General features: G+C 71.9%; 103 protein-coding genes, 1 tRNA gene and 1 pseudogene (1 of these 105 running past the window's edge). 50 read left to right on the top strand and 55 right to left on the bottom strand.

The annotated features are described in order from the left end of the window. On the bottom strand, positions 1 to 291 hold the 5' portion of the coding sequence (locus ACFY5B_RS15455) for a cell division protein SepF (protein WP_030850887.1). 150 nt of this gene lie to the left of the window's left edge; the window shows 291 of its 441 coding nt (coding positions 1-291); its start codon is at positions 289 to 291; its stop codon lies off the left edge, out of view. A gap of 290 nt (positions 292 to 581) precedes the next feature. Here ACFY5B_RS15455 and ACFY5B_RS15450 point away from each other — a divergent pair, with 290 nt between their 5' ends. The 5 genes from ACFY5B_RS15450 to ACFY5B_RS15430 all read left to right on the top strand — a co-directional run bounded on the left by ACFY5B_RS15450 (position 582) and on the right by ACFY5B_RS15430 (position 9,426). Then, entirely contained in the window at positions 582 to 1,826 is a 1,245-nt protein-coding gene (locus ACFY5B_RS15450) for a DUF5685 family protein (RefSeq protein WP_389969120.1), read from the top strand. A gap of 425 nt (positions 1,827 to 2,251) precedes the next feature. Further along, the gene (locus tag ACFY5B_RS15445; RefSeq protein ID WP_389969118.1) at positions 2,252 to 3,157 is read left to right on the top strand and encodes a S1 family peptidase; all 906 of its coding nucleotides are present in this window, start codon (positions 2,252 to 2,254) and stop codon (positions 3,155 to 3,157) included. A gap of 388 nt (positions 3,158 to 3,545) precedes the next feature. After that, the gene (locus ACFY5B_RS15440; protein WP_389969117.1) at positions 3,546 to 4,628 is read left to right on the top strand and encodes a S1 family peptidase; all 1,083 of its coding nucleotides are present in this window, start codon (positions 3,546 to 3,548) and stop codon (positions 4,626 to 4,628) included. 284 nt (positions 4,629 to 4,912) lie between these two features. After that, positions 4,913 to 8,431, top strand: a complete 3,519-nt coding sequence (locus ACFY5B_RS15435) for a DNA polymerase III subunit alpha (RefSeq protein ID WP_389969116.1) — start codon at positions 4,913 to 4,915, stop codon at positions 8,429 to 8,431. Further along, positions 8,428 to 9,426, top strand: coding sequence for a hypothetical protein (locus ACFY5B_RS15430; protein WP_389969114.1), 999 nt, complete (start codon positions 8,428 to 8,430; stop codon positions 9,424 to 9,426). The genes ACFY5B_RS15435 and ACFY5B_RS15430 overlap by 4 nt, the downstream gene beginning before the upstream one ends. 103 nt (positions 9,427 to 9,529) lie before the next feature. Here ACFY5B_RS15430 and ACFY5B_RS15425 read toward each other — a convergent pair whose 3' ends face one another. Further along, positions 9,530 to 9,904: a cupin domain-containing protein gene (locus tag ACFY5B_RS15425; protein ID WP_389969112.1), complete on the bottom strand. Its 375-nt coding sequence runs from the start codon at positions 9,902 to 9,904 to the stop codon at positions 9,530 to 9,532. A gap of 79 nt (positions 9,905 to 9,983) precedes the next feature. On the opposite strand from ACFY5B_RS15425, the gene ACFY5B_RS15420 reads away from it, so the two are divergent. Then, complete coding sequence (locus ACFY5B_RS15420; RefSeq protein ID WP_389969110.1) at positions 9,984 to 10,430, top strand: MarR family winged helix-turn-helix transcriptional regulator; 447 nt, start codon at positions 9,984 to 9,986, stop codon at positions 10,428 to 10,430. A gap of 172 nt (positions 10,431 to 10,602) precedes the next feature. Next, entirely contained in the window at positions 10,603 to 11,463 is an 861-nt protein-coding gene (locus ACFY5B_RS15415; RefSeq protein ID WP_389969108.1) for an esterase/lipase family protein, read from the top strand. 190 nt (positions 11,464 to 11,653) lie between these two features. Here the strand turns inward: ACFY5B_RS15415 and ACFY5B_RS15410 are convergent, their stop codons facing one another. Next, positions 11,654 to 12,658, bottom strand: a complete 1,005-nt coding sequence (locus tag ACFY5B_RS15410; RefSeq protein WP_389969106.1) for a lytic polysaccharide monooxygenase — start codon at positions 12,656 to 12,658, stop codon at positions 11,654 to 11,656. Between the two features lie 183 nt (positions 12,659 to 12,841). Between ACFY5B_RS15410 and ACFY5B_RS15405 the strand changes: the two genes are divergently transcribed. Next, on the top strand, positions 12,842 to 13,291 hold the full coding sequence (locus tag ACFY5B_RS15405; protein ID WP_389969104.1) for a GNAT family N-acetyltransferase: 450 nt from the start codon (positions 12,842 to 12,844) through the stop codon (positions 13,289 to 13,291). Positions 13,292 to 13,321: 30 nt separating this feature from the next. Here ACFY5B_RS15405 and ACFY5B_RS15400 read toward each other — a convergent pair whose 3' ends face one another. Then, positions 13,322 to 13,456, bottom strand: coding sequence for a hypothetical protein (locus tag ACFY5B_RS15400; protein ID WP_389969102.1), 135 nt, complete (start codon positions 13,454 to 13,456; stop codon positions 13,322 to 13,324). Between the two features lie 139 nt (positions 13,457 to 13,595). On the opposite strand from ACFY5B_RS15400, the gene ACFY5B_RS15395 reads away from it, so the two are divergent. Continuing rightward, complete coding sequence (locus tag ACFY5B_RS15395) at positions 13,596 to 14,228, top strand: class I SAM-dependent methyltransferase (protein ID WP_389969100.1); 633 nt, start codon at positions 13,596 to 13,598, stop codon at positions 14,226 to 14,228. Here the strand turns inward: ACFY5B_RS15395 and ACFY5B_RS15390 are convergent. Continuing rightward, positions 14,187 to 14,708 (bottom strand): DUF402 domain-containing protein, encoded by a 522-nt coding sequence (locus ACFY5B_RS15390; RefSeq protein WP_389969098.1) that lies wholly within the window; start codon positions 14,706 to 14,708, stop codon positions 14,187 to 14,189. The genes ACFY5B_RS15395 and ACFY5B_RS15390 overlap by 42 nt on opposite strands. Next, the gene (locus tag ACFY5B_RS15385) at positions 14,689 to 15,618 is read right to left on the bottom strand and encodes a GNAT family N-acetyltransferase (protein ID WP_389969096.1); all 930 of its coding nucleotides are present in this window, start codon (positions 15,616 to 15,618) and stop codon (positions 14,689 to 14,691) included. The genes ACFY5B_RS15390 and ACFY5B_RS15385 overlap by 20 nt, the downstream gene beginning before the upstream one ends. A 71-nt stretch (positions 15,619 to 15,689) precedes the next feature. On the opposite strand from ACFY5B_RS15385, the gene ACFY5B_RS15380 reads away from it, so the two are divergent. Beyond that, positions 15,690 to 16,058, top strand: a complete 369-nt coding sequence (locus ACFY5B_RS15380; protein ID WP_389969094.1) for a GntR family transcriptional regulator — start codon at positions 15,690 to 15,692, stop codon at positions 16,056 to 16,058. Positions 16,059 to 16,064: 6 nt separating this feature from the next. On the opposite strand, the gene ACFY5B_RS15375 is transcribed toward ACFY5B_RS15380, so the two are convergent. The 7 genes from ACFY5B_RS15375 to ACFY5B_RS15345 form a co-directional block, all read right to left on the bottom strand. Continuing rightward, positions 16,065 to 16,841: a DUF72 domain-containing protein gene (locus tag ACFY5B_RS15375; RefSeq protein ID WP_389969092.1), complete on the bottom strand. Its 777-nt coding sequence runs from the start codon at positions 16,839 to 16,841 to the stop codon at positions 16,065 to 16,067. 63 nt (positions 16,842 to 16,904) lie between these two features. Further along, a complete protein-coding gene (locus tag ACFY5B_RS15370; protein ID WP_389969090.1) occupies positions 16,905 to 17,300 on the bottom strand; it encodes a hypothetical protein in 396 nt (131 codons plus the stop codon). Between the two features lie 307 nt (positions 17,301 to 17,607). Further along, positions 17,608 to 18,702, bottom strand: a complete 1,095-nt coding sequence (locus tag ACFY5B_RS15365; RefSeq protein ID WP_389969088.1) for a DUF5925 domain-containing protein — start codon at positions 18,700 to 18,702, stop codon at positions 17,608 to 17,610. 75 nt (positions 18,703 to 18,777) lie between these two features. Then, positions 18,778 to 19,578, bottom strand: coding sequence for a polysaccharide deacetylase family protein (locus ACFY5B_RS15360; RefSeq protein WP_389969086.1), 801 nt, complete (start codon positions 19,576 to 19,578; stop codon positions 18,778 to 18,780). Next, entirely contained in the window at positions 19,571 to 20,587 is a 1,017-nt protein-coding gene (locus ACFY5B_RS15355) for a glycosyltransferase family 2 protein (protein ID WP_389969084.1), read from the bottom strand. Before ACFY5B_RS15355 ends, ACFY5B_RS15360 begins: the two co-directional genes overlap by 8 nt. After that, a complete protein-coding gene (locus ACFY5B_RS15350; protein WP_344462021.1) occupies positions 20,584 to 21,405 on the bottom strand; it encodes a glycosyltransferase family 2 protein in 822 nt (273 codons plus the stop codon). Before ACFY5B_RS15350 ends, ACFY5B_RS15355 begins: the two co-directional genes overlap by 4 nt. A 495-nt stretch (positions 21,406 to 21,900) precedes the next feature. Beyond that, the gene (locus ACFY5B_RS15345; RefSeq protein WP_389969082.1) at positions 21,901 to 23,106 is read right to left on the bottom strand and encodes a S8 family peptidase; all 1,206 of its coding nucleotides are present in this window, start codon (positions 23,104 to 23,106) and stop codon (positions 21,901 to 21,903) included. 340 nt (positions 23,107 to 23,446) lie between these two features. Here ACFY5B_RS15345 and ACFY5B_RS15340 point away from each other — a divergent pair, with 340 nt between their 5' ends. Then, positions 23,447 to 24,253 (top strand): SGNH/GDSL hydrolase family protein, encoded by an 807-nt coding sequence (locus tag ACFY5B_RS15340; RefSeq protein ID WP_389969080.1) that lies wholly within the window; start codon positions 23,447 to 23,449, stop codon positions 24,251 to 24,253. A gap of 4 nt (positions 24,254 to 24,257) precedes the next feature. On the opposite strand, the gene ACFY5B_RS15335 is transcribed toward ACFY5B_RS15340, so the two are convergent. The 4 genes from ACFY5B_RS15335 to ACFY5B_RS15320 form a co-directional block, all read right to left on the bottom strand. Then, positions 24,258 to 25,925, bottom strand: a complete 1,668-nt coding sequence (locus ACFY5B_RS15335; protein ID WP_389969078.1) for a serine/threonine-protein kinase — start codon at positions 25,923 to 25,925, stop codon at positions 24,258 to 24,260. A gap of 114 nt (positions 25,926 to 26,039) precedes the next feature. Next, the gene (locus ACFY5B_RS15330; protein WP_389969076.1) at positions 26,040 to 27,674 is read right to left on the bottom strand and encodes a nickel transporter; all 1,635 of its coding nucleotides are present in this window, start codon (positions 27,672 to 27,674) and stop codon (positions 26,040 to 26,042) included. Beyond that, positions 27,671 to 29,254 carry a tetratricopeptide repeat protein gene (locus tag ACFY5B_RS15325; protein WP_389969074.1) on the bottom strand — a complete coding sequence of 528 codons (1,584 nt, stop codon included), beginning with the start codon at positions 29,252 to 29,254 and terminating at the stop codon, positions 27,671 to 27,673. Before ACFY5B_RS15325 ends, ACFY5B_RS15330 begins: the two co-directional genes overlap by 4 nt. 103 nt (positions 29,255 to 29,357) lie before the next feature. Then, positions 29,358 to 30,890 carry a DUF4331 domain-containing protein gene (locus ACFY5B_RS15320; RefSeq protein WP_389969072.1) on the bottom strand — a complete coding sequence of 511 codons (1,533 nt, stop codon included), beginning with the start codon at positions 30,888 to 30,890 and terminating at the stop codon, positions 29,358 to 29,360. 226 nt (positions 30,891 to 31,116) lie between these two features. On the opposite strand from ACFY5B_RS15320, the gene ACFY5B_RS15315 reads away from it, so the two are divergent. From ACFY5B_RS15315 to ACFY5B_RS15305, 3 genes are all read left to right on the top strand, one after another. Further along, positions 31,117 to 31,659, top strand: a complete 543-nt coding sequence (locus ACFY5B_RS15315) for a sigma-70 family RNA polymerase sigma factor (RefSeq protein WP_389969070.1) — start codon at positions 31,117 to 31,119, stop codon at positions 31,657 to 31,659. Continuing rightward, positions 31,656 to 32,477, top strand: a complete 822-nt coding sequence (locus tag ACFY5B_RS15310; protein WP_389969068.1) for an anti-sigma factor domain-containing protein — start codon at positions 31,656 to 31,658, stop codon at positions 32,475 to 32,477. Before ACFY5B_RS15315 ends, ACFY5B_RS15310 begins: the two co-directional genes overlap by 4 nt. A gap of 126 nt (positions 32,478 to 32,603) precedes the next feature. After that, positions 32,604 to 32,870, top strand: a complete 267-nt coding sequence (locus tag ACFY5B_RS15305; protein ID WP_033312817.1) for a hypothetical protein — start codon at positions 32,604 to 32,606, stop codon at positions 32,868 to 32,870. 177 nt (positions 32,871 to 33,047) lie between these two features. Here the strand turns inward: ACFY5B_RS15305 and ACFY5B_RS15300 are convergent, their stop codons facing one another. Further along, positions 33,048 to 33,869: an ABC transporter permease gene (locus tag ACFY5B_RS15300; protein WP_389969066.1), complete on the bottom strand. Its 822-nt coding sequence runs from the start codon at positions 33,867 to 33,869 to the stop codon at positions 33,048 to 33,050. Then, positions 33,866 to 34,897, bottom strand: coding sequence for an ATP-binding cassette domain-containing protein (locus ACFY5B_RS15295; RefSeq protein ID WP_389969064.1), 1,032 nt, complete (start codon positions 34,895 to 34,897; stop codon positions 33,866 to 33,868). Before ACFY5B_RS15295 ends, ACFY5B_RS15300 begins: the two co-directional genes overlap by 4 nt. Before the next feature lie 63 nt (positions 34,898 to 34,960). Here ACFY5B_RS15295 and ACFY5B_RS15290 point away from each other — a divergent pair, with 63 nt between their 5' ends. After that, positions 34,961 to 35,677: a TetR/AcrR family transcriptional regulator gene (locus tag ACFY5B_RS15290; RefSeq protein ID WP_389969062.1), complete on the top strand. Its 717-nt coding sequence runs from the start codon at positions 34,961 to 34,963 to the stop codon at positions 35,675 to 35,677. A gap of 37 nt (positions 35,678 to 35,714) precedes the next feature. Here the strand turns inward: ACFY5B_RS15290 and ACFY5B_RS15285 are convergent, their stop codons facing one another. From ACFY5B_RS15285 to hmgA, 3 genes are all read right to left on the bottom strand, one after another. After that, positions 35,715 to 36,869 (bottom strand): type ISP restriction/modification enzyme, encoded by a 1,155-nt coding sequence (locus ACFY5B_RS15285; protein WP_389969060.1) that lies wholly within the window; start codon positions 36,867 to 36,869, stop codon positions 35,715 to 35,717. Between the two features lie 96 nt (positions 36,870 to 36,965). Beyond that, on the bottom strand, positions 36,966 to 37,715 hold the full coding sequence (locus ACFY5B_RS15280) for a GntR family transcriptional regulator (protein WP_389969058.1): 750 nt from the start codon (positions 37,713 to 37,715) through the stop codon (positions 36,966 to 36,968). 65 nt (positions 37,716 to 37,780) lie between these two features. Next, entirely contained in the window at positions 37,781 to 39,151 is a 1,371-nt protein-coding gene (gene hmgA / locus ACFY5B_RS15275; RefSeq protein WP_389969056.1) for a homogentisate 1,2-dioxygenase, read from the bottom strand. Positions 39,152 to 39,306: 155 nt separating this feature from the next. Between hmgA and ACFY5B_RS15270 the strand changes: the two genes are divergently transcribed. From ACFY5B_RS15270 to ACFY5B_RS15220, 11 genes are all read left to right on the top strand, one after another. Further along, positions 39,307 to 40,020: a hypothetical protein gene (locus ACFY5B_RS15270; RefSeq protein ID WP_389969054.1), complete on the top strand. Its 714-nt coding sequence runs from the start codon at positions 39,307 to 39,309 to the stop codon at positions 40,018 to 40,020. Further along, positions 40,017 to 40,637 carry a TetR family transcriptional regulator gene (locus ACFY5B_RS15265; RefSeq protein WP_389969052.1) on the top strand — a complete coding sequence of 207 codons (621 nt, stop codon included), beginning with the start codon at positions 40,017 to 40,019 and terminating at the stop codon, positions 40,635 to 40,637. Before ACFY5B_RS15270 ends, ACFY5B_RS15265 begins: the two co-directional genes overlap by 4 nt. A gap of 94 nt (positions 40,638 to 40,731) precedes the next feature. Continuing rightward, positions 40,732 to 42,999: a molybdopterin oxidoreductase family protein gene (locus ACFY5B_RS15260; protein ID WP_389969051.1), complete on the top strand. Its 2,268-nt coding sequence runs from the start codon at positions 40,732 to 40,734 to the stop codon at positions 42,997 to 42,999. A 135-nt stretch (positions 43,000 to 43,134) separates the two neighbouring features. Beyond that, positions 43,135 to 44,577 carry a CitMHS family transporter gene (locus ACFY5B_RS15255; RefSeq protein WP_389969049.1) on the top strand — a complete coding sequence of 481 codons (1,443 nt, stop codon included), beginning with the start codon at positions 43,135 to 43,137 and terminating at the stop codon, positions 44,575 to 44,577. Between the two features lie 23 nt (positions 44,578 to 44,600). Further along, on the top strand, positions 44,601 to 45,941 hold the full coding sequence (locus ACFY5B_RS15250) for an MFS transporter (RefSeq protein ID WP_389969047.1): 1,341 nt from the start codon (positions 44,601 to 44,603) through the stop codon (positions 45,939 to 45,941). 100 nt (positions 45,942 to 46,041) lie between these two features. Then, positions 46,042 to 46,629 carry a hypothetical protein gene (locus ACFY5B_RS15245; RefSeq protein ID WP_389969045.1) on the top strand — a complete coding sequence of 196 codons (588 nt, stop codon included), beginning with the start codon at positions 46,042 to 46,044 and terminating at the stop codon, positions 46,627 to 46,629. 802 nt (positions 46,630 to 47,431) lie between these two features. After that, positions 47,432 to 48,637, top strand: a complete 1,206-nt coding sequence (locus ACFY5B_RS15240; protein WP_389969043.1) for a class F sortase — start codon at positions 47,432 to 47,434, stop codon at positions 48,635 to 48,637. Positions 48,638 to 48,953: 316 nt separating this feature from the next. Further along, entirely contained in the window at positions 48,954 to 50,297 is a 1,344-nt protein-coding gene (locus ACFY5B_RS15235; RefSeq protein WP_389969041.1) for an ABC transporter ATP-binding protein, read from the top strand. 146 nt (positions 50,298 to 50,443) lie between these two features. Then, on the top strand, positions 50,444 to 51,832 hold the full coding sequence (locus tag ACFY5B_RS15230) for an aldehyde dehydrogenase family protein (RefSeq protein ID WP_389969039.1): 1,389 nt from the start codon (positions 50,444 to 50,446) through the stop codon (positions 51,830 to 51,832). Between the two features lie 21 nt (positions 51,833 to 51,853). Continuing rightward, positions 51,854 to 52,936 (top strand): Zn-dependent alcohol dehydrogenase, encoded by a 1,083-nt coding sequence (locus tag ACFY5B_RS15225; protein WP_389969037.1) that lies wholly within the window; start codon positions 51,854 to 51,856, stop codon positions 52,934 to 52,936. A 190-nt stretch (positions 52,937 to 53,126) separates the two neighbouring features. Beyond that, positions 53,127 to 54,506 carry an MFS transporter gene (locus ACFY5B_RS15220; protein ID WP_389969035.1) on the top strand — a complete coding sequence of 460 codons (1,380 nt, stop codon included), beginning with the start codon at positions 53,127 to 53,129 and terminating at the stop codon, positions 54,504 to 54,506. On the opposite strand, the gene ACFY5B_RS15215 is transcribed toward ACFY5B_RS15220, so the two are convergent. From ACFY5B_RS15215 to ACFY5B_RS15205, 3 genes are all read right to left on the bottom strand, one after another. Continuing rightward, positions 54,495 to 55,463, bottom strand: coding sequence for a DMT family transporter (locus tag ACFY5B_RS15215; RefSeq protein ID WP_389969208.1), 969 nt, complete (start codon positions 55,461 to 55,463; stop codon positions 54,495 to 54,497). The two genes, ACFY5B_RS15220 and ACFY5B_RS15215, sit on opposite strands and share 12 nt — an antisense overlap. Before the next feature lie 208 nt (positions 55,464 to 55,671). Further along, the gene (locus ACFY5B_RS15210; RefSeq protein WP_389969033.1) at positions 55,672 to 56,394 is read right to left on the bottom strand and encodes an ArsR/SmtB family transcription factor; all 723 of its coding nucleotides are present in this window, start codon (positions 56,392 to 56,394) and stop codon (positions 55,672 to 55,674) included. A 35-nt stretch (positions 56,395 to 56,429) separates the two neighbouring features. Continuing rightward, positions 56,430 to 57,080 carry a TetR/AcrR family transcriptional regulator gene (locus ACFY5B_RS15205; protein ID WP_189589540.1) on the bottom strand — a complete coding sequence of 217 codons (651 nt, stop codon included), beginning with the start codon at positions 57,078 to 57,080 and terminating at the stop codon, positions 56,430 to 56,432. A 73-nt stretch (positions 57,081 to 57,153) separates the two neighbouring features. Between ACFY5B_RS15205 and ACFY5B_RS15200 the strand changes: the two genes are divergently transcribed. The 3 genes from ACFY5B_RS15200 (at position 57,154) to ACFY5B_RS15190 (ending at position 59,317) form a co-directional block, all read left to right on the top strand. Next, entirely contained in the window at positions 57,154 to 58,305 is a 1,152-nt protein-coding gene (locus tag ACFY5B_RS15200; protein ID WP_389969031.1) for an acyl-CoA dehydrogenase family protein, read from the top strand. A 60-nt stretch (positions 58,306 to 58,365) separates the two neighbouring features. Continuing rightward, positions 58,366 to 58,611 carry a YiaA/YiaB family inner membrane protein gene (locus tag ACFY5B_RS15195; RefSeq protein ID WP_104778598.1) on the top strand — a complete coding sequence of 82 codons (246 nt, stop codon included), beginning with the start codon at positions 58,366 to 58,368 and terminating at the stop codon, positions 58,609 to 58,611. A 70-nt stretch (positions 58,612 to 58,681) separates the two neighbouring features. Beyond that, complete coding sequence (locus ACFY5B_RS15190; RefSeq protein WP_389969029.1) at positions 58,682 to 59,317, top strand: TetR/AcrR family transcriptional regulator; 636 nt, start codon at positions 58,682 to 58,684, stop codon at positions 59,315 to 59,317. A 19-nt stretch (positions 59,318 to 59,336) separates the two neighbouring features. On the opposite strand, the gene ACFY5B_RS15185 is transcribed toward ACFY5B_RS15190, so the two are convergent. After that, the gene (locus ACFY5B_RS15185; RefSeq protein ID WP_104778600.1) at positions 59,337 to 59,798 is read right to left on the bottom strand and encodes a MaoC family dehydratase; all 462 of its coding nucleotides are present in this window, start codon (positions 59,796 to 59,798) and stop codon (positions 59,337 to 59,339) included. Positions 59,799 to 59,908: 110 nt separating this feature from the next. Here ACFY5B_RS15185 and soxR point away from each other — a divergent pair, with 110 nt between their 5' ends. Further along, positions 59,909 to 60,382, top strand: a complete 474-nt coding sequence (gene soxR / locus ACFY5B_RS15180; protein ID WP_389969027.1) for a redox-sensitive transcriptional activator SoxR — start codon at positions 59,909 to 59,911, stop codon at positions 60,380 to 60,382. 123 nt (positions 60,383 to 60,505) lie between these two features. Here the strand turns inward: soxR and ACFY5B_RS15175 are convergent, their stop codons facing one another. Both ACFY5B_RS15175 and ACFY5B_RS15170 read right to left on the bottom strand, forming a co-directional pair. Beyond that, positions 60,506 to 61,222 (bottom strand): 3-keto-5-aminohexanoate cleavage protein, encoded by a 717-nt coding sequence (locus ACFY5B_RS15175; protein WP_389969206.1) that lies wholly within the window; start codon positions 61,220 to 61,222, stop codon positions 60,506 to 60,508. A 75-nt stretch (positions 61,223 to 61,297) separates the two neighbouring features. After that, the gene (locus ACFY5B_RS15170) at positions 61,298 to 61,900 is read right to left on the bottom strand and encodes a hypothetical protein (RefSeq protein ID WP_344462085.1); all 603 of its coding nucleotides are present in this window, start codon (positions 61,898 to 61,900) and stop codon (positions 61,298 to 61,300) included. Positions 61,901 to 62,164: 264 nt separating this feature from the next. On the opposite strand from ACFY5B_RS15170, the gene ACFY5B_RS15165 reads away from it, so the two are divergent. Continuing rightward, entirely contained in the window at positions 62,165 to 64,963 is a 2,799-nt protein-coding gene (locus ACFY5B_RS15165) for a penicillin acylase family protein (RefSeq protein WP_389969025.1), read from the top strand. Positions 64,964 to 64,983: 20 nt separating this feature from the next. On the opposite strand, the gene ACFY5B_RS15160 is transcribed toward ACFY5B_RS15165, so the two are convergent. Next, complete coding sequence (locus ACFY5B_RS15160; RefSeq protein ID WP_389969023.1) at positions 64,984 to 66,300, bottom strand: serine-threonine protein kinase; 1,317 nt, start codon at positions 66,298 to 66,300, stop codon at positions 64,984 to 64,986. Positions 66,301 to 66,434: 134 nt separating this feature from the next. Then, a complete protein-coding gene (locus tag ACFY5B_RS15155) occupies positions 66,435 to 67,670 on the bottom strand; it encodes an exo-beta-N-acetylmuramidase NamZ domain-containing protein (protein ID WP_389969021.1) in 1,236 nt (411 codons plus the stop codon). A gap of 196 nt (positions 67,671 to 67,866) precedes the next feature. Here ACFY5B_RS15155 and ACFY5B_RS15150 point away from each other — a divergent pair, with 196 nt between their 5' ends. Genes ACFY5B_RS15150 through ACFY5B_RS15140 form a run of 3 tightly spaced genes read left to right on the top strand, consistent with a single transcriptional unit; the run spans position 67,867 to position 70,923 of the window. Next, positions 67,867 to 68,640, top strand: coding sequence for an SDR family oxidoreductase (locus ACFY5B_RS15150; protein WP_389969019.1), 774 nt, complete (start codon positions 67,867 to 67,869; stop codon positions 68,638 to 68,640). Further along, entirely contained in the window at positions 68,637 to 70,301 is a 1,665-nt protein-coding gene (locus ACFY5B_RS15145; protein ID WP_389969017.1) for a class I adenylate-forming enzyme family protein, read from the top strand. Before ACFY5B_RS15150 ends, ACFY5B_RS15145 begins: the two co-directional genes overlap by 4 nt. 28 nt (positions 70,302 to 70,329) lie before the next feature. Then, a complete protein-coding gene (locus tag ACFY5B_RS15140) occupies positions 70,330 to 70,923 on the top strand; it encodes a TetR/AcrR family transcriptional regulator (RefSeq protein WP_389969015.1) in 594 nt (197 codons plus the stop codon). Between the two features lie 21 nt (positions 70,924 to 70,944). Here the strand turns inward: ACFY5B_RS15140 and ACFY5B_RS15135 are convergent, their stop codons facing one another. The 4 genes from ACFY5B_RS15135 to ACFY5B_RS15120 form a co-directional block, all read right to left on the bottom strand. Next, positions 70,945 to 72,048, bottom strand: a complete 1,104-nt coding sequence (locus ACFY5B_RS15135; RefSeq protein ID WP_389969013.1) for a B12-binding domain-containing protein — start codon at positions 72,046 to 72,048, stop codon at positions 70,945 to 70,947. Then, entirely contained in the window at positions 72,045 to 73,661 is a 1,617-nt protein-coding gene (locus ACFY5B_RS15130) for a PP2C family protein-serine/threonine phosphatase (RefSeq protein ID WP_389969011.1), read from the bottom strand. The genes ACFY5B_RS15135 and ACFY5B_RS15130 overlap by 4 nt, the downstream gene beginning before the upstream one ends. A gap of 282 nt (positions 73,662 to 73,943) precedes the next feature. After that, entirely contained in the window at positions 73,944 to 75,158 is a 1,215-nt protein-coding gene (locus tag ACFY5B_RS15125; RefSeq protein ID WP_389969009.1) for an acyl-CoA dehydrogenase, read from the bottom strand. A 5-nt stretch (positions 75,159 to 75,163) separates the two neighbouring features. Then, complete coding sequence (locus ACFY5B_RS15120; protein WP_389969007.1) at positions 75,164 to 76,198, bottom strand: phosphotransferase family protein; 1,035 nt, start codon at positions 76,196 to 76,198, stop codon at positions 75,164 to 75,166. Positions 76,199 to 76,397: 199 nt separating this feature from the next. On the opposite strand from ACFY5B_RS15120, the gene ACFY5B_RS15115 reads away from it, so the two are divergent. Continuing rightward, complete coding sequence (locus tag ACFY5B_RS15115) at positions 76,398 to 77,342, top strand: NADP-dependent oxidoreductase (RefSeq protein WP_389969005.1); 945 nt, start codon at positions 76,398 to 76,400, stop codon at positions 77,340 to 77,342. A gap of 21 nt (positions 77,343 to 77,363) precedes the next feature. Here ACFY5B_RS15115 and ACFY5B_RS15110 read toward each other — a convergent pair whose 3' ends face one another. The 4 genes from ACFY5B_RS15110 to ACFY5B_RS15095 form a co-directional block, all read right to left on the bottom strand. Then, positions 77,364 to 77,699 (bottom strand): DUF202 domain-containing protein, encoded by a 336-nt coding sequence (locus ACFY5B_RS15110; protein ID WP_389969003.1) that lies wholly within the window; start codon positions 77,697 to 77,699, stop codon positions 77,364 to 77,366. Further along, a complete protein-coding gene (locus ACFY5B_RS15105; RefSeq protein WP_389969001.1) occupies positions 77,696 to 78,088 on the bottom strand; it encodes a YidH family protein in 393 nt (130 codons plus the stop codon). The genes ACFY5B_RS15110 and ACFY5B_RS15105 overlap by 4 nt, the downstream gene beginning before the upstream one ends. A 37-nt stretch (positions 78,089 to 78,125) precedes the next feature. Further along, positions 78,126 to 78,641, bottom strand: a complete 516-nt coding sequence (locus ACFY5B_RS15100) for an NUDIX hydrolase (RefSeq protein ID WP_389968999.1) — start codon at positions 78,639 to 78,641, stop codon at positions 78,126 to 78,128. 71 nt (positions 78,642 to 78,712) lie between these two features. After that, the gene (locus ACFY5B_RS15095) at positions 78,713 to 79,618 is read right to left on the bottom strand and encodes a DMT family transporter (protein WP_389968997.1); all 906 of its coding nucleotides are present in this window, start codon (positions 79,616 to 79,618) and stop codon (positions 78,713 to 78,715) included. A 365-nt stretch (positions 79,619 to 79,983) separates the two neighbouring features. On the opposite strand from ACFY5B_RS15095, the gene ACFY5B_RS15090 reads away from it, so the two are divergent. The 4 genes from ACFY5B_RS15090 to ACFY5B_RS15075 all read left to right on the top strand — a co-directional run bounded on the left by ACFY5B_RS15090 (position 79,984) and on the right by ACFY5B_RS15075 (position 83,952). Then, positions 79,984 to 80,934, top strand: coding sequence for a hypothetical protein (locus ACFY5B_RS15090; protein ID WP_389968995.1), 951 nt, complete (start codon positions 79,984 to 79,986; stop codon positions 80,932 to 80,934). 34 nt (positions 80,935 to 80,968) lie between these two features. Beyond that, positions 80,969 to 82,507 carry an APC family permease gene (locus tag ACFY5B_RS15085; protein ID WP_389968993.1) on the top strand — a complete coding sequence of 513 codons (1,539 nt, stop codon included), beginning with the start codon at positions 80,969 to 80,971 and terminating at the stop codon, positions 82,505 to 82,507. A gap of 112 nt (positions 82,508 to 82,619) precedes the next feature. Further along, a complete protein-coding gene (locus ACFY5B_RS15080; protein ID WP_389969204.1) occupies positions 82,620 to 83,345 on the top strand; it encodes a molybdopterin-dependent oxidoreductase in 726 nt (241 codons plus the stop codon). Further along, a complete protein-coding gene (locus ACFY5B_RS15075; protein WP_389968991.1) occupies positions 83,329 to 83,952 on the top strand; it encodes a cytochrome b/b6 domain-containing protein in 624 nt (207 codons plus the stop codon). Before ACFY5B_RS15080 ends, ACFY5B_RS15075 begins: the two co-directional genes overlap by 17 nt. 74 nt (positions 83,953 to 84,026) lie before the next feature. Here ACFY5B_RS15075 and ACFY5B_RS15070 read toward each other — a convergent pair whose 3' ends face one another. The 4 genes from ACFY5B_RS15070 to ACFY5B_RS15055 are packed head-to-tail and all read right to left on the bottom strand — an operon-like array spanning position 84,027 to position 87,821. Next, on the bottom strand, positions 84,027 to 85,058 hold the full coding sequence (locus ACFY5B_RS15070; protein ID WP_389968989.1) for an L-idonate 5-dehydrogenase: 1,032 nt from the start codon (positions 85,056 to 85,058) through the stop codon (positions 84,027 to 84,029). 18 nt (positions 85,059 to 85,076) lie between these two features. Further along, complete coding sequence (locus tag ACFY5B_RS15065; RefSeq protein WP_389968987.1) at positions 85,077 to 85,841, bottom strand: SDR family oxidoreductase; 765 nt, start codon at positions 85,839 to 85,841, stop codon at positions 85,077 to 85,079. Between the two features lie 10 nt (positions 85,842 to 85,851). Next, positions 85,852 to 87,249: a GntP family permease gene (locus ACFY5B_RS15060; protein WP_389968985.1), complete on the bottom strand. Its 1,398-nt coding sequence runs from the start codon at positions 87,247 to 87,249 to the stop codon at positions 85,852 to 85,854. Between the two features lie 53 nt (positions 87,250 to 87,302). Then, a complete protein-coding gene (locus ACFY5B_RS15055) occupies positions 87,303 to 87,821 on the bottom strand; it encodes a gluconokinase (RefSeq protein ID WP_389968983.1) in 519 nt (172 codons plus the stop codon). A 138-nt stretch (positions 87,822 to 87,959) separates the two neighbouring features. Here ACFY5B_RS15055 and ACFY5B_RS15050 point away from each other — a divergent pair, with 138 nt between their 5' ends. Next, positions 87,960 to 88,661 (top strand): FadR/GntR family transcriptional regulator, encoded by a 702-nt coding sequence (locus ACFY5B_RS15050; RefSeq protein ID WP_344454280.1) that lies wholly within the window; start codon positions 87,960 to 87,962, stop codon positions 88,659 to 88,661. A 45-nt stretch (positions 88,662 to 88,706) separates the two neighbouring features. On the opposite strand, the gene ACFY5B_RS15045 is transcribed toward ACFY5B_RS15050, so the two are convergent. Next, positions 88,707 to 89,081: a YchJ family protein gene (locus tag ACFY5B_RS15045; protein ID WP_389968981.1), complete on the bottom strand. Its 375-nt coding sequence runs from the start codon at positions 89,079 to 89,081 to the stop codon at positions 88,707 to 88,709. A gap of 63 nt (positions 89,082 to 89,144) precedes the next feature. Further along, positions 89,145 to 89,229: transfer RNA gene (locus ACFY5B_RS15040), tRNA-Leu, on the bottom strand. 195 nt (positions 89,230 to 89,424) lie between these two features. On the opposite strand from ACFY5B_RS15040, the gene ACFY5B_RS15035 reads away from it, so the two are divergent. The 3 genes from ACFY5B_RS15035 to ACFY5B_RS15025 all read left to right on the top strand — a co-directional run bounded on the left by ACFY5B_RS15035 (position 89,425) and on the right by ACFY5B_RS15025 (position 92,224). Continuing rightward, on the top strand, positions 89,425 to 90,750 hold the full coding sequence (locus tag ACFY5B_RS15035) for a M20/M25/M40 family metallo-hydrolase (protein WP_389968978.1): 1,326 nt from the start codon (positions 89,425 to 89,427) through the stop codon (positions 90,748 to 90,750). Between the two features lie 149 nt (positions 90,751 to 90,899). Next, positions 90,900 to 91,133, top strand: a complete 234-nt coding sequence (chpH, locus tag ACFY5B_RS15030) for a chaplin ChpH (protein ID WP_030608446.1) — start codon at positions 90,900 to 90,902, stop codon at positions 91,131 to 91,133. Positions 91,134 to 91,264: 131 nt separating this feature from the next. After that, complete coding sequence (locus ACFY5B_RS15025; protein ID WP_389968975.1) at positions 91,265 to 92,224, top strand: chaplin; 960 nt, start codon at positions 91,265 to 91,267, stop codon at positions 92,222 to 92,224. Between the two features lie 74 nt (positions 92,225 to 92,298). Here the strand turns inward: ACFY5B_RS15025 and ACFY5B_RS15020 are convergent, their stop codons facing one another. Further along, the gene (locus tag ACFY5B_RS15020) at positions 92,299 to 92,487 is read right to left on the bottom strand and encodes a DUF5703 family protein (RefSeq protein WP_094055315.1); all 189 of its coding nucleotides are present in this window, start codon (positions 92,485 to 92,487) and stop codon (positions 92,299 to 92,301) included. Positions 92,488 to 92,534: 47 nt separating this feature from the next. Here ACFY5B_RS15020 and ACFY5B_RS15015 point away from each other — a divergent pair, with 47 nt between their 5' ends. Beyond that, complete coding sequence (locus ACFY5B_RS15015) at positions 92,535 to 93,248, top strand: hypothetical protein (RefSeq protein WP_344454288.1); 714 nt, start codon at positions 92,535 to 92,537, stop codon at positions 93,246 to 93,248. Between the two features lie 63 nt (positions 93,249 to 93,311). Here ACFY5B_RS15015 and ACFY5B_RS15010 read toward each other — a convergent pair whose 3' ends face one another. The 3 genes and pseudogenes from ACFY5B_RS15010 to ACFY5B_RS15000 all read right to left on the bottom strand — a co-directional run. Continuing rightward, complete coding sequence (locus ACFY5B_RS15010) at positions 93,312 to 95,759, bottom strand: helix-hairpin-helix domain-containing protein (protein WP_389968973.1); 2,448 nt, start codon at positions 95,757 to 95,759, stop codon at positions 93,312 to 93,314. Next, positions 95,756 to 96,742, bottom strand: a complete 987-nt coding sequence (locus ACFY5B_RS15005; protein ID WP_389968971.1) for an aldo/keto reductase — start codon at positions 96,740 to 96,742, stop codon at positions 95,756 to 95,758. Before ACFY5B_RS15005 ends, ACFY5B_RS15010 begins: the two co-directional genes overlap by 4 nt. A gap of 112 nt (positions 96,743 to 96,854) precedes the next feature. After that, positions 96,855 to 97,955, bottom strand: a pseudogene (locus ACFY5B_RS15000) (polysaccharide lyase family 1 protein); the annotation flags it as partial. A 207-nt stretch (positions 97,956 to 98,162) separates the two neighbouring features. Here ACFY5B_RS15000 and ACFY5B_RS14995 point away from each other — a divergent pair. Together ACFY5B_RS14995 and ACFY5B_RS14990 are read left to right on the top strand one after the other, a co-directional pair. Then, a complete protein-coding gene (locus ACFY5B_RS14995) occupies positions 98,163 to 99,218 on the top strand; it encodes an LLM class F420-dependent oxidoreductase (protein WP_389968969.1) in 1,056 nt (351 codons plus the stop codon). A gap of 266 nt (positions 99,219 to 99,484) precedes the next feature. Then, positions 99,485 to 100,273, top strand: a complete 789-nt coding sequence (locus ACFY5B_RS14990) for a ferritin-like domain-containing protein (RefSeq protein WP_389968967.1) — start codon at positions 99,485 to 99,487, stop codon at positions 100,271 to 100,273. A gap of 10 nt (positions 100,274 to 100,283) precedes the next feature. Here the strand turns inward: ACFY5B_RS14990 and corA are convergent, their stop codons facing one another. Further along, on the bottom strand, positions 100,284 to 101,279 hold the full coding sequence (gene corA, locus ACFY5B_RS14985; RefSeq protein ID WP_389968965.1) for a magnesium/cobalt transporter CorA: 996 nt from the start codon (positions 101,277 to 101,279) through the stop codon (positions 100,284 to 100,286). Positions 101,280 to 101,340: 61 nt separating this feature from the next. Between corA and ACFY5B_RS14980 the strand changes: the two genes are divergently transcribed. From ACFY5B_RS14980 to mshC, 4 genes are all read left to right on the top strand, one after another. Beyond that, entirely contained in the window at positions 101,341 to 102,027 is a 687-nt protein-coding gene (locus ACFY5B_RS14980) for a histidine phosphatase family protein (RefSeq protein ID WP_389968963.1), read from the top strand. A gap of 78 nt (positions 102,028 to 102,105) precedes the next feature. Beyond that, positions 102,106 to 102,693 (top strand): DUF3090 domain-containing protein, encoded by a 588-nt coding sequence (locus ACFY5B_RS14975; protein ID WP_248507471.1) that lies wholly within the window; start codon positions 102,106 to 102,108, stop codon positions 102,691 to 102,693. Next, complete coding sequence (locus ACFY5B_RS14970) at positions 102,657 to 103,487, top strand: SCO1664 family protein (RefSeq protein ID WP_389968961.1); 831 nt, start codon at positions 102,657 to 102,659, stop codon at positions 103,485 to 103,487. The genes ACFY5B_RS14975 and ACFY5B_RS14970 overlap by 37 nt, the downstream gene beginning before the upstream one ends. 94 nt (positions 103,488 to 103,581) lie before the next feature. Then, the gene (gene mshC / locus ACFY5B_RS14965) at positions 103,582 to 104,811 is read left to right on the top strand and encodes a cysteine--1-D-myo-inosityl 2-amino-2-deoxy-alpha-D-glucopyranoside ligase (RefSeq protein WP_389968959.1); all 1,230 of its coding nucleotides are present in this window, start codon (positions 103,582 to 103,584) and stop codon (positions 104,809 to 104,811) included. A 61-nt stretch (positions 104,812 to 104,872) separates the two neighbouring features. On the opposite strand, the gene ACFY5B_RS14960 is transcribed toward mshC, so the two are convergent. From ACFY5B_RS14960 to ACFY5B_RS14935, 6 genes are all read right to left on the bottom strand, one after another. Continuing rightward, positions 104,873 to 105,856 (bottom strand): PAC2 family protein, encoded by a 984-nt coding sequence (locus tag ACFY5B_RS14960; protein WP_352098228.1) that lies wholly within the window; start codon positions 105,854 to 105,856, stop codon positions 104,873 to 104,875. A gap of 161 nt (positions 105,857 to 106,017) precedes the next feature. Further along, positions 106,018 to 106,689, bottom strand: coding sequence for a FadR/GntR family transcriptional regulator (locus ACFY5B_RS14955; RefSeq protein ID WP_389968957.1), 672 nt, complete (start codon positions 106,687 to 106,689; stop codon positions 106,018 to 106,020). Positions 106,690 to 106,815: 126 nt separating this feature from the next. Then, positions 106,816 to 108,432 (bottom strand): FAD-dependent oxidoreductase, encoded by a 1,617-nt coding sequence (locus ACFY5B_RS14950; protein WP_389968955.1) that lies wholly within the window; start codon positions 108,430 to 108,432, stop codon positions 106,816 to 106,818. A gap of 8 nt (positions 108,433 to 108,440) precedes the next feature. Next, complete coding sequence (gene glpK / locus ACFY5B_RS14945) at positions 108,441 to 109,979, bottom strand: glycerol kinase GlpK (protein ID WP_389968953.1); 1,539 nt, start codon at positions 109,977 to 109,979, stop codon at positions 108,441 to 108,443. An 83-nt stretch (positions 109,980 to 110,062) separates the two neighbouring features. Then, a complete protein-coding gene (locus ACFY5B_RS14940; protein ID WP_389968951.1) occupies positions 110,063 to 110,857 on the bottom strand; it encodes an MIP/aquaporin family protein in 795 nt (264 codons plus the stop codon). 262 nt (positions 110,858 to 111,119) lie between these two features. Continuing rightward, positions 111,120 to 111,893, bottom strand: coding sequence for an IclR family transcriptional regulator (locus tag ACFY5B_RS14935; protein ID WP_362240650.1), 774 nt, complete (start codon positions 111,891 to 111,893; stop codon positions 111,120 to 111,122). Between the last annotated feature and the right edge of the window lie 280 nt (positions 111,894 to 112,173).

Raw genomic sequence — 112,173 nt, 5'->3', positions numbered from 1 at the left:
CACGCGCTTGGCGTCGGAGGCCTCCATGGCCGTGAGGTTCATGATGACCGGCACGCCCTCGCGGAACAGCTCGCCGATGGCGCGTGCGTCCCGGAAGCTGTCCGGGGTCACCGTGCCGATGCGGCGGCCCTTCTCCTCGGCGACGTCCGAGGCCACCTTGACGCGCGGGTCGGTGACCCAGGCTTCCCCGGGCTCGTTTCCGTCGGAGTAGTCGTCGTCGTCGTAGTAACGCTCGTCTTCGTTGTCGTCGACGAGGCCAAGCCAGGCACTTGCCTTGCGTACCGATCCCATGGACGCCTCCTCTCACAGCGGTCTTTCTGCTTTCCGCATCCCTATGGTCGTCCATGATGCGGATGGCGCGCCAAGTGGATAGACGCCGCACGGGGGGTTTGTGACGGTACTGGTGCACAGCGATTCCGTCGAGAGTCCGTGTGTCCCAAGGGCCGTTTCCCAAACGGCTGCTGACTGTGAGTGAAATATGATTCTTCCCGGCGTACGGGTGATGGCTGGGGCGTACGGGTGAATGCCGGGGCCGGTACGATGCCGCAGCTCAGCGACGTCATGAAGTTCGGGGGAGCGTTGTGTTCGGAATCGTCAGGCCTTGCAGACACCGGCTCGGAGACAGGCTCGCCGATCAGTGGATGGCGCATTTGTGCGGGCTCTGCCTCGCTCTGCGCGGTGATCACGGGCAGTTCGCCCGGATAGTCACGAATTATGACGGGCTGCTCCTCTCCGTTCTGACGGAGGCTCAGGCGGAAAGTGGCGGCGGGTCGGGCCGGCGTACGGCCGGACCGTGCCCGCTGCGCGGAATGCGCACCGCCTCCGTCGCGGACGGCGAGGGAGCCCGGCTCGCGGCAGCCGTTTCCCTGGTGCTGGCCTCGGCGAAGGTGCGCGATCACGTCACCGACGGTGACGGGCTGTTGGCCCGCAGGCCGGTGGCGCGTGCCGCGCGCCGGGTTGCCGCGAGCTGGGACACGGCCGGTGCCCGGAGCGGCACCGCTGTGGGATTCGACACCTCGCTCCTGGTCGACGCCGTGGACCGGCAGGCCGGGATCGAGGTACTGGCCGGGCCCGGGACGCCGATCCTGACGGTCACCGAGCCGACCGAGACCGCCACCGCCGCCGCCTTCGCGCACACGGCGGTCCTCGCCGGCCGGCCGTACAACGCCGGACCGCTCTCCGAGGCCGGGCGGCTCTTCGGGCGTCTCGCGCACCTGCTGGACGCCGTGGAGGACCTGCACGCTGACACCGCGTCAGGCACCTGGAACCCGATCACCGCGACCGGCACCTCCCTGGCGGAGGTCAGGCGGCTCGCCGACGACGCGGTGCAGGGGGTGCGGCTCGCGCTGCGCGACGCCGAGTTCACCGACGCGCAGCTCGTGCATCTGCTGCTGGTGCACGAACTGCGGCGCTCGGTGGACCGGGCGTTCGGCACCGTGCCGGTGTGCGCCTCCCACCAGGGCGGTGGGCCCTACGGACCGCCGGGACCCCACGGACAGCAGCCGCCGGGGCCTTACGGCTCCCCGCAGCACCCGTACGCGGGCGGCGGCGGGAATCCGTACGCCGGTGGCGGCGGCGCGTACGGCGGGGACGGCTTCGGCGGCGGTTTCGGTGGCGGCGGTTTCGGTGGGGGCGCTCCGGTGCCGCAGCCGCCCCGCCGGCGTGGATTCTGGGCCGGCTGCGGGATGTTCTGGCTCCGGTGCTGCACCTGCAAGCTGTGCTGTGCCAAGGAGTACGAGGGGCCGTGGTCCCGTAAGAAGCGCGAGGGGGTCTGCCGGGACTGCGACTGCGACGGGTGCGACTGCTGCTGCCCCTGCGACGGCTGACCTGATCCTGGCGGCCCGACGGTGACACGGTCGCGCTGGTGCGTGAGGGGGCGTGGGGCGTGCCTGACATCGACCCGAAATCCTCCGCGCGCCGGGCGTTCGGTCGTTTGTGCGTCACGACCACTCGTCCGCCCTTCCCTCCACCGGGGAACACGCTGGACGTCGAGGTCGCGGCGGGGGAGCGCACGCTGGTGTGAGGTGCGGCCGGGGGGTGAAAGGCGGCCGCGGCGCCACGTCGTAAAGATCCATCAAAGGCGGGAGTCCGAAAGGCACTCTTGCGCCGACCGGCCGTTCGGCCGAATACTCCCCCTCAGCGCTTGTCAGGGGCACGGCGTGTTCGGAATCCGGACGGCCGGTCCCAGGCTGCGCCTCACGGGCCCGAAACCCCACGAGGGCCCCCGACTTCCTTTGTGGAGGAACGAAAAGTGAGGATCAAGCGCACCACCCCTCGCAGTGGCATTTCGAGACGGACCCGGCTGATCGCCGTTTCCACCGGCCTCGTTGCCGCCGCAGCGATCGCGATCCCCAGCGCGAACGCCTCCGACGCCCCCACCACCTTCAGTGCCGCTGAGCTCAAGAGCGCCAGCGGCTCGTTGCTGAAGGCCGACATCCCGGGCACCGCCTGGGCCGTCGACAGCAAGACCGACCGGGTGCTCGTGACCGTCGACAGCACGGTCACCCAGGCCGAGATAGCGAAGATCAAGCAGCAGGCCGGCGGCAACGCCGACGCGCTCACGATCAAGCGCACCCCGGGCAAGTTCAGCAAGCTCATCCAGGGCGGCGACGCCATCTATGCGAGTAGCTGGCGCTGCTCCCTCGGCTTCAACGTCCGTGCCAGCAACGGCACCGAGTACTTCCTGACCGCCGGTCACTGCACCGACGGCGCGGGCACCTGGTACTCCAACTCCGGCCGCACCACGGTCATCGGCTCGACGGCCGGCTCCAGCTTCCCGGGCAACGACTACGGCCTCGTGCGCTACAGCGGGTCCGTCAGCCGCCCCGGTACCGCGAACGGCGTGGACATCACGCGTGCGGCCACCCCGAGCGTGGGCACCACCGTCATCCGCGACGGCTCCACGACCGGTACGCACAGCGGCCGTGTCACGGCCCTCAACGCCACCGTCAACTACGGCGGCGGTGACATCGTGTCCGGCCTGATCCAGACGACCGTCTGCGCCGAGCCCGGTGACTCCGGCGGTTCGCTCTACGGCAGCAACGGCACCGCGTACGGTCTGACCTCGGGCGGCAGCGGCAACTGCTCCTCCGGTGGCACGACGTTCTTCCAGCCCGTCACGGAGGCCCTGAGCGCCTACGGTGTCAGCGTCTACTAGGCCCCGGCGGTAGTTGGCGGCATCTCTTCGCACCACTTCTCGTGGCCCCCGCGCGCATCGCGTGCGGGGGCTTCGTGCTGTGTGCGGGCCCCGGGCTTCCCTCCGAACCGACCGCGGGAGGGGCGAATTTCAGCCACGTGTAGACGTCACAGAGTGGGCACACATTACTCACGCGTAGTGTTTGCACTGTGAACGTGCGGGAGTTGAGTCCGATTTGATCGTGGACGGTCAAAATGGCGGGGCGTGCGAAGCGCTGTCTACGCGCGTCTCGAACTCACCCTTGTGTGCTCCCTGTCGTCCTCGGAATAGTGGGCGCTCGTCAACGAAGCCTTCCGGCTCGTGAGGTCCCCACAACCTCTCGTGCCGACCCCCCACAGGAGGACGAAAGTTGAAGCACCGACGCATACCCAAGCGGCGTGCAGCCGTGGCAGGTGCGGGCATCGCCGCGCTGGTCGCCGCGGGAGTGACGTTCCAGACCGCGAACGCCAGTGAGACCCCTGAGGCGTCCGCGCCCCGGACCCTGTCGGTCACCGCGGCCGGAAAGCTCGCCTCGTCGCTGGCCGAGGACCTGGGCGGCGACGCGGCCGGGACGTACTACGACACCAAGAGCAAGAGCCTCGTGGTGAACGTGCTCGACGAGAGTGCCGCGCGGGCCGTGGAGAAGGCCGGGGCCAAGGCGAGAGTCGTGGCGAACTCCCTCGCCGAACTCAAGAGCGCCCGCAGCACGCTGAAGCAGGACGCGACGATCCCCGGAACCGCCTGGGTGACCGACCCGACGACGAACAAGGTCGTCGTGACCGCGGACCGCACGGTCTCCAAGGCCGAGTGGGCGACGCTGACGAAGGTCGTGGACGGGCTCGGGGCGAAGGCCGAACTCAAGCGGTCCAAGGGCGAGTACAAGCCCTTCGTCGCCGGTGGCGACGCGATCACCGGTGGCAGCGGGCGCTGCTCGCTGGGCTTCAACGTGGTCAAGGGCGGTGAGCCGTTCTTCCTGACCGCGGGTCACTGCACCGAGGGCATCTCCACCTGGTCGGACTCCAGCGGCAAGGAGATCGGCACCAACGCGGACTCCAGCTTCCCGGACAACGACTACGGGCTGGTCAAGTACACCGCGGAGGTCGACCACCCGAGTGAGGTGAACCTGTACAACGGGTCCGCCCAGAAGATCTCGGGCGCCGCGGACGCGACCGTCGGCATGGCGGTCACCCGGAGCGGGTCGACCACGCAGGTGCACGACGGCAAGGTCACGGGGCTGGACGCCACCGTGAACTACGGCAACGGCGACATCGTGAACGGGCTGATCCAGACCGACGTGTGCGCGGAGCCGGGTGACAGCGGTGGGTCGCTGTTCTCCGGGGACAAGGCGGTCGGCCTGACGTCCGGCGGCAGCGGTGACTGCACCTCGGGCGGGGAGACGTTCTTCCAGCCGGTGACCGAGGCGCTGTCGGCGACCGGGACGCAGATCGGCTGATACGTGCGTGTGTGAGGTCCCGCCCCTTGTGCGAGGGGCGGGACTTTTGCGTTCGGTTTCGCCATATGCGGCTTTCGTTCGGCTTCGCGGCAGCGTCTGCCGCCTCGGCGAGGAACGAGCTGTGCGGCATGCCTCCACGGTCGGAGGGTTCGGGGTGTTTCCGCAGGTGGGGCGGGGCCGAACGGACATCGCACATACATTCGAGGATGGGGGTATGGTGGGGGTGAGGTAGCTGGGAACAGATGTTCGAGAGCTGGTGTGGCTCACGAGTGCGGGAGGTGCGTGTGCCGGGGTTCACGCATCTGCACACCGTCTCCGGATTCTCGTTGCGTCACGGAGCCTCGCACCCGGAGCGGCTGGCCGAGCGTGCCTCCGAGCGGGGCATGGACGCCCTTGCGCTGACCGATCGCGACACGCTTGCCGGCGCGGTCCGGTTCTCGAAGGCCTGCGGGAAGGCGGGGGTCCGGCCGCTGTTCGGGGTGGACCTGGCGGTGGGGGGTGCGGAGCCCGGGGTCGAGCGGCGGGGGCGGCGCCGGACCCCGGTGCGGGGCGGCGCCTTTGTCGATGAGTCGGCCCCTCGAGCGACCTTTCTCGCCCGGGACGGCGCACGGGGGTGGGGGGAGCTGTGCCGGCTCGTCTCGGCTGCCCATGAGGGGGAGGGGACGCCCCTGCTGTCCTGGGAGCGCAATCATGCCCAGGGTGTGACCGTGCTGCTCGGGCCCGCGTCGGACGTCGGGCGCGCCCTGGCCGCCGGGCGGCCCGACCGGGCTGCGCGGCTGCTCGCGCCCTGGCGGGACGCCTACGGCGACGACCTGCGGCTGGAGGCCGTCTGGCACGGCCGGACAGGTACGGGCCCGGGCTCGCTGCGGCTGGCCGCCCGTACCCTCGGGTTCGCCGCCGAGCAGCGGATCCGGCCCGTGCTCACCAACGCCGTACGGTATGCCGACCCTGGTCTAGGGCCGGTCGCCGACGTGCTGGACGCCGCTCGGCGGCTGGTGCCCATCGACCCGGCCAAGGGGCTGGACTCCGGCGAGGCCTGGCTCAAGGGCGCCGGGGACATGACCGGGGTGGCGGAGCGGATCGTGGAGGCCGCGGGATTCCGGCGGGAGACCGCTCACCGGCTGGTGGAGCAGACGCAGGCCACGGCCGCCGAGTGCCTGGTCGATCCCGAGGGCGACCTCGGGATCGGTACCGTCCACTTCCCCGAACCGCATCTGGTCGGCGCCGGGCGCCGCACCGCCCAGCGGACGCTGGCCTCGCGGGCGGCGGCCGGGATGGTGCTGCACGGGTACGACCGGCGGCGGGAGTACTGGGAGCGGATGCACCACGAGCTGGACATCATCGCCCACCACGGTTTCGCCTCCTACTTCCTGACCGTCGCCCAGGTCGTGGACGACGTGCGGAAGATGGGCATCCGGGTCGCCGCCCGGGGGTCCGGGGCCGGGTCGCTCGTCAATCACCTGCTCGGTATCGCGCACGCCGATCCGATCGAGCACCGGCTGCTGATGGAGCGGTTCCTGTCGAAGGAGCGGGTCGTGCTGCCCGACATCGACATCGACGTGGAGTCCGCGCGCCGGCTGGAGGTCTACCGCGCGATCATCGGCCGGTTCGGCACCGAGCGGGTCGCGACGGTCGCGATGCCGGAGACGTATCGGGTGCGGCACGCCATCCGTGATGTGGGGGCCGCCCTGTCCATGGACCCGGCCGAGATCGACCGGGTCGCCAAGTCCTTTCCCCATGTCCGGGCGCGGGACGCCCGCGCGGCACTGGAGGAGCTGCCCGAACTGCGCGCGCTGGCGGGGGAGAAGGAGAAGTACGGGAGGCTGTGGGAGCTGGTCGAGGCGCTGGACGCCCTGCCGCGCGGGGTGGCCATGCACCCGTGCGGGGTGCTGCTGTCGGATGCCTCGCTGCTCGCGCGTACGCCGGTCATGCCGACCAGCGGCGAGGGCTTTCCGATGTCGCAGTTCGACAAGGACGACGTCGAGGATCTCGGGCTGCTGAAGCTGGACGTGCTGGGTGTGCGGATGCAGTCGGCCATGGCGCACGCGGTGGAGGAAGTGCGGCGGGTCTCGGGCGTCCGGGTGGATCTGGACGGGCTGGCGCCGGGGGATCCGGAGACGTACCGGCTGATCCAGTCCACCGAGACCCTCGGGTGCTTCCAGATCGAGTCGCCCGGGCAGCGGGATCTGGTCGGGCGGCTCCAGCCGGCCGGCTTCCACGATCTCGTCGTCGACATCTCGCTGTTCCGGCCCGGGCCGGTCGCCGCCGACATGGTGCGGCCGTTCATCGAGGCGCGGCACGGGCGGGCGCCGATCCGGTATCCGCACCCGGATCTGGAGGAACCGCTGCGGGACACGTACGGGGTCGTCGTCTTCCACGAGCAGATCATCGACATCGTCGCCATCATGACGGGCTGCGGGCGCGGCGAGGCCGACCGGGTGCGGCGCGGGCTGTCGGACGCGGAGTCGCAGGCTCGGATCAAGGTGTGGTTCGCGCGGCACGCGGCGGCCCGGGGGTATGACGCGGAAACGGTTCAGCGGACCTGGGAGATCGTCGAGGCCTTCGGGTCGTACGGCTTCTGCAAGGCGCACGCGGTCGCCTTCGCCGTGCCGACCTACCAGTCGGCGTGGCTGAAAACGCATCATCCGGCCGCCTTCTACGCCGGGCTGCTCACGCACGATCCCGGGATGTATCCGAAGCGGCTGCTGCTGGCGGACGCGCGGCGCCGTGGGGTTCCCGTGCTGCCGTTGGATGTGAACACCTCGGGGGTCGCACACCGTATCGAACTGGTGTCCGGTAAGTGGGGGCTGCGGCTGGCCCTCTCCGATGTGCACGGCATCAGCGAGGCCGAGGCGGCGCGGATCGCCGAGGGTCAGCCGTACGCCTCACTGGTCGACTTCTGGGAGCGGGGCCGGCCCAGCCGTCCGGTGGCCCAGCGGCTCGCGCAGGTGGGAGCGCTGGACGCCTTCGGCGCCAACCGCCGTGATCTGCAACTGCACCTGACCGAGCTGCACCGGGGCGCCCGGGGCTCGGGCGGAGGCCAGTTGCCCTTGGCCGGGGGGCGGAAGACCGCGCCGGCCGGGCTGCCCGACCTCACCTCCTCGGAGCGGCTCAGCGCCGAGCTGGGCGTGCTGTCCATGGACGCCTCACGCAATCTGATGGACGATCACCGGCAGTTCCTCGACGAGCTGGGCGTGGTGTCGGCGCGGCGGCTGCGGGAGGCCGGGCACGGGGAGACGGTGCTGGTCGCGGGCGCCAAGGCGGCCACCCAGACGCCGCCGATCAGGTCCGGCAGGCGCGTCATCTTCTCCACCCTGGACGACGGCACGGGCCTGGTCGACCTCGCCTTCTTCGACGACTCCCACGACACCTGCGCCCACACCGTCTTCCACTCCTGGCTGTTGCTGGTGCGCGGGGTGGTGCAGCGCCGCGGCCCGCGCAGCCTCAGCGTGGTGGGAGCCGCCGCCTGGAACCTCGCGGACCTGCTGGAAGTGCGCCGGGAGGAGGGGCTGGAAGGGGTCGCGGCCCGGTTGGCCGGCCCCGGCCCCCGTGATTCCGGCGAGGAGGGTTCCGGTGACGGCGGTTCCGGTGACGACGGCGAGGGAGCCGTGCGGCGGCGGCTCGCCGGGTCGGACGGTGCGCCCGCGCCGACGGGTTCCGCGGCCAAGGATCCGATGGAGCAGCGGAAGATCCGTATGTCCACGGGGTACGAGATGCACCCCTGGGCCGATCTGCGTCCGGCGGGCGAAGAGCCCGCGAACACGAGGAAGTTGTGGCACCAGAGTCCGGGGAGTGCGGGATGACCATCCTCTGCGTACGTTTCCAGCTGCCTTCGACGAGCGAGGCGGACCTGCCCCCTCTGCTCGGGATGCTCGAGGAGTTCACCCCCGTCGTCCAGGCCCTGCCACCGGACGGGGCGCTGGCCGACCTGCGCGGCGCCGAGCGGTACTTCGGGCGGGACGCCGTCGAACTGGCCTCGGTGATCCGGGTGCGGTCGCTCGCACTCCACGGCGTCGACTGCGTGATCGGAGCCGGACCCGGGCCGATGCTGGCCCGGATGGCACTGCGTGAGGCCGTGCCCGGGGTGACGCGCGCGGTGCCCGACGAGCCGGACGCCATCGCTGAGTTCCTCGCGGACAAGCCCGTCGCCGCCCTGCCCGGTGTGGGCACCGCGACCGCCCGCACGCTGGGCGACTACGGGCTCGACACCCTCGGCCGGGTCGCCGCCGCCCCGTTGTCCACGCTGCAGCGGCTGATCGGTGCGAAGGCCGGTCGCGAGCTGCGCGAGAAGGCGAACGGCCTCGACCGCGGCCGGGTCGTGCCGAACGCCGTCTCCCGGTCCCTGGCGGCGGAACGCCCCTTCGGGCGCGACGAACTGGACCCGGACCGGCACCGCAGGGCGCTGCTGTCGGCCGCCGAGGAGATCGGCGCCCGGCTGCGCGCCCTGGAGAAGGTCTGCCGCACGCTCACCCTCACCGTGCGCTACGCCGACCGGTCCGCCACCACTCGCAGCCGCACCCTGACCGAACCGACCGCGCACTCCCCGGCGCTGACCAGGGCCGCCTACGGGATGTACGAGGCGCTCGGGCTGCAGCGGGCCAGGGTGCGGGCGATCGCCCTGCGCGCCGAGGGGCTCGACCCCGCCGACCAGGCCTCCCACCAGCTGACCTTCGACCCGGTGGACGAGAAGGTCCGCCGTATCGAGGAGGTCGCGGACCGGGCGCGGGCGAAGTTCGGGCCGCGGGCGGTGATGCCCGGGGGACTAGGGGGTGTCCGCCGCGGGGGACGCGCGGCGTAGACCCTTCCGTATGAGGTCGCCTTCCGTATGGCGTCGGCTTCCGGATGACGTCGCCTTCCGTGTGGCGTCGGCTTTCCGTATGGCGTCGGCCTTCCGTGTGACGTCAGTTGGCCCACGGCGGCACTATGCGGGTGCCGTCGGCCAGCCGTGCCTCCAGGCCGATCGAGGTGGTGACCCAGGAGTACGCGGTCCGGTCGGTCGGGTTCTCGACGGTCAGGGTGGCGCCGGGGTTGATGATCACCGTGTCGCCCGCCGCGATCCGCTCGGTGTGGCCGTCGAGGGTGATCAGCAGCTCGCCTTCGAGCAGGTGGAAGATCTCCTCCCGGCTGACCGTGTGCGCGGGTGCCTTGAGACCGGCCGGGATCTCACCGCGCCAGGCGCACAGCTCCTTGCTGCCGCTGCCCGGGGTGGCGTACGAGACGAAACGGGCGCCGTGGATCTCGTGGGTGATGGCTTCGGACGATCGGACGACAGGCATGAGGCCTCCAAGTGGTCAAGTAGCTTGACCATATAGTCAAGCTACTTGACCGTCGCGTCAAGGGTGTTTCAATGCATGCGTGCAGAACTCCGAGGCCATGGCCCTGTCCGCCGCCCTGCTCGCCGTCGCCGGCGGGCTCACACAACGCATCAACGAGGGTGTGATCGCTCGCGGCTTCGAAGGGGTGCGACCCGCGCACGGGTTCGCCTTCGCCCGGCTCGCCCCGGACGGAGCGACGGTCACCGACCTCGCCGTCCACCTCGGGGTGACCAAGCAGGCCGCGAGCCAGCTCGTCGACGAGCTGGTGCGCAAGGGGTACGCCGAGCGGCGGCCGCATCCCGAGGACGCGCGGGCGCGACTGGTCGTGCTGACCGGACGGGGCCGGGACTGCACGCGGGCGGCCGAGGAGGCGGCCGCGGAAGCCGTGCGGGAATGGGGGGATCTGCTGGGGGAGCGTGCAGTGCGGTCGCTGCGCGAGCAGTTGCTGCGCATCGCTCCGCACGGGCCCGTACGGCCTGCCTGGTGAGGGGGTGTCGGCCGGAGTTCCCGGCGCCGGTCGCGCGGCGAGTTTTTACTGACGCGTAACTTCCCAGTTTGACTACTCGCCCGTAACTTGACGAGTGAACAGCATCCTCGTGATCCGGATCACAGGGCCCAGTGCCGTCGCACCTCCCCCTGAGCCGCAAGGAGATCACCCGATGCTGCCCTGGAAACGAGCGCTCAGACCTCTGGCCGCGCTGCTGCTGACCGCCGCCGCCGTCACCGTCCCCGCCACCACGGCCCAGGCCGCGGGCGCCCCGAGTTCCGGCTGGAACGACTACGCCTGCAAGCCCTCCGCCGCCCACCCCCGCCCCGTCGTCCTCGTCCACGGCACCCTCGGGAACTCCGTCGACAACTGGCTGGGTCTCGCCCCCTACCTGAAGGTCCGCGGCTACTGCGTTTTCTCCCTCGACTACGGCCAGTTGGAGGGAGTCCCCTTCTTCCACGGCCTCGGACCCGTCGAGAAGTCCGCCGGACAGCTGAAGGCCTTCGTGGACAAGGTGCTCGCGGCCACCGGAGCCGCCGAGACCGACGTCGTCGGGCACTCGCAGGGCGGCATGATGCCCCGGTACTACCTCAAGTTCCTCGGTGGAGCCGCCGAGGTGCACGCCCTCGTCGGCATCGCGCCCAGCAACCACGGCACCGACCTGAACGGCTTCACCCGCCTGCTGCCGTACTTTCCCGGCGCCGCGGACCTGCTCTCGAAAAACACCCCCGCCCTCGCCGACCAGGTCACCGGCTCCGCCTTCCTCGCCAAGCTCAACGCGGGCGGCGACACCGTGCCCGGCGTGCGCTACACCGTCATCGCCACCCGGTACGACGAGGTGGTCACGCCGTGGCGCAGCCAGTACCTGAGCGGACCGGACGTGCGCAACGTGCTGCTCCAGGACCTGTGCCCCGTCGACCTGTCCGAGCACGTGGCCGCCGGGCTGCTCGACCGGGTCGTCTTCCACGAGGTGGCCAACTCCCTCGATCCGGGCCGGGCCACGCCCACCACCTGCGCATCGGCCTTCGAATGACACGTGTCATCGATGGGCACGTGTCACCGATGGGCACGTGTCACCGATGGGCACGTGTCATCGGGTGGCACGTGCCATTGGTTGGCATGTGTAGCTGGTTGGCACGTGTCATCGTGCACGTCTCAGAGAGTCGTTTCGGGGCCTGTCCGGCCTGAGCCGCCGGACAGGCCCCGGGTCGTGGGGCGGTGGGTCAGCGGTCGCGCCGGCCGCCGCTCACCGTCCGGCGCCGGGCCGACAGGAACAGTGCCGAGGCGCCCAGGGCCAACGCCGCCGCACCGCCGATCGCGACACAGGGGGTGGTGCCGTCGCCGCCGGTCTCGGCGAGGTGCTCCGTGGCACCGGCCGCCTTCGGCCGGTTGGGCGCTGGTGCGGCGGCCTCGGGCCGGTCCGGTGCGGCCTTCTTCTTCTGGGCCGCGGCCGGCGCCGCGGAGGTAAGGGGGTCGTTGTCGCCGTGCCCGTGGTGCTCGACGGTCGACTTGTCGTTGCCGTCCTCGATCTGCTTCTCGTTGGGAGCGGAGGCGGACGGAGCCGGAGCCGCGCCGCCCGCCGCGCCGCCACCACCGCCGAACTGGACGTCCGAGCAGGAGTAGAACGCCTCCGGGCTGTCCGACCGCTGCCAGACCGCGTAGAGCAGGTGCTTGCCGGAGCGCTTGGGCAGCTTGCCGGAGAAGGTGTAGAAACCGCCGGTGGCAGCCGGGTCGGTGGACGTCGCGACCGGGTTCGCGAGATCCAGGTCCTTCCAGGCGAGCGGCTCGGCCGGGTCGTAGCCGGGCTTGGTGAGGTACACCTTGAACGTGCCCTTGTGCGGGGCCGTCACGCGGTACTCGAAGGTGTGCGGGCCGCTGCGGACGGCGGTCGCGGGCCAGTCGGCGCGGGGGAGGTCGAGCCCCTTGAACTCCGCGTTGTTCGCGCTGCAGAGCTTGCCGTCCGGTATGAGCTGCTGGTGCCGGCCGCCCGCGTCGCCGATGCGGATGCCGTTCCAGTCGTAGAGGGCCTGGGTGCCGCCCGCCGCGACCGCCGCCTTGCACGCGGCCGACTTCGGGCCCTCGGGGCCCTCGGCGTAGCACTGCGAGACCCGGCTGACCGGGTCGCCCATCGAACCGTGCGCGGCGGCCGGCGCGGCGCCCAGCGCGGTCAGGGCGAGCGGGAGGCTGCCGAGGGCGGCGACGGAGGCGACCTTGCGGCGTGCGGGCATGCGGGAACTCCTCGAAACGGTGCATGGGGCAGGCTCCCGGCCGGTATGGGCCGGAATCCCGTGGGGTGCTCCGAAGCTAGCCCCTGAGATCCGTGAAATCGCCTGCTGAGGGCGGGTGGAGGAGATCCTTATGGCCCGCTTAAGGGAGTGTTCGGACTGCCATCAGGTAGGTACCGTCGCGGCATGGCAGACGAGGAGATCCGACCGGCCGGGGCCGCCGACGTACCGGTCGTCGCGGAGGTGGTCGGCGCGGCCTTCCGCCCCTACATCGAGCGCATCGGGCTGGTGCCCCAGCCCATGGAGGAGGACCACGCGGCGAACGTGGCCGCGGGCAAGGTGTTCGTGACGGGCGATCCGGTGACCGGGCTCGTCGTGGTCGAGGCGTTCGACGACCACCTCTTCCTCGACACCATCGCCGTCCACCCCACCGCGCACGGCAGGGGGGTGGGGCGGCGGCTGCTCCGCTTCGTGGAGGCTCACGCGCGTACCCTCGGCCTGCCCGAGGTCAGGCTCTACACGAACGCGCTGATGTGGGAGAACCAGCGGATCTATCCCAAGTACGGCTACGAACTCGTGGAGCGCCGCGTGGACGGGTGTTATGACCGCGTCCACTACCGCAAACGGCTGCTCTGAGCGTTGCGTCTCATGACCGGCGCCAGCCGCTCAGGCGTCCGGCCACCAGGTGCGTGCGATGTCCTTGCGGACCTCCGGGCGCCCGGCGGGAAGCTCGTCGGCCTCCTCGCGGACCCGGCGGACGTCCGACTTCTTCAGGGGCTTCTGCACGGTCACACGGCGCATGGCTGCCTCCTTGAGGGTCTACCGGGTTCCGCGTTTTCACGGAGATAGACCTTTCGGGGGAGGGTTACGCATCGCTCCTGGTCTGTCAGTGGCGGCAGTCACGATTCGGTTGTCAGTGGCGGGTGTCACTCTGGGGCCCATGACGAACGTGGACTGGGACGCCGAGGCCGCCTCCTTCGACGAGGAGCCGGACCACGGCCTGCGCGACCCCGAGGTGCGCCGTGCGTGGGCCGGGCGGCTGCGTGACTGGCTGCCGGGGCGCGCGGGCGACGTGCTCGACCTCGGCTGCGGCACCGGCAGCCTGTCACTCCTCGCGTCCGAGCAGGGGCACCACGTGACGGGCGTGGACCTCTCCCCGGCGATGGTGACGCTCGCCCGGGAAAAACTCGCCGGGCGCGACGCCGTGTTCCTCGTCGGTGACGCCGCGGCACCGCCGGTCGGGGAGCAGCGCTTCGACGCCGTGCTCGTCCGGCACGTCCTGTGGGCCCTGTCCGACCCGGCCCGCGCCCTCAGGCACTGGCGTGGGCTGCTGCGGCCGGGCGGGCGGCTGGTGCTGGTCGAGGGAGTGTGGGGGAGCACCGAGCCGGTCGGCATACCCGCCGAGCGGCTCACCGGCCTGCTCGCCCCGATCGCCGGGCAGGTGCGTGTGCAGCGGCTCTCTGACGATCCGCTGCTGTGGGGCGGGCCGGTGACGGACGAGCGGTACGCGGTGGTCGCGGAGATCGGCGACTCAGGCCAGGAGGGCCGCGAAGCCGCCGCCGCGGGCCAGTGACTCCAGTTCGTCGAGCGCGGCAAGCGCGGCGGACGCCGCCTCCGGGTCCGACTCGCCGAGACCGCTCTCGGCGAACTCGTCCTCGTCCAGGCGCCGTACGTCCGTGCCGTCCGCGGAGCGCCACAGGTCGAGGTCGAGATCCTCCACGACCAGCTCCGGGCCGGAGCGCCGGGCGGGGCGGGTGACGTCGCAGTACCAGCCCTTCAGCGCGCCCGTGGCGGAGCGGACCTCCTTCACCGCGTACCACCGGTCGCGCCAGTAGTACTCCGTGAACACGTCCCCGGGCTCGAAGCGGACGAATCCGAAGTCGCGGACGCCGGAGCCCGCCCACGGGGCGCGGACCGCCACGCGCGTGCCGTCGTCCGCCAGCAGCTCGCCGCTGTAACGGATCTTCGTACGGCCCGCCTTGACGAGCACGACGTCCAGTTGCGGGTTCCTGTCGGCCGGCTGCGGGTTCCGGTCAGCCGAGTTCGCGGACATAACGCACTTCCTTCGCGCAGATCTCATAGCCGAACCACTTGTTGATGGCGATCATCGGCTCGTTCCCCGTGTCGTTGCCGGTGAACGCCTCCGTGCACCCCGCCGCGCGGGCGCGGTGCAGCGAGTCGTTCTTGGCCAGCTTCGCCAGGCCCCGGCCGCGGAACTCCCGGGCGGTGCCGGTCATCGCGGTGGCGTAGCGCGAGTCGCCGTCCGTGTAGGCCACGCTGAAGGCGGCTGGTCGGCCGTCGACGACCGCGACGGTGGTCAGCTCGCGGTTGAGCAGCGGGTGCTTCCAGTGCTCCTCGCACCAGGCCTCGTAGTCCGTGAACTCCACGTCGATGTCGCTCGGTTCGTCCGACGACGTCGCCGCGTCCAGTTCGAACAGGGGGCGCGGGTCGTCCGCGAAGTCCGCGGCCGTGCGCAGCTCGACGCCGGACGGTATCTCCTGGCGGGGCGGGAGCGTGCCGCCCGCCAGGTCCAGACGCAGGAACCAGGCGGAGCGGCTGGCCCGGAAGCCGTGCCGCTCGGCGAAGGCGCGGTTGTCCGGCTCGTCCAGGACCCAGGCGAACAGCCTCGTGACGCCCAGGCGACCCAGGCGCTCCTCCGCCGTGCGCAGCAGCAGCGAACCGGCGCCGCGGTTCCTGCGGTCGGGGCGTACATAGATGTTGGCCGAGCCCTGGCCGGGTTCCGGGCTGTCGTGGGCGACGCTGACCTGGGCGGTACCGATGATCTCGCCGTCCTCCTCGGCGATGAGCTGCCCGAAATGGGCGTCCGGGTGGACGTGGGTCAGGGTGTGCACCACCGACTCGGGGGTGGACAGCATGTAGGGAAGGGCGAGGCGGCGGGTGTCGGAGAACCCCTCGGCATCGGCTCGGACGTCGGGACGCAGGTCGCGCACGATCACGGTCATGAGGGCGCAGGCTACGCGTGGAGCCGTCCGGGCTGCCTGTCATTTTCCGCCGGGTGCGCGACAATCGGCCTGTGACCTTGAAGATCGACATCGACGACAGCGCCCCGCCCTACGAGCAGGTGCGGGCGCGGATCTCCGAGCAGGCACGGTCCGGTGCGCTGCCCGTGGGCTACCGGCTGCCGACCGTGCGGGGCCTGGCCGAGTCGCTGGGCCTCGCGGCGAACACGGTCGCCAAGGCGTACCGGGCGCTGGAGGCGGACGGGGTGATCGAGACCCGGGGCCGCAACGGCACTTTCGTCGCCGCGGCCGGATCGGCGGCGGACCGCGAGCTGGCCTCGGCCGCACAGGCCTACGTGGAGCGGGCCAGGCGGCTCGGGCTGAGCGAGGAGGCCGCGCTCGCCGCGGTCCGGGACGCCCTGCGGGCGGCTCACGGGGACTAGGACGTCCTATCCGGACGGCTGCGTCAGTCGCTCCGGGGTTCGTGTGATGTCCAGCCCCGCCGACCTTCCCACCCGTGCGAACGCCATCGCGTCCTCCACCGCCGCGCCGCCCGGGTCGTTGTTGAAGTACGCGTAGACGTCCTCGCCGTCGGGCCAGGTCGTGGCGATGCGGTCGAGCCAGGTGGCCAGCGAGCGGCGGCCGTAGCGCGGCCAGGGCTTGGCGCGGCCCTGGTGGAAGCGGACATAGCCCCAGTCGGCGGTGCGCCACAGCGGCGTCGCCGGGCGGGCCAGGATGTCGGCCCAGCACAGGGCGGCGCGCCGGGACTCCAGGACGCGGCGGACCTCCGGTGTCCACCAGGAGTCGTGACGCGGCTCGACCGCGACCCGGGTCGAAGCCGGGAAGCAGGCCAGGCACGCGTCCAGCAGGCCCGGGTCGGCGCGCAGCGTGGGCGGGAGCTGGAGCAGGACCGGGCCGAGGCGCTCGCCGAGGCCCGCCGCGTGACTCATCAGCCGGTGCACCGGCTCCTCGGGTTCCTTGAGCCGCTTGATGTGGGTCAGATAGCGGCTCGCCTTGACCGCGACGACGAAGTCGCCGGGCACCCGGCGCCGCCAGTCCTCGAACGTCTCCCGGGCCGGCAGCCGGTAGAAGGCGTTGTTGATCTCGACGGTGGCGAAGTGCCCCGTGTACTCCTCCAGCCAGAGCCGCATCGGCAGCCCGGACGGGTACAGGACGTCCCGCCAGTCCTTGTACTGCCACCCGGACGTGCCGACGAACAGGGTCATACCCCTATCAAAGCACCAGCTGTCTCCGAGGGCGGCAGCGCGGCCTGGTACTCCAGACCCCCGCTAGGCGTCGGCGCGCGTGTGGAAGCGGTAGAACAACAGCAGGAAGACGGCTGCCGTGACCAGCACCGACGTGATGACCACGGGACGGACGTCGTCGCCGGTCTGGCTGTAGAGGAAGCCCAGTGCGGCGCCGGCGAACGCGGCCCGGAGCAGGGCGTGCAGGGCGTGCAGGTCGCGCCTGAGGCGCCGGGTCGCCTGGACCACGGCGATACAGAGGGCCATGAAGGCGAGTGCGCTCCACACACCCGACGCCACGTCCGGCCCGGTGATGGGACCGCCGTGGCGCCGGTTCACCGCGACCCAGTTGCCGTAGACGACACCGAGTACGACGGGCAGCACCCAGCGCGCGAAGCGGTGGGCGGGTTCGCTGAACACGGTGGGCGCCGGATGCGCCATCAGAGCCTCCCTGGTCCATGCGGAGCTCGGCGTCGCTCCGCGCCGCACACCTTGGCACGCCTGGGTAACAGGCAGGTGAGAGGCGGTTGTGACCGGAACCCGCGGGAGACCCCCGCTACGGAGCCCGGCGGTCGACCGCTACAGACCCCGGCGGTCGACCCGCTAGGGAGCCCGGCGGTCGACCCGCTGCGGAGCCCGGCGGTCGACCCGCTACAGACCCCGGCGGTCGACCCGCTGCGGAGCCCGGCGGTCGACCCGCTGCGGACCCCGGCGGTCGACCCGCTGCGGACCCCGGCGGTTGACGCCGCTACAGGTACAGCCCCGCGTCCACGCCCCCGCGCGGCTCCGGCAGGGCCGTCGGGGACGTGCCCCGGCGCAGCGCGTACAGCTCTGCCAGCGTCGCGCCCTCGCGGCCGATGCCGTCCTCCTGGCCCAGCCAGTTCACCGCCTCCGACCGGGTCAGCGGGCCGACCTCGATCCGGGCGAGGCAGCGGCCGGGACGGACCACGGCCGGGTGCAGGCGCTCCAGGTCCTCGTTGGTCGTGACACCGACCAGCACGTTGCGGCCCTGTCCGAGCAGGCCGTCCGTCAGGTTCAGCAGCCTCGACAGGGCCTGGCCCGCCGTGTGCTTGGCCTCGCCGCGGATCAGCTCGTCGCAGTCCTCCAGGAGCAGCAGCCGCCAGCGGCCCTTGCCCGTCGCGTCCTCCTCGCCGATGGCGATGTCCATGAGGTAGCCGACGTCGGAGAAGAGCCGCTCGGGGTCCAGGACGCAGTCCACCTGGCACCAGTCGCGCCAGGACCGGGCCAGCGTGCGCAGTGCCGAGGTCTTACCGGTGCCCGGCGGGCCGTGCAGCAGGAGCAGCCGGCCAGCGATGTCCTCCGGGGTCGTCTTCATCAGGCGGTCCATGGCGCCTGCCACCGGTGCGGTGTAGTTGGGCCGGACCTCGTCCCAGGTGCCCGCGGCGATCTGGCGGGTGGTGCGATGCGGGCCGCGCCGCGGGGAGACGTACCAGAAGCCCATCGTGACGTTCTCCGGCTGCGGTTCGGGTTCGTCCGCCGCGCCGTCCGTGGCCTGGTCGAGGATCTTCTTCGCCAGTTCCTCGCCGGTCGCCGTCACGGTGACGTCGGCGCCCCGGTTCCAGCGGGAGACCAGCAGCGTCCAGCCGTCGCCCTCGGCGAGGGTCGCGCTGCGGTCGTCGTCCCGGGCGACGCGCAGCACCCGGGCACCCGGCGGCAGCAGCGTCGCCCCGGACCGCACACGGTCGATGTTCACCGCGTGGGAGTACGGCTGCTCGCCCGTCGCGAAGCGGCCGAGGAACAGCGCGTCGACGACGTCGGACGGGGAGTCGGAGTCGTCGACGTTGAGCCGGATCGGCAGCGCCTCGTGAGGGTTTCCAGACATGCCGCCATGATCCGGCACGGGGACGCCGCGTGCACCCGGTTTCCGCGTGCACGCGGCATGTCGTCCCTGTGCAGGTCAGCCCCCGGCGCGGCAGACCAGTCGGCGTGCCTGCCGGGCCCTGCGGACCACGGCGTACCCCTTGGTCAGGGCACGGTCCGCGGCGAACGTACGGGCGATCGCGCGCGCCTCGACCATCCGCTCGAACTCCTCGATGCCCGTGCTGCGGCGCACCGTCACCCGCCGCAGCGCGTACGGCCCCTGTGCGCGCCGCGCCAGGTCGTTGCCGACGGCGAGGGCCTGGGCGTAGCCCGTCTCGCGCACGGCCTGCCGGACCCGGCGGCTGGAGTATCCGTAGGGATAGGCGAACGAGGCCGGTACCGAGCCCAGTTGGTCCGAGACGATCTCCTTGCAGTGGATCAGTTCGAACCGCAGGGTGGCGTCGGAGACCTGGTCGAGCTGCGGGTGGCTGTGGCTGTGCCCGCCGATCTCGACACCGGCCGCCGCGAGGTCGCGGACCTGGTCCCAGTCCAGCATGGTGTCCAGGCCGCCCCCCGTGTCGTACGGCCCCCTGAGCCACCCGGTCGAGACGAACAGGGTGGCCGGGAAGCCGTGCTCGGCCAGGGCGGGGAGGGCGTGCCGGTGCACACCCTCGTAGCCGTCGTCGAAGGTGATGAGCACCGGCCGCTCGGGCAGGGCCCGGCCGGAGCGCCAGCACGCCGCCAGTCCGCCCGTGGTGAGCGGCCTGAACCCGCGGTCGGCGAGCACCGTCATCTGCTCGGCGAACGCCTCCGGGGTCACGGACAGGGCGCGCGTCTCCTCGTTCGGGTCGGTCGAGACCGCGTGGTACATGAGGATCGGGACGCGGGTGTCACTCACGGGCCGTCACCTCCACCCCGGGCACCCGGAACGTGGTCCCGCCCCGGCGCGCCCGGACACTGCCGACGACGTAGCCGCCCGCCGCCGTCAGCACCCCGGCCACGATCGCGCCGGCCCGTCCCGCGCCGCCCGACCGGGCCAGCAGGGCGTCCCGCAGGCCCCGGGCCACCCCGGCGGGCAGGACCCGTGTGGCGTACCGGCGCTCCGACTCCAGGCCCTTCTGCGCACCGACGCTCCGGGCCACCAGCGCCTTGGAGAGGCCCTCGGCGTAGGTGCGGGTGCGGAAGTACCGGAAGTGCTCGCGGACCTCGGGCACCCGGTGATGGATCACCGCCCGGTCGTCGATCAGCAGTACCGCGTCGGGCCGGGCGCGGGACAGGCGGATGCACAGTTCCGTCTCCTCGCAGCCCAGCGGGCGTTTGTCACCGTCGCGGCCGATGCCGGTGGCGAAGCCGCCCGCCGCGTCGAAGGCGCTGCGACGGAACGAGGCGTTGCCGCCGAGCACGTTGCGCACCCGCACCCGGCCGCGCGGCAGACCCCGGTAGGTGCAGCCCACCACCCAGTCGAACTCCTCCGGGAACCAGTCGGGCCGCCGCCCGGACGCCCAGACCGGCTCCGTGCGCCCGCCGACGGCCATCACCCGCGGGTCGGTGTACGCCTCTGCGAAGTGCCGCAGCCAGTCGCGCTCGGCGACGGCGTCGTCGTCGAGGAAGGCCACGACCTCGCCCCGGGCCGCGGCGATGCCGGTGTTGCGGCCGGCGGACAGGCCGCGGGGGCCCGCGTTGGCGAGCACCCGCACCACGCCACCGTCGGCGGCCCCCTTGTACTCCGTGTATTCCTTGTACTCCTTGGCCAGACGCTCCCGGAGCGTCTCGTTGTGATCGACGACCAGCAGCGTCTCCAGGGCCGGCCGCGACTGCGCGCGGACCGAGGAGACCGCCGCGAGGATGTCCTCCCAGCGGTCCTCGGTGTACGCGCAGATCACGACGGAGATGCCGGGACCGCTCAAGACACCTCTCCCCGCATCGCGGCCGGCATCGACGACCGGGGCGAACGGCGGCGCAGCGCACGGCGGTTGGAGCGCTCCTGAAGGATCACCTTCAGCACCCGCAGCCCGTCCCGCACGGCCCGCAGATTGCTCACGCCGTGGATGCGCAGGTACTCGTGGCTCGGGATCTCCTGCACCTTGAGGCCGGCCTTGACGACCCGGATGTTCATCAGGGTCTCGACCTCGAAGCCGGTGCAGTCGAGGTCGATCTTGTCGAGGCAGTGCCGCCAGAACGCGTTGTAGCCGTAGCACAGGTCGGTGTAGCGGGCGCCGAACTTGCGGTTGACGGCCGTGCACAGCGCCCAGTTGCCCATCTTGCGGATGAAGGTCATGTCGTCGGTGCCGCCGCCGTTGGCGAAGCGGGAGCCCTTGGCGAAGTCCGCGCCGGAGACCAGGGCGGAGACGTAGCTGAGGATCTCCCCGCCGTCCGCCGAGCCGTCCGCGTCGACCATCACGATGATGTCGCCGGTGCAGGCCTGGAACCCGGTGATCAGGGCGTCGCCCTTGCCCTTGCCGCGCTGCTCGACGACCTTCACCTCGGGCCACAGCTCGCGGGCCACCTCGACGGTGTTGTCGGTGGAGTTGCCGTCGACCAGGACCACCTCGTGTATCCAGTCGGGCAGGGTCTTGAAGACGTAGGGCAGGTTCTCCGCCTCGTTCATGGCCGGGATCACCACGCTCACCGGCGGCGCGATCGCCAGGTGAGAGGAGACGGGTCGGTACTTGGAGGCGGTCGGCGGACGCTGCTGCGTCGCGGCCGGCTGCAGAACTGAGCTCATGAGTCTGGTCCCTCTCGTCCGGTGGACCGCCCCCCCAGGGCAGTCCGGATCCAGTCCGGTTCGAAAGGGGGGTTCTCACCCGAGGCACGCCGAGATGGCGAGGCATGCCGGGATGAAGCTCCGGCACGCCGGGTGAGCTGGCAAAGCTGGCCGGCCGCGAAATCGGCAGCCGACCGCGCGGCACGGCCCGGAGACCATTGCGGTCACCGAGCACGGCACCCCCCTACCGCGCCCCGCGCCGGTTCGTCGCGGTTCTTGAGCCCTCCCCTAGAGCCGCGTACTGACGGACCGATGCGGGTGAGATGTATGACGGTATTGACGATTGAACCCGTATGGCAAGACCTGGAACGGCCCCTCACGTTTTTGTTGGTTTGGTCGTTGCGAGGGGCCGCTCGTGCGACGCAAGTTGCACGTTCCCGTCGTATAAACATGCGTTCCCCGGAGGCGATCAGGGCCTCCGGGGAACGTGTGTTCAGGTGCTGATGCGGGCGTTCGTCACGGGACGATCTGCAGCAGGCGGTTCGGCGAGCCGGACCCCGCGCTGGTGACCTTGCCGGTGACGGCGCCGTTCACCAGGGCCGTCGCGACCTGGGCCGGGGCCGACGAGGTGTGACCCGCCAGGTAGACCGCCGCCGCGCCCGCGACGTGCGGGGTCGCCATCGAGGTGCCGGAGATGGTGTTGGTCGCGGTGTCGCTGGTGTGCCAGCCGGCCGTGATCGACGAGCCGGGCGCGAAGATGTCCAGGGCGGAGCCGTAGTTGGAGTAGCTCGCCTTGGCGTCCGTGCTGGTGGTGGCGCCGACCGTGATCGCCTCGGCGACCCGGGCGGGGGAGGACGAGGAGGCGGTGGTGCTGCTGTTGCCCGCGGCGACGGCGTACGTGACACCGCTGGCTATGGAGTTGCGGACCGCCGTGTCCAGGGTCGCGGAGGCGCCGCCGCCCAGCGACATGTTGGCGACCGAGGGGCCGGAGTGGTTCCTCGTCACCCAGTCGATGCCGGCGATCACACCGGCCGTGGTGCCGGAGCCGCTGTTGTTCAGCACGCGCACGCCCACGATCTTCGCCTTCTTGGCCACGCCGTAGGTCGAGCCCGCGATCGTGGTGGCCACATGGGTGCCGTGGCCGTTGCCGTCGGAGGCGTTGTTGTCGCCGTCGACGGCGTCGTAGCCGTGCGAGGCACGGCCGCTGATCTGCTGGTGGGTGATGCGCACACCGGTGTCGATCACATAGACCGTCACACCGCTGCCCGCGCTGTCCGGGTAGGTGTAGGTGCCGGACAGCGGCAGCGAGACCTGGTCGATGCGGTCCAGGCCCCACGGGGCGTTGGTCTGGGTGGCGGCGAGCGTGACGCGCTGGTTCTGCTCGACGGAGGCCACCGCCGGGTCGGCGGCCAGTCGCCGGGCCTCGGTGGCGGAGAGGGTGGCGGAATAGCCGTTCAGCGCCTTGCCGAACGTCTTGTCGACCGAGCCGCCGTACTCCTTCACCAGGCCCTTGCCCGCGGCCGAGGACGCCTTCAGGCCGGCGCTCTTCTTGAGCGTGACGAGGTAGCTGTCCTTGATCGCGGTCGGGGAGTCCGCGGCGAGCACCCGGCCCTCGGCGGGTGCGGCCTGGGCGGGAAGGGTGGTGAGCCCGCCCACGAGGGCGGCGGTCGCCAGCGAGGTGAGCGCGGCGAACCCGAGTCTCTTGCTACGCAGTTGTGCCATTACGAGGGAGTCCTCCTCTAGGCGGCGCGCGCCTGGGTGGGACGACGCGCGTCATGTGGGGGGTGTGCGCGTGTTCGCGCACACGAGCCGGGGAGCGTCGCGTTCCGCTCCCGGCCGGTGTAAAGCCTCGACCAACTACCGGTGTGGAACAAGAGAGTTGAGCATCAGTCAACAAAGCTGTCATGGGCACGTAACAAGAGGGCCCCAGCCCGTGACACGAGCCGTGGCGAATGCGCCGAACATCCGAGGAGAGGCCGAAAAGACTTGGCATGGACACTTCCTGTCAACACGCGTAGCTGCTACGACGGTTATGGCAGAGATCCTGCTAAAGGGAGGTTCCATGAGACGTTCCCGATTTGTCGTCCTCGTGAGCTCGCTCCTCCTCGCCGTCGGCACCGCCCTCACCGGGGCAGCGACGGCGCAGGCGTCCTCACTCGCCGCAACCGGTGGCTATGTGGCCCTCGGTGACTCCTACTCCTCCGGAGTCGGAGCCGGCAGCTACATCAGCTCCAGCGGCGAATGCAAGCGCAGCACCAAGGCCTACCCCTACCTCTGGGCCGCCGCCCACTCACCCTCGAGCTTCGACTTCACCGCCTGCTCGGGCGCCCGAACGGGTGATGTTCTGGCGAGTCAGCTCACTCCGCTCAGCGCCTCCACCGCCCTCGTCTCGATCAGCGTCGGGGGCAACGACGCCGGATTCGCCGACGTCATGACGACCTGTGTGACCCAGTCCGACAGCGCCTGCGTCTCCCGCATCGACACCGCCCGGGCGTACGTCGACTCCACGCTGCCCGGCAAGCTCGACAGCGTGTACTCGGCGATCCGCTCCAAGGCCCCCGCCGCCCGGGTCGTCGTCCTCGGCTACCCCCGCTTCTACAAGTTGGGCACCACCTGTCTCGGCCTGTCCGAGACCAAGCGCAAGGCCATCAACGACGCCTCCGACCACCTCAACACCGCCGTCGCCAAGCGCGCCGCGGACCACGGCTTCGCCTTCGGTGACGTCCGCGCCACCTTCACCGGCCACGAGATCTGCTCCGGCGACTCCTGGCTGCACAGTGTCAGCTGGCTCAACATCGGCGAGTCGTACCACCCGAAGGCCCCCGGCCAGTCGGGCGGTTATCTGCCCGTGCTCAACAGCAACGACTGACCGCTCAGCCGGAGTCCGAGTCCGCGCCCGAGTCCGAGTCCGCGCCCGAGTCCGACCCCGGGTTCGAGCCGGTCTGCGCGTCCGGATCCGTGCCGGAAGGAGAAGGGGAGGCCCCGCCCGTCGGGGTCTCCGTCTCGCACGTCACCGAGAACGGCACCGACTCGGACGTCTCACGTACCGGCTCCCGCACCTCGACGCTGATCTCGTTCTCGAACGTCCCGGTCTCCTCCCGCGTCGTCACCCGCACCGTGTCCCGCTTCGAACGGTCGCCGCCCTCCGGGAACGACAGCGTCTTCCAGCCCCCGTCGAGCACCTGGCCGTCCTGCGTCACCCAGCGGTAGCTGACCTCGGCCGGGAGCCGCCCCACCGTGAGCGTCGCCGTGAATTCGGGCGCCTGGGCGTTCGGCGGCGGACACGGGCCCGAGTAGTCCGTGCGCCGGCCCTCCAGGGCGACCCGGACCGACTGCGGCGGCGGACTGCTCTCCTTCGTCTCGCTCGGCGTCGGCGACGGACTGGACTTCTCGGTCCCGGTGTTGCGCGGCGGGCTCTTGGTCGCGGTGGGCGTACTGTCCCCGGCCCCCTGGTCGTTGCCGCCGGATCCGTCCCCGTTGTTCAGCAGCGCGTACGTCAGCCCGCCCACCGCGAGCGCCAGCGCGATCACGCCCGCGACCAGCACCCGGCCGGCCCGGCGGTCCCGGTCCTGGCCGGTGGCCGTCGTGGTGGCGCCCGCACCGGATGCCGCCGACCGCCCCGGGTACGGCATCGGCGGTGTGGGCGCGGGCTCGGGGTGGCCCACGACCGTCGGCGGGAACGGAACCGCCCGCGTGGTGTCCGCACGCGGTGAGCCGCCCGCGGCGACGACCCGCAGATCCTCCTCGGCCCGCTCGGGCGGCAGCCGCTGCTCGGGATCCTTGCGCAGCAGCCCCTCGATCACCGGGGCGAGCGGACCGGCCCGGTACGGCGGCGGCAGCTCCTCGTCGACGATCGCCCGCAGCGTGCTCAGCGGGGTGTCGTGACGGAAGGGGGAGTGGCCCTCGACCGCCGCGTACAGCAGCACGCCGAGCGACCACAGGTCCGACTCCGGACCCGGCGTACGGCCGAGCGCCCGCTCCGGGGCGAGGAATTCGGGCGAGCCGATGACCTCCCCGGTCATGGTCAGCGCGGAACTGCCCTCGACCATGGCGATGCCGAAGTCGGTGAGCACGATGCGGCCGTCGTTCGAGATCAGCACGTTGGCCGGCTTCACGTCGCGGTGCAGCACCCCGGCCTCGTGCGCGGACCGCAGCGCGGCCAGCACCTCGGCGCCGATGTGAGCGGCACGCTGTGGCGTCATGGGGCCCTCGGCGTCCAGGACCTCGGCGAGGGACAGGCCGCGGACCAGCTCCATGACGATCCACGGGCGGCCGTCGTCCGTCGCCACGTCGTACACCATCACCACGTTGCGGTTGGCGACCCGGGCCGCCGCCCACGCCTCCCGCTCCAGCCGCGCGTACATCCGCTGTACGTCGTCGCCCGCCAGTCCGGACGGGGCGCGGACCTCCTTGACGGCGACCTCGCGGTGCAGCACCTCGTCGCGGGCGCGCCACACCGTCCCCATGCCGCCCTCGCCGAGCGGTGCGAGGAGCCGGTAGCGGCCGGCGATCACACGCTCATGGCCCGGTTCTTCGAACACGGCGCCCCCATTCGCAGCCGGGCGGAATCTCCATGAGGTGTGTCTTCCCCACGTGGTCGGATTTCCTCACGACGTCCGCTTTTCTCCCGACATCCGATGCCTCACGAACGTGACTCAGCCGAGTGCGGATGCCGCCCCCTTGAACACCAGTCCGGCCCCGAGAACCAGTACGGCGAAGGCCGAGCCCAGGGGGGCGGTCCGGCGCACCAGGGCCGCCATCGGGCCCGCCGACCAGCGCGGGCGCCGGTCCAGGAGCCGGGTCATGCCGCTGCCCGCCTTGACGACGGCGTATCCGGCGGCCGTGAGGGTGAGGGCCAGCCCGACGCCGTAGGCGACGACGAGCAGCAGACCGAACCAGGCCTGCCCGAGGGCTGCGGCGCCGACCAGCACCACGACGGCGGACGGGCTGGGCACGAGGCCGCCCGCGAAGCCCATGAGGATCGTGCCGCGGAGGGTGGGGGCGACGGGGTGGGAGTGGGTGAAGCCGTCGTGGGTGTGCTCGATCGTGTGGGGGTGGGAGTGGGGGCGGGCGTGATCGTGCGGGTGGTCGTGGTCGTGGTCGTGCGGGTGGTCGTGGTCGTGGGGGTGATCCTTGTGGCCGTGCGCGTGACCGTGGTGGTCGCCGTCGTGGTCGTGGGTGTGGCTTCCGTGGCCGGATCGCTGGTCGTGATGATGGCCGTGCGGGTGGTGGGTGTGCGGGTGGTGGGTGTGCGCGCGGGTGCGCAGGGCGCGGCGGACCAGGCTCGCGCCCGCCAGGGTCACCAGGATGCCGCTGGCGACGCCGAGCCAGGCGATCACCGAGGGCGCCGCCGCCGAACCGGCCGTGACGAGCAGGCCCAGGGCGACCACGCCGAGGGTGTGCGTGACGGTCACCGACGCGGCCATGGGCAGGACGTCCTTCATCCGGGCCTGACCGCCCCGGGCCGCCGCCGTCGCGGCCATGATGGTCTTGCCGTGGCCCGGGGCGAGTGCGTGCATCGCACCGAGGACGACGGCGATGAGGAGGGCCAGCGCGGCGAAGCCGGCGGTGAGGTCCTGCCGGGCCACCAGGTCGTCCAGGGCACGTGTCCAGCGGTCGGCGCCGCGCGGGAGCACGGAGGCCGCGGGCGCGTCCGACTCCTCGTCGGCCAGGGCGGCGCCGCCGGGGCGCACCCGCAGGGCGGCCGACGCGGTGCCGGCCGGGGAGGACAGCAACTCCTCCGGATAACTGGTCAGTTCGTCCGATATCGACTTCTCCGGCACATCCGAGGCGGCGAGCGTCATACGGTCGCCCCGCGCCGTGATCTCCCGCCAGCCCGGGCCGCCGGAGGCCCCCGCACCGTGGAAGCCGAGGGACACGGTCTTCTCGCCCGCCGGCAGAGCAGCGGTCAGCTCGCACTCCACCCGCAGGGTGTCGAGCCCCGCCTGCCCGGGCCGCACGCGCGCGGTGCTGCGCTCGGCGGTGAGGACGATCTCGCGCCCGTCGACGGTCGCGCGGCTGTCCTCGGCGGCCGTGGCGCACCGCTCGCGGGCCCACAGGGCGATGCCCAGCCGTTCGATGTCCGGCCCCGCCTGGGTCGCCGGGATCTCGGCGAGGTCCTCGACGTGGTGGACCCGCAGCTCGCCGGGGGCGGCCACCAGGCCGTCGTAGCGGTTGACGGTGAAGTTGCCCAGCGGGTGGGCGCTCGCCGTGGCGGCGGGCAGCAGGGTGAGCGCGCAGGCGGCCGTGAGGACGGCGGCACCGGACGCGAACAGCCGGCGCAGGGTCACCGGTTCCCCTCCAGGTCCTTGAGTGCGGTACGGGCCTCGCGCGCGCCGAGCGGCGAGAAGCCGGGGTTCAGGTCCAGCGCGGCCTTCAGATGGGTGCGGGCCTCGCGGTCGTCGCCGGTGGCGCGCTCGATGACGCCGCGGTGGTACAGGAAGACGGCGTTGCGGTAGCCGGTGGCGGTGGCCCGGCGGGCGTACGGCAGGGCTTCCTCGTCGCGGCCGTTGACGTGCAGGGCCCAGGCGAGGGCGTCGGCGGTGTGCACGCTGTGCCGGCGCTCCCACTCGGCGCGGGCGGCGCGCAGGGCCTCCTTCTCGTCGCCGTGGTCGGCGGCGGCCAGGGCCGTCTCGAGGTCGGTGTTGGCGCCGCCGGCGCGGGCGAGGGCCGTCCAGGCGTCGACGAGGGCGTACTGGTCGCCGGCCTTCGCCCGGTCGCCGTCGGCGCCGCGGTCCTCGTACAGCTCGCCGAGTGCGACGAGCGGGCCGGGCAGCGGGAACCGGGCGACGACCTGCTCCAGCCCCTCGACGGCGGCTGTCCGGTCACCGCTCGCGGCCTGGGCGCGGGCGCGGCCCTCCAGGGCGGGCAGGTACGCGTCGTCGGCGGCGAGGGCACGGGCGTAGTGGCCGAGGGCCGTCCTGTACTCGCCCTGGTTCCAGGCGAGCTGCCCGAGGGCGGTGGCGACGTAGGCGACGTCGGCGGGGGCATGGGCCGAGCCCAGGGCGCGCTCCAGTACCGCACGCGCCGTACGGACGTCGCCGCGCAGCTCGTGCACGTACGCGTACCGCGTGAAGACGGGGATGCCCGGGCGCCTGTCGTCGGCGGTGTCGGCGGCCTTCGCGGCGTCGTCGTACCGGCCGAGTTCGACGAGGGCGTCGATACGGGTGCACAGGGCGCGTTCGTTGTAGGGGTTCTGCTCCAGGGCCCGGCCGGCGTAGGTCAGGGCGCCGGGGAAGTCGTGCCGGGCGGCGGCGAGGGCTGCGTGGCCCGCCAGGGCCTGGTCGTTGCCCGGCTCCAGGGCGAGGGACCGCTTCAGGGCGCGCTCGGCCTGTGGATACCGGGAGGGGTCGCCCTTCGTGCGGGCCTGCTCGACGTAGGCGACTCCGAGGGTGGCCCAACTGCCGAAGTCCCTGGGCTGGGCCCGCAGGTGCTGCTGCAGGGACGCGATCCCGGCGTCGAGATCCCCTCGCGCGAGGTCGCCGGGCGACAGCGCCCCGGCCGCCGACACGGCGTCGACACCGGCCCCCCGGTCCTGCACACCCCCGACCGCGATGGCCCCGCCGGTCACCGCGACCGCCAGCAGCACCGCACACCCCGCGACATGCAGGCCCCGCCACCGCCGCCCCCCGTCGGCGGCCCGTCGCACCGCGGCGACCCGCTGACGGGCGTCGTCCCCGACGGCCGGGGGGTGGGTGTGCGCCTCGTGCTCGCTGCCCGCCTCGGCCGCCGTGCCCGGTGACCCGGTCGCCTCCGGCCCGGCAGCCGCATCACCCTCCCGGTCCCCGGTGATCTCGGCCTCCGGGTCCGTCGACGGCGCTCGGTCGTCGTCGGGGCTTCCCGGTGTGCTGTCGGTCGTACGCGGAGGCATGACCTCTCCTCGGTCGGGTGTGCTGGTGCGGAAGTTCGGCGGCGCGGCCCGCGCCGTGGGGGATGTGGAACGGGCCGCGCCGGGTCGGTGGGAGCGGAGCGGGTCAGTACGCCCGGTTCCGCATGCGGCGCCACCACATCAGGGCCGCGCCGATCAGGACGATGCCGCCCGCCCCGGCCCCCGCGGAGGCGGCCATCAGGCCCATGTCGTCCGAACCCTCGGCGCCGGCCGGCTGGAGCGCGTCGCCCAGCTGGCTGCGGACGTCGTTGCCGCCGTCCACGCCCTTGGCGAGCGGGCCGCGCGAACCCTCCGTCGGCAGAGCCACGTACGGGAAGGCCTTCTCGAACTTCTTGTCGTTCTTGTCGACCGCGTCACCGAGGTCGTTCTTCGCGCCGAGCAGCTCGCCCTCGACGACCTGGAGCGACGCGTCGATCACGTCGTCGGTGAGGCGACGGCCGTTCGGGAAGCCGGCGTTGTCACCGTCCAGGACACCGAGCCGCTTGGGCTTGGCGGCCGGCTTGATGGACGTGTTGAGCCGCAGCTGCTCCGACGGCGTCACGTGCGGCGGCTGGTTGAGGTCCTTGACGCCCTTGAGGAACACGTCGACCAGGTCGTTGCGCGGCTCGGCGGGCGCCGGGATCTTGTAGATCGCCTCGATGAGCTTCGGCAGCTCCGGGTTGGTGACGTTCTTCAGGAACCGGGCGTCGTCCCGCGGCGTGGACGCGTTGAACGTGTCCTTGTCCTTGATCGGGTTGACGACCTCGTTGACCAGCGGGTTGCCGAGGCGCGAGACCTGCGAGAAGTAGCCCTTGGCGTTCTTGCGCTGCGTCGTCGACCAGATGCCGACGACCGGCTGCTCGTGCGATTCGGCGATGAAGCTGTTGGGGACCTGCAGGGCGATCGAGTTGACGTTGTAGCCCTTGAGGGTGTCGTTGCCGACCTCGGAGAGGTTCCCGCCGTAGAGCAGGTCGAAGACGCGCAGGTCCAGGAAGAACGGGTCGTCGGCCTGCCCGGCGAACGTCTGGGCGCCCCCGGCGAGCTTGTGGATCGCCTGCTGGCGCAGGGTGTTGTAGTCCGGCATCGACGCCTTGCCGACGTTCGACGGCGCCACCGGCACGTCGTCGGCGACCTTGGTCTTCGACACGGCCTTCAGGTTCCGCAGCTTGATCAGTTCGAGGTCGTACGTCTGCGTGATGTTGAGGTCGGGGTCGTCGAGGCTCTCGACCGGGCCCGTGTTGTACAGGAACGTCTTCTCGTTCTTCACATGAGTCTTGAACGTGTAGCGGAAGAGCAGGTCTTCCTTCGCGTCACCGTTGCTGTCGATGCGCAGGTCGTACTGGGCGTCCTCGGCGAACGTGAAGAAGTTGGGCCCGCCGGCCGGTTCCTCGAAGGGGATCCAGTTCGCGACGATGGTCGTCGTGTCCGGCTTGTCCGGGCTGACGAACGCGTACACGTCGGTGTTGTCGTACTGCGGGGTTCCCGAGATCAGCGGGGCCTCGCGGTGGCTGGAGGCGGAGGCCTCCTCGGGTGCCAGCGCGGTCACACCGGCGGCTGCGAGCCCGCCGGTGGCCAGCGCGCCACAGATCACGGTCGCGATGCTCGCGCGTCCCGCACCGGTCCTGGAGATAGGTGTCATGCCGTCCGTCCTCCGTGCCAACTTGCCTGACACACGCCATTCGGAGCGGTCGGCGAAGCGGATTGGTCGAATCTCAAACGTTCTTACGGGGAGTCGGGAAAGTTGTTTCACCGTCGGGGACCCGCATTTTCGCCGCGCTGATCCGTAACACCGTCCGGAGGTGTGTGCGTTGCGAGTGCCTCGTGCGAGGGGACAGGCCCGGTGCGGCCTCGGAGAGGGGGACCGAGTGGAGGCGGACGAGCTGCTGCTGCTCGTGGCAGGTGGGGACCAGCAGGCCTTCGAGGACTTGTACGGACTCGTGTCCGGACCGGTGTTCGGTCTCGTACGGCGTGTGGTGCGCGATCCCGCCCAGTCGGAGGAAGTGGCTCAGGAAGTGATGCTCGAACTGTGGCGGTCCGCAACGAGGTTCGACCCGGGCCGGGGCAGCGCCATGTCGTGGATCCTCACCCTCGCCCACCGCCGGGCCGTCGACCGGGTCCGCAGCGCCCGGGCGGCCGGTGAACGCGAGCAGCGCGAGGCGCTGCGCGCGAACCAGCCCGCCTTCGACCAGGTCACCGAGGAGGTCGAGGCCGGACTCGAACGGGAATGGGTGCGCCGCTGCCTGGACCGGCTCACCATCCTGCAGCGCCAGTCGGTCACCCTCGCCTACTACGAGGGCTACACGTACCGTGAGGTGGCCGAGCAGCTCTCCCTGCCGCTGGGCACCGTCAAGACCCGGATGCGCGACGGGCTGACCCGTATGCGCGAGTGCCTCGGAGGTGTGGCATGAGCCTCTTCCGCCGCGAGGATCTGCACTCGCTCGCCGCGCCCTACGCGCTCGACGCCCTGGAGCCCCCGGAGCGGGTCCGCTTCGAGCGGCATCTCAGGGACTGCGACCGCTGCGCCGCCGAGGTGCGCGCCCTGACCGAGGACGCCGTGCGGCTCGCCTGGTCCACGACCGCCCCGCCCCCCGCCGCGATGCGCGACCGGGTCATGCTCGCCGTGCGGACCACTCCGCAGGACCCGGCACCGCAGGAGGCGGCGGCGCGGGAGCCGGCACGGGCGCGGGCGGCGCAGCTTCCCCCGCACGTGTGGGGCGCCCAGCCGCCGCCGCGGCAGCGGCAACGGCGCCGGATCCCGCTGTTCGTGCCCTTCGCGACGGCCACCGCCGCCGCGGCCCTCGTCGTCGCCTCGCTGTTCGCCGTGCAGGCGCACCGGGCCCAGGACCGGCTGACCGCCGAGCAAGATCGGGCACGTGAGATCGCCCACGTTCTGGCGGCTCCGGACGCCCGTGCGGGCAGAGGCCGGGACGTGCGGGGCCGCACCCTCGGAGTGATCGCTTCCGCCACGGAGGGGAGTGCGGTGGTCACCCTCGGCGGATACGGCACCCCGTCGGGTGGCCGCGTGCACCAGCTGTGGCTCATGCGCCCGGGCGCGCAACCCCGCTCCCTCGGCCTCCTCGAGGGCGACACGCCCCTGGTCGCGACGGATTTGGGTATCTCCGCGACGTCACTGGCCGTGACCGTCGAGCCCGCCGGGGGATCGCCGCGGCCCACTACCCAGCCGATCGTCCAACTCGCCCTGAAATCTGTTGGATTCGGAGAGTAATCGGAGATACATCGTCAACCCCCTTATGGGGAAGGTGAATCCTGTGACCGCGATACACGAGTGCCCGGACAGGGCGATAGGGTTAACCTGCCCGGGCCGGGTGGACTCGTACGGGTGGGGAGTGACATGGAACAGATAACAGTGCGCAGCAGGGCCAGGGTCCCTGCGATCACCTGCGGGAGCAGCGCGACCAGTTCGCGCCTCGACCGCCACCTCTCGGTGCTGGGCGGCCCCGCCGTCCCCCAGCGGGAGACGGTCGAGGCGACCTCGCTGATGCGGGAACTGACCGCACGTCAGCCGCACGACCGCAGTGGCAGGGGTGCGCGTGTGCGTCGCGTCTCGCTCTTCGCGCCGCTGCGCCGACTGCGCCGCTCGCTCTTCGGCAGCAGGTAGGGGCCCGCGCTCGGGCGGTCACACCGCCCCTGGTGCAACGCTGCGACACTCGTCGTCCGTCATCCCCGCGGCACGCAGCGACGCCAGGTGTGTTCCCGAGCGCGGCACGGCCCCTGTCGGTGTCTCATCCCCGCCCGGCAGCGACCGGGGGTCACATCCGCGGTTCCGGCCGCCCGTTCACCGCTCTCCGTGCGCATACCGGCGCACGGCCAGCGGCACGAACACCCCGAGCAGCACGGCGCACCACAGGAGCGACCCCGCGACGGGGTGGGCCACCGGCCAGGCCGCCCCCTCGGGCACCGGCGCGATGGGGGCACCTCCCTGCTCGAGCGAAGCCGAGAGCTTGGGGGAGAAGAGGTCCCGCAGGGCGGTCGCCAACGCGCTGATCGGATTCCACTCGGCGAGCGTCCGCAGCCAGCCCGGCAGCCCGCTCGTCGGGATGTAGGCGCTGGAGAGCAGCGGCAGCAGGAACGTCGCACCACCCAGCTGGCCGGCCGCCTCCTCGTTGCGGGTGAGCAGGCCGAGGTAGATCCCGGCCCAGGTGCAGGCGAAGCGGAACAGCAACAGCAGCGCGAGCGCCCCCACCGCTTCGAGCGGGCTCCCCTCGACACGCCAGCCGACCGCGAGGCCCACCAGCAGGAACGGCACCGTCCCGAGGGCGGTGGCCACCAAGTCCGCGGCGGCCTGCCCCAGCGGTACGGCCGCCCGGCTCACCGGCAGCGTACGGAAGCGGTTCGTCACGCCCCGGTGCGTGTCCTGGGCCGCCTGGAACATGCCGGCCATGATCCCGCCCGAGGCGGTCGCCACCAGCAGGCCCGGCACGAGGAACGACCGGTAGGCCTCGCCCGGCACCGCCAGCGCGCTGCCGAAGACGTAGCCGAAGAACAGCAGCATGCTGATCGGCATCGTCTGTGTGAGGATCAGCAGCCCCGGGTTGTTGCGCAGTCGCAGCAGCTGGCGGCCCAGCATCGCGGTCCCGTCGTACGCCAGCATGCTCATGCGGCACGCCCCTTCTCGCCGATCGTCTCGGTGGTCTCGGTGGTCTCGGTGGTCTCGGTGGTCTCGGTGGTCTCGGTCTTCCCGGTCGTCTCGGGTGGCGCAGTCTCCGTCAGGCGCAGGAACACGTCGTCGAGGGTCGGCGGGCGCAGGCTCACGTCGAGCAGCGGCACACCCGCCGTGTCCAGGGCACGCACCAGCAGCGGGATCGTGAGCGTCGGGTCCTTGCTGACCGCGCCGACGGCGTTGCGCTCGTGGTCGAACGACGGCTGCGCGCCCGTCAGCCGGTCGAGCACGGCCGCCGCCTTCGCAAGGGTGTCGGCGTCCGGCACGACGACCTCGGCGTGCGCCCCGACCAGCGACTTGAGTTGCGCCGGAGACCCGGTGTGCGTGACCCGGCCCCGGTCCACCAGGGCGATGTCGTCGGCCAGTTGGTCGGCCTCCTCCAGGTACTGCGTGGTGAGCAGCACGGTCGTGCCCTCGGCCGCCAGGTCACGCACCACGTCCCGGATGAGGGCGCGGCTGACCGGGTCGAGGCCGGTCGTCGGCTCGTCCAGGAACAGCACGTCGGGACGGCGGACCAGGCTCGCCGCGAGGTCCAGGCGGCGGCGCATGCCGCCGGACCAGGTGGACGCGGGGCGGTCGGCGGCCTCGGTCAGACCGAAGCGGCCGAGGAGCTCCGCGGTCCGGTCGGCGGGCCCGCGCACCCGGTGCAGCCGGCCGAACAGCTGAAGGTTCTGGCGTCCGGTGAGGTCCCCGTCGATCGAGGTGTCCTGCCCGGTGACGCTGATCCTCCTGCGTACGGCGGCGGCCTCGCGGACGAGGTCGTGCCCCGCGACCCGGGCCGAGCCGGCGTCCGGCCGCAGCAGGGTGGTCAACAGCCGTACCGCCGTCGTCTTTCCCGCCCCGTTCGGCCCGAGAATCCCGCAGACCGTCCCCTCGGGGACCGCGAGGTCCAGCCCGCGCAGGGCATGGACCTCCCCGAAGCGCTTCTCCAGACCTTCACTAAGTACAGCGTACGTAGAAGTCATGGTGTGACCATAGCGCACTACGTACGCTGTACGTAACTAGGATGGTGGCCGAGGTGATGATCGATGGCGGGCCGAGCGGCCGTACCCGAAGTGATCTGGGCGCGCCCCGAGCGCACCGGCCGTGGGCCGAAACCGGCGTTCACCCGCGCCGACATCGCGGCGGCGGCCGTGCGGATCGCCGACGCGGAAGGGCTGGACGGGGTCACCATGCGGCATGTCGCCGCGGAGCTGGGCTGCGGCACGATGTCGCTCTACAACTACGTCCCCCGCAAGGAGGACCTCTACGAGCTGATGATCGACGCCATCGGTGCCGAGCACGAGATGTTCGAGCCCACGGGCGACTGGCGCGCCGACATGCTGCGCAACGCCGAGGAGACGCGCGCCATCATGCACCGCCACACCTGGGTGCCGCGCCTGATGCCGGGCGTGTTCGGCTTCAGCCCCAACACCCTGCGCTATCTGGAGCACTGCCTGGCCTGTCTCGAACCGCTCGACGTGCCGGCCGGCACGAAGACGGAGCTGGTCGCGCTGCTCAACGGCGTCGTGACGACGTACACCGGGAACGACATCGCGACCGCCGAACGCACCCGCTCCATGCCGTGGACGGCCGAGGAGGAGAACGCCGTCCGCATGGCCTACCTGGGCAGCCAGATCGCCACCGGCGCGTATCCACGGCTGACCGCGGCCTTCACGGAGCAGAGCGGGCCGGTCGATCTGGAGGCGGTGTTCCGGCGGGCGCTCGAACGCGTCCTGGACGCCTTCGACCCGGAGCTGCGCTAGAGGCGGAGCTGCGCCAGAGGGTGCCCCTGGGGTGGTGCTAGAGCAGCGCCAGTTGTCCTTCGGGCCCCTCCTCGGGCCCCTCCAGCACCGACGCCGGGCGGCGGGCCCCGCTCGGCACCGGCAGGACGCCCGCCTCGCTCAGCTCCGTCGCCGTGACCGGGTCGGGGACCTCCGGCCCCTCCAAGGGGCGCAGCTCGGCCAGGAGCGCGAGGACGGTGATCAGCTCCAGCAGCTCCGACGTCCAGGTCTGGGGCCAGGTGGCGGGACGGATGGCCGCCAGCGTGCCCGGCTCGGGGGCGGCGACGCGGTTCGCGAACCACTCCTGCAGGACGCGCACCCCGCCCACCTCGAAGTCCCAGGCCTCCGGAGGCACCGGGGAGATGCGGCCCTCGTCCAGGAACAGGGCCTCCTCGTCCCGGTCGTAGCGCAGCGCCACCGGCCGGGAGGGCAGCGGGGCACGGACATAGGGTCGGCGCCCGCCGGGGAGCTTCGGGCGTTGGCCGTCGCGGCGCATCAGCCACAGCAGCCGGTGACCCAGCTCGAGGCCCCGTTCCCACGCGCCGGTGTCCCCGGTGAGCGGGACCGTGAGGTCCGGGCGGGCCGTGGCCGTGATCCAGGCGAGTACGTCCAGCGGCGCCGGCGTGCTGCCCAGGCGGGTGCCGAGGTGGTCCAGCAGGCCCGGGGCCAGATTCGGCTCGCGGCCGGCCGGGCGCCGGAACAGCGGGCGGATCCGGCCCGGGCGGAGCAGCGGGAGCAGCGAGGTGACGAGCAGGGGCGGATCGGCCTCGGGTGTCTCCACCACGAAGACCTGCGGCTCCTCCGCCACCCGCCACAGCTCGGGGCGGGCCGCGTCGATCAGCCGCTGGTCGGGGATGAGCCACTGCTCGTCGTAGGGCGCGAGCAGGACGCGCACCGGCTCCGGGCAGGGCCCCGAGGCGCGCACCAGTTTCTCCGTGCCGCTGCCGGTCCGGCCGGGCAACTGGCCGACCGCCGTGTGCAGCGTGCGCGAGCGGGTCGGCTCGAAGAGGGACTCGCGGTCCGGCCCCTCGGCCTTCACCAAGGCGTCCCAGCGGGCCTTCAGGGACGCCGCGTCCGGCGCCGCCGGCCAGCCCCGGCCGAGCCGCGGCGGTGCGACGGACCACGGCATGAGGTCCGCCAGCAGCGGAGCGTCGTCGTGCGTCACGCAGGGCATCGTACGACGTACCCGGTGCGCGGAAGCGGGCGCGTAGAGCGGCGCGACGCGCCCCCCCCCGGGCGCGCGGACCGACACGGTGCTCCCCGCGGACGGTCATGTGGCGTCCAGGGTCACCGTGAAGGAGAACCGGTCCCCGCGGTAGTGGATGACGGCCACGTCCAGGGGCCGCCCGGCGGCGTCGTAGGTCACCCCGGTGTAGTGCAGGATCGGGCTCAGCAGGGGGACTTGGAGCAGGTTCGAGGTCTCCGGGTCGGCCAGCCGTGCCTCCACCGTGTCCGTGATGCGACTGATGTCCGCCCCCACCACGTCCCGCAGCACTTTGGTCATGGGCCATCGGACGAGGTCGTCCAGGTCGATCCGCGCGGCCAGTTCGGGGCGGACGAAGTTGCGGGCGTGATTCGTCGGCTCGCCGGTCTTCTCGTCGCTGCGCAGCCGGTGGTACGTCGACACCCGAGACACATCGGGGAAGAACTCGGCCAGTTCGCCCGGCACGGGTGCGCTGCCGTGGTCCAGCAGTTCGGTCGTCATGCCGGACTGCTGGGCCACGATCGCGTCCACCGAGCCGAGCAGCCGCACCGGGGAGCCCCGGCGCGCGTGCGGCTCGATGAACGTGCCCCGCCGCCGATGGCGCGTGATCAGCCCCTCGTCCTCCAGCTCCTTCAGCGCCTGCCGCATCGTCAGCACGCTCACGCCGTAGTGCCCGGCCAGCTGCTCCTCGGTGGGCAGCCGCAGCGGGTCCTGGGGCGAGCGGCCGAGGATCGAGGCGCGCAGCGACTGCGACACCTGGTACCAGAGCGGCAGCTTGCGGTTCAGGACGATCGAGTCCGGGGCGAAGGAGGTCACGGGCCATCCGTACCGGTAGGAAATGATCAGTGCAAGGGGGCTTCCGACGGAGATCCGTTCAGGCCCTAGGGACGGAAGTGCCGCTCCAGGCCCTGCCAGACGTCGTCGTAGCGCTGCTGGAGGTGTTCCGCGCGGGCCGCCTGCGGCGTGAGGGTGAGGGGCCAGCGCGTCTCGAACATGAACGCCAGGCCGTCGTCGATCTTCTGCGGCTTCAGCTCGGCGGCGCTCGCCCGGTCGAACGTCTCCCGGTCCGGGCCGTGCGCCGACATCATGTTGTGCAGCGACCCGCCGCCCGGCACGAAGCCCTCCGCCTTCGCGTCGTACGCACCCTCGATCAGGCCCATGTACTCGCTCATCACGTTCCGGTGGAAGTAGGGCGGCCGGAACGTGTCCTCGCCCACCAGCCAGCGCGGCGCGAACACCACGAAGTCGACATCGGCCAGGCCCGGGGTGTCCGACGGCGACGTCAGCACCGTGAAGATCGACGGGTCCGGGTGGTCGTAGGTGATGGTGCCGAGGGCATTGAAGCGGCGCAGGTCGTAGACGTACGGCACATGGTTGCCGTGCCAGGCGACGACGTCGAGGGGGGAGTGGTCGTAGGTGGCGGTCCACAGGTTGCCGCAGAACTTGTTCACCACCTCCACCGGGCCCTCGACGTCCTCGTAGGCGGCGACGGGCGCGCGGAAGTCCCGGGGGTTGGCGAGCCCGTTGGCGCCGATCGGGCCGAGGTCGGGGAGACGGAAGGGCGCGCCGTAGTTCTCGCACACATAGCCGCGGGCGGCCGGGTTCCGCCCGCCCTCGGGCGCCGTGTCCAGGAGCTCCACACGGAAGCGCACCCCGCGCGGGATGAGCGCGACATGTCCCGGCTCCACATGGAGCAGACCGAACTCGGTGTGCAGCAGCAGGCCGCCGCGCTCAGGAACGATCAGCAGCTCGCCGTCGGCGTCACTGAACACCCGGTCCATCGAGGTGTTGGCCGCGTACAGGTGCACGGCGACGCCGGTGCGCCGGCCGGCGTCGCCGTTGCCGCCCAGGGTCCACAGGCCCGCCAGGAAGTCGGTCTCGGGCGCAGGGTCGGGCAGCGGGTTCCAGCGCAGCCGGTTGGGGTCGGGCACGGTCTGGGTGAAGGGGGCGGTGCGGATCGTGCCGTTGTGGGTCCGGGTGAACGCCGGGTGCGCGGCCGACGGGCGGATCCGGTACAGCCACGAGCGGCGGTTGTGGGCCCGCGGCTCGGTGAACGCCGTACCGCTCAGCTGCTCCGCGTACAGTCCGAGCGGGGCCCGCTGGGGCGAGTTGCGGCCCTCGGGCAGTGCGCCCGGGACGGCCTGCGAGCTGTGCTCGTTGCCGAAGCCGTAGAGGTAGGCCAGCCCTTCGGCGGTCTTCCCCGCTCCGCCGTGCTCGTACGCGCTCGCGTGGGTGGTGCCCCCATCGCCCATGATCGCTGCTCCCTTGCGGTCTGATTCCTATGCAACACCGTAGGATTGCGATTTCTCCGACGCAAGAGGGGCGCGCGGTCCTCCTCTTCACGGATGACCGGAACCCGACTTGAGAATGATCCGCAGGGGCGGACGCGTGTTCTACGCTCCCGACCATGTCGTGGACACGGAGACTTTGCGCCGCGCTCGCGGGCTGTGTCCTCCTTCTGGCCGGATCCGCGGGCTGCGGCACCGGTGACGCCCGGGAGAGCGGTGCGTCGCACGCACCGGTCGGCAAGATCCTGGAGGACCGGGACCAGGGCGGGCAGCCCCTTCGCGAGGTGGTACCCGAGGGCGCCCCCGACGTCGGGATCGAGGTGCAGCCCGACGCGGCCGGCGGCTGGGACGTACGCCTGACCGTGCGGAACTTCCGTTTCTCACCGGCCGGCGCGGCGGCCCGCGCGGTGGCCGGGCGCGGCCTCGCGCACCTCTTCGTCGACGGCCGCCCCGTGACCCGGCTCCGCACCTCCACCTACCGGCTGGACGCCCGCCTCGTGCCGCGCGGCACGCACCACGTCACGGCTCGTCTCCACGCCGACGACGGCACTGTGTGGGCGGTGGACGGCAGGCCCGTGGAGAGCACGGCCGACATCACCGCGTCGGAGCCGGGCCCTGGCGCGACGCCGGACCCCGCCTCCCGGCGCAAGGCCCGGACCCAGGGCGCGGACGCCGGGGGCCGAGGTGCACCGGACCTCGGCCGGGACGCCGCTGGGGGCCGAGGTTCACCGGACGGCGGTCGGGACGCCTCCGGGGGCCGAGGTTCACCGGACGGCGGTCGGGACGCCTCCGGGGGCCGCGCTTCACCGGACGGCGGCCGAAGGGCATCATGAAGCCCGTGCCCCACGCGACATCGCTCCGACGTGCGCCCGTGCAGCGGCGCAGTGCCGAACGCCTGACCAGGATCCTCGACGCCTGCGCCGACCTCCTCGACGAGGTGGGTTACGACGCCCTGAGCACCCGTGCCGTCGCCCAGCGGGCCTCGGTCCCGATCGGCTCGGTCTACCGCTTCTTCGGCAACAAGCGCCAGATGGCCGACGCCCTGGCCCAGCGCAACCTGGAGCGGTACTCCGAGCGTGTCACGCAGCGCCTGCGGGACGCCGACGAGGGCGGGGGCTGGCGCACGGCCATGGACGCCGTGCTCGACGAGTACCTGGACATGAAGCGCACCGCGCCCGGCTTCTCCCTCGTCGACTTCGGCAACCAGATCCCGGTCGGCGCCCGCCAGGCCGAACCCAACCACCGCGTCGCCGACCGTCTCACCGAACTCCTCTCCGGTCATCTCGACCGCGAACCCGACGACGATCTGCGGCGCGTCTTCCTCATAGCGGTCGAGACCGCGGACACCCTCGTGCACCTGGCGTTCCGGGTGGCACCGGAGGGGGATCAGCGGATCATCGACGAGGCGCGGGAGATGCTGCGGGCCTATCTCGCCCGGGTGCTCGACTGAGGTCGATCCCGTCACGAACCTCCCCGCCGTCCATACCGGTCGGTATGCTCGCGCGTGTCAGTGCGTCACCGTAGCCGCCGCCCCGGGAGGACCCGTGTCCCGCACCGCCCTGCGTATCTGCCCCCTGTGCGAGGCCACCTGCGGCCTGACCCTCACCATCGAGGGCACGCGCGTCACCCACGCCCGCGGTGACCGCGACGACGTGTTCAGCCGGGGATTCATCTGCCCCAAGGGCGCGTCCTTCGGAGCGGTCGACTCCGACCCCGACCGGCTGCGCACGCCGCTCGTACGCCGGGACGGGGAGTTGTGCGAGGCCACCTGGGAGGAGGCCTTCGACGCGGTCGCCGCCGGCGTCCGGCCCGTCGTGGAGCGCCACGGCCCGAACTCCGTCGGGGTCGTGCTCGGCAACCCCAACGTGCACACCATGGCCGGTGCCCTCTACCCGCCCGTCCTGCTCGCCGGTCTCGGCACCCGCAGCGTCTTCACCGCCTCCACGGTCGACCAGATGCCCAAGCACGTCTCCAGCGGCCTCCTCTTCGGCGACGCGAACGCCATCCCGGTGCCCGACCTCGACCACACCGACCACCTGCTCCTGATCGGCGCCAACCCGCTGGAGTCCAACGGCAGTCTGTGCACCGCCGCCGACTTCCCGGGCAAACTCAAGGCGCTCAAGGCCCGGGGCGGCACCCTCGTCGTGATCGACCCCCGGCGCACCCGCACCGCCAAGCTCGCCGACCGGCACGTCGCCGTCCGGCCCGGCACCGACGCGCTGCTGCTGGCGGCGATGGCCCGGGTGCTCTTCGACGAGGATCTCGTCGAGCCGACGCCGCACGTGCAGGGCGTCGGGGAACTCGCCGCGGAACTGGCGGACTTCACCCCCGAAGCCGTCGCCGAGGCCTGTGACGTCGAGGCCGATGTCATCCGCGCCCTCGCCCGCGACCTGGCCGCCGCCCCGACCGCCGCCGTCTACGGCCGCATCGGCAGCTGCACCGTCCCGCACGGCACCCTCGCCAGCTGGCTCGTCGACGTCCTGAACATCCTCACCGGCAACCTCGACCGGCCCGGCGGTGCCCTCTTCCCGCAGGCCGCCACCGACAAGACGCCGCGCCCCGCCGGACCCGGCCGCGGCTTCGCCCTCGGGTGCTGGCGCTCCCGGGTGAGCGGACACCCCGAAGCCAAGGGCGAGCTGCCCCTGTCGGCCCTCGCGGAGGAGATCGACACCGCCACCGAGGAGGGCGAACCGGTGCGGGCGCTGATCGCCGTGGCCGCCAACCCCGTGCTGTCCGCGCCCGACGGCGACCGGCTCGACAAGGCCCTCGACTCGCTCGACTTCATGGTCAGCGTCGACCCCTACCTCAACGAGACCTCGCGCCACGCCGACGTGGTCCTGCCCCCGCCCCCGCCCTCCCAGAGCCCCCACCACGACTTCGCCTTCAACACCCTCGCCGTGCGCAACCAGGTCCGCTACACCCGCCCGGCGGTCCCCCTGGAGCCCGGCCGCATGGCCGAGACGGAGATCCTGGCCCGGCTGATCCTGGCCGTGACCGGTATGCACGGGGCCGATCCGGCAGCCGTCGACCAGATGGTCATCGACCAGACCCTCGGCAAGGCGGTGAAGGACCCGCACTCGCCCGTATACGACAGCGACCCGCGCGAGCTGGCCGGCCGGCTCACCGGCGACACCGGCCCGGAGCGCCGGCTCGACATGATGCTGCGCCTCGGCCCCTACGGCGACGGCTTCGGCGTACGGGCCGACGGACTCAGCCTGGAGAAACTGCTCGCGCACCCGCACGGCATCGACCTCGGCCCGCTGCGGCCCCGTCTGCCACAGCCCCTGAAGACCCGCAGCGGCCAGGTGGAGCTGCTGCCCGGCCCCATCGCGGACGACCTGCCCCGCCTGCGCGCGGCCCTGGCCGAACGCCCCGAGGGGCTCGTCCTGGTCGGCCGCCGCCATCTGCGGTCCAACAACAGCTGGATGCACAACGTACCCGCCCTCACCGGCGGCTCCAACCGCTGCACCCTGCACCTCCACCCCGAGGACGCCGAGCGGCTGGGCGTCGAGGACGGGGCCGCCGTGCGCGTGAAGGGCGCCGGGGGAGAGGTCGTCGCACCCGCCGAGGTCACCGACACCGTCCGCCGGGGCGTGGTGAGCCTGCCGCACGGCTGGGGTCACGACCGCCCGGGCACCCGCCTCGGCCACGCCTCCAAGGACCCCGGCGTCAACGTCAACCAGCTCCTCGACGGCCGCCTGCTGGACCCACTGTCGGGCAACGCGGTCCTCAACGGAGTGCCGGTCGAGGTGGCCCCCGAGACGGGTCCGGAAGCGTCCGCCGTGACCGAAAAGCTCACCGCTCTGACCTGAGCAAAGCTGTGACCAGCAGTTTTGCGCTTATTGCTCGCACGTCAACGTCTTGTTAACGCTGCTTGAACGCACCTAACGTCTCGGACACCGCCGGCCCTGGTGGGATGTTCAAGGGCGAACGTTAGGTATCCACTCATGCTGACCATCCTCGGCTTCGCCATGATCGCGACCTTCCTGGTCCTGATCATGATGAAGAAGATGTCGCCGATCGCGGCGCTCGTGCTGATTCCCGCGCTGTTCTGCGTGTTCGTCGGCAAGGGCGCCAAGCTCGGTGACTACGTCCTCGACGGCGTGACCGACCTCGCCCCCACCGCGGCGATGCTCATGTTCGCGATCGTCTACTTCGGCGTGATGATCGATGTCGGTCTCTTCGACCCGATCGTCCGCGGCATTCTCAAATTCTGCAAAGCCGACCCGATGCGCATCGTCGTGGGCACCGCCCTGCTCGCCGCGATCGTGTCGTTGGACGGCGACGGCTCGACCACCTTCATGATCACCGTCTCGGCCATGTACCCGCTGTACAAGCGCCTGAAGATGAGCCTGGTCGTGATGACCGGTGTGGCCGCCATGGCCAACGGCGTGATGAACACCCTCCCCTGGGGCGGCCCGACCGCCCGCGCCGCGACCGCGCTGAAGCTCGACGCCAGCGACATCTTCGTCCCGATGATCCCGGCGCTCCTGGTCGGCCTGCTCTTCGTCTTCGTCCTGTCCTACGTGCTCGGCGTGCGCGAGCGCCGGCGGCTCGGCGTGCTGACGCTGGACGAGGTGCTGGAGGAGGAGAAGGAGACCGAGACGGTCCTGGTCGGCTCCGGTGCCCCCGGCGACGGCAAGGTCTCGATGCGCAAGGGCGGCACGGCCGCCGCCGGCTCCGGCACGGACGCCCCCGCAGGTGCCACGGGCTCCGCCGCCTCCGCGGCCTCCGGTGACGAGGACGGTTTCCAGGGCCTCGACCCGAACCGGCCCACCCTGCGCCCCAAGCTCTACTGGTTCAACGCGCTGCTCACGGTCGGCCTGCTCACCGCCATGATCATGGAGTGGCTGCCGATCCCGGTGCTGTTCCTCATCGGTGCCGCGCTCGTCCTCTCCGTGAACTTCCCGCACATCCCCGACCAGAAGGCCCGGCTGGCCGCCCACGCCGACAACGTCCTGAACGTCTCCGGCATGGTCTTCGCCGCCGCCGTCTTCACCGGCGTCCTGCAGGGCACCGGCATGGTCGACCACATGGCCAAGTGGATGGTGGACGTCATCCCCGGCAGCATGGGCCCGCACATGGCCCTCGTCACCGGCATCCTGAGCCTGCCGCTCACCTACTTCATGTCGAACGACGGCTTCTACTTCGGTGTCCTGCCCGTCCTCGCCGAGGCCGGTGCCGCGCACGGCGTCACCCCGCTGGAGATGGCCCGCGCCTCGCTGGTCGGCCAGCCGCTGCACATGTCCAGCCCGCTCGTCCCGGCCGTCTACGTCCTGGTCGGCATGGCCAAGGTCGAGTTCGGCGACCACACCAAGTTCGTCGTGAAGTGGGCCGCCCTCACCTGCCTGGTAATCCTCGGCGCGGGCATGCTGTTCGGGATCATCTGAGCCACTTCATGGAGGACGTCATCGTGAGGCCCGGTGGGAACCGCGGCTGGCTGCTCCGCCTCGTCATCGCCTTCGGCTTCGCGCAGGGGGCGGTCTCGATGGCCCGGCCCGCCGTCTCCTACCGGGCCCTCGCGCTGGGCGCGGACGAGCGCGCCGTCGGTGTCATCGCCGGTGTGTACGCGCTGCTGCCCCTGTTCGCCGCCGTGCCCCTGGGCCGCCGCACCGACCACGGCCGCTGCGCGCCCCTGCTGCCGGTCGGCGTGGTGCTCATAGCCGGCGGCTGCGCCCTCAGCGGCGTGGCCGGTTCCCTGTGGACGATGGCTCTGTGGAGCGGGGTGATGGGACTCGGGCACCTGTGCTTCGTCATCGGCTCGCAGTCCCTGGTCGCCCGCCAGTCCGCGCCGCACGAGCAGGACCGCAACTTCGGCCACTTCACCATCGGCGCCGCCCTCGGCCAGCTGGTCGGCCCGGTCGCCGCGGGCGCGCTGATCGGCGCTGAGGACATGGCGGGCAGCAGCGCGCTCGCCCTGACCGTGGCGGGCGCCACGGCGGCGGTGGCGTTCACCTCGCTGTGGCGCATCGAGGACCGCCGTACGGCGGCCACGTCCCGCGCGGACAAGGGCGACCGGGTACCGGTCCGGGGCATCCTGCGCACCCGGGGGGTGCCGGCGGGCATCTTCATCAGCCTCGCCGTGCTGTCCGCGACCGACATCCTGACCGCCTATCTCCCGGTGGTCGGCGAGCACCGGGGCATCGCGCCGTCCGTGATCGGCGTCCTGCTCAGTCTGCGCGCCGCCGCGACGATCGCCTGCCGCCTGGTGCTGACGCCCCTGCTGCGGCTGCTCGGACGGACCCTGTTGCTGACGGTCACCTGCCTGCTGGCCGCCCTGCTCTGCGCGGGCATCGCCCTGCCGGTGCCGGTGTGGGCGCTCGGGCTGCTGCTGGTCGCGCTGGGCTTCTGCGTCGGGGTCGGCCAGCCGCTGTCCATGACGACGGTCGTCCAGGCCGCCCCCGACGACGCCCGGTCCACCGCCCTGGCCCTGCGCCTGACCGGCAACCGGCTCGGCCAGGTCGCGGCGCCCGCCGCGGCCGGGCTGATCGCCGGAGTCGCGGGTGCGGCGGCGCCGTTCGTGATGCTGGGGGTGCTGTTGCTGCTGTCCTCCGGGGTCGCCGTGCGGTCGCGGCGGGAGCCGGATGAGCGGGGTGAGCGGGGTGAGCCTGTTGAGCCAGGTGAGCCGCGTGAGCCTGGTGACCGGGACGCGGCGGACAGGGCGGATGGGCCGGAGAAGTCGGGGGGCGAGGGCCATGGTGGCCGTAGGGGCCTCGGGCGCGGGGCGCCGCTGCGCCGGAAGAGCGATATCTGACGCGTCGTAGGGCGCTGCTGCGGCCCTTTCGGCGGTCGGGTGACAGAGAGTCAGGTGACGAGGTGTTTGTATGAAAATCATCTGACTTGGAGGCATGTTCATGCCCGTCGTACCCCTCGCGCGTCGCGTCGGCACCCGCACCGCCGTCCTCGCCGCTCTCACCCTCGCAGGGACCACCCTGAGCGGGGTGTCCGCCGTCGCCGCTCCCATTCCGGGGGACAACGGAGACGTCAAGATCCACGCCAGCACGACGGCCGCGGTCAATCAGCGCAACGACCCGAAGGTCTGCGACTTCTACCTCGCCGCGTTCAACTTCGACGCGGGTGAGCAGATCAACTGGACCATCCAGACCCAGCCCGAGGTCCCGGGCGGCGCCACGCGCACGGGCAGCTTCGTGGCCGACCCGACCGGCATGGGCCGTACCGAGGCCGTCGACCTGCCCAACGGGCAGTACAAGCTGACATGGCTCACCGACCAGGCCCACGGCGCGGGCAAGTTCAAGGTGTTCAAGGTCGACTGCCCGACCTCGAAGCCGACGACGCCGGTCGGCGGCCCGCCCGCGGGCGGTGGCGGCATCGCCCGCGGTGAGGCCTTCACGCCGGTCACCGGCGCGGCCGCGGTCGGCCTGGCCGCCGTCGCCGGGACGGTCTGGTTCCGGCTCCGTCGCCGCCCCGATGGCGCCGCGTAGACCGGGTTCCGCGGATGGCTCCGCCCGGCTGGGCCGGGGCGGGGGCCCGCTCGGGCCCGGCACCGGGGCGTCGAGGCGGCGGGGAGGCGGTGCCGGGTCCGACGCCGGGGTGTCGAGGCTGCGGGGAGGCGGTGCCGGGTCCGACGCCGGGGTGTCGAGGCTGCGGGGAGGCGGTGCCGGGTCCGGCACCGGGGTGTCGAGGCTGCGGGGAGGCGGTGCCGGGTCCGACGCCGGGGCGTCGAGGCTGCGGGGAGGCGGTGCTGGGTCCGGCGCCGCCTCGGCGGTTCGGCGTGGAGCTGGTTCCGGTTCCGCCGACGTGCCGTGGGTTGGGCGTGGGGCCGGTTCCGGTTCCGACGTGCCGTCGGGGCGGCGTGGGGGCGGTTCCGGGGCCGGAGCGGCTCCGGGGGGTCGGCGGGGCGCCGCCGGCGGCCTCGGAGCTCTGCCCGGCTCCGGGCCGGCCGGCGCTCCGGTCGTCCGGCGCGGGGGCGGGGCAGGCCCCGCACGAGTGCCGGCGGGGTGGCGCGGGACCGGCCATGACGATGTCCGAGAGGTTCGGCGTGGGGCCGGGCGTGCCGCGACTCCGGTGGACCGGCGTGGTTCCGGGCGTGCCGCGGCTCCGGGCGGGCGGCGTGGTTCCGGGCGTGCCGCGGCCCCGGTGGTACGGCGTGGTTCCGGCTCGGGCACCGGCGCCGCCCCGGCGGGGCGGTACGCGGCACCCGCCGACGTGGCCTGGGGCCGGCCCCGGCGCTCGCGCAGACCCTGGCACCGGACGCGCGCCTACCGGCTGACGCGGACGCTCGTTATGGCAGTCTCGCTGCTGGTGGTGGCCGGGTTCTGCTGGGACCGGGGCGAAGAGCCCGGCGCGACGACGGTCACGGCCTTGCCGCCGGACTTCACCACGGCCGCCCACCCCGGCTCCGGCACGGCCGGCCAGCCGTCGGGCACGGGCCCGGGTACCGGCCCAGGCGAAGGCCCGGGCACGAGTGACCACCCGGTCGGCGCCGGCACGGGCAAGGCCGCCCTGCCAGGTACCTCCCCTTCGGACATGGCCGCCTCGCCGGGCACCTCCGGCACGGGCGAGACCGCCCTCCCGGGCACCTCCCCCATGGACAAGACCGCCCTGCCGGGCACCTCCGGCTCGGGCAAGACCGCCGTGCCCGGAGCCCCCGGCGCCGCTGCCGCCCCGGCCGGCCCCGCCCCCGCCAACCCCAGCCCCCGTCTCCGCACCGGCCCGGCCGAGGCCCCCGCATCCGCCACGACACCGGCTCGCACCCCCGGTTCCCGCACTCCCGGCGCCACCCATCCCGGGGCCCGCGCCCCCGGCCCGACCCATCCCGGGGCCCGTGCCCCCGGCCCCACCCGTCCCGGGGCCCGTGCCCCAGGCCCCGCCACCCCCGAGGTCCGCGCCCAAGGCGCCGGCGCCCCAGGGGCCCGGGGAGCCAAGCCCGCCGCGCCCGCGAGCCGGCCCGCGGCCGCCATCCCGCGTCCCGCCCCCAAGCCCGCCGCCCCCGCCGTCCGGAAGCCCCGCCCGCCGGCCGGCCTCCGCCCCCTGCCGCGTTCCCGGGCCACTCGTCTCCTCATCCCCTACCTCGACGTGGACGCCCCGGTCATGGACCTCGGCCTCGACCGCGACCGCCGCCTCACCGCCCCGCCGGACGACGATCCCAAGCTCGTCGGCTGGTACCGGCACGGCGCCTCGCCCGGCGAGCAGGGCACCGCCGTGGCCGTCGGCCATCTGGACACGGACAGGGGGCCCGCCGTCTTCGCGGGGCTGACCGAGCTGAAGCGGGGTCGGATCATCAAGGCCCGGCGCGCCGACGGGCGGATCGCCCTCTACACGGTCGACAAGATCAAGTCGTACGAGAAGGCGCGCTTCCCGAGCCAGGAGGTGTACGGCGCCCGGGGCCGCCCGGAGCTGCGGCTGATCACCTGCGGCGGCACCTACGACCGCAGGAAGGGCTACTCCGGGAACCTCGTCGTCTTCGCCCATCTCACCGGCATCCGCTGACCCGGCCCGTTCCCGCCCGACGACCGGATCGGGCACGTCCGCCTTCTCGCCAGGTGGACCCAAGACCCCGGCCCGCCCGAGGGCCGGCTCGGGCCGTCCGCCTTCTCACCAGGTGGACCCAGGACCCCGGTCCGCCCGACGGCCGGCTCGGGCCGTCCGCCTTCTCACCAGATGGACCGAAGCCCCCGATCTCGCCCGATGTCTTCCCCTGGCCGCACACATTCCGTTAACTTCCGTGACCCACAGCCCCGTACGACCCGCACGGGGCTTCCGGCCGCGGAGCACCATCGCCCTGATGACCCCTCGGGGGCCCCACATGACACGCGCCATCTCCCTGCACGACGTGAGCAAGGCCTACCCGCGGGGCCCCCGCGTGGTGGACCGGTTGACGCTGGACATCACGCCCGGCGAGTTCCTCGTGCTGCTCGGCCCGTCCGGCTGCGGCAAGTCGACCGTGCTCCGAATGATCGCCGGGCTGGAGGAGATCGACGAGGGCCGGCTGCTGCTCGACGGCCAGTACGCCAACGACCTGCCCCCGTCCGGCCGTGACATGGCGATGGTCTTCCAGAACTTCGCCCTCTACCCGAACATGACCACCCGCGACAACATCGGCTTCCCGCTGCGCATCGAGTCCCCGGGCGTGGATCATCGCCCCCGGGTGGACGCCACCGCCCGCATGCTCGGCATCGAGGACCTCCTCGACCGCCTGCCCGGGCAGCTGTCCGGCGGTGAGCGCCAGCGGGTCGCGATGGGCCGGGCCATCTCCCGCCACCCCTCCGCCTTCCTGATGGACGAGCCACTGTCCAACCTCGACGCCAAGCTCCGCACCCATCTGCGGGCCGAGATCTCCCGGCTCACTCAAGAGCTGGGCGTCACCACGATCTACGTCACCCACGACCAGGCCGAGGCCATGTCGCTCGGTGACCGGGTCGCGGTGCTGCGCGGCGGTGTGCTGCAGCAGGTCGACCGGCCCCGCGTGGTCTACGCGCTGCCCAGCAACGTCTTCGTGGCCGCGTTCATCGGCACTCCGCGCATCAACCTGCTGCGCGGCCTGGTGCGCGCTCCGCTCGACGGGGCGATGACCATCAGCCTGGGCAAGCAGTTCCTGCGCCTGCCGGAGCCGCTCTCCCTCGACCATCAGCTGCTGCGCGTCCAGCAGGGCCGAGAGATCATCGTCGGCCTGCGCTCGGAGGCCGTCCGGATCGCCAACCACAGCGCTGCCCGCCCCGGCGAGGTGCCGATCACCGGCCTGGTCGAGCACGTGGAGTTCCAGGGGCACGAGATCCTCGTCCACTTCAACACCGGCTCCAGCCCGGCCGTCGTCCCCGACCTGGAGGCCCCGCGCCCCCGCCCCGGCCGCCCCGCCCGGCGGCGCCGCGACGGCTCGGTCCTCACGCGGCTGCGGGAGCGGTCCGGAGCCGTACGGGCCGGACGGGCCGGACCCGTGATCGCCCTGGACCACCCCGAGGACTCACAGGGGACCACGACCGCCGACGCCCGCCTGCCCGGCGACCTCATCGTCCGCACCACCCCGGACCTGGCCCTGCGCCACGGCATGCAGGTGCCGCTCCTCGTGGACCTCGCCCACCTCTTCGTCTTCGACCGGCACGGCGACCGCATCTGCCCGCATCCGGCGCGGCTGCCCGACCTGGGGGAGTGAGGAGCCGCACCTTCGGAAGGGACCCGCGCCGTGCTGTGATGGCCCCGCGGCATCCGGGTCCCGGCACCCCGGGACGTCTGGCGTCGGAAAACTATCGCCGCTAGTTTATGTGTCGGACGACGACGCCCCGCCCCGGAGGAAGCGCGATGAAGGCACACGACGGCATGTACATCGACGGCGCCTGGCGCCCCGCCGCCGGCCAGGACGTGATCGAGGTGGTGAACCCGGTCGACGGGCAGGTCATCGGCACCGTCCCCGCGGGCACGGCCGAAGACGTCGACACCGCCGTACGGGCCGCCCGCGCCGCCCTCCCCGGCTGGGCCGCGACCCCGCCCGCCGAGCGAGCGGCACGCCTGGCCGCCCTCCGGGACGAACTCGTGGCCCGCGCAGACGAGATCGCCGAGACCGTCACGGCCGAACTCGGCTCGCCCCTGAAGTTCTCGCAGGCCGTCCACGCGGGCGTGCCGATCGCGGTGGCGGGCTCGTACGCCGAGCTGGCGGCGACGTACGCCTTCGAGGAGAAGACCGGCAACTCGGTCGTGCACCACGAGCCGGTCGGTGTCGTGGCCGCGATCACGCCCTGGAACTATCCGCTGCACCAGATCGTCGCCAAGGTCGCCCCGGCCCTCGCGGCGGGCTGCACGATCGTGGTGAAGCCCGCCGAGGACACCCCGCTGGTGGCCCGGCTCTTCGCGGACGCCGTGCACGAGGCGGGCATCCCGGCGGGCGTCTTCAACCTGGTGACCGGTCTCGGCCCGGTCGCCGGCCAGGCCCTCGCCGAGCACCCCGGTGTCGACCTCGTCTCCTTCACCGGCTCCACCGCCGTCGGCCGGCAGATCGCCGCGATCGCCGCCGGGCAGGTCAAGAAGGTCGCCCTCGAACTGGGCGGCAAGTCCGCCAACGTCATCCTCCCGAGCGCCGACCTGGCCAAGGCGGTCAACGTCGGGGTCGCCAACGTCATGTCCAACTCCGGGCAGACGTGCAGCGCCTGGACCCGGATGCTGGTCCACCGCGACCGCTACGACGAGGCCGTCGAGCTCGCCGCTGCGGCCGCCGCCAAGTACGGCGACCGGATCGGCCCGGTCGTCAACGTAAAGCAGCAGGACCGGGTGCGCGGCTACATCGAGAAGGGCGTGGCGGAAGGCGCCCGGCTCGTCGCCGGCGGCCCGGAAGCACCCCGCGAACAGGGATACTTCGTCGCCCCCACCGTCTTCGCGGACGTCACCCCGGACATGACCATCGCGCAGGAGGAGATCTTCGGCCCGGTCCTGTCGATCCTGAAGTACGAGGACGAGGAGGACGCCCTGCGCATCGCCAACGGCACGGTGTACGGGCTGGCCGGCGCCGTCTGGGCCGGTGACGAGGCCGAGGCGGTGGCCTTCGCGCGCCGGATGGAGACCGGCCAGGTCGACATCAACGGCGGCCGCTTCAACCCGCTCGCCCCCTTCGGCGGCTACAAGCAGTCCGGCGTGGGCCGCGAACTCGGCGTGCACGGCCTGGCCGAGTACCTCCAGACCAAGTCCCTTCAGTTCTAGCCCAGGGGAGTCCCTTCCGTCATGGCTGTCCGCGCCGCCGTTCTGCCCGCCGTCGGCTCCCCGCTGGAGATCACCGGCATCGACCTGCCCGACCCCGGCCCCGGCCAGGTCCGGGTCCGGCTCGCAGCCGCCGGGGTCTGCCACTCCGACCTGTCCCTGTCCGACGGCACCATGCGCGTGCCCGTCCCGGCCGTCCTCGGGCACGAGGGCGCCGGTACGGTCGTCGCCGTCGGAGAGGGGGTCGGCCACGTCTCGCCCGGCGACGGCGTCGTCCTCAACTGGGCCCCGTCCTGCGGCGCCTGTCACGCCTGCTCGCTCGGCGAGGTGTGGCTGTGCGCCAACGCCCTCAGCGGCGCCGCCGACGTCTACGCCCGCACCACCGAGGGCACCGACCTCCACCCCGGCCTGAACGTCGCCGCGTTCGCCGAGGAGACGGTCGTCTCCGCGTCCTGCGTGCTGCCCGTCCCGGACGGTGTCCCGCTCACCGACGCGGCCCTGCTCGGCTGCGCCGTCCTCACCGGCTACGGCGCCGTCCACCACGCGGCCCGGGTCCGGCAGGGCGAGACCGTCGCGGTGTTCGGCGTCGGGGGAGTGGGCCTCGCCGCCCTCCAGGCCGCCCGGATCGCGGGCGCCTCGAAGATCGTCGCGGTGGACGTGTCCGCCGGGAAGGAGGAACTGGCCAGGACGGCCGGCGCCACCGACTACGTGGTCGCCTCCGACACCACCGCCCGCGAGATCCGCGGCCTCACCGGCAAGCAGGGCGTCGACGTCGCCGTGGAGTGCGCGGGCCGCGCGGTCAGCATCCGCACGGCCTGGGACTCCACCCGCCGCGGCGGCCGCACCACGGTCGTCGGTATCGGCGGCAAGGACCAGCAGGTCACCTTCAACGCCCTGGAGATCTTCCACTGGGGCCGCACCCTCTCCGGCTGTGTCTACGGCAACTCCGACCCGGCCCAGGACCTCCCGGTCCTGGCCGAGCACATCCGGGCGGGCCGCCTCGACCTGAGCGCGCTGGTCACGGAACGCATCTCCCTGGACGGCATTCCGGCGGCCTTCGAGAACATGCTGGCGGGCAAGGGCGGCCGGGCCCTGGTCGTCTTCTAGCCCGGCTCCGGCACACCCCGGCCTCCGGCGAGGCCGGGGTCTTCGGCATGTCCAGGCCCTCGGTCCGTGCCAAGTACAGGCAAAACTCCTGGTGCCCGACCCGTTGACGTCCATACCGTCCGGTCAGTACGTTCCCCGGAACTCGAGCCACCCCCCGTTCCGTCCCCAGCACCCCCGGAGCGTGCACCGCATGGACACGGCACCTTCCGCTCAGCCCGTCACCACCACGCCCGCCGTCGGCAACCGACGCCGGGTGGCCACCGCGGCGGCGCTCGCCTCGGCCGTCGAGTGGTACGACTACTTCGTCTTCGGCATCGCCGCCGCCCTCGTGCTCGGCGACCTCTACTTCCCCGCCGGCAGCACCACGGCAGGCGTTCTCGCCTCGTTCGCGACCTTCGCCGTCGGCTTCCTCGCCCGGCCCATCGGCGGCATCGTCGCCGGCCACCTCGGCGACAAGCGCGGACGCAAGCCGATGCTCGTCCTCGCTCTCACCCTGATGGGCGTGTCCACGACCGCCATCGGCCTGCTGCCGACGTACGACACGATCGGCGTGGCCGCCCCGATCCTGCTCGTCCTGCTCCGGGTCGCGCAGGGCGTCGCCGTCGGCGCCCAGTGGGGCGGCGCGATGCTCCTGGCCACCGAGTACGCCCCGGAGGGCAAGCGCGGTGTCTACGGCAGTGTCGTCCAGCTCGGCGTCCCCATCGGCGTGGTCACCGCCAACACGGTGTTCCTGCTGGCCGGCGCGCTCACCAGCGACTCGGCTTTCGCCGCCTGGGGCTGGCGCGTGCCGTTCCTGGTCGGCCTGCTCGTGCTCGGCCTCGCCTGGTACATCCACACCCGCGTCGAGGAGACCCCGGCGTTCCGGGAGGCCGAGCGGGCGCTCGCCGAGAAGGAGAAGTCCGAGCAGAGCTCACCGCTGCGCACCATCCTGCGCGGCCACCTGGGCACGGTGTTCCTGGCCGGCGGCTCCTTCACCGTGAACACCGCCACCTTCTACATCCTCATCACGGGCGTCCTCGACTACACGACCCGTGAACTGGACATGAAGAAGGGCCCGGTGCTCATGGTCTCGCTCTGCGTCAGCCTCACCCAGCTCGTGCTGATCCCGGCCGCCGCAGCCCTCTCCGACCGTGTGGGCCGCATCCGCATCTACGCCTTCGGAGCGGCCGGCATCGCCCTGTGGGCCGTGCCGCTCTTCCTGCTGATCGACACCGGTTCGCTGCTGTGGCTCGCGGTCGGCACGTTCGTCGCGAGCTGCTTCCTGAGCATCATGTACGGCCCCCAGGCCGCCCTGTTCGCCGAGCTGTTCACGCCCGAGATGCGCTACACCGGCGCCTCCCTGGGCTACCAGATCGCGGCCGTGGCGGGCGGCGGGCTCGCGCCCTTCATGATGGTGCTGCTGCTGGAGGCGACCGGCACGTCGATGGCCGTGTCCGGCTACATCGTGGTGCTCTCGGTGATCGCCCTGGTGTCGATCAAGATCCTCGCGGCCCGGGCGCGCGACGCCGAAGCGCAGAACGCGCCGGAGGCTAAGGCCCAGCCGGAGACGCAGGCCGAGTCAGCGGGCTGAGTCCGGGGCCTCCTCGGGCAGTGGCTCCGGAACCGCTCCCGGAGCCACCGCCCGGGCCGCCGCGCGCGACCGCGACCGGGACACCGCCACGCCCGCCAGGCACAGCACACCGCCGACCAGCGTGAACAGCCCCGGCACCTCGCCGAGGAACAGCCAGGACATCAGCACGACCAGTGCGGGCGCCGCGTACGTCGTCGCGCCCATCCGGCTCGCGGTCGTCCGGGACAGGGCGTACGCCCAGGTCGTGAAGGCGAGGGCGGTCGGGAAGACGCCCAGGTACACCATGTTGAGCGTCGCGGTGGCGGGCGCCGCGGCGGCCTCGTGCACGAGCTGCCCGGCGAACGGCAGGCACAGCACCGCGCCGACCAGGCACCCGAACGTCGTCACCTGCAACGGGCTCGCCGTGCCCAGCGCCGGCTTCTGCGCCACGACACCGGCGGCGTACGTGATCGCCGCCAGCAGGCACAGCACCACCCCGAGCACCGAGGAACCGCCCTCGCCCGACATCGACAGACCCACCGTCACCGCACCGGCGAACGACACGGCCATCCCGGCCAGCAGCCGCGGCGGCATCGGGTCGCCGAGCAGCCGGGCACCGAGCAGCGCGATGAGGATCGGCCCGGTGTTCACGACCAGTGCGGCCGTTCCCGCGTCGACCTGCTGCTCGCCCCAGTTCAGCACGACCATGTAGCAGCCGAACCACAGCACGCCCGATATCGCGATCCCGCGCCAGGCCGAGCGCGGCGGCAGCCCCTCCCGCCGCAGCAGCAGGATCACCCCCAGCGTCAGCGCCCCGGCCAGCAACCGTCCGAGCGCCAGCGCGCCCGGTGAATACGCGTCACCCGCGCTGCGGATCGAGACGAAGGCGGAGGCCCACAGCACGACGGTCACCGCGGCCGCACCGGCGGCCCACAGCTCCGCGCGGCGCGCGGGACGGGACGGGGAGGTGTTCGACATCATGCTCCAGAGGCTAGGAGGGGGAGGCGCCCGAAAGCTCGCGGATTTCGGACGGGGCACCGCGCGCGGTGGAGGCACCATGCGCGATCGGAGGGGCGCCGGGCCGGACAGGGGGCCGTGCGGTCGGAGGGGCGCCGTGCGGTCGGAGGGGGTGCCGTGCGGTCGGAGGGGGGGCCGTGCCGAGTCGGCCCGGGCGCGCCGTGCGCGGCTACCGCAGCGCCGCCGCCTGTACGCCCAGCAGGTCGGAGAAGGCCCGTTCACCGGCCGCCGTCACCTTCACCGCCCGCTCGGAGCCGATGCGCACGCACCACCCCGCGTCCAGAGCGTGCCGGCACAGCGCGGCGCCCGCCACGCCCGCCAGATGGGGGCGGCGCTCGGTCCAGTCCAGACATCCCCGGGCCAACGGCCGCCGGCCCCGGCGTTCGAGGCCGATCCCGGCCGACGCGAACCACGCCAGCCCCGCGTCGGTGAGCGCGAACCCCGTTTCCTGCTCCAGCAGGCCGCGTGCCGCCAGCGCGTCGGTGACCACGATGCCGAGCCGCCCGGCCAGGTGGTCGTAGCAGGTGCGGCCCCGGGCCATCGCCGAGCCGGCGCTCGACTCCCGCAGAGTGCGCGGCCGTACGGTCGTGCCCGGCGCGACCTGCGCGGCCAGGTCCTCCAGCAGCTGCGCGACCCGCGCGTCGGCCAGCCGGACGTACCGGTGCCTGCCCTGCCGCTCCTCGGCGAGCAGCCCGCCTCCGACGAGCCGCCCCAGGTGCTCGCTCAGCGTCGAGGCGGCGACTCCAGCGTGCCGCGCCAGCTCACTCGCGGTCCAGGCCCGCCCGTCGAGCAGCGCCAGCAGACACGCGGCCCGGGTCTCGTCCGCGAACAGCGCGGCGAGCCGTGCCAGGGCCTTCGCCCGCGGATCCCTCGTGGTCATGCCTTCCAGCATGGAACACGGACGGTTCGGCCGTCACCGAAGCGTCGCTACGCCGTGCGCCGCACCTGCTCGTACTGCCGCGCCAGTCCGTCCAGCAGAGCCGTCAGCCCGGTCTCGAAGGCCCTCTCGTCGATCTTCTCCTGCTGCTCGGCGAGGAGGTGGGCCTGCTGGAGATGGGGGTAGTCGGCGGGGTCGTAGGCGCTCGCGTCGTCCACGAAACCCCCGGCGAAGGAGCCGAGGGCGGAGCCCATCACGAAGTACCGCATCAGCGCGCCGATGGACGTGGCCTGCGCCGGCGGCCAGCCCGCGGCGACCATGGCGCCGTAGACGGCGTCCGCGAGGCGCAGTCCGGCCGGGCGGCGGCCGGGGCCGCGGGCCAGCACCGGGACGATGTTCGGGTGGTCGCGCAGGGCGGCCCGGTACGAGACGGCCCAGTCGTGCAGCGCGGTCCGCCAGTCCCGGCCGTCCTGGAACATCGACAGGTCCACCTGGCCGCTCACCGAGTCGGCGACCGCCTCCAGGATCTCGTCCTTGGTGCGGAAGTGGTTGTACAGCGAGGGCCCGCTGACCCCCAGTTCGGCGGCGAGCCGCCGAGTGGAGACGGCCGCCAGACCCTCCGCGTCCACGAGCGCGCGGGCCGTCTCGACGATCCGGTCGGTGCTGAGCAAGGGCTTGCGCGGTCGGGCCATGGCGCACATAGTAGGGCTGCACCAGGAAACTAGCAGTGCTAATTTAAATCTACACTTACGGCCTTCAGTGGGGTGACCTGTGGTGAATCTGGAGCTCAGCGAAGAGCAGGGCGCGGTCCGTCAGCTCGCGCGGGACTTCGTGGAGCGCGAGATCACCCCGCACGTCGTCGCCTGGGACCGGGCCGAAGAGGTCGACCGGGGCATCGTCGAGAAGCTCGGCGAGGTCGGCTTCCTCGGCCTGACGATCGACGAGGAGTACGGCGGCTCCGGTGGCGACCACCTCGCGTACTGCCTGGTCACGGAGGAGCTGGGCCGGGGCGACTCCTCGGTGCGCGGCATCGTCTCGGTCTCCCTCGGGCTGGTCGCCAAGACCGTCGCCGCCTTCGGCAGCGAGGAGCAGAAGCGGCGCTGGCTGCCGGGTCTGACCTCCGGCTCGGCGGTCGGCTGCTTCGGCCTCACCGAACCGGGCACGGGCTCGGACGCGGGCTCTCTCGCGACCCGGGCGGTGCGGGACGGCGACGACTACGTCCTCGACGGCACCAAGATGTTCATCACCAACGGCACCTGGGCCGACGTCGTCCTGCTCTTCGCCCGCTCCACGGACGCCCCCGGCCACAAGGGCGTCTCCGCCTTCCTGGTCCCCACCAGCACCCCCGGCCTGACCCGCCGTACGATCCACGGCAAGCTCGGGCTGCGCGGCCAGGCCACCGCCGAACTCGTCCTGGAGGACGTGCGCGTACCCGCCTCAGCCCTGCTCGGGGAGGAGGGCAAGGGCTTCTCGATCGCCATGTCGGCTCTCGCCAAGGGCCGGATGTCCGTCGCCGCGGGCTGCGTCGGGATAGCCCAGGCCGCCCTCGACGCGGCCGTGCGCTACGCGGGGGAGCGGGAGCAGTTCGGCAGGACCATCGCCCACCACCAGCTCGTCCAGGAGCTGCTCAGCGACATCGCCCTGGACGTCGACGCCGCCCGGCTGCTGACCTGGCGGGTCGCCGACCTGATCGACCGGGGGCAGCCGTTCGCCGTGGAGTCGTCCAAGGCCAAGCTGTTCGCCTCGGAGGCCGCCGTCCGCGCCGCGAACAACGCGCTCCAGGTCTTCGGCGGCTACGGCTACATCGACGAGTACCCGGTGGGCAAGCTGCTGCGGGACGCCCGGGTGATGACCCTCTACGAGGGCACGAGCCAGATCCAGAAGCTGGTCATCGGGCGGGCACTGACGGGCGTCTCGGCGTTCTGAGTACGTGTCTGAGTACCTTGGCGGATGTGGCGTGGGCCACGTCCGCCGATGCTTTCCCCCATGAGTGACACACCGGGCAAGCAGCAGAACACGGCCGCCTTCTACGGCCAGGCCGTCGCCTCCTTCGCCGTCGCCATGGCGGCCACGGCCATCGGCATCTATCAGTTGAGCGCCGACGCCTGGGTGCGGGCCTTCCTCGCCATCGCCGTTCTGTACCTGGTCACGTCGTCCTTCACCCTGGCCAAGGTGATCCGGGACCGGCAGGAGGGGGCTGCTCCCTCGTACACCCCCTTCGAAAAGCGCTGAGCGGCCACACTAAGCGCTCGCTCACCTTCGGCGGTATGGTGTTGCTCCTGCCAGTGGAGAGGGGCGAGCGATGAGTACGGCGGAGGAGACGGCCGACGGCGAGGCGCAGGCGTGGGGCGAGGTCACGCCCGACGCGGCGCGGCGGCTGCTGGTCGCCGCGGTGGAGGCCTTCGCCGAGCGTGGCTACCACGCCACGACGACCCGCGACATCGCGGGCCGCGCCGGGATGAGCCCGGCCGCGCTCTACATCCACTACAAGACCAAGGAAGAACTGCTGCACCGCATCAGCAGGATCGGGCACGAGAAGGCCCTGGAGATCCTGCAGGTGGCGTCCCGGCGGGAGGGCACCCCCACCGAGCGGCTCGCCGACGCGGTCAGCTCCTTCGTGCGCTGGCACGCGGGCGGCCGTACCACCGCCCGCGTCGTGCAGTACGAACTCGAATCGCTGGGCCCCGACGCCCGCGCCGAGATCCTCGCGCTGCGCCGCCAGGTCGACGGCGAGGTGCGCGGGATCATCGAGGAGGGCGTGCGGTCGGGCGAGTTCGACGTCGTCGACGTGCACGGCACGACGCTGGCCGTGCTGTCCCTCTGCATCGACGTGGCACGGTGGTTCAACGTCGACGGGCCCCGGACGCCGGAGGAGGTCGGCGAGCTGTACGCCGACCTCGTGCTGCGGATGGTCGGAGCTCAGGGCCCGACGGCCTGAGGGGTGCCGGGCCCCGGCCTCAGAAGTAGTAGCGCGCCACCGACTCCGCGACGCAGACCGGCTTGTCGCCGCCCTCGCGCTCCACGCTGAAGGCGACGGCCACCTGGACGCCGCCGGGCACCTCGTCGACGCCGCTGATCGTCGCGGTGGCGCGCAGCCGGGAGCCCACGGGGACCGGGGCGGGGAAACGCACCTTGTTCGTGCCGTAGTTGACGCCCATCTTCACGCCCTCGACGGCGATCAGCTGCGGTCCGAAGAGGGGCAGCAGGGACAGGGTCAGGTAGCCGTGCGCGATGGTGGTGCCGAACGGGCCCGCGGCGGCCTTCTCCGCGTCGACGTGGATCCACTGGTGGTCACCGGTGGCCTCCGCGAAGAGGTCGATCCGCTTCTGGTCGATGTCGAGCCAGTCGGTGTATCCCAGTTGTTCGCCCACCGCCGACTTCAGGTCGTCGACGGACGTGAAGATCCTCGGCTCTGCCATGTCTTCCAGGCCTCTCGTGTGCGGGGAGTCTGCGCGCTCATATTGCTAAGCGACTGCTTAGCATGGTCGGCCTCGATGGCTGTGTCAACGGACTCGGTAGGGTTCGCGGGGTGCCTCAGATTCCAGAGAAGATTCACGAGCTCACGGTCGGCCAGCTCGCGGCGCGCAGCGGCGCCGCCGTCTCCGCCCTGCACTTCTACGAGTCCAAGGGTCTGATCAGCAGCCGCCGCACCTCGGGCAACCAGCGCCGCTACTCCCGTGACACGCTGCGCCGGGTCGCGTTCATCAGGGCCGCGCAGCGGGTCGGTATTCCTCTGGCGACGATTCGCGAGGCGCTCGCGGAACTCCCCGAGGAGCGCACGCCCACCCGGGAGGACTGGGCGCACCTCTCCGAAGCGTGGCGCACCGAACTGGAAGAACGCATCAAGCAGCTGAACCGCCTGAGGGATCATCTCGCCGACTGCATCGGCTGCGGCTGTCTCTCCCTCGACACCTGCGTTCTGTCCAACCCGGACGACGTGTTCGGTGAACGGCGCGCGGGCTCCCGGCTGATGGTGGAACGGGACCGTCAAGGGCAGAGCTGAGCGGGGGCGCACCCGGCTGCGGGCGTCCGTGCCTGGTCGAAGGCGCACCCGGCTGCGGGTGTTTGTGCCTGGTCGAAGGCGCACCCGGCTGCGGGTGTTTGTGCCTGGTCGAAGCAGGTCACCTCACGGCCGCCCGTACTCCACCAGCCCCAGTGCGACCAACTCCGCATTGGACCGCGCCCGCACCCCGTCGGGCCGCACCAGCACATCCTCCAGCCCGACCCTGGTCGCCAGCCCCAACCGCCCCGCGAGCCGCAGCACCGGCCACGCACCCCCGTCCTCCCCGTGCAGCAGCACAGGACGGCCGTGCGCGGAGCCCAAGTCGGACAGCAGCCCTTGTGCCGAAGCAGCCGCGCTCACCGGGTCCGGGTCCGTCACCTCCGCCAGAACCCGCAGCACCCTCGGTCCGAGCGGCGAGGCCGCGAACCGCTCCGCCCCGTCCGTGCCGGACCAGATGCCGGCCTCCACGCCCACCCCGAGCTCCATGAGCAGCGCGGCCGTCTCCTCCGCCCCCGGCTCGTGCCAGTTGACCGAGGCGTGGTCGGGCAGCACGGTCCAGCCGCGTATCCGCTCCAGGCGGGCGGCAGGGTCGGGCTCCGCCCACGCGCCCGTGGTCACGCCCACCGGCACAGGCACTCGCGCCCGGATCGCCGACAGCGTCATCGCGAGCACCCGCGGCGACAACGTGTCGCGTCCACAAGGCGTCTTGGGATGGACGTGGAGGTCCGTCGCCCCGGCGGCCACGGCTCCGGCTGCCGAGTCGGCCATCGACTCGGGTGTCAGCGGCACGGCCACACCGTCAGCTGCCGTCCGCGAACCGTTCAGGCACCCCTGCATCATGCCGTCGATGGTGCCAGTCACCACCGACAGTGGGGGTGCGGCATCCCCGGCGCACCCCCCGCGCACCCGCATCCGTCAAGCCGACACCAACAACCTCGTCCGCCTGGCGTAGGCCAGGGCCTCCGGCGTGAGCACGGGACGCGGCACCAGGATTCCGCAGTCCGCGCAGACCGGACCGGACGAGGGCTCGTGGTCCAGGTCGTACCTCCAGAAGAGCCGCTCGCCGCCGCACACCGGGCACGCCGAGCCCGGCTCGCGCTCCAGCGCGGCGATCAGCCGGCGCAGCACCTCGGCCAGCGGTTCACGGGGATGGACCGCGGGGTCGTCGCACCACGCCACGCCGAAACCGCCCCAGGTCAGCCGATGCCAGTCGTCCACACTGCCCGGCCTGCGCAGTCCGTCGTGCTTCTCCTTCTTGCGGCGCTCGGCGAACTCGACCTCGTAGGCCAGCCAGACCGCCCGCGCCTCCTCCAGTTCGTCCAGTGCGGCCACGAGCCGCACCGGATCGGGGGAGCGGTCCTCGGGACCGAACCCCGCCCGGGAGCAGAGATGGTCCCAGGTCGCCCTGTGCCCGTAAGGGGCGAACCTCTCAAGGCACTTACGCAGCGAATAGCGCCGCAGGGCCAGATCGCACCGCGGATCGCGGACCTGTCTCGCCAGACTCCGGAAACCGGCCATCGTCCTGCACCTCCGTCACACCTGCACCTGTAATCCGGTCACTTCGGCGTCGTCGTAAGGACGTCGCCGAATAGACGTATCGACAAGCGAATCGGCTCCATCCGATTTCAAATGGCCTCCATAAGCGGCCCGAAGAGGCTCGCCGGTCGACTGCCGTGATCCGTGTGTCTGTTGTGCCGACTTCAAAAAGTGACGCTTGTTCATCTTCAAGCCGGGGGATACCGGCGGTAACATCCGGCCCACCCCCGTCGGGAGGAGCCCCCCATGCCACGGCGTGCCCCACGCACCGTTCTCGACAGAATGAGAACTCCCAGCGGAATCCCCGGGTTCCTGAAGACAGCATCGGTATGCACCCTGATCGCAGGTCTCTTGTCGCCGCTTGCCCCGGCTGCCGCATCGGAAACAGCGGCCGCACAGCCCACCGCCGCGGCGAACGACCACTGTGGGAACCAGTGTTCGGACATCCTCCCGCCCGGCCAGAACGGCAACGCCACCCTCGCCCAGATCCTCCTCAACCAGGCCTTCGGCACCCAGCCCGAGCACGCCGAGGACCAGCTCGGCCCCTACGCCAACCTCGCCAAGGGCTATCCCGCCCTCACCAACGACAAGATCAACACCTTCTTCAACGACGCCTCTTTCGGGGTCTCCGCCGACCAGGTCGCCTCCAGCGTCAAACCGGCCGGACGCAATGACGTGACGATCGTCCGGGACAAGAAGACCGGTGTGCCGCACATCACCGGTACCACCCGGTACGGCACGGAGTTCGGCGCCGGATATGCGGCGGCCCAGGACCGGCTGTGGCTGATGGACGTTTTCCGGCACGTCGGTCGCGGTCAGCTGACCTCCTTCGCGGGCGGTGCGCCCTCCAACCAGGGCCTCGAGCAGCAGTTCTGGCGGCACGCCCCGTACAGCGAGGCCGATCTGCAGGCGCAGATCGACAACGCCGTCGCCACCAACGGCGAGCGCGGACAGCAGGCCCTCGCCGACGTCAAGGCCTACCTCGACGGCATCAACGCCTATATCGACGCCTCCGACAAGGGGCGCACCTTCCCCGGTGAATACGTACTCACCGGGCACAAGGACTCAGTCACCAACGCCGGGACGATCGAGCGCTTCAAGATCACCGACCTGGTCGCGCTCGCCTCCGTCATCGGCGCGCTGTTCGGCTCGGGCGGAGGCGGCGAGGTGAACAACGCCCTCTCGGTCATGGCCGCCCAGGAGAAGTACGGCGTCGCCGAGGGCACCAAGGTCTGGGAGTCCTTCCGGATGCGCAACGACCCGGAGGCCGTCCTCACCCAGCATGACGGCAGCTTCCCCTACGGCACCAAGCCGGCCGACCCGCAGGGCACGGCCCTGCCCGACGCAGGTTCGGTGGAGCCCGAGCCGCTCGTGTACGACCGCACCGGCAGCGCCGCGACGGCCGGTGCGACCGGCGCGTCCGGTCAAGCCGCGAAAACCGCCACGTCGTCCGCCAAGCGCGGCATGTCCAACGCCCTCGTGGTCAGCGGCAAGCACACGGCCAGCGGCCACCCCGTCGCCGTGTTCGGCCCGCAGACCGGCTACTTCGCCCCCCAGCTGCTCCTGCTCCAGGAGATCCAGGGCCCGGGCATCAGCGCCCGCGGCGCCTCCTTCGCCGGCCTGAGCATGTACGTCGAACTCGGCCGCGGCCAGGACTACGCCTGGAGCGCCACGACCTCCGGCCAGGACATCATCGACTCCTACGCCGTCGAGCTGTGCCAGGACGACTACCACTACCTGTACCGCGGCACCTGCACCCCGATGGAGAAGATCGAGCAGAAGAACGCCTGGAAGCCCACGACCGCCGACGGCACCGCCGCCGGTTCGTACACCATGCGCGTCTGGCGCACGAAGTACGGACCCGTCGAGTACCGCGCGACGGTCGGCGGCAAGAAGGTCGCCTACACCACTCTGCGCTCGTCCTTCCTGCACGAGGCCGACTCCATCATCGGCTTCCAGATGCTGAACGACCCGGACTACGTCAAGGGCCCGGACTCCTTCCAGAAGGCCGTCCAGCACATCAACTACACCTTCAACTGGTTCTACGCCGACTCCGAGCACACCGCGTACTACAACAGCGGCGACAACCCGGTGCGCGCGGCCGGCGTCGACTCCGAGTTCCCGGCGTGGGCCCGGCCGGCCTACGAGTGGCGTGGCTGGGACCCGGCGACCAACACGGCCGACTACACCCCGCCCTCCGCCCACCCGAACTCCATCGACCAGGACTACTACGTCTCCTGGAACAACAAGCAGGCCAAGGACTACACGACCGCGCCCTGGGGCAACGGCTCGGTGCACCGCGGCAACCTCCTGGAGGACCGGGTGAAGAAGCTGGTCCAGCAGGGCGGGGTGACCCGCGCCGCCCTGGTGAAGGCCATGGCCGACGCCGGGCTGGCGGACCTCCGGGCCGAGGACGTCCTGCCCGAGCTCCTGAAGGTCGTCACCGGCTCACCCGTCACCGACCCGGCCGCCGCGGCCGCCGTGAGCAGACTCCAGGCCTGGGTCGCCGCGGGCGGCAAGCGCACCGAGACCGCGGCCGGCTCCAAGAAGTACGCCGACGCCGACGCGATCCGCATCCTGGACGCCTGGTGGCCGCTCCTGGTCAAGGCCGAGTTCGAACCGGGCCTCGGCAGTGAGCTGTACGAAACCGTCACGGCCAACCTCCCCGTCGACGAGTCCCCGTCGGCAGCGCACGGCCCGACCGGCTCGCACGCGGGGAGTTCCTTCCAGTACGGCTGGTGGAGCTACGTCGACAAGGACCTCCGCGCGGTGCTCGGTGAGCAGGTGAAGGGGCCGCTCGCGAGGAAGTACTGCGGCGACGGCAGCCTCGGCGCCTGCCGCGACACCCTCGTCAGCACCCTGAAGGAGGCGGCAGCGAAGACCGCGGCCCAGGTCTACCCCGGCGACGAGGTGTGCGCGGCCGGCGACCAGTGGTGCGCCGACTCGATCAACCACCGCACCCTCGGCGGCATCAAGCACGGCAAGATCAGCTGGCAGAACCGGCCGACCTACCAGCAGGTCGTGGAGTTCACCTCACACCGATGAGGCAGCGTCCTGGCGGCGGGTCAGCGAACGCGGCCCGCCGCCAGGACCAGCCGGGCCAGCTCCGCGTGCAGGATGTCGCTGTGCGCACCGGCCGGCGGCCCGCCCCGTCTGACCACGGCCGCCGCGTCGACGTTCACACACCCCGAGGGGGGCAGTCGCTCCTCCAGGGCTTCGGCGAGGGTGTACGCGCGCGTGCCCGGCACCGCCTGCACCCCGTCGTAACCCATCGCGCCCCACTTGGCGCCCAGGGCACGCCCCAGGGCCGACCCGGCGGCCGAACGGCTGTCGCCCGCCATCCTCGAGGCCAGCGGATAGATCGTGCCCAGGGCCGCGTCATGCCGGGAGTGACAGCACACCAAGGGCCCGTCGACACGGTTCTGCTGCCCTTGGAGCACCCCTCCGGCCCGGGCGTCGTGCGGCAGCCGGGCCGCGAACGCGTAGTGCGAGAACGCCCCTTGGAGCAGCGTCACCGACTTGACCGCGCGCACGCCCTCGGGCAGCCCTCGCAGCGCGAACGACACCAGCCGCGCGCCGAAGCTGTGCCCGACCAGGTGCACCCGCACACCGGGGGCCGCCTTCGCGAGCTGCCCGACGACCCGGCCGAGCCCCCGCTCACCGACGGTCCCCGCACGCCGCTTCATCGCGTAGTACGTCGCCTGCCGCAGCAGTTCGTGCGCACCGTCCCAGGGGTTGGGGAACCTGAACCCCCGCGGCGAGGCGGACGCCTCGAACTCCGTCAGCGCCCGTGCGAACTCCTCGCAGGCCGCCGCAGACGATCCGGCGAACATCTCCGGCTCGCTCTGCGGCACGCCCTCCGCCACCGTGTCCGCGGCGAACAGCGCCTGCGGCCCCGGCGCCACCACCTCCACCAGCGTCCGCACCAGCCGCCCGAACTCCTCCAGTTCGGCCTCCTCCGGCGGCTGCTGCTCCAGCAGCCGGGCGATCTGCTCGACCAGGATCGCCCGGCCCGGGAAGGTCTCCAGCAGCGCGTGCCGGGTGTCCTTGTCCAGCACCGGGCGCCCCGGCGGATCTGCCGCCACGGCCCGCGGGAAGTCCGGGATCGGCTCGTCGGCGAACCGCATCGCCGGCCACAGCACCCCGACGTACCCGATCCGCGCCGCCGGGGCGAGCCGCGGCACGGGCGCGAAGAAGCGGTCGTAGAGGCGTCTCGCCCCGGAGCGGTCGTTGTTCCAGCCGTGCGCGAAGACGATCAGATCGCGCACGCCCCGCTCGGTCACCCCGGCGAGGAGCCGGTCGCGCCGACGGCCGTCCGGGTCCCCGTCCGCGTCGAAGACCAGCTCCCAGTAGGGAGTCACACTCATCGCCGGATCCGCCATGACAGGCCCCCTGGTCCCCGGGTGACGCCACGATGTGGGCGCATCGTCCTGCCAACGGCGGAGCTTGGCCATACGTCACGGGCGTTTTCGTCCTCACCGAACCCGTCAGCGCGGTGCGTCGCGCGCGGGCCCGGTCAGCGGTAGAGGAGGTAGGCGCGCCTCGTCCTGCGGAACGCCGCCAGGTCCTCCTGCCACCCGGCCACCACCTCGTCGGTGCGCGCACCCGCGTCGATCATCGTCCGCACGCGCGCGGAACCGGTGAGCTTGTCGATCCAGTTGTCCGGACGCCAGGCGAAACCGCTCCAGACCTGCTTGGCGGTCACCAGCAGGCCGATCCCCGTGCGCACGGGATCGAACGCGGCCCGGTCGTGCACATGGACCTGCACACCGCCGATGGTCTTCCCCTGGAACTTCGAGAAGGTGGGCGCGAAGTACGCCTCCCTGAACCGCACGCCGGGCAGGGCGAGTTCGTCGGCCGCTGCCGCCCAGCGCCGGTCGACGCCCTCCGCGCCCAGCAGCTCGAACGGCCGGGTCGTGCCACGCCCCTCCGACAGGTTCGTGCCCTCGAACAGGCACGTGCCCGAGTACACCAGCGCCGTCTCCGGCGTCGGCATGTTCGGGCTGGGCGGCACCCAGGGCAGCCCGGAGGCGTCGTAGAACTCCGAGCGTCTCCAGCCCGACATCGTCACGGTCCGCAGCGGCACGGGCTCGGTCAGGAACTCACCGTTGAACAGCCGCGCCAGTTCGGCGACGGTCATCCCGTGAGCCTGGGCGATGGGCTGCCGCCCGACGAACGTGGCGAACTCCTTGTGCAGGACCGGGCCGAGCGCAGCCCGGCCGGTCACCGGGTTCGGCCGGTCCAGCACCACGAACCGCTTACCGGCGATCCGGGCGGCCTCCATGCAGTCGTAGAGCGTCCAGATGTACGTGTAGAAGCGGGCGCCGACGTCCTGGATGTCGAAGACGACCGTGTCGACGCCGGACGCGGTGAAGATGTCGGCGAGGGGCCGGCCGCTCTTGAGGTAGGTGTCGTAGACGGGCAGGCCGGTCGCCGGGTCGTCGTAGCGACCCTCGGAACCGCCGGCCTGGGCGGTGCCGCGGAAGCCGTGCTCCGGGCCGAAGACGGCGGTGAGGTCGACCCGGTCGTCGGCGTGCATCACGTCGACGATGTGGCGGGCGTCGCGGGTGATGCCGGTGGGGTTGGTGACGATGCCGACCTTCTGGCCGTCGAGCAGGGTGTAGCCGTCCTGGGCGAGGCGTTCGAAGCCGGTGCGCAGGTGCCCGCGGGGCTGGGCGGCGGATGCGGTGGATGTGGCTGATACGGCTGCCGCCGTGGCGGTGGTGAGTACGGCTCGTCTGGAAGGGCGCATGCGGTGACCTCCTTGAGCGGGGACGGTCGGCATGGGCACGGTATGCGCTTCCGCGACCCGGGGGGAGCCTGCGGGCCGTCCGTGGTTGATCGCGCGGTTCCCCGCGCCCCTTTCAGGGGTGTTGCCGGCACCCCTTCCCTGGTACATACCGACCGGTTAGTCTGACGGCATTGCGAAGCCGCGACTGAGGAGACCGATGGTGGGAGCCTTTCAAGAGGCCGGAGTCGTTGTCACGGGGGCCGGCGGCGGAATCGGGGCCGCGCTCGCGCGGCGGTTCGCCGCCGAAGGGGCCCGGGTCGTCGTCAACGACCTCGACGCCGGGCGGGCCAAGCAGATCGCGGACGACATCGGCGGCATCGCCGTGCCCGGTGACGCCTCGGCAATCGTCGGCGACGCCCGCGACGCACTCGGCGGGACCGTCGACGTCTACTGCGCCAACGCCGGTGTCGCCTTCGAGGGCGGGGCCGCCGACGGTCCGCTGGACGAGACGGCCTGGGCCGCCTCCTGGGACGTGAACGTGATGGCGCACGTCCGCGCCGCCCACGCGCTGCTGCCCGCCTGGCTGGAGCGCGGCAGCGGACGGTTCGTCTCCACCGTGTCCGCCGCCGGGCTGCTCACCATGATCGGGGCCGCCCCCTACGCCGTCACCAAGCACGGCGCGCTCGCCTTCGCCGAGTGGCTGTCGCTGACGTACCGGCACCGGGGGGTCAAGGTCCACGCCATCTGCCCCCAGGGCGTGCGCACCGACATGCTCGCCGCCACGGGCAGCGCGGGCGACCTCGTGCTCCGGCCGACCGCCGTCGAGCCGGAAACCGTGGCGGACGCCCTGCTGAAGGGCATCGAGGAGGACAGGTTCCTGATCCTGCCGCACCCCGAGGTCGCCGCCTACCATCAGGCCCGAGCCGGCGACCCCGACCGGTGGCTGTCCGGCATGAACCGCATCCAGCAGCAGTGGGAGGAGGCCCGGTGACCGACTCCCGTTACGCCGCCAAGCCCTGGCTGGCCCTGCTCAGCGACGCACAGAAGGGCGCGATCAGCCCGGCCGACTCCCTCGTGCACGCCCTGCGCGCCGCCGTGGCCGAGACCCCCGGCAGCGACTTCCTGGCCTACTTCGACGGCCGGCTCACCTACCGCGAGGTCGACGAGCTCAGCGACTCCGTCGCCGGGCACCTCGCCGCCCGCGGTCTGCGGCGCGGAGACCGGGTCGCGGTGCTGCTGCAGAACTCCCCGCTCTTCGTGCTCGCCCTGCTGGGCGCGTGGAAGGCGGGCGCGGTCGTCGTGCCCGTCAACCCCATGTACAAGGCGGGTGAGGTGGCGCACGTCCTGCGGGACGGCGAGGTCGCCGCGCTGATCTGCTCGGACCGGGCCTGGGAGTCGTATCTGCGCGAGACGGCGTCGGACTCGCCCGTGCGGATCGTGCTCACCGGATGCGAGCTGGACTTCCAGAGCCGCGACGACGCGCGCGTGCTCACCTTCGAGCGCCTGCCGCAGGCCCCGGACGCCGACGACCTGGTGACCGTGGCGCGGGCCGGCCACAAGGCGCCCGAGAACCGTGATCCCGGCCCCTCGGACATCGCGCTGATCAGCTACACCTCGGGCACGAGCGGCACACCCAAGGGCGCCACCAACACGCACGGCAACATCATGTACAACGCCGAGCGGCAGCGCACCGGCCTCGGACTGCCGGAGCGGCCCGTGTACTTCGCGCTGGCGCCGCTGTTCCACATCACCGGCATGGTGTGTCAGTTCGGCGCCTGTCTGACCAGCGGGGGCACGCTCGTGCTGGCCTACCGCTTCGAGTCGGGCGTGGTGCTGGACGCGTTCGCCGAGCACCGTCCGCACTACACGGTGGGGCCGTCCACGGCCTTCATGGCGCTGGCCGCCCACCCCTCCGTCACCCGCGACCACTTCTCCTCCTTCCGGGTGATCTCCTCCGGCGGTGCCCCGCTGCCACCCGCTCTGGTGGAGAAGTTCCGGGCCGGATTCGGGCCGTACGTTCGCAACGGCTACGGGCTGACCGAGTGCACCGCGCCCTGCGCCTCGGTGCCTCCGGGTCTGGAGGCACCGGTCGACCCGGTGTCCGGGACCCTCGCCGTGGGACTGCCCGGCCCCGACACGGTCGTGCGGATCGTCGACGACGCAGGTGGGGAGGTGCCCTTCGGCGAGCAGGGCGAGATCGTCGTCAGCGGCCCGCAGGTCGTGCCCGGCTACTGGCGCCGCCCCGACGCCACCGCCGAGACCTTCCCCGGCGGCGAACTGCGCACGGGCGACATCGGCTTCATGGACGAGCGGGGCTGGCTGTACGTCGTCGACCGCAAGAAGGACATGATCAACGCGTCCGGCTTCAAGGTGTGGCCGCGCGAGGTCGAGGACGTCCTCTACACGCACCCGGCGGTACGAGAGGCCGCCGTCGTCGGGGTGCCCGACGGGTATCGCGGGGAGACCGTCAAGGCCTACATCAGCCTGCGTCCGGACGCCGACACGGACCCGGATGCACTCGCCGCCTACTGCAAGGAGAGACTGGCCGCCTACAAATATCCGCGCCAGGTGGAGATCCTGCCGGACTTGCCGAAGACGGCCAGTGGGAAGATCCTCCGGCGGGAACTGCGTTCCCGTACGCAAGGCAACTGACAGCAGAACGGAAAGGCAGGTGGCGGCAGTGCCCAGGACCACGGACTCGGACGGCACGCCCGTGCCTCAGCGGCTCCTGGCCGCCGCCACCCGGCTCTTCGCCGAGCAGGGCTACGACCGCACCTCGGTGCAGGAGATCGTCGAGGCGGCCGGTGTCACCAAGGGAGCGCTGTACCACTACTTCGGCTCCAAGGACGACCTGCTGCACGAGGTGTACGCGCGCGTGCTGCGCATCCAGCAGGAACGGCTGGACGCCGTGGCCGATGCCGACGAGCCGGTCGAGAAGCGGCTGCGGTCCGCGGCCGCGGACGTCGTGGTGACGACCATCGACAACCTCGACGACGCGATGATCTTCTGGCGCTCCATGCACCACCTCAGCCCCGAGAAGGACAAGCAGGTCCGCTCCGAACGCCGCCGCTACCACGAGCGCTTCCGCGCGCTGGTGGAGGAGGGCCAGGAGTCGGGCGTCTTCTCCCGGGCGACCCCGGCGGACCTCGTGGTCGACTACCACTTCGGCTCGGTCCACCACCTGTCGACGTGGTACCGCCCCGACGGCCCCCTCACCCCCCAGCAGGTCGCCGACCACCTGGCCGACCTGCTGCTGCGCGCCCTGCGCCCGTAGCGGCGGATCGGCGTCCCGGGGTCAGGGGCGGGGGGTGAGCGCGCTGCGCCCGGCGTCGAGCAGCCGGCAGGCGCGGGGGAAGTCGTGCAGCTGTTCCTGGAGCAGGTCCAGGCACGGCAGCAGTGAACGCGCCGGGACGTCGCGGGCGGTGAGCACCTCGGCGGTCCAGGCGAGGAAGCCGATGAAGACGTCGTCGGCGTCCACGTACAGGGCGGCCGTCAGGAAGCTGACGACGTGGGCGATGTCCTCGGCGGTGTGCTCACGCTGCTCGTCGCTGTAGTCCCGCATCGCGGGGAAGCGCTCTTCGAGAGACCGGAACGTGTCGCGCACCAGGCGGGTGGAGGACTTCGCGACCAGCGTGTACTCCTGGTCGAGCAGGTGCGGCAGGTCGTCGGTCGCCTGGTGGGCGGGCGTGGGCCGGCTCAGGGGACCGGCCGCGAGCCGGTCGGCGGCCGCACGGGCGTCGGGTGCCCAGGCGTCGGCTCCCAGCAGGCGGGCGTAGCGGCCGTCGGCACCGAAGGCGGGGCCACCGGCCATGACCGGGGTGCCGGCCGCCTGGACGGCGGTGATGGCGCTGTGCGCGAGGGGCAGCCGGGTGGGCAGCGAGCCGGACAGGCACACCGCGTCCGGGCCGGTGCGGTGGATGTGGCCGATCAGGTGGGCGGTGGGAACCTGCGCCCCGAGGTAGTCCACGTGCCAGCCGCGCAACCGCAGCGTCTCGGACACCAGGCGCGCGGGCAGGGCGTGCCACTCCTGGTCCACGCAGGCCACCGTGATCCGGCCCCGGCTGTTCGCCGGACGCCGGGTCGGCAGGACGGCGATGACACGGTCGTTGATGGCGGTGGCGGCATGCTCGTCGGCCACGCTCATACGGTTGGCCGCCCATTCGGCGCCCACCCTGTGCTGGACCGCGGCGATGACGTCCAGCAGCACCGACTCGGGCTCCAGCCCGTCGGCCAGGGCGTCGGTGACGACGTCGACGGCCGCGTACTCGTCCGCCACCCGGACGGCGGCCCACAGCTTGTCCGCCCACGGAGCGGCTCCGCCGCCGTGCGCTGCGGAGCCACGGCCGCCCGCGCCCCGACGGCCCGGCCCCTCGTCGAGGCCGGGGAGGTGTCCGGTCATGCCGTGTACCTGCCCCGGGTCGCCCCGTCCACCGCACTGAGGTGGGCACCGCGCGGTGCGGTGATGGCCAGGACGGCGATGTCGTCGTGGCGCCCGTCGCCGATCCACTGCGAGGTGACCATCTGCACGCGCTCCACGACCGCCTCCGCGGGCATGCCGGCGCACTCGGCCGCCGCGCGCCTGAGGCGCTGGTCACCGAACATGGTGTCGCCCAGCGGACCGCCCCTGGCCTCGGTGACGCCGTCGGTGAACAGCAGGCAGGTCTCTCCCGGCGCGAGGCGGATCCGCGCGGTGCGGGAGGTGATGGTCGGCAGGACGCCGATCAGAGTGCCGCCCGTGTCGGCCTCCTCGACGGTCCCGTCCCGCCGGATGATCAGCGGCGCCGGATGCCCGGCCGACGTGAGCCGCAGCACGACCTCGCGCTCGTCCCTGCGGACGGAGGCCATCACCAGGGTGGCGAAACGGGTGTGGTGGCTGGTCCGCATGGCGTTGTTCACCAGCCGCAGCATCCGGGCGTGGTCGTCGGCCATGGGCAGCAGAGCGTGCAGGGTGTTGCGGATCTTGCCGGTGAGCACCGCGGCTTCCAGCCCCTTGCCGGCCACGTCCCCCAGCACCACGAGGGTCTCGGGGGAGTCCTCGGTGGGCGGGTGGACGTCGTAGAAGTCGCCGCCGATGCGTTCCGTGTCCTTGCTGGCCCGGTAGCCGCCCGCGAACTCCACGCCCTCCGTCTGCCGCAGGGTGGGCGGCAGGAGTTCCCGCATGAGGGTGTCGGAGATCGAGTTCTGTTCCGCGTAGAGGCGGGCGGCCGACATCGCCGCGCCGGCCCGGGCGGCGAACAACCCGGCCAGCGACTCCTCCGCCTCGGTGAACGCGGCCTGCTGCGCCCGGCGCAGCAGGACCAGCGCCCCGGCCGGCACGCCGAGTCCCGGCAGCGGTGTGATCACCAGCGAGCCGATCTCGCCGAACCCCGGCGGGATCAGCCAGTGCGGGGCCGTCGAGGGGTCGATCCACCGGGAGGGAACCGGGGGGAAGCCCCGCAGCGCCTCGGCGAGGCCCGGCACGGTGTCCGGCGCCTCGGACACCGTGCTGCGGGCGAGCTCGCCCCGGTGGTCACAGGAGACCACCGGCAGTGTCCTGGCGGCGGTGGGCGCGACGACCAGCGCGGCATCGGCCAGATGCTCGGTCGCCAGGCGCGCCGTCACCTCCATGCACCGCTCGAGGTTCAGGGAGGCCAGCAGGGCCGTCGAGGCCTCGGTGAGGAACCGGGCGCGTCCGCGCTCGGCTGCCAGCTCTCCCACAACGGAGCGGTAGGCGGTCTCCTCCATCAGCCACCAGACCGTCCGGCCGCCCGCCAGGACGGACGGATGCGCCGAGAAGGACCGCTCGCCCACCTCCCCGCTGACGGGGGCCGGCCGGGTGCGGTCGGCGGTGACGAGCCAGGCCGGGGAGGACAGGGGCTGCCCGACGCGGGCGGCGGGCAGCAGAGCACGGGCCGCGTCGTTGAGTTCCGCCACGTGCCCGTCGGCGTCCAGGACCACCACCGGGCAGGGAGCGGAGACGACGCTCACCGTGCTCACCGCACCCGTGCGGGGCCCGGCCGGGGAAGAAGTCATGTACGGGGCCCCTACGCGTGACCCACACCTCACTCTGCGAAGACGGACGAGGACTGTCTCGGTGCACAGTCCCGCAGCCCTGGTGTGCGGTGCAACCACCGGACTCGCCCAGGATGCGGCGCAGAGCGAGTTCAGGGCGGGAAACCTCGCGAAACGTCCGCCCTACCCAAACGGCCGTTCACGAGACCGTGCGAAGTTTCACACCCCGCCCGCAACCGGCGTCGTCCTCCGCCCGTGAGGAGCGGCAGTGCGGCGGGGGCGAGCCCCCGCCGCACCCCGACGTCACATGTACCGCTTCAACTCCCGCCGCGCCAGCGACCGCTGATGCACCTCGTCCGGCCCGTCCGCGATCATCAGCGTCCGCGCCCCCGCGTACAGCTCCGCCAGCGGGAAGTCCTGGCTCACCCCGCCCGCGCCGTGCAACTGGATCGCCCGGTCGAGGATGTCCACCACGGCGCGGGGCGTGGCGATCTTGATCGACTGGATCTCGGTGTGCGCACCGCGATTGCCCACGGTGTCCATCAGCCACGCGGTCTTCAGCACCAGCAGCCGCAGCTGCTCCACCGTCACCCGCGCGTCCGCGATCCAGTTGTGCACCACGCCCTGCTGCGCCAGCGCCGTGCCGAACGCGGTCCGGGACACCGCCCGGCGGCACATCAGCTCGATCGCCCGCTCGGCCATGCCGATCAGCCGCATGCAGTGGTGGATGCGCCCGGGCCCGAGCCGCGCCTGCGCGATGGCGAAGCCGCCGCCCTCCTCGCCGACCAGGTTCGACACCGGCACGCGCGCGTGGTCGAAGATCACCTCGGCGTGACCGCCGTGGTAGTGGTCCTCGTACCCGAACACCTGCATGGCCCGCTTGACCGTGACGCCCGGGGTGTCACGCGGCACCAGCACCATCGACTGCTGACGGCGGATGTCCTCCCCGTCCGGGTCGGTCTTGCCCATCACGATGAAGATCTTGCAGTCGGGGTGCATCGCCCCGGAGATGTACCACTTGCGTCCGGTGATGACGTACTCGTCGCCGTCGCGCTCGATGTGCGTGGTGATGTTGGTGGCGTCCGAGGAGGCCACGTCCGGCTCGGTCATCGCGAACGCCGAGCGGATCTCGCCGGCCAGCAGCGGCTCCAGCCACTGCTTCTGCTGCTGCTCGTCGCCGAACTGGGTGAGCACCTCCATGTTCCCGGTGTCGGGCGCCGCGCAGTTCGTCACCGTCGGCGCCAGCTGCGGGGAACGGCCCATGATCTCGGCGAGCGGCGCGTACTGGAGGTTCGTCAGCCCCGCCCCGTACTCGGAGTCCGGCAGGAAGAGGTTCCACAGGCCCTGCCTGCGGGCCTCGGCCTTGAGCTCCTCCACCACGGGCACGGTCTCCCACGGCGAGGCCAGCCGCTCGCGCTGCTCGTGCGCGACGGCCTCGGCCGGGTAGACGTACTCGTCCATGAAGGCGAGGAGCTTGGCGCGCAGCTCTTCGGTGCGCGCGTCGAAAGCGAAGTCCATGTGGATCAGCCCTCCTGGAGGCCTTCGTGGAGCGTGGTCAGTCCGTGCCGGACGAAGACGGGCACGAGGTCGCCGATGCGGTCGAAGCCGCGCCCGACCGTCTGGCCCAGCGTGTAGCGGTAGTGGATGCCCTCGAGGATCACGGCGAGCTTGAACCAGGCGAACGCCGTGTACCAGGAGACCGCGGAGACGTCGCGCCCCGAGCGGGCGGCGTACCGCTCGATGAGCTCGGACGGCGCCGGATGCCCGGGCGCTTCGGCGGTCGTGGAGACGGGGGAGTCGGGCATGCCGAGCGGCATGCTGTACATCACCAGCAGGCCGAGGTCGGTGAGCGGATCGCCGAGCGTCGACATCTCCCAGTCGAGGATCGCCCGGATCGAGTCGTCCTCCCCGATCAGGACATTGTCGAGCCGGTAGTCGCCGTGCACCACGGCAGGGGCGGGGGAGTGGGGCAGCTCGCGCCCGAGGGCGGCGTGCAGCTCGTCGATGCCGTCCAGGTCGCGGTTGCGCGAGGCGTCCAGCTGCTTGCCCCAGCGCCGCAGCTGCCGGTCCAGGAAGCCCTCGGGCCGGCCGAAGTCCGCCAGACCCACCTCGCCCGGGTCGACCGCGTGCAGCTCCACCAGCGTGTCGACGAGGTTCAGCACCGCGCCCCGGGTCCGCTCCGCGCCGATCGGGGCGAGCTGGTCGGCGGTGCGGTAGGGCGTGCCGTCGACGAACTCCATGACGTAGAAGGGCGACCCGAGCACCTCCTCGTCCTCGCACAGCAGCACCGGCCGCGGAACCGGCACGGCGGTCGGGTGCAGCGCGCTGATCACCCGGTGCTCGCGCTTCATGTCGTGTGCGGTGGCCAGGACATGGCCGAGCGGGGGCCGTCTCACGACCCACCGGGACGCGCCGTCGGAGACCGCGTAGGTGAGGTTCGACCGTCCGCCCTCGATGAGCCGGCCGGACAGCGGGCCGTTCACCAGACCGGGCCGCTCGCGGTCGAGCAGGTCGCGCAACCGTTCGAGATCCAGTCCGGGCGGATGGTCGGGGCTCATGCGTCGCTCCTACGGGCAGGTGAACAGTTCCCGACTCATGATGCCGACCGGTCGGTATGTCGTCCAGAGCGGGACCGAAACGTGATCGGAGCCACGATAGGCCGACGGCTCCCCCCGTGCGGCGGCCGGGGAGGTTTCGACCGGTTCGTTCAGGTCATCCCGCTTGCGCGCCGCTCGACGAGCCCGGAAGGTCAAAGCCATGAAGGCCATCAGCTACTCACGGTACGGCGGTCCCGAGGTGCTGGCGTTCGGGGAGGTGCGCGACCCGAAGGTCGGCCCGGACGCGGTGCTGGTCAAGGTGCGGGCGGCGGCCGTGAACCCCGTCGACTGGAAGGCCCGCGAGGGATACCTCGACGGGATCCTCGCCCCCGTCTTCCCGGTGGTGCCCGGCTGGGACGTCTCGGGCGTCGTCGTGCGGCCGGGCGTGGCCGTCTCGGAGTTCGACGTCGGGGACGAGGTCATCGGATACGTGCGCGAGGACTTCCTCTCCCGCGGCACCTTCGCCGAGTACGTGGCCGCGCCCCTGCGCACTCTCGCTCGTAAGCCGCGCAACCTCTCCTACGAGGAGGCGGCCGGGCTGCCGCTGGTCGGGCTCACCGCCTACCAGATGCTGGTCAAGGTGCTCCAGGTGAAGCGGGGCGAGACCGTGCTCGTGCATGCCGCGGCCGGCGGCGTCGGCTCGATCGCCGTCCAGCTCGGCGTCCACCTCGGGGCCCGGGTGATCGGCACGGCGAGCGAGTCCAACCACGACTTCGTGCGGGGCCTGGGCGGGGAGCCGGTGGTGTACGGCGAGGGCTTGGGCGAGCGGGTGCGCGGACTGGCCCCGGAGGGCGTGGACGCGGTGTTCGACACGGTCGGCGGGGACGCGCTGAAGGTGTCGGCGAACCTGCTGGCGCCCGAGGGTCGCCTGGCGTCGATCGCCGACAACGACGTCGTGGCCTACGGCGGCCGCTACTACTTCGTCCGCCCCGACCCCCAGGACCTCCAGCGCCTGGCCGACCTGGCGGAGCAGGGTGTGGTCAGCGTGCACGTCGACGAGACGTTCCCCCTGGAGCGGGCCGCCGACGCGCACCGACTGAACCAGGAGGGCCGCACCCGCGGCAAGATCGTCGTGACGGTGGACTGGGAGAGCGAGGAGGAATGAGGTCCTGAACCCCGGAGGGGTTCACAGGACGAGGGCCGCGCCGCACAGCGCCATCGCCACCGTGCACAGCACCGCGGCCGCCGCGTGCCGGGGTGCGAACGCAGGGGGGCTCGCGGCGACCGAGAGAGCGCGGATACGCCGGTGCGCGACGTTCAGGAAGCCCAGCCAGAGCACACAGCACAGGGCGCAGGCGACGACGCCGGCCGCGGAGGCGCCGCCGTGCAGCACGGTCTTCACCGCGAGCACGGCGACGACCGTGCCCGACAGCGTCGTGCGCCGCCACGCGAGCCGGGTCCGTTCGGGCTGCAGTCCGGGATCGCGGTCGGGGTCCCGCTGCCGGGCGGCCGGCACGCTCACCCTTCCCACCCCACCAGCACCACCACGACCATGGCGACGGCCACGACCGCGACGACCAGGCTCAGCAGCGCCGGGAACCGGGACACCGGCAGATCCTCACCGCGGCGCATGGCCCGCTCGCAGCGCACCCAGTGGTTGACCGCCCGCAGGGAGCACAGCACGCCGGCGGCCAGCAGCGCGAGCGCGAGCCCGACCCGCCATCCCCAGCGCAGGTCCGGCAGGAACTGGTCCACGGCGAAACCGCCGCCGATCAGTGCGAGCGCGGTGCGCAGCCAGGCGAGGAAGGTGCGTTCGTTCGCCAGCGAGAACCGGTAGTCGGGCGTCTCGCCGTCCTCCCTGACCTCCGCGGGCGCGAACCACAACCGGGCGTTCCGTACGAACTCGATCACGTGCGCGACCTTACCCGGGAGCCCCGCCCGGCCCTCTTCAGCCGGACGCCCGGAACGCCTTGAGCCGCTCGTACGCCGCGAGCCCGTCCGGCACCCACTCCCAGTCGGCCAGGCGCCGCTCGACCTCGGCCTCGGGCAGGAAGTCGTGCCAGGCCACCTCCTCGACCTGAGGGTGTACCGGAAGCGCGCACCGAACCTCGTAGACCGCCGACCACCAGGTCCGGCCGGAGCCGTTGTCGTACAGGAACGTGAAGAGGTGCCGCGGCTGCGGCAGGCCGGTCACGCCGAGTTCCTCCCCGGCCTCCCGCAGGGCCGCCGCGTCGTAGGACTCGCCGGCGCCGACGACTCCGCCGACGAACATGTCGTGCAGGGAGGGGAAGACCAGCTTGGTCGCGGTGCGCCGGTGCACGAAGATCCGGTCCTCGGCGTCCCGGGCCTGGACGAAGACGCAACGATGGCGCAGCCCCCGGGCGTAGACCTCGCCGCGCGGGCGCTGCCCGACGACCCGGTCGTTCTCGTCGACGATGTCGAGGATCTCGTCAGCAGCGCTCATGCGCTCATCCAAGCAGGGGAGGGAAGGCCGACGGGGCGGGAGGGGGTCTCACGGGCGAGGGCCGGGAAGGGTCAGGGTGAGGCCGGGCTCACGGCGGGTGTGTTCACACGGGCCCGTTCCGGTGCCCCGTGCGGCATCGCCGGATGCATGCCCAGCAGCACGATCCCGGCGACGACGGCCAGCAGGCCACCGGCCTCCCAGCTCAGGGCCACCGCGTCGGTGCGCAGCCGGTCGCCCAGGAAGCCGACGCCGCAGACGATCCCGGCGAGCGGCTGGGCCGCGGTCAGGGCGGGCAGTGACTTGCGCAGGGACGCGGTCTCGAACGCGCTCTGCACGAGGATCAGTCCCGTGACCCCGAGCGCGAGCACCGCGTACGGCTCCCAGCCGGTGAGCAACTCGGCGAAGCCGCCGTCGGAGACCTTCTGCCCGCTGACCCTGGTCAGCGCGTCCTGCACGCCGTAGAGCAGTCCGGCGGCCAGAGCCAGCAGCACCGGGCCCGAGCTCAGCCGGGACCGCTTGCCGCGCGTCGTGAGCAGCAGAGCCAGCCCGATCATGATCCCGATGATCAGCCACTGCCGCACCGGATCGGCCGTCGCCGCGCCGCCCTCCGGTCGGCCCGCCACGATGAACGCGGTCACGCCGCCGGCCAGCAGGAAGAGGCCCGCCCAGCCCTGGCGGCCCAGCGGCTGCCGGCTCTGCTTGCGGGAGAGTGCCAGCGCGAAGAGGAGGTTCGTCGCCAGCAGCGGTTCCACCAGTGACAGCTCACCCTGCCCCAGCGCGGCGGCGCCCAGGCCCATGCCGACCACCATCAGCGCGATGCCGCCGAGCCAGCGGGGCACCTTCACGAGGTCGAGCAGCAGCCGGAAGGAGAGGAAATCACTCAGCGGGGCCCGCTGGGCCGCGTTCTGCTGGAGGACGAAGCCGAAGCCGAGACAGCAGGCGGCACCCAGGGCGAGCGCCAGGACTAGAACCGACACGCGGTGTTACCTCGATCGTCAGGTCGGGTCACGGTTGCGTAGGGGCCGACTGTACCGGCCGGCTCCACCCGGCGCGCCCGTACGTCTTGCCATCGTCGGGGGCGGCGACAGCCCACGCTATGACGTACGCCACATAGTACGTAACGGAAAAATCGGATGCGGATCGCACCTGCCTCTCCGGTCTCCCGGATCACAAAACGCTCACGAGTAACGGCAGTTGACGCGTGTAACGCCTTGGCGACCCTTGACGGAAACCATTGGCTGGGGGTTGGCTGTGCGTGATCAGCCCATGGCGATGCGCACATACGCGCTCCTTCTGCCGCCGTGAGCCGAAACACCAGAAGAGCGCGTGAGGAAGTTCCGCGGTGTCCCCACCCCCGCCTCCCCTCGGCCGTGGCCGCAGACGTGCGGCGCAGGCCTTCGACGAGGCCCTCGACGACGCCGATCTCGCGGTCGCGCGCGCCGCACTCGCGCAGGGCCGCTGGCAGAACGCCCGTTCCCTGCTGGTGCGCACCGGGGACGACTGGGACCGGCGCGGCCACCGCGTCACCGTCCTCGCCCGGGAGTCCTCCTGCGCCGCGTGGGCGAAGGAGTGGCTGCTCGCCGAACCCGAGTCCGCCGACGCCTCCGTCCTGCTCGCGCTCGCCCAGGTGCGGCGCGCCCTGCTCGGCAAGGTCAAGCCCGACCACGCCCGTGAGGCGTGCCGGACCGCCGCGGCCCGGGTCCCCGCCGACCCCACCCCCTGGCTGGGCCTGCTGATGCTGGAGTGCGCGGTCGGGAGCGACGAGGACGCCGTCCGCGGCTTCGAGGCGGTCCGCGGCCGGTACAGCGATCACCACCACGCCCACCATCTGATGGTCGCCCGGCTCGCCGCCCGCCGCATCGAGGCCGGTCCGGATCCGCTGCACGAGGTCTACGACTTCGCCAACTGGGCCGCCGAACAGGCGCCCGCCGACTCCCCGCTCGCGATCCTGCCGGTGATCGCGCACGCCGAGCGCTACCGCGTGCTGGCCACCGCCGGACACCAACCCGCCGACCCGGCCGCCTCCGGCCACTGGACGGGGCGCCGTGCCCGGCAGGTCATGAAGGCCGCCTTCGACTGGTGGCTGGAGTGGGAGCTGGAGGGGCACCCGCGGCGGCTGATCGACCTGAACTTCCTCGCCCACGCCAAGTTCTGCGAGGGGCGGGGGGCCGAGGCCGCCGCCCTCTTCCACCGGATCGGTCGGCATGCCACACCGGCTCCCTGGTCGTACCCGGACCGCGACCCGCACACCGCTTTCGCCGCCGCCCGTGCCGCCGCGCTCGGCACGGCCTGACACCTCCGACCCGAAGAGTGAGGACGCTCGCCCGATGACCACGGACAGTTCGGACACGAACACCTCCGCCCCCGGCGGCGGCATCAGTACGTTCAAGGGACAGGAGCGCGCCCTGCGGGCCGACCGGCTCGGCACCGGGGGACTGCTGCTCTCCGTCCTCGCGGCGACCGCCCCGCTCATGGTGGTCGCGGGTGTCATGCCCACCACATTCGCGGTGATGGGCATCGTCGGCCAGCCGCTGCTCTTCGTCGTCCTCGGCGTCGTCCTGATCCTGTTCAGCGTCGGATACGCCGAGATGAGCCGCCACGTCCACAACGCGGGCGCCTTCTACGCCTACATCCGCCGGGGTCTGGGCGCCACCGCGGGCGCGAGCGCCGCCTTGGTTGCCCTCGTCGCCTACAACGCGCTCCAGGTCGGCATCTACGGCATCTTCGGCTTCGAGGTCTCCGGGCTCCTCGCCACCTACGCCGACGTGCGGATCGCCTGGTGGATACCGGCGCTCGTGGCCGCGCTCGCCGTCGGGCTGCTGGGCTGGCTCAAGATCGACGTCAACGCCCGCGTGCTCGGTGTGCTGCTGGTCATCGAGGTGCTCCTGGTGGTCGTATTCGACGTGGCCGCCCTCGCCGACCCCGGAAAGGAGGGACTGTCGCTGCACGCCTTCAACCCCGACACCCTCACCGGAGCCGGTGTCGGCACCGCGCTGTGCTTCTGCATCGCCGCGTTCCTCGGCTTCGAACAGGCCCCGGTCTACGCCGAGGAGACCAGCCGCCCGCATGTCCTGGTGCCGCGCGTGATGTTCCTCGCCGTCGGCGGGGTCGCCGTGTTCTTCGCCCTCAGCAGCTGGGCCCTCACCGTCGCCACCGGACCCGCCGCCATCGTCGGCACGGCCCAGAAGCAGAGCGCCGGGCTGCTGTTCTTCCTCACCGAGTCGCGCCTCGGCGGCACCTTCACCGACGTCCTGCACGTCCTGTTCGTCACCGGCATGTTCGCCGCGCTGCTCAGCTTCCACAACGTCGTCGCCCGCTACGCCTTCGCCATGGGCCGCGAGGGCCTGCTGCCCGCCGCCTTCGGCCGCACCAGCGGCAGCAGCGGCGCCCCCGGAACCGGCTCGCTGCTCCAGACCGTCGTGGCCGTGCTGGTCGTGGCCGCCTTCGCGGTCGCCGACGACAGGCCGGTCGGCGACCCCACCGCACCCGTCCTGCAGCTGTTCACCTGGTTCGGCAACATCGGCGCCCTGGGCGTGATCGTGCTGATGGCGGCGGCGTCCCTGTCCGTCGTCGTCTTCTTCGTCCGCCGCGGCGCCGCCGGTGCCCAGGCCTGGCGGCTGGTCACGTCCGCGCTGGCGGGCATCGCCCTGCTGGTGATCGCCGGCTACACGGTGAAGGACTTCGAAGTGCTGGTCGGCGCCGGCCCCGACTCCTCGCTGAGCTGGGTGCTGCCCGGCATCATCGGCCTGGCCGCGCTGGTCGGCATGGCCCTCGGCCTGGTGCTGCGCTCCCGCGCCCCCGAGAAGCACGCCCGGATCGGCCTCGGCAACGAGGCGTTCCAGCTGGACAAGGCCGCCTCCTCCTGAGGCGGCTCCCGTAAGAAGTGGTTACGGAAGTCCGACGAGCACCCGCGACTCCCTGTCGTACCGGGGCCGCGGGTGTTCGAATGAGAACGTGAACCAGGACGTACCCAAGGGTGTGAACGACGAACACCCCCAAGAACGGGGCACCCCGATCGGCCGCCGCGTCTTCCTCGGCACCCTCGCCCTGGGCGCCGCGGGCGTGGTCGCCGCGCCCCCGCTGCAACGCGGCCTGGAGGCCTTCCTCGGCGGAGCGGCCGACAAGGACCCCACGGGCCTGACCGGCCTGCTCCCCAACGGCGGCGGCTTCCGCTACTACTCGGTCGCCTCGTCCGTCCCGCGCAAGAACACCGGCAGCTACCGCCTCACCGTGGACGGCCTGGTCGACCGCCCCACGACCTACACCCTCGACGACCTGAGGGCCCTGCCCCAGACCCGCATGGTCCGCGACGTCCAGTGCGTCACGGGCTGGCGCGTCCCCGACACCCCCTTCGAGGGCGTCCGCCTCTCCCGGCTCCTGGACGCCGCCCGGGTACGCCCCACGGCCAAGGCCATCCGCTTCACCTGCTTCGACGGCACGTACACCGAGAGCCTCACCCTCGACCAGGCCCGCCGCGCAGACGTCCTGGTCGCCCTGCGCATGCAGGACAAGGACCTCGGCCACTCCCACGGCGGCCCGGTCCGCCTCTACGTGGCGCCCATGTACTTCTACAAGTCCGCCAAGTGGCTCTCCGGCATCACCGTCACCGACGAGGTCCGGCCGGGCTACTGGGAGGAGCGCGGCTACGACGTCGACGCCTGGGTGGGCCGCTCGAACGGACGCGACGATGACCCTACGAGCTGACACACCCCCGGCCACGGCCGACGTGCGCCGCTTCACTCCACTGCAGCGCTGGATCCACCGCACCACGGCCGTCCTGATGGGCATCTGCGTCCTGACGGCGGCCTGCCTCTACGTCCCCCAGCTCGCCGAACTCGTCGGCCGCCGCGCCCTGGTCGTCACCCTGCACCAGTGGTCGGGCCTCGCCCTGCCCGTCCCCGTCCTGGCCGGCCTCGCCTCCCGGGCGTTCCGCGCCGACCTCGGCCGCCTCAACCGCTTCGGCCCGCACGACCGCACCTGGCTGCGCGCCGCCCTGCACCGCGACAAACGCCCCGCGTCCCGCCCCGCCGCCAAGTTCAACGCCGGGCAGAAGCTCTACGCCGCCTGGATCGCCGGCGCCACACTGGTCATGCTCGCCACGGGCCTGATGATGTGGTTCACCCACCTCACCCCCCTGCTCTGGCGCACCAGCGCCACCTTCGTCCACGACTGGCTGGCCCTCACCATCGGCATCGTCCTGGCCGGCCACATCGGCATGGCCCTGGCGGACCCGGAATCCAGGAGGGGCCTGCGCACGGGCAGGGTGAGCAGGACCTGGGCGGAGCGAGAGCACCCTCTGTGGCGCCAGTAGGTCTTCGCCCCAGGGGCGCGGGGAACTGCGCGAACAACCACGACGCTGCCGCAGCCGCTCCACGATGAGAAGCCCTACGGCGTCCGGGTGAAATCCAACAGCACCTTGCAGGACCGACTCCGGTCAGCGGCCAGCGCGAACGCCGACTCGGCCTCCCGCACGGGTACCACCGCGCTGATCAGCCAGTCGAACGCCGGCACCCCGGCCAGCAGCGTCAACGCCTCGTCGAACTCGCCGTCGAAGCGGAACGCCCCGCGCAGCTCGATCTCCCGGCTCACCACGAGGTTCCCCGCGAACGGACTGTGCCCCGCCGGCAGCATCCCCAGCTGCACGACGACCCCGCCCCGCCGCACCCGCCGCAGACACGTGTCGAGCCCCGCGGCCACCCCGGACGCCTCGACGGCCACATCGACCTCGTCCGGCCACCCGCGGTCCTCGGGATCATCGGCCCGTACGACCGTCCCGGCCCCGGCGATCCGCCCGTACGCGAGCGCCTCCGGCAGCAGATCCGAGACGGTGACGTGCGCGGCCCCGGCCGCCTTCGCCGCCGCGACCACCAGACACCCGATGGGCCCGGCGCCCGTCACCAGCACATGGCGCCCCGCCACCTCCCCGGCCCGCCGCACCGCGTGCAGAGCGACCGACAGGGGCTCGGCCAGCGCGGCCCGCCGCAGCTCCAGACCGTCGGGCAGCGCCCGCAACTGCTCCGCCGGCACGACCACCCGGGTCGAGAAACCTCCCTGGACATGGGGAAACCGCGCCGCACTCCCGAGATACCGGGTGTCCCGGCAGACGTTGCGCCGCCCGCCCTCGCACTCCGGACACACCCCGCACGGGGTCGCCGGATGCACGGCGACGGCGGTACCCGGAGCCGGACCCGCAGCACCGGGGCCGTACTCCACCACCGTCCCCACGACCTCGTGCCCGAGCACCATCGGCTCCCGCAGCCGGAAGTCACCGACGCCGCCGTGCCGCCAGTAGTGCAGATCGGACCCGCACACCCCGCCGTACCGGACGGCGACCAGCGCCTGCCCCGGCCCGGGCTCCGGCACCGGCAACTCCGCCACCCGCAGATCGCCTTGACCGTGGATCACACACCCCAGCATCACAACCGCCTCCGCAAGTCACAGCACGCTTGTCATACCGCCGTCGACATACAGCACCTGCCCGCTGACGAAGTCCGCCGCGGGAGAGGCGAGGAACAGCACCCCGCCCACCAGGTCCTGCGTACGCCCCCAGCGCCCGGCGGGGGTGCGCCGCCGCACCCAGGAGCTGAACTCCTCGTCCTCCACCAGCGGCCGGGTCAGCTCGGTCTCGATATAGCCCGGGCCGAGGCCGTTGACCTGCACCCCGTACGGCCCCCAGTCCGCGCACATGCCCTTGGTGAGCATCTTCAGCGCGCCCTTGGTGGCGGCGTACGGCGCGATCCCGGGCCGTACCACCTCGCTCTGCAGCGAGCAGATGTTGATGATCTTCCCGTGGCCGCGTTCCGTCATCCGGCGTGCCGCCTCACGGCCGACCAGGAAGGCACTGGTCAGATTGGTGTCCAGGATCCGGTGCCAGTCGGACTCGCCGAACTCCAGCAGCGGGGCCCGCAGTTGCATACCCGCGTTGTTGACGAGGATGTCGAGCGGGCCCACCCGCTCCTCGACCTCGGCGACCCCCGAGGCCACCGATGATCCGTCGGTCACGTCGAACACCGCCGTGCTCACCCGGTCGCAGGGCAGTCCGGCGGCGGCCTCGGCGAGCCGGCCCTCGTCGCGTCCGTTCAGCACGACCGTGCAGCCGGCCTCCGCCAGACCGCGCGCGAGGGCGAGTCCGATGCCCCGGCTGGAGCCGGTGACCAGGGCGGTACGGCCGCCGATGTCGAAGAGGGGGTGAGCCGTCATCGCCGCACTCCTAGATCACGAGGGACAACAGCAGGACCAGACCACCGGCGACCACCGAGATGATCGTCTCCATGACGGACCAGGTCTTGATGTTCTGGCCGACGCTCAGCCCGAAGTACTCCTTCACCATCCAGAACCCGGCGTCGTTGACGTGGCTGAAGAAGAGCGAGCCGGCGCCGATGGCGAGGACGAGCAGGGCGGCGTGCGTGGTGGACATGTCCGCCGCGAGCGGGGCGACCAGACCGGCCGCCGAGACCGTGGCCACCGTCGCCGAACCCGTCGCCAGGCGGATCACCACCGCGATCAGCCAGGCCAGCAGCAACGCGGGGATGGCCCAGTCCTTGGAGATGTCCAGGACCATCTGCCCCACACCGGTGTCGATCAGCGTCTGCTTGAAGCCACCGCCCGCGCCGACGATCAGCAGGATGCCCGCGATCGGCATGAGGCTCTTCTCCACGAGCGGCGAGATGCGCTCCTTGGAGAACCCGGCGGGCCGCAGCAGCGTGAAGATGCCGACCAGCACCGAGGCGAGCAGGGCGATCATCGGGGCGCCGATCACGTCGAAGACCCGCTGCACCGGGTTCTCGGGGTCGTCCACGACGATGTCGACCAGCGCCTTGGCGAGCATGAGGATCACCGGGAGCAGCACGGTGAAGAGCGTGGCACCGAAGCCGGGGCGCTTGTCGAGCTCCTCGGAGGGGCGCTGCGGGATCATCTTCTCGGGGGCCGGGACGTCGACCCAGCGGGCCGCGTACCTCGAGAACACCGGGCCGGCGATGATCACGGTGGGTACGGCGACGAGGACGCCGAGCGCCAGCGTCACACCGAGGTCGGCGCCGACGGCGTCGATCGCGACCAGCGGACCGGGGTGCGGCGGCACAAGGCCGTGCATCACGGACAGGCCCGCGAGCGCCGGGATGCCGATGCGCATCAGCGAGTAGTTGCCGCGCTTGGCGACCATCAGCACGACCGGGATCAGCAGCACGATGCCGACCTCGAAGAACAGCGGCAGTCCGATCACGGAGGCGATCAGCACCATCGCCCACGGCATGGACCGCCCGCCGGCCTTCTCCAGGATGGTGTCGACGATCTGGTCGGCGCCTCCGGAGTCGGCGAGTATCTTGCCGAGGATCGCCCCGAGGGCGATCAGCACACCGACGCCCGCGACCGTGGTGCCGAGGCCGGCGCTGAAGCTGGTGAGCACCTTGTCCAGCGGCGCCCCGGCGATCGCGCCGAGCGCCAGTGACCCGAGGGTCAGGGACAGGAAGGCGTGCAGCCTGAATTTCGTGATGAGCAGGACGATGACGGCGATGCCCGCCAGGACGGCGATGCCCAGCTGAGCGTGGCCGGCCGAGGTGATCGGCTCGGGTGCGTCCGCTGCCAGCATCTCGACGCTGAGTCTGGTCACGGGGTGGGTCCCTTGCGTTGGGGGAGTAGGGGAGGGGAAGCGGCCGCCAGGGGCTACTGGACGGGTTCGGGGAGGTCTTCCAGGGCGAGCGCAGCCCGCCGGGTGATCTCCTCCGGACTGCCCGAGACGTTCACCTCGACCCCCGCCTCGTCCGCCTCCAGGGGCTGGAGCGTGGCGAACTGGGAGTCGAGCAACGCTGCGGGCATGAAGTGCCCCTGCCGGTGCGACATCCGGTCCTCGATCAGCGCGCGGTCACCGGCGAGGTGCACGAAGACCACGCCCGGTGCGGCGGCCCGCAGCCGGTCGCGGTACGACCGCTTCAGCGCCGAGCAGCTGACCACCCCGCCGAGCCCGGCCCGCCCGTGCGCCCACTCGCCGATGGCGTCGAGCCACGGCAGGCGGTCCGCGTCGGTGAGCGGAGTGCCGGCCGACATCTTGGCGATGTTGGCCTCGGGGTGGAAGTCGTCGCCCTCGGCGTAGGGAACGCCGATCCGGGCGGCGAGCAGGGGACCGATGGTGGTCTTGCCGGTGCCCGCTACGCCCATGACCACGACGACGTGGGGGGTGTTCATCGCTGCCTCACTGTCTGCTGTCCGAGGTCGACACGTGATGTCGACGCAACTGAAACCCATTAGGTACGACGAATTCAAGAGCTCGTCATCAATAAGTCTGACTTTTTGTCTCAGTGATCCACCCCGTACGCTGAGTGCATGAGCACACCGGGCCGGGGGCTGCACGGCCATGTACTGGACACCCTCGGCCCCGAGATCACGGCGGGTGAGTACCCGCCGGGCAGCGTCCTGCGCACCGACGAGCTCGCGCAGCGTTTCGACGTGTCGCGCTCGGTGATGCGTGAGGCGGTCCGCGTCCTTGAGTCCATGTACCTGGTGGAGTCCCGTCGCCGCGTCGGCGTGACGGTCCGCCCGAAGTCCGAGTGGAACGTCTACGACCCGCAGGTCATCCGCTGGCGCCTGGCCGGTGCGGACCGGCCCCGGCAGCTGCGGTCCCTCACGGTGCTGCGCTCGGCCGTCGAACCGGTCGCGGCCGGCCTCGCCGCCCGGCACGCCACGGCCGAGCAGTGCGCCGAACTCACCGAGTGCGCCCTCGGCATGGTCGCCCACTCACGCGGCCACAAACTGGAGGGCTACCTCCTGCACGACGTCGCCTTCCACCGCGTCGTCCTGGAGGCCTCCGGCAACGAGATGTTCGCCCGCCTCGGCGACGTCGTCGCCGAGGTCCTGACCGGCCGCACCCAGCACGACGTGATGTTCGAGGACCCCGACCCGGCCGCCGTCACCCTGCACGTCCAGGTCGCCGAGGCGGTCCGCGCGGGCGACGCCGCCCGCGCGGAGGAACTGACCCGCGAGATCACGGTCGGCGCCCTCCAGGAACTCGACATCCTGGCGCCGTAGCCGCGGCTCCGCCGGGAACTCCGCGTCGTCCCGCCGTGGCCCCCGCTAGGCCGGGAACTCCCCGTCGACGTACACCCAGGCCCCGTCGACCCGCTCGAAGCTGCTCCGCTCGTGCAGCGACCCGCCCCGGTACGACGCCCGGAACTCCACGGTCCCGGTGGTGTGGAACGCCGAGCCGCCGCTCGCGCCCAGGATCTCCAGCCCGGTCCACCGCATCCCCGGATCCAGCTCCAGCCGGCCGGGCCGCGTCAGCGGGTGCCAGGTCCGCAGCAGATACGCGGCGTCGCCCTTCACGAAGGCGCAGTACCGCGACCGCATCAACGCCTCGGCGGTCGGCGCGGCGGCGGTCCCGGAGTGGAACCGGCCGCAGCAGGCCTCGTAGGCCTCGGGGAGCCCGCACGGGCATGAACGCCTGGTCATGGTCACCTTTCCGCGGAAACGACTGAGGGCCGTGACCTCGCGGTCACGGCCCTCAGCCTCATGTGTCCGAGGGGGGACTTGAACCCCCACGCCCGATAAAGGGCACTAGCACCTCAAGCTAGCGCGTCTGCCATTCCGCCACCCGGACAAGGTGTCTGTCGCGTGGGTTCTCCCCGCGGCGACGACGTAAACATTACCAGGCTTTCCGGGGTGGCCGATCACCCCCCGCCCGCACCCCGGGAGGCGTGAACGGCGTGTGACGGGCCGGGAGCGCTCTTGGGGTGCGGGCCACGGAGAGAGAGGATGAGGAGGACCCACCAGCAGTGACACCGGGAGGAAGCACGTGAGCGAGACGGACACGGCCAGGAGCGTCACCGGCGAGGACGAGGTCGTGGACCTCTGCCGCGAGCTGATCCAGATCGACACCAGCAACTACGGCGACCACTCGGGTCCGGGCGAGCGCAAGGCGGCCGAGTACGTGGCCGAGAAGCTCGCCGAGGTCGGACTCGAACCGCAGATCTTCGAGTCCCACCCGGGCCGGGCCTCCACGGTGGCCCGGATCGAGGGCGAGGACCCCTCCCGGCCCGCGCTCCTCATCCACGGCCACACCGACGTCGTACCGGCCAATGCCGACGACTGGACCCACCACCCCTTCTCCGGCGAGGTCGCCGACGGCTGTGTGTGGGGCCGCGGGGCCGTCGACATGAAGGACATGGACGCGATGACCCTCGCGGTCGTCCGCGACCGGCTGCGCAGCGGGCGCAAGCCCCCGCGCGACATCGTCCTGGCGTTCCTCGCCGACGAGGAGGCGGGCGGCACCTACGGCGCCAAGCACCTGGTGCGCAACCACCCCGAGCTGTTCGAGGGCGTCACCGAGGCGATCAGCGAGGTGGGCGGGTTCTCGTTCACCGTCAGCGAGCAGCGGCGGCTCTACATGATCCAGACGGCCGAGAAGGGCATGCACTGGATGAAGCTCACCGTGGCCGGCACCGCCGGGCACGGATCGATGATCCACCGGGACAACGCGATCACCGAGCTGTCGGAGGCCGTCGCGCGGCTCGGGCGGCACAAGTTCCCGGTGCGGGTCACCAAGACCACCCGCGCCTTCCTCGACGAGCTCGGCGACGCACTCGGCACCGAGCTCGACCCGGAGGACATGGAGTCGACCCTCGTCAGGCTCGGCGGCATCGCCAAGTTCATCGGCGCGACCCTGAGCAACACGGCCAACCCCACCCAGCTCGGTGCCGGTTACAAGGTCAACGTCATCCCGGGCGAGGCGACCGCCCACGTCGACGGGCGGTTCCTGCCCGGCCACGAGGAGGAGTTCCTCGCCGACCTCGACCGGATCCTCGGCCCGAACGTGCGGCGCGAGGACGTCCACGCCGACAAGGCCGTCGAGACCACCTTCGACGGGGCGCTCGTGGGGGCGATGCAGTCCGCGCTGCTGGCCGAGGACCCGACCGCCAAGGCGATCCCCTACATGCTCTCCGGCGGGACGGACGCGAAGTCCTTCGACGACCTGGGCATCCGGGGCTTCGGCTTCGTGCCGCTGAAGCTGCCGCCGGAGCTGGACTTCGCCGGCATGTTCCACGGCGTGGACGAGCGGGTGCCGGTGGAGGGCCTGCAGTTCGGCGTGCGGGTGCTCGACCGCTTCATCGACCTGTCCTGAACCGGCCCTGCGGAACGGTGGTATTCGGTCGCGCGTACGGAATCGACTGGGAAGAGTGAATGCGACCATAAGCTCGTAGCCTCATTACTCCACCCTCGTTACAGGTAATGCGATCGCAAGATGGGTCGCTTTGCCAACTAGGAGGAATAATGATCAAGAAGGTCGTCGCTGCTGCGGCTGCCACCGGTGGGCTGGTTCTCGCGGGCGCGGGCCTGGCCGTCGCCGACTCGGGTGCTCAGGGTGCCGCCGTGCACTCCCCGGGCGTCCTGTCCGGCAACGTTGTCCAGGTGCCCGTTCACGTCCCGGTGAACGTCTGCGGCAACACGGTCTCCGTGATCGGGCTGCTGAACCCCGCCTTCGGCAACACCTGCATCAACAAGTGATGCTTTCCCCTCGCTGAGGGGAGTCCAAAGCCATCGGTCCCGGAGCGCGTGCCATGCGCTCCGGGACCGAACGCTTCTTTCGGGGAATTCGAGAAGAATTCGAGACAGGGTCGAAGGCAGGTATTCAGTAAATGCGACAGGTCACCCGCAAGGGTCTGATGACCGTGGCGGCCGCGACCGGCGTGATCGCCGCCGCGGGCGGCTCCGCGCACGCCGACTCGGGCGCCCAGGGTTCCGCGTCGGGCTCGCCCGGCGTGCTCTCCGGAAACTCGGTGCAGGCGCCGGTGTACGCGCCGGTAAACGTGTGCGGGAACACCGTCAACGTCGTCGGGGTCCTCAACCCGTCGGTGGGCAACTCGTGCGCCAACAAGGGCGGTGGATCGTCGTCGGGCGGCCACGGCGGCCACGGCGGCCACGGTGGCTCCCACGCGAGCGGGCACGCCACCGACTCGCCCGGCGTGGGTTCGGGCAACCATGTCCAGGCGCCGATCCACGTGCCGGTGAACGTCTGCGGCAACAGTGTCGACGTCATCGGCGTCGCCAACCCCAGCACGGGCAACGACTGCTCGAACGGTGGCGGCGGCCACGAAGCCCCGGGGCAGCCGGGCAACCCCGGGAACCCGGGCAACCCCGGGAACCCGGGCAACCCCGGCAACCCCGGCAACCCTGGGAACCCCGGCAACCCGGGTGAGCCCGGTAATCCTGGGAACCCCGGCAACCCGGGTGAGCCCGGTAATCCTGGGAACCCCGGCAACCCGGGTGAGCCCGGTAATCCTGGGAACCCCGGAAACCCGGGTAACCCTGGCGAACCAGGCAATCCGGGAAACCCTGGCAACCCGGGGCACCCCGGCAACCCCGGTGAGCCCGGTCACCCCGGCACTCCGGGCACCCCGCCCTCCACGAGCGGCGAGACCCCGGGCGGCTCCTCGCACGGCAACAAGCCGAGCGGCCGGTTCGTCACCCAGCCTCACGGCGAGGCCCAGCTCGCCAGCACCGGCAGCGACGTGCCGCTCGGCCTGGTCCTGCCGGCCGGCGCGGGCGCGCTGCTCGCGGGCGCGGTCCTCTACCGCAAGGCGCGCGCCTCGGTCTGACACCCGCAACGGAACGGGCCCCGCAGACGCGGGGCCCGTTCCGTCATGTGCCTTCTACCCGTGCCCGTCCTCGCTCACCACGTGGCCCGCACCTGGCGGATGATCCGCCGGCGCAACCGCACCCTGCGGCTGCCGTCGCGCAGCAGGCTCAGACGGTGCAACTCCCAGTGTCCGTACTCCGCGTGGTCCGTCAGCAGACGTGCCGTTTCCTTGCGGGAGACCCCGCGCGGCACGTACACGTCGACAAATTCGTATTCCGGCATCGCATCTATTGTGCGGGCTGGGCCCCGGTACGGATAGCGTCTGCACTATGTCTGATGCTGCGCAGCCCACCGCTGCCGAGGTACGCGCCGCCGCCGAGGCGGTCAAGACCGCGCTCGACCGCCACCTGGCCGCGGTCGAACGCAGGTCGGGGGAGGACGACCCGGCCGTGTTCGAGGCGTTCAACCAGCTGGCCGCGGCCGCAGAGGTGTACGACGAACTGCTCTACGACCGCTACGACGAGGTCACGCCCTTCGAGATCCCCGGTGCGGAGGACGCGCTGCCCCCGTACACGGGCCCCGAGGAACCCAACGCGCTGAGCGTTCTGATCCGTCGTGACTACGCCGTCGCCGAACCGCAGCGCCTGCTGGCGCAGGCAGAGCGGATCGAGGCGGCGGAGGGCGATGAGGGTTCCCCGGCCTCCGGGACGGTGCACGGCGCGCTCGGGCTGCTGTTCGGCGAGTTCGAGCCCGATGAGATCGCCTCCCGGCACAAGGAGTTCGGGCTGGAGGAGGGCGACTCCACGCTCTGGGTGACGGCGGCGGACGAACCGGCCGATCCCGGCGAGTGGCTGGAGGCGCCCTTCGAGCAGGTCGACCCGCAGCAGGTGGTCTGCCGCTTCGACGTCAGCGCCGTCTTCGACGACGAGATCGACGACGTGGACGATGACGAGGACGGCGACGGTCTCGAGGACGAGCTCGGCGGCGATCTGGACGAGGACGAGGACGAGGACCTGGAGCCGCTGGACGCGGACCGCCGCTGAGCGCACACGTCGGCGACCACGGGGGTGGTGGTCAGGGGCCCGGACCCCTGGCCACCACCTCCGTCACGCGTCGCTGACCTGCGGCGTGAGCAGCACCGGAAGCCGGGTCGTGCGCGGCTTCGCCGGGACCTCGGCCACGGCACGGGGCAGTGCCTGCTCCACCCCGTGCACCACGGACAGATGCCGGTCGGCCCGCCCGAACGCCGTGTACACCCACGGCCGGCTGAGCGCCTGCGCCGCATCGCCGGGCAGCACCACGACCACAGCGGGCCACCGGCTCCCCACGGCCTGGTGCGCGGTCAGCGCCCATCCGTGCCGCACCGACTGCTCCACCCGCTCCTTCGGGACCACGACGGCTTCGCCCTCGCACGACAGGTGCAGCCCCTCGGCGTCCGCCGTCACCACCCGGCCGGGCACGGCGCGCCCCGGCACGGGGGAGTGGACGACCCGGTCACCGGGGTCGAAGCCGCCGAAACGGCCCGGCCCCGGGTTGAGCCGCTCCTTCAGCGCGGCGTTGAGCACCCGCGTCCCGACGGCGCCGCCGTGCCCAGGGGTGATCACCTGGGTCTCCTCCGCCGGCACACCGATCGCCCGCGGCACCGAGTCCACGACGAGCTGTACCGTCCGGTGCACGGCCTCGCCCGCATCCCGCACGGGCACGATCACTAGCTCCTTGCCGGGAGCCTCGACCTTGTTCAGCTCTCCGATGCCGACACCCGACACCAGCTCGCCCAGCGGCCCGGGATCCGGCCGTCGCGAGGCCACCTGGGGGCAGATCCGCGCCGCGAGCAGGTCCGCGAAGACCCGGCCCGGGCCCACGGACCACAGCACCGCCGGATCCCCCGACAGGACCAGCCGTGCCCCGTCCGGCATCGACTCGGTCAGCAGAGCCGCCGTCTCGACATCCAGCTGAGGCGCGTCGAGCACGACGAGCAGATCGAGATCGAAGGCTCCGTCCGCGTCCCGGCCGGGCCCTTCGAGGCCGGCCAGCAGCCCGGAGACGGTCGCGACGGGCAGGCCGATGCTCGAGGGAGCGTCAGCCGCGGGGCGGCCGGGCACGCCCCCGGCCGCTGCACCGGGCTGCCGGGAGACGTCGGCCGCACCGGGCCGCTGGGAGGCGTCGGCCGCACCGGGCTGCCGGGAGGCGTCGGCCGCACCGGGCTGCTGGGAGGCGTCGGGCGCACCGGGCTGCCGGGAGGTGTCGGCCGTGTCGCCCGTCGGCCCGCCGGCGCTCCGCAGCAGAGCCGCGAAGCGGTTGCGGCCGATCGGGCCGTGCGTGGCCGCCCAGGCCCGCAGTCCGAGAGACCGCGCGGCGTTCAGCAGGGCCGCGGGCTCGGCCAGAGACGCCTCCCCGCCGGTGTGCAGCACCAGGCCCTGAACCGCCACCGCGCGGATCAGCTCCGCGGTGGACCCCTGGGCCGCGGCGGCGGCCCGCTCCCAGTCCGCGGCCGAACCGTCCTGCTCGGGCGCCGAGTTGACCAGCCGGGCCAGGCCGTCGGCCAGGCTCTCCTCCGCCAGCGCGTACCGCTCCAGCCCGACCAGGACACGGACCGGTCGCTCCTCGTCCTCCTCCGGACCGTCCTCGTCGGTCCGGGCCGGAGTACCGGCCTCCTCCAGGGCGTCCTGGAAGACCAGGGCCTCGCCCTCCGCGATCGAGCCCTGCACGGCGGCGTCGGGTTCCGGCACACCCCGCTGGGCCAGGGCCGCGAGGAGCGCGGGCATCTCCAGGGCGGTGTGCCCGGCCAGCGCCGCCTGCTCCAGGAGCCATCCGGTGAGGGCGCGGCCGCGCCGCTCGTCGTCCGGGCCGCACCCGGCGCCGAGCAGCGCCCGCGCGAAACCGTCGGCCTGCTCGGGACGCACGCCGGTGATCCGCAGCAACTGCCAGGGGTCGGCGCGCAGTTGTTCGTCCGCACCCTCACCGAGAGCCGCGGCGGCCTGAGGTGCGAGCGCTTCCGGCGCGCCGCCTTCGCCGAGCACCTGCCGGACGGCCTGAACCGCCTCCGGCGCGGGAGCCGCCGACGCCGCGACGGGGCCGGGGGCCACCGGCTGCGGCCGCCGTTCCGGCTCGGGGGCGGGGCGCCGGGGGGCGGGCCGGGGTTCTTCGAACACCGTGGCCGTCGGCTTCTCGCCGCTCTCGACGGCTCGTACGGCCGCGAGCAGATCGGCGGCCTTGCCGCTCAGCTTGGTGCCGCTCGCGATCGGCGCCTTCTTCTCGGCCTTGCGCTGCTCGATGCGCTCCCGCTCGACCTGCTGGGCCCGAAGCTCGGCCTCCGCTTCGGACACCGACCCGACGCCCGCGTCATCGCCCCCGACGCCCGCGTCATCGCCCCCGGTGCCCGCGTCACCGCTCTCCGCCTCGGACGTCCCACGGGTGCCCGTGTCGCCGCCCCCGGTGACGGGCGCTTGCCCGGCATCGGTCTCTTCGTCACTGCCGGGCCCGTGGGCCGATGTGACCTCGGCGCCCGGCGTCCCCGGCTCGGCGTTCTCCGTGGTCTCGGGCTCCGTGCTCACAGCGTGCTCCAGTCGTGATCGGGATAGCGGTGCACGGGCACCGACACATCGTCGAGCGCCCGGCAGATCTCGTCAGGAAGACTAAGGGTCTCCACTGACAATGCCGCCGTGAGCTGCTGCGCGTTGCGCGCGCCGACGATCGGGGCGGCCACGCCGGGCCGGTCGCGCACCCACGCCAGGGCCACCTGGAGCGGCGTCACCGCCAGCCCGTCGGCCGCGGTCGCCACGGCGTCCACGATGCGGCTCGCCGTGTCGTCGAGGTACGGCGCGACGAAGGGCGCGAGGTGCTCCGAGGCACCACGCGAGTCCGGCGGCACCGTGTCCCCCCGGTACTTGCCCGTCAGCACGCCCCGCCCGAGCGGCGAGGAGGGCAGCAGCCCGATGCCCAGGTCCAGCGCGGCCGGCAGCACTTCCCGCTCCACACCGCGCTGGAGCAGGGAGTACTCCAGCTGCGTACCGGCCAGCCGGGTCCGGGTGCCGGGGGCCGCCAGCTGCCAGGTCGCGGCCTTGGCCAGCTGCCAGCCGCAGAAGTTGGAGACGGCGGCATACCGGGCACGCCCGCTGGAAACCGCCAGGTCGAGGGCTTGGAGGGTCTCCTCCAGCGGGGTGTCCGGGTCGAAAGCGTGCGCATGCCACAGGTCGACGTGGTCCGTGCCGAGCCGGGCCAGCGAGGCGTCCAGCGCGGAGAGCAGATGACCGCGGGAGCCGTCGAAGCGGCGGTCGGGGTCCGGCACACTCCCGGCCTTGGTCGATATGACCAGGTCCCGGCGGGGCACCAGCCCTTCCATGAGCCTGCCGAGCAGGTACTCGGCCTCACCGTCCCCGTACACGTCCGCGGTGTCGACGAGGGTCCCGCCCGCTTCCCAGAACGTCTTCATCAGGTCCGCGGCGTCGTGCTCGTCGGTGTCCCGCCCCCAGGTCAGGGTGCCGAGCCCGATGCGGGACACACGAAGGCCGGTGCGGCCGAGATGCCTCTGCTCCATGAACGCCGAGATTACTGGCCAGAACCTACGCGTGGGTGGCCGCGGGCGACGGATTTCCACGGGCGGCCCGGTCGGTTGCCCCGAGCCGGGCGCAGCCCGTCGTCCTCGGTCAGCACGTGCCGTCCGACACCTGAAGCCCCTTGTTCGCGCCCGCCGTCCGGCTCACGACGGCCGGCACGCAGCCTGCCGCGTCGAGAGCGTGGGAGTAGGGGATGGAAACCGTGGTGTTCGATTTCGGGTCGGGGCCGGCCGGGCGGTTCTCGCTGCCCGGGGCGGACCAGGTGACGTTGTCGAAGATGTTGCCGCCGACCTGCCAGTAGCCGGCCTCGTCGGTGTAGAAGGTGCCGAGGACGTCCTTGGAGTCCTCGAAGTAGTTGTTGTCCACCTTGGCGCGGGCGCCGGCCCGGGAGTTGATGCCGGACTCGTTGAGGCGCACGTAGTGGTTGTTGTACATGTGCGCGATACCGCCGCGCAGCAGCGGGGCGCGGGAGTCGATGTTCTCGTACCGGTTGTGGTGGTACGTGATGTAGCCGTTCGACCGGTCGCTCTCGCTGTTCCCGACCAGGCCGCCCCGGCCGGAGTTGCGCAGGACGCTGTAGGACAGGGTCACGTACTGGGTGTTGTCCTTGAGGTCGAACAGCCCGTCGTAGCCCTCCGACTCGCCGCCCGACGCCTCCAGGGTCGTGTGATCGATCCAGACGTTGCGGACGTTGCGCTCGATGCCGATGGCGTCTCCGCCGTTGGACGTGGGGGAGCCCGACTTCTTGACGTTCCGGACGGTCACGTTCTGGACGATGATGTTCGTCGATTCGCGGATGTGGATGCCCAGTTGGTCGAAGAGCGCGCCGCTGCCGACTCCGACGAGGGTCACGTTGCTGACCTTCTTGAGCTCGATCACGCCGTCCGCGGTGTCGCAGCTGCCTCCCGACACCTTCTTGGTGTTGGCGTGGTTGACGGTCCCGGTGACCTCGATGGTGATCGGGGTGCTCGCGCTCGCCCGGCCGCACAGCGCCTGGTGGATCGCCGTTCCCGTGGTCGCCCGGACCGTCCGGCCTCCGGCGCCGCCGGTGGTCCCGCCGTTCTGGGACGCGTAGCCGGTGGCGCTGCCGGTAGCCGCCGAGGCCTCGGGCATCGACACGAGCGTGCCCGTCGCCGCCGCCAGGGCCAGTGTGGCCAGCGCCGCCGGGAGTCTCAGGGGGAGTGCTCGCTTCATCCTTGCCTCTCCGTCCGTCGAGGGTGGGTCGTGGAAAGCGCTTTCCATGGCGAAAGGTACGAACTTGCCGTGGACGCGTCAATGGTCGCGACCATGATTTCTGTTCACGCATCTGGACGGCGGATCGACTGCGGCCGTGTACCTCCCCCCGGCCCGCGCGCTAAGGTGCCCGCACAGGCACGTTACTGATCAGTAAGGGGATGTGGCATGCAGCTCGGTATCAACCTCGGCTACTGGGGTGCCGGAATGGACGCGGACAACCTGGCCGTCGCCCAGGAGGCCGACCGGCTCGGGTACGCCGTCTGCTGGGCCGCCGAGGCCTACGGCTCCGACGCCGCCACCGTGCTGAGCTGGGTCGCCGCCCAGACCGAGCGCATCGACGTGGGCTCGGCCATCTTCCAGATCCCGGCCCGTCAGCCCGCGATGACGGCCATGACCGCCGCCACCCTCGACTCCCTCTCCGGCGGCCGTTTCCGCCTCGGCCTCGGCGTCTCCGGCCCGCAGGTCTCCGAGGGCTGGTACGGCGTCAAGTTCGACAAGCCGCTCGCCCGCACCCGCGAGTACGTCGAGATCGTCCGCAGGGCCATGACCCGCGAGCGGCTGTCCTACGAAGGACAGCACTGGACCCTGCCCCTGCCCGGCGGCCCCGGCAAGCCGATCAAGCTGACCGTGCACCCCCAGCGCGAGCACATCCCGCTGTACATCGCCGCGATCGGCCCGAAGAACCTCGAGCAGACCGGCGAGATCGCCGACGGTGCGCTGCTGATCTTCCCGTCCGCCGAGCACCTCGAGGACACCACGATCACGCACCTGCGCGCCGGGCGCGAGAAGGCCGGCAAGACGCTCGACGGGTTCGACGTCTGCCCGACCCTGCCGCTCGCCGTCGGCGACGACAAGGACGTGGCCGCGCTGGCCGACACCTTCCGCCCCTACACCGCGCTGTACGTCGGCGGCATGGGCAGCCCCAAGCAGAACTTCTACAACCAGCTCGCCCAGCGCATGGGCTACGAGCAGGAGGCTGCCGAGATCCAGGGCAAGTACCTCTCCGGCGACAAGCAGGGCGCCGCGGCCGCCGTACCGCACGACCTGATCGACAAGACGACCCTGCTCGGTTCGGTCGACCGGATCGCGGACCGGATGAAGGCCTACGCCGCCGCCGGGGTCACCACCCTGTCCCTCGCACCGGCGGGCTTCACGCTCGACGAGCGGCTCGCGTCCCTGAGGGCCGGCACGGAGGCCCTGGAGCGCGCCGGACTCGCCTGAACCGGACCGGAAGTTTTCAGCGGCCGTGGTGGGGGCTCGGGGGTCTTCCCCGCCACGGCCGTCACGCGGAACAACGCGCCGGGGCCGCCCGCGGTTACGGCACCGCGGCTCTTCTCCCGCCCGGCCGTCGCGGCCCCCACGTCCTCCATTCGGCGCAGTTGTCCCTCACACCTGTTGCAGCGCCCACCTCCCCGCACTTGACTCGTTCTTCGCGGAACCCTGCGGAATGCCGCAGTACGCCCACGCGCGCGGGAGAGGTGCCCACGATGCTTTCGGCCAAGAGTCTGTTCCAGGAGATCCTCGACAACGACGAGTCCTTCGCCCTGTTCTGCTCCATCGCCGCGAACGGCGAGTCCCAGGGCGGCTGGGAGAACGCCCGTATCGCCGCGCTCGTGCCCGAGACCGAGCGCGAACTCGCCCCCAAGATCAGCCGGCACGGCGCCGACGAGGACAAGCACGGCCGGATCTTCAACGCCCTGATGAAGAAGCGCGGCCTCGACCCCGTCCCGGTCCCGCCCGAGACCGACTACACCATGCTCCTGGAGAAGAACGGCATCGGCCTCGCGCACGAGCAGCTGAGGCGCGACGAGCGGCTCGCGGTCCGGGACATCGTCACCTACCTCTCGCACAGCAGGGTCACCGAGCAGCGCGCCTCCGAACAGATGGACCTGCTCCGCAAGCACTTCGCCGACCACCCCGGCATCGGCCGCGCGGTCAAGCAGATCTCCGACGACGAGGACAACCACCTCGCCTACTGCCACGAGGAACTGCTGCGCTTCGCCTACGCGGGCCACGGCCGGGCCATCCAGCGCACCCTGCGCGAGTGCGCACTCGCCGAGATCCGGATCTACCGGGACGTCAGCCTCGCCGTGATGGCGCACATGGGCCGCATCCTCGGCTGGTCCAAGGCCAAGTCGGCGGTGCTCGTGGCGGGCATCCACGCGGTGTACGCCTACGAACGCATGGGTGGCTGGCGCCGGATGGTGTCGCTGACCACGCCCGAGCGCCGCAACGCCCTCGGCGGCCCCGCCTCGCCGGAACCCGAGTTCGCCTGAGCCGGCCCGGCTACAGCCAACCGCGGCGCTTGAACAACCGGAACACCCCGATCTCCAGGACGGCCATCAGAACCAGCAGTGCCGGATAGGACCAGACCCAGCGCAGCTCCGGCATGTGATCGAAGTTCATGCCGTAGATCCCCGCCAGCATGGTGGGGATCGCGGCCATGGCCGCCCACGCGGAGATCTTGCGCATGTCGTCGTTCTGCCGGACGCTCATCTGCGCCAGATGCGCCGAGAGGATGTCCGACACCAGCCGGTCCAGGTTCTCCACGGACTCGTTCACACGGGTGAGGTGGTCGCTGACGTCACGGAAGAACGGCCGGGCCCGGTCGTCCACGAACGGCACGGTCACACCGGTCGAGGCCGTGCCAGCCAGCCGGCTCATCGGCGGGGCCAGCGGCCCCGTCGCCCGGCGGAACTCCAGGACCTGCCGCTTGAAGTCGTAGATCCGGGACGCCGTGTTCCGTGATCCCCCGCCGTCCGGGGAGAAGACCTCCGCCTCCAGACCCTCCAGGTCCGTCTGCAATTCGGTCGCCACGTCCAGGTAGTGGTCGACGGTCGCGTCGGAGACCGCGTACAGCACGGCCGTGGGGCCTTTGACGAGCAGCTCCGGTTCCTGTTCCAACCGGTGGCGTACGGCCTTGAGCGGGGAGCCCTCGCCGTGCCGGACGGTCACCACGAACGAGTCGCCCAGGAAGATCATGATCTCGCCGGAGGACACGGTGTCGCTCTGCGGCTCGTACGCCACCGGCTTGAGCACCACGAAGAGCGAGTCGTCGTACACCTCCAGCTTGGGCCGCTGGTGGGCCTTCAGGGCGTCCTCGACGGCCAGCGGGTGCAGCCCGAACTCCCGGGTCACATGGTCGAACTCGTCCTCCGTCGGTTCGTGCAGCCCGATCCACACGAACCCGCCCGCCGTGCGGGCCTCACCCAGGGCGTCGGAGAGGTCCTCGGGACCTTCCGTCCGCTGTCCTTCGCGGTAGATGGCACAGTCCACGATCACGAAGCGAGTCTCCCGTCACTCGAACGACACCACACGCACGCGTGCGCCTACGCTGGAGCGCATGCCCACGCTGATCCTGGTCAGGCACGGACGCTCCACCGCCAACACCGAGGGACTGCTCGCCGGCTGGACGCCCGGCGTCGCCCTCGACGAGCGCGGCGCCGCACAGGCCGCCGCGCTCCCCGGGCGGCTGGCCGAACTGCCCCTCGCCGAAATCGTCACCAGCCCGCTCCAGCGCTGCCAGGAGACCCTCCGGCCGCTGCTTCAGGCCCGGCCGGACCTGAGCCCGCACACCGACGAGCGCATCGGGGAGTGCCACTACGGCGACTGGTCCGGACGCAAGCTCGCCGAGCTCAAGGACGAGCCCCTGATGGAGGTGGTGCAGGCGCACCCCTCCGCCGCGGCGTTCCCCGGCGGGGAGTCCATGCGCGCCATGCAGACGCGCGCCGCCGAGGCCGTACGCGAGTGGAACGCGCGCGTGGAGCGCGACCACGGCGCCGACGCCGTCTACCTCATGTGCTCGCACGGCGACATCATCAAGTCGCTCGTCGCGGACGCCCTCGGGCTTCACCTGGACCTCTTCCAGCGGATCTCCGTCGAACCGTGTTCCATCACCGCGATCCGTTACACACGACTGCGGCCGTTTCTCGTACGGCTCGGCGACACCGGTGACTTCACGTCCCTCGTGCCGCGCGAGGAAGCGCCGGGTGGTGAGGCCGAAGTCGGGGGTGGTGCGGGCGCACCGTGATCGTTCACCGCAGTAGGGTGAAGCGGTCGCAGCAGTGCCGTGGTCACACGGTTCCCACGATTCCAATGGAGACAGGACGTGTCCCGTCAGGTGTTCCTCTACGACCATCCGGAGCGCTTCGTGGCCGGTACGGTCGGACTGCCCGGGCGCCGTTCGTTCTTCCTCCAGGCCTCCGCCGGCTCCCGGGTGACCAGCGTGGCCCTGGAGAAGACCCAGGTCGCCGCCCTCGCCGAGCGCATGGACGAACTGCTCGACGAGGTCGTACGCCGTAGCGGCGGCAGCGCCCACGTCCCCGCCGTCGCACCCTCGGACACCGACACCGCCCCGCTGGACACCCCCATCGAGGAGGAGTTCCGGGTCGGCACCATGGCGCTCGCCTGGGACGGTGACGAGCAGCTCATGATCGTCGAGGCGCAGGCGCTCGTGGAGCTGGACGCGGAATCCGAGGAGGACCTCGCCGAGGCCGAGGAGCGGCTGCTCCAGGACGAGGAGAACGGGCCGCCGATGCTGCGGGTCCGGCTCACCGGCACCCAGGCCAGGGCCTTCGCCAAGCGCGCTCTCGACGTCGTCAACGCCGGGCGGCCGCCGTGCCCGCTGTGCAGCCTCCCGCTCGACCCGGAAGGACACGTATGTCCGCGCCAGAACGGATACCGCCGCGGAGCGTGACGCCACCCGCGAACGCCGCCGAGCTGCTCGCCCGGGGCGAACTGACCGTACGCGGACGCATCCGCGAGGCCTCCAACGCGGCCCTGTACTGCACGGTGTCGTACGACGGCCGGGACGCGGCCTGCATCTACAAGCCGGTCGCGGGGGAGCGGCCCCTGTGGGACTTCCCCGACGGGACGCTGGCCCGGCGCGAGGTCGCCGCGTACGAGGTCTCCGAGGCGACCGGCTGGAGCCTCGTGCCGCCCACCGTGCTGCGTGACGGGCCCTACGGCGAGGGCATGTGCCAGCTGTGGGTCGAGGTGACGCCCGAGGCGGAACTGCTCGCCCTGGTCGACGGCGAGGAGCCCGGGCCGGGCTGGAAGGCGGTCGGCTTCGCCGAGGTCGGCGAGGGGCGCACCGCGCTGCTCGTGCACGCCGACGACGAACGGCTGCGGCGGCTCGCGGTCCTCGACGCGGTCATCAACAACGCCGACCGCAAGGGCGGACACCTGCTGCCCACCGGTGAGGGGCGGCTGTACGGCATCGACCACGGGGTCACGTTCAACGCCGAGAACAAGCTGCGGACCCTGCTGTGGGGATGGGCGGGGGAGCCTCTCACCCAGGAGGCCGTCGACGTCCTGGAGGCTCTCAGGAAGGGCCTGGCCGAGGGTGGGCCGCTCGCCGCGCGGCTCGAACCGCTGATCACCCGCGCCGAGATCGACGCCACCCGGTCCCGCGTCGGAGCCCTGCTCGCCTCGGGGACCCACCCCGAGCCGAGCGGCGAGTGGCCTGCGATTCCCTGGCCCCCCGTGTAGCAGCACAGGCGCCGGATCACCGCAAGAGCGCCTTCTCGGCCGAGTGGACGGCTCCCATTCGTATATGGAACTTCAGTCCGGTTAGGCTCATGGCATGCATGCCTGGCCCGCTTCCGAGGTCCCCGCCCTGCCTGGTCAGGGCCGCGACCTGAGGATCCACGACACCGCGACCGGCGGCCTCGTCACCCTCGACCCCGGTCCCGTCGCCCGTATCTACGTCTGTGGCATCACCCCGTACGACGCCACGCACCTGGGACACGCGGCGACCTACAACGCGTTCGACCTCGTGCAGCGCGTGTGGCTCGACACCAAGCGCCAGGTTCACTACGTCCAGAACGTCACCGACGTCGACGATCCCCTCCTGGAGCGGGCACAGCGCGACGGCGTCGACTGGGCCGCCCTCGCCGAGAAGGAGACGGCCCTCTTCCGCGAGGACATGACGGCCCTGCGGATGCTGCCGCCGCGCCAGTACATAGGCGCCGTCGAGGCCATACCCGGGATCGTCCCGCTCGTCGAGCGGCTCCGGGACGCCGGTGCCGCCTACGAACTGGACGGGGACGTCTACTTCTCCGTCGAGTCCGACCCGCACTTCGGCAAGGTCTCGGGCCTCGACGCCGCGGCGATGCGTCTGCTGTCCGCCGAGCGCGGCGGCGACCCGGACCGCCCGGGCAAGAAGAACCCCCTCGACCCGATGCTGTGGATGGCGGCCCGAGAGGGCGAGCCCAGCTGGGACGGCGGCTCGCTCGGGCGCGGACGGCCCGGCTGGCACATCGAGTGCGTGGCCATCGCCCTCGACCACCTCGGGATGGGCTTCGACATCCAGGGCGGCGGCTCCGACCTGGCCTTCCCGCACCACGAGATGGGCGCCTCGCACGCCCAGGCCCTCACCGGCGAGTTCCCCATGGCCAAGGCGTACGTGCACGCCGGCATGGTCGCCCTGGACGGCGAGAAGATGTCCAAGTCCAAGGGCAACCTGGTCTTCGTCTCCAGGCTCCGGCACGACGGCGTCGACCCGGCCGCCATCCGGCTCACGCTGCTCTCCCACCACTACCGCGCCGACTGGGAGTACACCGACCAGGTCCTCCAGGACGCCGTGGCACGGCTCGGCCGCTGGCGGGCCGCCGTGTCCCGGCCCGACGGGCCGCCGGCGGAGGCACTGGTCGACGAGATCCGCGAGGCCCTCGCCGACGACCTGAACGCCCCTGCCGCACTGATCGCGGTCGACCGCTGGGTCGAGCTCCAGGAGCGCGGCGGCGGCACGGACATCGGCGCACCCGGGGTGGTCTCCCGGGCGGTGGACGCGCTGCTGGGTGTGGCGCTCTAGAGAAACAGACGGAGGGGCGTCTCCCGGCCGGGAGACGCCCCTTTGGCGTTCGTGCTGCGCCTCAGTCCTCCGACGACTCGTCGTCGTCCGTGCCCGGCTTCGGCGGCTTCGGCGGGCGGGTGCGGCCGCTGGGGTTGTCCCGCAGGTACGACGTGCTGTCGCTGCCGTCGGCCGTGGCGTGGCCGCCGGGTGCGGGCGGTCCGCCGCCGTCGTGACGCCGCAGATAGCGTTCGAACTCCCGGGCGATCGCCTCCCCGGACGCCTCGGGCAGCTCGGCGGTGTCCCGGGCCTCCTCCAGCGACTGGACGTATTCGGCGACCTCGCTGTCCTCGGCGGCCAGCTGGTCCACGCCGACCTGCCAGGCGCGCGCGTCCTCGGGCAGCTCGCCCAGCGGGATGCGCACGTCGATCAGGTCCTCCAGGCGGTTCAGCAGCGCCAGGGTGGCCTTCGGGTTCGGCGGCTGCGACACGTAGTGCGGCACCGCGGCCCACAGCGAGACGGCCGGGACACCCGCGTGCGTGCACGCCTCTTGGAGGACGCCGACGATGCCCGTGGGGCCCTCGTACTTGGTCTCCTCCAGATCCATGCGGCGGGCCAGGTCCGGGTCGGACGTCGTGCCGCTGATCGGAACCGGACGGGTGTGCGGGGTGTCGCCGAGCAGGGCGCCCAGGACGACCACCAGTTCCACGCCCAGTTCGTGGGCGAAGCCCAGCAGTTCGTTGCAGAACGAACGCCACCGCATGGACGGTTCGATGCCCCGGACGAGAACGAGGTCGCGCGGCTTCTCGCCGCCGACCCGGACCACCGACAGCCTGGTCGTGGGCCAGGTGATCTTGCGGACGCCCGCCTCCATGAACACCGTGGGGCGGTTGACCTGGAAGTCGTAGTAGTCCTCGGCGTCCAGCGCCGCGAACACCTCGCCCTTCCATTCCCGGTTCAGATGCGCGACCGCGGTGGAGGCGGCGTCGCCGGCATCGTTCCAGCCCTCGAACGCGGCCACCATGACCGGGTCGACCAGCTCGGGAACCCCCTCGAGCTCGATCACCCAGCGCCTCCTTCCGACGTGCCCTCGCTTGACCACCCAACCTTACGGCGTGCCGCGGGGGCGCCCGCAGCCCCCTTGCAGGGGGAGTGACCCCATCACTGCCCCGTGATCCGCCCCTGAACACCCCGGATGCGTCCGGGCAGTCCGTGAGGCCCTGGTGGTCACAGCGTGGAGCGCAGCCACTGCTCCACGCTGGCGATGTGGACGGTCGCCCAGGAGCGCGCCGCCTCGGGGTCCCGGTCGCGCAGGGCGGCCAGGATCGCGCGGTGCTCGCGCAGGGTGCGGGCGACGGCGTCCTCCTGGGTGAGACCGCGCCAGATCCTGGCCCGGGTCGTGGGGCCCGACAGGCCGTCGAGCAGCGAGCACAGCACGGAGTTGCCCGAGCTCTGCACGATGCCCCGGTGGAACTCCAGGTCGCAGGCGACGAGATCCTCCACGGACGGGGTGTCGCCGAGCCTGTCCAGCTGGGCGCCGAGCGCGTCCAGTTGCTGCTCGCTGATCCGCGACGCCGCCATGGCGGTCGCCGCCGGCTCCAGGATGCGGCGTACGGCCAGGAACTCCACGACCGTGTCGTCGCGGTGGAAGTCGACGACGAAGCTCATAGCCTCCAGCAGGAGTTGCGGGTCGAGGCTGGTGACGTAGGTGCCGTCGCCCTGCCGCACGTCGAGGATCCGGATCAGAGACAGGGCACGCACGGCCTCCCGCAGGGAGTTGCGGGACAGCCCGAGGTCGGCGGCGAGTTCGCTCTCCTTGGGCAGCCGGTCGCCCGGGCGCAGCGCGCCCGAGACGATCATCCCCTTGATCTTCTCGATCGCCTCGTCGGTGACTGCCATGGCGGCCTCCCTTGCGCTCAAGACCTCCGACGTATCAGGTCATTATGGCGGTACGGGAAAGCGGCAGGGGCGGCTCCGTCGGCGTGGAGCCGCCCCTGCCGGGATGGGGTCCCCCCGTACCCGTGCCTACTTCTTGTCGAGCACGTCCTGCACCTTGGCGCGGACGTCGTCCGTGGCGAGCCCGCGGATCGTCAGCGTCGTGCGGCGGCGCAGCACGTCGTCCTGCGTCTCGGCCCACTCGTGGTCCCGGGCCCAGACGACCTGCGCCCAGATCTCCGGGGCGTCGGGGTGGACGCGCTCGGCGAGCTCGGGGCTCTCGTTGGCCAGCCGGGCGATGTCGAAGGCCAGCGAGCCGTAGTGCGTCGCCAGGTGCTTGGCGGTGTCGGCCGCCATCCGCGGGCCGGGCGCCGGGCGGTCGGTGAGCAGCCGGTGGGCGACCGCGCGCGGGTTGGCGATGCCGGGCAGCGGCAGCTTCTTCGGCAGCGCGCTGATCGGCTCGAAGTCGTCGCCCAGCGGGTGGCCCGGCAGCGCCTCCAGCTTCTTCATGATCGTCCGGCCGATGTGGCGGAAGGTGGTCCACTTGCCGCCCGCGACGGACAGCATGCCGCCCCTGCCCTCGGTGACGACCGTCTCGCGCTTGGCCTTGGAGGTGTCGCCGGGGCCGCCCGGCAGCACCCGCAGGCCCGCGAAGGCGTAGGTGATCAGGTCGCGGTCCAGCTGCTGGTCACGGACCGAGAAGGCGGCCTCGTCGAGGATCTGGGCTATGTCCTTCTCGGTGACGGAGACCTCCGCCGGGTCGCCCTCGAACTCCTCGTCGGTGGTGCCGAGCAGCAGCATGTCCTCCCAGGGGAGGGCGAAGGTGATGCGGTACTTGTCGATCGGGGTCGCGAGCGCGGCCTTCCAGGGGGAGGTGCGCTTGAGGACCAGGTGCGCGCCCTTCGACAGGCGGATGGAGGGCGCCGCGTTCGGGTCCTCCATCTTGCGCAGGTGGTCGACCCACGGGCCGGTCGCGTTCAGCACCAGCCGGGCGCTGACACCGAACTCGTCACCGGACAGCCGGTCCTTCAGCTCGGCGCCCGTGACCCGGCCCTGGGTGAAGCGCAGGCCCGTCACCTCGGCGTGGTTGAGAACGACCGCGCCCGCCTCGACGGCCCCGCGGACCGTCATCAGCGCCATGCGCGCGTCGTTCATCTGGTCGTCGCCGTAGACGGCCACGGCCTTGAGGTTCTCGGTGCGCAGCTCGGGCACGTCCTGCGCGGCCTTGGCCGGCGACAGCAGGTGCCCGACGCCGTCACCGAACGCGGAGAGCGCGGAGTAGGCGAAGACGCCCGCCCCGAGCTTCGCCGCGCCGTGCGGCCCGCCCTTGTACACGGGGAGGTAGAACGTGAGCGGGTTCGCCAGGTGGGGAGCCACCTGACGGGAGACCGCACGGCGCTCGAAGTGGTTCTCCGCCACCAGCTTCACCGCGCCGGTCTGCAGGTAGCGCAGACCGCCGTGGAGCAGCTTGGAGGAGGCGGAGGACGTGGCGCCGGCGAAGTCGCCGGCGTCCACCAGAGCCACCCTGAGGCCGGACTGCGCGGCGTGCCAGGCGGTGGAGATGCCCAGGATGCCGCCGCCGATCACGAGAAGGTCGTACGACGCCTTGGAGAGCTGCTCCCTGGTCTCGGCTCGGCTCGGGTTCGAGCCGGAGGCCGGGTGCGTCCCCAGGGCAGGCACGGACTGCAGGGTGGACTTGGTGGTCATGCTGTTTCTTACTCCTCGTCCTCGAGCCAGCCCATGGTCCGCTCGACGGCCTTGAGCCAGTTCTTGTACTCACGGGCGCGGGTCTCCGCGTCCATGCGGGGGGTCCACTCGGCGGCCCGGCGCCAGTTGGCGCGCAGGTCGTCGGTGCTGTTCCAGAAGCCGACGGCGAGACCGGCGGCGTAGGCGGCGCCGAGGCAGGTGGTCTCGGCGACCATCGGGCGCACCACGGGGGCGTCCACGAAGTCGGCGAGGGTCTGCATCAGCAGGTTGTTGGAGGTCATGCCGCCGTCGACCTTCAGGGCGGCCAGCTCCACGCCGGAGTCCTTCGTCATGGCGTCGGCGATCTCGCGCGTCTGCCAGGCGGTGGCCTCCAGGACGGCGCGCGCGAGGTGCGCCTTGGTGACGTACCGGGTCAGGCCGGCGATCACACCGCGGGCGTCGGAGCGCCAGTACGGGGCGAACAGGCCGGAGAAGGCCGGCACGAAGTAGGCGCCGCCGTTGTCCTCGACCGACAGGGCGAGGGTCTCGATCTCCGCGGCGGTGGAGATCAGGCCCATCTGGTCGCGCATCCACTGCACCAGCGAACCGGTGACCGCGATCGAGCCCTCCAGGGCGTAGACCGTCTTCTGGTCGCCGATCTTGTAGCCGACCGTGGTCAGCAGGCCGCTGTAGGAGTTGATGATCTTGTCGCCGGTGTTCATCACCATGAAGGTGCCGGTGCCGTACGTCGACTTGGTCTCGCCCTCGGCGAAACAGGTCTGGCCGAACAGGGCGGCCTGCTGGTCGCCGAGCGCGGAGGCGACCGGGATGCCGCCGAGCAGGTCGCCCAGCTTGCCGCCGGTGATCTCGCCGTAGACCTCGGCGGAGGAGCGGATCTCGGGCAGGATCTGCTGCGGGACGCCGATGGACTCGCAGATCTTGTCGTCCCACTGCATGGTGTGCAGGTTCATGAGCATCGTGCGCGAGGCGTTGGTGACGTCGGTGACGTGCTTGCCGCCGTCGGTGCCACCGGTCAGGTTCCAGATGACCCAGGTGTCCATGGTGCCGAAGAGGATGTCGCCCGCCTCGGCGCGCTCCTTCAGGCCGTCGACGTTGTCGAGCAGCCAGCGGGCCTTCGGGCCGGCGAAGTAGGAGGCCAGGGGCAGGCCCGTCTCGCGGCGGAAGCGGTCCTGGCCGACGTTGCGGCCGAGCTCGCGGCAGAGGGCGTCGGTGCGGGTGTCCTGCCACACGATGGCGTTGTGGACGGGCTCACCGGTGTTCTTGTCCCACAGCACGGTCGTCTCGCGCTGGTTGGTGATGCCGATGGCCTTGATGTCGTCGCGGGTGATGCCGGCCTTCTCGATGGCCCCGGCGACGACCTCCTGGACGTTCGTCCAGATCTCGGTGGCGTTGTGCTCGACCCAGCCCGGCTTCGGGAAGATCTGCTCGTGCTCCTTCTGGTCGACGGAGACGATCCGGCCGTCCCGGTCGAAGACGATGCAGCGGCTGGAGGTCGTGCCCTGGTCGATGGCGGCGATGAACGGGCCGGCGGTGTGCGCGTCGGTCACTGTGTGCTCCTGGTAATTCCGGGTTTATGGGGCTTTACGTACGGCGCGTGCTGGAAGTTTCCCGACAGGGCGGGGAATCGCTCCTAGGCGAATGCGACGTTGTAGATGCCCGCCGCGATGGCGCCGCCGATCAGCGGACCCACCACGGGGACCCAGGCGTAGCCCCAGTCGGAGCCGCCCTTGTTGGGCAGTGGCAGCAGGGCGTGCACGATGCGCGGTCCGAGGTCACGGGCCGGGTTGATCGCGTACCCCGTCGGGCCGCCGAGGGAGAGGCCGATGGAGACCACGACGAGCGCGGTGACCAGGGCGCCCAGGGTGCCCAGGCCATTGCCCTTGTCGTTCAGGCCCTGGGTGAGCACGGCGAGCACCAGCACGATGGTGCCGATGATCTCCGTCGCGACGTTCTGCCAGGCGACCCGGACCTCGGGGCCGGTGGAGAAGACGCCCAGCACGGGACCGGCGCCCTTCTCCTGGGCCTCGACGGCCTTGGCCGCGGTGTCCTGCGCACCAGGGCCGCCGACTATCTCGCGGTCCGTGAGGTGAGCGTGGAACTGACCGTAATAAGCGATCCAGACCAGGGCCGCGCCGATCATGGCGCCGAGGACCTGTCCGGCCCAGTAGACCGGGACGTTCTTCCAGTCGCCGTCCTTGATGGCGATGGCCAGGGTCACGGCCGGGTTCAGATGGGCACCGGACAGCGGTGCCGAGGTGTAGACGGCCGTGAGCACCGCGAAGCCCCACCCGAAGGTGATGGCGAGCCAGCCGGCGTTGCGTGCCTTGGAGGCCTTCAGCGTGACGGCGGCACAGACGCCGCCGCCGAGGAGGATGAGTATGGCGGTACCGATGGTCTCGCCGATGAAGATGTCGGAGCTGGACACCCGCGACTCCTTTGTCCTACGTCCAGGGAAGTTCGATACCGGCCTGGCGTTGTCACACTCTAGCGCGTATTGCCGGTAGCTGTTCGACAATGTCGACCGATGGACGGGAGTCTTGCTTCGGCGTTACGAGCACGTCAAGGGCTGTGGACTCGAAAATCTGATCGTTACTGATCGCCGCCGACCCGGTGATCTTTGCCGCAGGTGAGCCCGGACATGCCGGGGACCGGAACGCCGTACGACGCCCCGGTCCGCTCGTGTGCCCTCAGAACCGCCCGGCGCCCAGGTCTCGCGAGACCGCGCGGGCGCAGTCGCGTACCGCCGCGATGAGCTCGGGCCGCAGTGCTCCCTCGTCGTCGGGCCGGCACAGCCGCTCCACGGCGCCCGTGATGCCCACCGAGCCGACCGGCATGCGCCGCCGGTCGTGGATGGGGGCGGCGATGGAGGCCACGCCCTCCCAGGTCTCCTCCACGTCCGCCGCGTACCCGCGCGCTCGTGTGACGTCGAGGATGTGCTCGAAGCCCTCCGGCTCGCACACCGTCCGGTCGGTGAACGCCTTGCGGTCGGCCTCCAGGGCCTCGCTGTGCGCCACCGGGTCGTAGGCGGACAGCACCTTGCCCAGGGCCGTGGAGTGCAGCGGCTGCATGGCCCCGATCTCCAGGACCTGCCGGCTGTCGTCGGGCCGGAAGACGTGGTGCACGATCAGTACACCCTGCTGGTGCAGGACGCCGAGGTAGACGCTCTCGCCGCTGGAGCGGGCCAGGTCGTCCGCCCACACCAGGGCGCGCGCCCGCAACTCGTGCACATCCAGATAGGTGGTGCCCAGGCGCAGCAGCTCCGCGCCCAGCTGATAGCGCCCGGAGGCGTCGTCCTGCTCCACGAAGCCCTCCTGCTGGAGGGTGCGCAGGATGCCGTGGGCGGTGCCTTTGGCCAGGCCCAGCGACGAGGCGATGTCCGACAGGCCGAGCCGTCGCTCGCCGCCCGCGAGCAGCCGCAGCATCGCGGCCGCCCGTTCGAGCGACTGGATGTTCCGTGCCATCGCCGTACTGCCTCCGTCCCCTTCGACCGCCGACGAGCGTCACCACAGCCCTCGTTCGGCAATGTCGAACACTACCGGTCGATGCCGACCTCCCGCTAATGGCTGGCCGCCATTTGTTGCACCCGGGTGACCGACATGTCACCCGTATGGCCGTTCCGATGCCACCGGAGTCCGCCCCGTGGACGCGCTGCCCATCCAAGCCCACTCCCGGTTACGCTGGCGCGGTGCGCCCTTCGCCGGATGCCCCCGTGGCTGTCCGGGAAGCCGCAAAGCCGACAGC

Source organism: Streptomyces sp. NPDC013187, from assembly GCF_042899705.1.
GTDB lineage: Bacteria > Actinomycetota > Actinomycetes > Streptomycetales > Streptomycetaceae > Streptomyces > Streptomyces hawaiiensis_A.
This window is presented reverse-complemented; position numbering and strand designations above follow the sequence as displayed.

What these genes read in the sequence shown, in the direction of transcription:
- ACFY5B_RS14950 (WP_389968955.1), bottom strand. Translation starts at nt 108,432, where the DNA reads ATGACCACCAAGTCCACCCTGCAGTCCGTGCCTGCCCTGGGGACGCAC.
- ACFY5B_RS15375 (WP_389969092.1), bottom strand. Translation starts at nt 16,841, where the DNA reads ATGACCCTGTTCGTCGGCACGTCCGGGTGGCAGTACAAGGACTGGCGG.
- ACFY5B_RS15285 (WP_389969060.1), bottom strand. Translation starts at nt 36,869, where the DNA reads ATGCCCTGCGTGACGCACGACGACGCTCCGCTGCTGGCGGACCTCATG.
- ACFY5B_RS15225 (WP_389969037.1), top strand. Translation starts at nt 51,854, where the DNA reads ATGGCTGTCCGCGCCGCCGTTCTGCCCGCCGTCGGCTCCCCGCTGGAG.
- ACFY5B_RS15235 (WP_389969041.1), top strand. Translation starts at nt 48,954, where the DNA reads ATGACACGCGCCATCTCCCTGCACGACGTGAGCAAGGCCTACCCGCGG.
- ACFY5B_RS15395 (WP_389969100.1), top strand. Translation starts at nt 13,596, where the DNA reads ATGACGAACGTGGACTGGGACGCCGAGGCCGCCTCCTTCGACGAGGAG.
- ACFY5B_RS15175 (WP_389969206.1), bottom strand. Translation starts at nt 61,222, where the DNA reads ATGATGCAGGGGTGCCTGAACGGTTCGCGGACGGCAGCTGACGGTGTG.
- ACFY5B_RS14955 (WP_389968957.1), bottom strand. Translation starts at nt 106,689, where the DNA reads ATGGCAGTCACCGACGAGGCGATCGAGAAGATCAAGGGGATGATCGTC.
- ACFY5B_RS15405 (WP_389969104.1), top strand. Translation starts at nt 12,842, where the DNA reads ATGGCAGACGAGGAGATCCGACCGGCCGGGGCCGCCGACGTACCGGTC.
- ACFY5B_RS15065 (WP_389968987.1), bottom strand. Translation starts at nt 85,841, where the DNA reads ATGACGGCTCACCCCCTCTTCGACATCGGCGGCCGTACCGCCCTGGTC.
- ACFY5B_RS15120 (WP_389969007.1), bottom strand. Translation starts at nt 76,198, where the DNA reads ATGAGCCCCGACCATCCGCCCGGACTGGATCTCGAACGGTTGCGCGAC.
- ACFY5B_RS15305 (WP_033312817.1), top strand. Translation starts at nt 32,604, where the DNA reads ATGGAACAGATAACAGTGCGCAGCAGGGCCAGGGTCCCTGCGATCACC.
- ACFY5B_RS15210 (WP_389969033.1), bottom strand. Translation starts at nt 56,394, where the DNA reads ATGCTGGAAGGCATGACCACGAGGGATCCGCGGGCGAAGGCCCTGGCA.
- ACFY5B_RS15085 (WP_389968993.1), top strand. Translation starts at nt 80,969, where the DNA reads ATGACCACGGACAGTTCGGACACGAACACCTCCGCCCCCGGCGGCGGC.
- ACFY5B_RS15230 (WP_389969039.1), top strand. Translation starts at nt 50,444, where the DNA reads ATGAAGGCACACGACGGCATGTACATCGACGGCGCCTGGCGCCCCGCC.
- ACFY5B_RS14995 (WP_389968969.1), top strand. Translation starts at nt 98,163, where the DNA reads ATGCAGCTCGGTATCAACCTCGGCTACTGGGGTGCCGGAATGGACGCG.
- ACFY5B_RS15135 (WP_389969013.1), bottom strand. Translation starts at nt 72,048, where the DNA reads ATGACCGGACACCTCCCCGGCCTCGACGAGGGGCCGGGCCGTCGGGGC.
- ACFY5B_RS15415 (WP_389969108.1), top strand. Translation starts at nt 10,603, where the DNA reads ATGCTGCCCTGGAAACGAGCGCTCAGACCTCTGGCCGCGCTGCTGCTG.
- ACFY5B_RS15390 (WP_389969098.1), bottom strand. Translation starts at nt 14,708, where the DNA reads ATGTCCGCGAACTCGGCTGACCGGAACCCGCAGCCGGCCGACAGGAAC.
- ACFY5B_RS15205 (WP_189589540.1), bottom strand. Translation starts at nt 57,080, where the DNA reads ATGTGCGCCATGGCCCGACCGCGCAAGCCCTTGCTCAGCACCGACCGG.
- ACFY5B_RS15045 (WP_389968981.1), bottom strand. Translation starts at nt 89,081, where the DNA reads ATGACCAGGCGTTCATGCCCGTGCGGGCTCCCCGAGGCCTACGAGGCC.
- ACFY5B_RS15125 (WP_389969009.1), bottom strand. Translation starts at nt 75,158, where the DNA reads ATGGACTTCGCTTTCGACGCGCGCACCGAAGAGCTGCGCGCCAAGCTC.
- ACFY5B_RS15410 (WP_389969106.1), bottom strand. Translation starts at nt 12,658, where the DNA reads ATGCCCGCACGCCGCAAGGTCGCCTCCGTCGCCGCCCTCGGCAGCCTC.
- ACFY5B_RS15300 (WP_389969066.1), bottom strand. Translation starts at nt 33,869, where the DNA reads ATGAGCATGCTGGCGTACGACGGGACCGCGATGCTGGGCCGCCAGCTG.
- ACFY5B_RS15220 (WP_389969035.1), top strand. Translation starts at nt 53,127, where the DNA reads ATGGACACGGCACCTTCCGCTCAGCCCGTCACCACCACGCCCGCCGTC.
- ACFY5B_RS15100 (WP_389968999.1), bottom strand. Translation starts at nt 78,641, where the DNA reads ATGAGCGCTGCTGACGAGATCCTCGACATCGTCGACGAGAACGACCGG.
- ACFY5B_RS15195 (WP_104778598.1), top strand. Translation starts at nt 58,366, where the DNA reads ATGAGTGACACACCGGGCAAGCAGCAGAACACGGCCGCCTTCTACGGC.
- ACFY5B_RS15255 (WP_389969049.1), top strand. Translation starts at nt 43,135, where the DNA reads ATGCTGACCATCCTCGGCTTCGCCATGATCGCGACCTTCCTGGTCCTG.
- ACFY5B_RS15240 (WP_389969043.1), top strand. Translation starts at nt 47,432, where the DNA reads ATGGCAGTCTCGCTGCTGGTGGTGGCCGGGTTCTGCTGGGACCGGGGC.
- ACFY5B_RS15005 (WP_389968971.1), bottom strand. Translation starts at nt 96,742, where the DNA reads ATGGAGCAGAGGCATCTCGGCCGCACCGGCCTTCGTGTGTCCCGCATC.
- ACFY5B_RS15165 (WP_389969025.1), top strand. Translation starts at nt 62,165, where the DNA reads ATGCCACGGCGTGCCCCACGCACCGTTCTCGACAGAATGAGAACTCCC.
- ACFY5B_RS15215 (WP_389969208.1), bottom strand. Translation starts at nt 55,463, where the DNA reads ATGTCGAACACCTCCCCGTCCCGTCCCGCGCGCCGCGCGGAGCTGTGG.
- ACFY5B_RS14980 (WP_389968963.1), top strand. Translation starts at nt 101,341, where the DNA reads ATGCCCACGCTGATCCTGGTCAGGCACGGACGCTCCACCGCCAACACC.
- ACFY5B_RS14990 (WP_389968967.1), top strand. Translation starts at nt 99,485, where the DNA reads ATGCTTTCGGCCAAGAGTCTGTTCCAGGAGATCCTCGACAACGACGAG.
- ACFY5B_RS15295 (WP_389969064.1), bottom strand. Translation starts at nt 34,897, where the DNA reads ATGACTTCTACGTACGCTGTACTTAGTGAAGGTCTGGAGAAGCGCTTC.
- ACFY5B_RS15070 (WP_389968989.1), bottom strand. Translation starts at nt 85,058, where the DNA reads ATGCTGGGGTGTGTGATCCACGGTCAAGGCGATCTGCGGGTGGCGGAG.
- ACFY5B_RS15400 (WP_389969102.1), bottom strand. Translation starts at nt 13,456, where the DNA reads ATGCGCCGTGTGACCGTGCAGAAGCCCCTGAAGAAGTCGGACGTCCGC.
- ACFY5B_RS15160 (WP_389969023.1), bottom strand. Translation starts at nt 66,300, where the DNA reads ATGGCGGATCCGGCGATGAGTGTGACTCCCTACTGGGAGCTGGTCTTC.
- ACFY5B_RS15365 (WP_389969088.1), bottom strand. Translation starts at nt 18,702, where the DNA reads ATGTCTGGAAACCCTCACGAGGCGCTGCCGATCCGGCTCAACGTCGAC.
- ACFY5B_RS14970 (WP_389968961.1), top strand. Translation starts at nt 102,657, where the DNA reads ATGTCCGCGCCAGAACGGATACCGCCGCGGAGCGTGACGCCACCCGCG.
- ACFY5B_RS15320 (WP_389969072.1), bottom strand. Translation starts at nt 30,890, where the DNA reads ATGACACCTATCTCCAGGACCGGTGCGGGACGCGCGAGCATCGCGACC.
- ACFY5B_RS15265 (WP_389969052.1), top strand. Translation starts at nt 40,017, where the DNA reads ATGAAGCCCGTGCCCCACGCGACATCGCTCCGACGTGCGCCCGTGCAG.
- hmgA (WP_389969056.1), bottom strand. Translation starts at nt 39,151, where the DNA reads ATGGGCGATGGGGGCACCACCCACGCGAGCGCGTACGAGCACGGCGGA.
- ACFY5B_RS15425 (WP_389969112.1), bottom strand. Translation starts at nt 9,904, where the DNA reads ATGCCTGTCGTCCGATCGTCCGAAGCCATCACCCACGAGATCCACGGC.
- ACFY5B_RS15020 (WP_094055315.1), bottom strand. Translation starts at nt 92,487, where the DNA reads ATGCCGGAATACGAATTTGTCGACGTGTACGTGCCGCGCGGGGTCTCC.
- ACFY5B_RS15170 (WP_344462085.1), bottom strand. Translation starts at nt 61,900, where the DNA reads ATGGCCGGTTTCCGGAGTCTGGCGAGACAGGTCCGCGATCCGCGGTGC.
- ACFY5B_RS15340 (WP_389969080.1), top strand. Translation starts at nt 23,447, where the DNA reads ATGAGACGTTCCCGATTTGTCGTCCTCGTGAGCTCGCTCCTCCTCGCC.
- ACFY5B_RS15025 (WP_389968975.1), top strand. Translation starts at nt 91,265, where the DNA reads ATGCGACAGGTCACCCGCAAGGGTCTGATGACCGTGGCGGCCGCGACC.
- ACFY5B_RS15130 (WP_389969011.1), bottom strand. Translation starts at nt 73,661, where the DNA reads ATGACTTCTTCCCCGGCCGGGCCCCGCACGGGTGCGGTGAGCACGGTG.
- ACFY5B_RS15155 (WP_389969021.1), bottom strand. Translation starts at nt 67,670, where the DNA reads ATGCGCCCTTCCAGACGAGCCGTACTCACCACCGCCACGGCGGCAGCC.
- ACFY5B_RS15050 (WP_344454280.1), top strand. Translation starts at nt 87,960, where the DNA reads ATGAGCACACCGGGCCGGGGGCTGCACGGCCATGTACTGGACACCCTC.
- ACFY5B_RS15310 (WP_389969068.1), top strand. Translation starts at nt 31,656, where the DNA reads ATGAGCCTCTTCCGCCGCGAGGATCTGCACTCGCTCGCCGCGCCCTAC.
- mshC (WP_389968959.1), top strand. Translation starts at nt 103,582, where the DNA reads ATGCATGCCTGGCCCGCTTCCGAGGTCCCCGCCCTGCCTGGTCAGGGC.
- ACFY5B_RS15430 (WP_389969114.1), top strand. Translation starts at nt 8,428, where the DNA reads ATGACCATCCTCTGCGTACGTTTCCAGCTGCCTTCGACGAGCGAGGCG.
- ACFY5B_RS15325 (WP_389969074.1), bottom strand. Translation starts at nt 29,254, where the DNA reads ATGCCTCCGCGTACGACCGACAGCACACCGGGAAGCCCCGACGACGAC.
- ACFY5B_RS15345 (WP_389969082.1), bottom strand. Translation starts at nt 23,106, where the DNA reads ATGGCACAACTGCGTAGCAAGAGACTCGGGTTCGCCGCGCTCACCTCG.
- ACFY5B_RS15075 (WP_389968991.1), top strand. Translation starts at nt 83,329, where the DNA reads ATGACCCTACGAGCTGACACACCCCCGGCCACGGCCGACGTGCGCCGC.
- chpH (WP_030608446.1), top strand. Translation starts at nt 90,900, where the DNA reads ATGATCAAGAAGGTCGTCGCTGCTGCGGCTGCCACCGGTGGGCTGGTT.
- ACFY5B_RS15185 (WP_104778600.1), bottom strand. Translation starts at nt 59,798, where the DNA reads ATGGCAGAGCCGAGGATCTTCACGTCCGTCGACGACCTGAAGTCGGCG.
- ACFY5B_RS15150 (WP_389969019.1), top strand. Translation starts at nt 67,867, where the DNA reads ATGGTGGGAGCCTTTCAAGAGGCCGGAGTCGTTGTCACGGGGGCCGGC.
- ACFY5B_RS15055 (WP_389968983.1), bottom strand. Translation starts at nt 87,821, where the DNA reads ATGAACACCCCCCACGTCGTCGTGGTCATGGGCGTAGCGGGCACCGGC.
- ACFY5B_RS15115 (WP_389969005.1), top strand. Translation starts at nt 76,398, where the DNA reads ATGAAGGCCATCAGCTACTCACGGTACGGCGGTCCCGAGGTGCTGGCG.
- ACFY5B_RS14935 (WP_362240650.1), bottom strand. Translation starts at nt 111,893, where the DNA reads ATGGCACGGAACATCCAGTCGCTCGAACGGGCGGCCGCGATGCTGCGG.
- ACFY5B_RS15370 (WP_389969090.1), bottom strand. Translation starts at nt 17,300, where the DNA reads ATGGCGCATCCGGCGCCCACCGTGTTCAGCGAACCCGCCCACCGCTTC.
- ACFY5B_RS15015 (WP_344454288.1), top strand. Translation starts at nt 92,535, where the DNA reads ATGTCTGATGCTGCGCAGCCCACCGCTGCCGAGGTACGCGCCGCCGCC.
- ACFY5B_RS15270 (WP_389969054.1), top strand. Translation starts at nt 39,307, where the DNA reads ATGTCGTGGACACGGAGACTTTGCGCCGCGCTCGCGGGCTGTGTCCTC.
- ACFY5B_RS15290 (WP_389969062.1), top strand. Translation starts at nt 34,961, where the DNA reads ATGGCGGGCCGAGCGGCCGTACCCGAAGTGATCTGGGCGCGCCCCGAG.
- ACFY5B_RS15245 (WP_389969045.1), top strand. Translation starts at nt 46,042, where the DNA reads ATGCCCGTCGTACCCCTCGCGCGTCGCGTCGGCACCCGCACCGCCGTC.
- ACFY5B_RS15385 (WP_389969096.1), bottom strand. Translation starts at nt 15,618, where the DNA reads ATGACCGTGATCGTGCGCGACCTGCGTCCCGACGTCCGAGCCGATGCC.
- ACFY5B_RS15190 (WP_389969029.1), top strand. Translation starts at nt 58,682, where the DNA reads ATGAGTACGGCGGAGGAGACGGCCGACGGCGAGGCGCAGGCGTGGGGC.
- ACFY5B_RS15350 (WP_344462021.1), bottom strand. Translation starts at nt 21,405, where the DNA reads ATGAGCTCAGTTCTGCAGCCGGCCGCGACGCAGCAGCGTCCGCCGACC.